Source organism: Luteimonas qiangzhengi, assembly GCF_039548515.1.
In the GTDB taxonomy this organism is placed as follows: domain Bacteria; phylum Pseudomonadota; class Gammaproteobacteria; order Xanthomonadales; family Xanthomonadaceae; genus Luteimonas.
The window spans coordinates 1-115,343 of the sequence record NZ_JBCLVE010000008.1; the positions used below are offsets into that span (position 1 = coordinate 1).

Here is a 115,343-nt window from a genome sequence, read left to right on the forward strand (position 1 = left end):
CTTCGCCGCGCCCGGATAACTGCCAATGGAGATGAGCACGCGTGCCAGCGAATGGCGCAGATCGTCGGCCAGCATCGGCGCATCGGCGAAGTCCTGCTGCAATCGGTCCAACGCATGCGACACGACATAGCGGTGCAGCAGGTCGCGGGCGATATCCGACGCCGGAATCCGGGCCGCCGCCCCGGAAAAATCTCCGCCACCGGTGGCATCTGGCTCATCGCCACCCGCGCGCACCAGCGCCTGCACGTTGGCTTCGACCATCGCATGGCCCATCGCATCAATGTCGACGCTTTCCAGCATCTGCTGCTGGAAATCCGCGATCCGCCCCAACTGCCACTGCCGCTCGCTGGCGATCCGCTCCTGCCGGCGGGCCTCCGAAAGCGCTGACAGCGACGCGAGCAGTCCGGCCAGCACGCAGGCGGATACCATGGCCCCCGCCGCCACCGGCAGGCGATGCCTGCGCAAGAACTTGCGTGCGGCCAGCAGCCGCCGGCGCCCCCCTGCCCGCGGCGGATAGTGCGTCAGCCAGCGCTTCAGGTCTTCCAGCAGTACGCTGACCGACGGGTAGCGCTCACCGCGACCTGGCTGCAGCGCCTTGGCCACGATGGCGTCCAGCCCGTCTTCCAGCTCACCCAGCAGCCGACGCGGGGTCGTGCCTCGCGCCGCCGCGGATGCCGCACGCTCCGCCTGCGGCAGGCTGCGCAGGACCCGGGACGGCGCGGCCGACAGTTCACCTTCGACCGTTTCCGGCTTGCTTGAGCACGCCAGCACGTGGAGCAGCGCGCCCAGCGAGTAGACGTCGGTGCGGACATCCACGTCCCCACCGCCGCCCATCTGTTCCGGGCTGGCATAGCCCACCGTCCCGCCGCTGTCCGTCACCCCGCCCTGCCCGGATCCATGCAGGGCAATGCCGAAATCGATGATCTTCGGCGTCGCCACGCCGTCCACGCTGCTCACCAGCACGTTCGACGGCTTGAGGTCGCGGTGGATCACGCCCTTCTGGTGCGCGTGCAGCACGCCCTCGCAGACAGTGGCCAGCAGTTCCACGCGCGCCCGCATCGACAACGCGTGGTGGTCGCACCAGCGGTCGATCGGCTCGCCGCGGATGTACTCCATCACCAGGTACGGGCGGCCATCGCCGTCGGCACCGGCATCGTGGATGTGGGCAATGGCCGGATGCTCCATGCGCGCCAGCACCCTGCATTCGTGGTCGAACAACACCCGGTGGCGCAGGTCGAGCGCGCCGACGCCCATCAGCTTGATCGCCACCTCGCGCTCGTACGCACCGTCGGCCCGGCAGCCCAGGTACACCTGGCCCATGCCACCCGCACCCAGCAGGCTGCGCGTTGCCCAGGGCCCGAACCGCTTGCCGGCGGGCAGCTCCGGTGCGCCCCCGGGCGCCATCGCCTCGGCGGCCAACCGCATCGGCGCGGCCAGCATCCGGGTTGCACCAGACTGGGCGCCCAGCATCGACAGCAGTTCTTCCAACAGCGCCGGATCATCCGAAGCCTTCGCACGCGCGAAGGCTTCCTGCTCATCGGCAGGCAGCTCAATGGCGCTGTCGAACAACCCCCTCAACCTCTGCCACCGCTCAGGGCTCCACATCGCCTTTGACTCCCCCGATGATCATGCAGCCACCGCACCCCGTCCAACCGGCTCAACGATAAACGAGGGACCACCGATGCCTGCGCCATAAAGCGCCGGGATCACTCCTGCACGGCAGCCGGATTCGGGCGGAACTCCTCCCGGGTATTATCCGGAAAAAAGAATGGAACTACCCTTCCAGGAACGCGTCAACGACGTTCCAGACCTTACCCCCGGTACTCAATGGGCTGCCATGGCTGGTGGCGAGTGACAGCAGACTGGCGGTCATCGGGTCCTTGCTTGAGAAAGCAAACCCCGTTTTCTCCAAGTATCCGGAGCCCCACTGCTTGAGGCTATCGACATAGGCACATGCATGGTCGAACTGCGACTGGCCGATGACCGAATTGTCATCCTTGAACATCTGCACGAAATGCATCTTGTCGCCAACAATCCCGCTGTTCAACGCAAGCACCGCCAGGACAGGAACCCTTAGCACGTGTCCCTTGAACCACTGATTGAAGGCAATCGGCTGCTTGTGCAGCGCGTTGTCCTCCGCGCGAACCGTCCAGAGCTGTCGTGCCTCGTGGAAAAAACCACGCATCTTCACAATCTCATAAATGCGCATTGCCGCTTTCCCCACTGCCTCGCAGATCGTGACAATGAGATTGAAGATCGCCGATGCGCCGGCAGCGGCAACATCAATGGCGAGCTTTGCCGTGCCTTTCAGGGTTTCATACATGCCTTCACCCACGCTCATCCACATCGCCTTGCGGATTGCCTCGACGATGGTGGCGGGATGGGCCTTCATCAAGACCACGCTACGCCCGCTCCACCACTCCCTGAACTTGGCGGCGCCGGCTTTCAGGGTCTTGGAAACGCCCTTGGCGATATCCAGGGCTCCGCTTACGAACGGCGCGATCGAAGTAAAAAAGTGCGCGATGAGTACGTCGCAGATCTTGCGCAGCATGCCGGGGATGGCACTTGCGGACAGTTCTATCGTGGCCGGATTCTCGATGGTCGCCATCAGCTTGCCTCCCAACCCACCGACTCCTTCGCAGATGGCTGCCCAGATCTTCTTCGCATAATCGTGCACTGCCTTCTTGATGATTTCCCAGGCGGCTCTCAGCGCGCCCGTCAGGGGCGGCGGCGCAGCGGGCTCTTGCACAAGTTTGTGGGACATGACTTCGCGCGGTTTCTCCCGGGTCACGATCCTGCTTTCAGCGTCCTCGGCAAGAACCGAAGCCGGCGTCTTGAGCTTTCCCAACACGTCCTTGGCCGTGCCCGCCCCCGAAAAATCCAGCGCGCCGGTAGCCACGTCCACGGCTCCACCCAACGCGATCTTGAACACGCTCTCGTCACAATCAAGGTTGGCGAAAAGATACAGAACCCCCAGACGGGTGTTTTCGAGCGTCGGTGCCATGAACTCCTGGGCACCAATGGCGACGTCGGTATCGCCCTTCCCCGAGAGCTGATTGTCCAACCGGGTAATCGCCATGTTCTTGTTGCGACTGCTGTTCCGCCAGGCCTCGCCTTCGCCCTTGGAATCTTTCCAGGCTTCGAATGCTTCCTTGATCGCATCCAGGCTCCACTGGGACTTGGCGATGGTATAGGCCTTTATCGCCGCGTCCAGCTTCTTCATCTGAGGACTACGTCCCGCGAATCTCCGGTGGGTCTGCTTTTCCCATTCGTTGTAATTGATTTCGGGCCACTTGGTCATTTTGATGGGTACCGTCCATATATGTTCGTGATGCGGGGCAGAAGCATGGATCGCCAGACCTCTTTGCCCCTGCTCTGCAGAAAACCGCTGGAAGCGGACAATTTTTCAGGAGAATCCGTACTGGAATTGGCCCGCACCAGTCGACACATGCACGCCATTCACTTCCCTGCCCGCGACCATCGCCTCAAGAAACTCCCGGCTCACCTCAGGCAGCATCGTGTTGGTCAGGATCGCGTCGATCATCCGCCCGCCCGATTCGCTTTCGGTGCAACGGCTGACCACCAGCTTCACCACGTCTTCGTCGTACTCGAACGGAATCCTGTACCTGGCCTCCACCCGCTTCTTGATCCGGTCGAGCTGTAGTACGACGATCTTGCCCAGCATCTCGTCGCTCAGCGGGTAGTACGGAATCGTCACCAACCTGCCCAGCAGCGCCGGCGGGAAGATCTTCAGCAGCGGGTCGCGCAGTGCCTTGCCCATGCCTTCCGGGTCCGGCATCAGCTCGGGGTCGGCGCACAGGCTGGAGATCACGTCGGTGCCGGCGTTCGTGGTGAGCAGAATCAGGGTGTTGCGGAAGTCGATCTTCCTGCCCTCACCGTCTTCCATCGCGCCCTTGTCGAAGACCTGGAAGAACAGCTCGTGCACGTCCGGGTGGGCCTTTTCGACCTCGTCCAGCAGCACCACCGAGTACGGCTTGCGCCGCACCGCCTCGGTCAGCACGCCGCCCTCGCCGTAGCCGACATAGCCCGGGGGCGCGCCCTTGAGCGAGGACACGGTATGCGCCTCCTGGTACTCGCTCATGTTGATGGTCACCAGGTTCTGCTCACCCCCGTACAGGGCCTCGGCCAGCGCCAGCGCGGTCTCGGTCTTGCCCACGCCCGAGGTGCCGGCGAGCATGAACACGCCGATTGGCTTGGACGGATTGTCGATGCCGGCGCGGCTGGTCTGGATGCGCCTGGCGATCATTTCCATGGCGTGGTCCTGGCCGATTACGCGCCGGCCAAGCAGCTCCGGCAGGCGCAGCACGGTGTCGATCTCGTTGCGGGCCATGCGGCCGACCGGGATGCCGGTCCAGTCGGCCACCACCGAGGCCACGGCCTGGTAGTCCACGGTGGGCAGGATCAGCGGATCCTCGCCCTGCAGGTCGGCCAGCTCCACCTGCACCTGCTGCAGCCGCTCGAGCAGCTGCGCGCGCGCGTCCGGATCCATGCCGGGCATGTCTCCAACGCCGTCGGCCTCAATGGCCGCCTCCTCTTCGGCAGCCGCTTCCAGATCGCTGCCGGTGCCTTCGATCGCCGCGCCGGCCCCGCGCAAGCTGCTGCGCAGCGCGAGCAATTCGTCCACCAGCGCCTTCTCCGACTCCCAGCGCTGCTGCAGGTCGGCCTGGCGTTCCTGCTCGGCCACCAGCGCGGCGCGGCATTCGGCCTCGCGCTCGACCACGGGAATGCCGATGGCCTGTTCGCGGACGATGATCGCCAGTTCGGTTTCCAGTGATTCGATCCGGCGCAGGCTGTCATCCACCTCGGCCGGGGTCGCGTGCAGGCTCACCGCCACCCGCGCGCATGCGGTGTCGAGCAGGCTCACCGACTTGTCCGGCAGCTGGCGCGCGGGAATGTAGCGGTGGCTGAGCTTGACCGCCGCCTCCAGCGCCTCGTCCAGGATCTGCACCTGGTGATGCTTTTCCATGGTGCTGGCCACGCCGCGCATCATCAGCACGGCCTTCACTTCGTCCGGCTCGTCGACAAGCACGGTCTGGAAGCGCCGGGTCAGGGCCGGGTCCTTCTCGATGTGCTTCTTGTACTCGGCCCAGGTGGTAGCACCCACGGTCCGGAGCACGCCGCGCGCGAGCGCAGGCTTGAGCAGGTTGGCGGCGTCGCCGGTGCCGGCCGCGCCGCCGGCGCCGACCAGGGTGTGGGTCTCGTCGACGAACAGGATGATCGGCTTCGGGCTGGCCTGGACCTCGTCGATCACCGCGCGCAGGCGCTGCTCGAACTCGCCCTTCATGCTGGCACCGGCCTGCAGCAGGCCCACGTCCAGCGAGCGCAGCTCAACGTCCTTGAGCGCGGGCGGCACGTCGCCGCGCACAATGCGCTGGGCGAAGCCTTCCACCACCGCGGTCTTGCCCACCCCGGCCTCGCCGACCAGGATCGGGTTGTTCTGGCGCCGGCGCATCAGGATGTCGACCACCTGCCGGATCTCGTCGTCGCGGCCGACGATCGGATCCAGCGTGCCGTCACGGGCCTGCGCGGTGAGGTCGGTAGTGAATTTCTTCAGCGCCTCCTGCTTGCCCATCGCCGCCGGGGCGATGGCGCCGCTGGCCTCGCCGGGCTCGCCGGCGCCGCCATCAACGCGGAAGCCGTCGTTGGCGGACTGGCCCTGCTCGGGCGAGCCGGCCACGATGGCGTCGAAGCCGTCACCCAGCGCCTCGGCCCTGACCTTGCCGAACTCGGCCGAGATCGCCCGCAGCGCATTGCGCAGGTGCGGCGTGCGCAGCGCGCCCACCACCAGGTAGCCCGTGCGCACCTGCACCTCGCCGAACATCAGCGTGGCGAACACCCAGCCTCGCTCCACCGCTTCCTCCAGGGTGCTGGACAGGTCCGAGATGGCGGTGGCCCCGCGCGGCAGGCGGTCCAGCGCATCGGTCACGTCGGCGGCGAGCTTGGACGGATTGAGTTCGAAGTGGCGCACGATGCGGTGCAGGTCCGAATCCTGCAGCTGCAAGATCTGGTGGATCCAGTGCACCAGTTCCACGTAGGGATTGCCGCGCAGCTTGCAGAACACGGTGGCGCCCTCGATGGCGCGATAGGCCACGGGGTTGAGCTTGCCGAACAGGGCATTGCGACTGATCTCAGCCATGATGGTCCTCGTTGATCGAACGGGTTGCTGTGGTGTGTGTCGTCGTCCCGCGACGCAGGTCCGGGCTGACGATCACGTCTTCGGCGTCGTCCAGGTCCCAGGCGCGCTGCCCCATCCAGGTATCCAGGCCCATGCGCCCGGCCTGGCCCAGCCGCGTGGTCGGGACCTGGTCGGCGTCGAGCACCAGCTGCACGTCCCAGGCCTTCTCGTCGCCGACCCAGGTGCGCACCAGCGCGGTCAGCTCACGCAGGGTTTCGCCCCCGGGCAGCAGGCGCTGGAAGGTTGCCCGGTCGAGTGGGCCAATGCGCAGGCGGAATCGCTGCTGGCAGCCGCGCACCATGGCCCCCATCACGCTGGTGCGGCCGAGCGTCGCGGCGCCGCCTTTTCCCAGGTGCAGATGTGCCTCATCCGGCAAGCGCATCCACTCGGCCACGAATTCGACCACCCGCACCGGCACCGCGAACGCCTGCTCCAGCAGACGGCACAGCCCCTCGGCGTTGCGCGCCGGCGAGAGCAGGCGTCCGGCGTGGCTGCGCGCGGCGCCGTGGCGCACGCCATCGGGCGCGGGCGCCCCGAACCGGTCCTGTCCCACCAACGCACCCACGTACATGCCGAATCGGTCCTCGTCGGCGCGGTCGGCCTGCACCGTCGGCTGCGCATCGGCCCAGGCGCGGTAGAACAGGCTCAGCATGCGGTGGTGGAAGATGTCGGCGAACGCGCTGAAGGTGTCGTCCCTGGAGTTGATGCGGCGGTCGATGGCGTACTCGGTCAGGTGCAGTGGCAAGGGACCGTTGGGTCCGAACAGCCCCATCACCACGCTGTCCAGGCGCGCCGGTTTGCCTTCTGCGGCGGGCCGGTAGCCTTCGATGCTGCGCGGCGCAAAGGCCAGCGAAGGGACGTGCCGCAGCCGGACCGGATCGTCCACTGGCCGGGTCGAGCGCCCCAGCCGCGGGCGCTGCGGATGCGCGCGCTCGATCAGCCGCAGCGCCTGGAACAGCTCGAACGCTTCCGGCCGCTCGCGCAGCGCCTGCTCGAAACCGGCAGGCGCCGGCGCTACAGGATCCGCCGCGTGCCCAGGCGTGTCGGCCATCGGGCCACCTCGTTGCGTTCCAGGGTGCGAAGGACGGTCTCGGTAAACGAATTGACCGAGGCGTAGCGGGCGAAGAAGTGCTGCATCACGGCGCCGAGCAGGTAGGCGCCGGTGCCTTCGAAGGCGCCGTCGTCACAGGTCAGGGCGACCTCCAGTCCGCGCCCGTAGGTGATCGGGCCGTCGACCGGGATCCGGCGCACGATCGGGCGCGAGGCGATCGACTTGATGCCTTCGATCTGGCGCTGCGCGGCGGCGTCGAACGGATCGCAGTACAGGCCCAGGACTTCGCGCAGCGCCATCGCGCCGTCCTGGTCGCCATCCTCGAACAGCGACAGGTAGTCGAACTGCAGGTGGCTGAGCAGCCGCCAGGCGGTCTCGCCGTTGGCCGTGCTCGCGCGCGGTCGGGTGGGACCGACGATGCACCGCGCCTGTGCCACCGGCAGGTCGGCATCGATGGTGAAGTCCGTCTTCGACTTGCCCACCGGCATGTGCAGCGGCAGGTCGCGGTTGGTGCACAGCAGGCGCATGCCGACTTGGCGCAGCCCGGTGGCCAGCGGCCTGTCCTGCCCGTCCACCAGTGAAAGGAACAGCTCGCTGCCGACATAGCTCGACCGCGCGCCCTCGCGGCGCTGGCGGCCGGACAGCAGCCGCGGCTCGCGGCGCACCGTGTAGCAGGCCGCCTGGCGCGAATGCCAGGTGCGCGCATCGCCGCCGTAGAACGGCAGGAATCGTTGCTCCGGCTCCTGGCGATCGCCGTAGCCTTCCACGTCGCTGATGCTGTGGATCTCGAAGTCCATCGGCCGGGTGCGGTCTGCCAGCACGTGGTATTCGGCCTGGCCCTGCTGCAGGTGGATGCGATCAGCTCGGCGCGGGAACAGGTTGATCGCCGGGGTGCAGAACAGGCGGAAATTGTCGGCGCTGACGGTGCGCGCCAGGCCGGTGACGCTGCGCCGCAGCAGCACCACGATCTCGAAGCTGGTGCCCTGGGCCCGCCGCAGGGTCTCGCGCATTCCCGCGAACTCGGCGAACAGGAAGCGCTCGGGGCAGGCGAAGTATTCCTGCAGCAGCCGATAGCCGCTGAACGAGCGGCCGTCGTAGGGCAGCAGTGCGTCTTCGTCATCGAAGCCGCGCGGCCGGATATGGCCCGCGTCGCGGAACCCGCTCACCGTGCCCTGCTTGCCGGTCGCGCGCACCAGGTAGCCTTCCGAATCGCCCAGGATCTGCTCGTACAGCCGCTTGGGCAGTTCGTCCGCACCGGCCACGAACACCGGCAGAGAATCCATCGCCAGCGCATCCACCTGCGCGCCGGCGCGGACCTCGAAGCGCAGCCGCAGCCCGGCCCGCACGCTGGTGCCCGCGGGCGCCTCGATGCCAGCCGCCGCCAGCGCCGCCGGCGTCTCGAAATAGCCGGCTTCCACCAGTTCGATCGGCCACAGCGACACCGGATGCGCGGTGCGGTACTCGCACGCGGTGCGTTCATCAACGCCCAGCAGGCTGCGCAGCGCGGTGTGCCGGGGCACGGCCTGGCCGGCCGCCAGGCCGGCGTCGGTCAGGTCCGGGTGCAGCTGCACCACCGCCATCGACGGCACCGGCTGCAGGTAGTGCGGGTACAGCATCTCCAGCAGGTGCTGGGTGAACACCGGGTACTGCGCGTCCAGCTTGAGCTGGACCCGGGCGGCCATGAACGCAAAGCCTTCCAGCAGCCGCTCCACGTAGGGATCGGCACACTCGAAGCCTTCCAGCCCCAGCCGGCCGGCTATCTTCGGATACTCGCGGGCAAACTCGGCGCCCATTTCGCGCACGTGCTGCAGCTCGCGGTTGTAGTAGGGCAGCAATCGCGGGTCCATGGCGGCTCAGCCGTAGCCCTCCGAAACGTCCAGCCGGCCGGTTTCCAGGTCGACCTCGGTCTTCAGGTACAGCTTCAGCGGCAGCGGCTGGGCCCACATCTCCGACTCGATGTCGAACACCAGCGCGCGGCGGTCCATGCGCTGGCCGTCGGCGCTCACCGTGACGCGCAGCGTGTGCGCCGTCAGCCGGGGCTCGAATGCCATCACCGCTTCGCGGATCCGCTGCTCCAGGCGGCCCGCGTCGACGTCGGCCAGCATCGCGCCGGCAAGGTCGGGAATCCCGTAGTTGAGCACCGAACGCGCAACGTGCGGAAAGGCGTCGAGCGGCCGGTCCGCCTCGGCGTGGGTGCAGTTGAGCAGCCAGGACAGATCACGGATCACGCACTCGCGCAGGCGCCCGGCTGCCATCACGCGCTTGTCGCGGCCTTCCTCCCGGTGGCCCGGCTCATCGTCCTCCAGCCGGTCGAGCAGCGATGGCTGCAGCCGCTCCTGTGGGGTCAGTTCGGCCACGGCGCAGCCCTCAGTCGCCGTCGAAGACGATCTCGCGCGTCTCCAGCAGCGGATGCTCGCCGGCGTCCGTCGCGAACATGCGCTGGCCCAGGCCGAGGAAGGTCTCCCCGTCCACCTGCGACCATTCGGTGGCACGCGCCAGCTGCAGCGCCCCGTTGCCGCTGCGTTCGCTGCCCGGATAGCGCACCGGCACGAACCCGGGCACCTCGCCGCCGTTGGTCCAGGTGATCGTCACCGGCGCCCACAGCGTGTCGCACAGCGCGCCAGGCGGATCCAGGCGCAACGCGCGGATACGGGTAAACGGTGCCCAGCCATAGCCGCCATTGACCACCAGTTCCAGGCACGGACCAAAACGCGGATCCGCATCGGCCAGCCACTCGAACCGCTCCCCGTCGATGCTGCCGGCAACCGCCGGCGCCTGCTCGAAGGCCTGTCCGCGCAGCGCCGCAGCCTGCGCGTGCTCACCGGCCGTGGAATGGCGCAGCGCCTGCAGCAGCAGGGCCAGCCAGGGTTCCGGCTCACCGATGACGGTGGGCAGTTGCCCGCCGCCGAACACCTCCCGGCGGTCGAGCTCAGTTTCCAGAAGCGCCTGGTAGCCGGCCACCAGCACCATGTTGGACGCGTCCAGCTTCCCCGCCGTTTCGAGCTGCGCGGCGGCCCGCTCCCACTGCCCGGAAGCCGCCAGCAGCTGGAACAGGAACACCCGCTGCGCAGCGTCCGCGGGATTGCCGCGGACCTGCGTGGCAAGGGCTTCCAGCGCTTCTTCCAGCCGGCCTGCCCTGAGCAGGCCCTCGGCCGGCGTCGGCGCCAGTGTTCCCCCGGTGGCGGATACCTGGAACGACATGTCGCCGGCTCAGGCTGCCGCCGTGGCCTGGATGTCGTAAGTGAAGTCCTTGGTGGCCCCGTCCTTGGCACCATCGGGCTTCTGCGGCTGGAAGGCGTACTTGAACTTGCCGAAGTGCAGAGTAATGTTCTCCGTCAGCCTGTCCTCGCCACCCGATCCACCGGTCGACACCGAAGTGACCAGGATCCCGTTGCTCAACTCGATCGTCAGGTAGTCGGTCTGCTCACCGGTGGCATTGGTCACATACAACCAGGCTTTCTCCAGACGCGATCCAGTGCTGCATGCCTGCAGCAGCGCGTGCGAGCTCGCATCGATGTACTTGGTGAACGAGATGTCCTGCACGTTCGCCTTGCCACCGCCACCAGTGCTGGCATGGTGCAGGTCGCCCGTGTTGGACACGCCCCATGACCAGGCCAGCAGCGGAATTTCACCCTTGTGCTTGCTGTGCTCGGATGAGCCGTCGATCTTGACCTTCCCACCCTCGAACTTGATATGCATGTCAAACGCCATGACGTTCCTTCCTCTGTTTTAAGTTGATCTTCTGAATCAGCCGGACCGATCAGACCTTGGCCTCTGACGGCAGCCGTGACACCAGGCGCAGGGACACGGTCAGCCCCTCCAGCTGGTAATGCGGCTTGAGATAGAACTTGGAGCTGTAGTACCCGGGGGCACCTTCAACTTCTTCCACCACGACCTCTGCCGCCGCCAGCGGCTTGCGCGCCTTGGTTTCCTCGCTGGAATTGGCCGGATCGCCATCCACGTAGTTCAGGACCCAATCGTTGAGCCAACTCTGGACCTGCTCACGGCTGCTGAAGGAACCGATCTTGTCGCGCACGATGCACTTGAGGTAATGCGCAAACCGGCTGCAGGCAAACATGTACGGCAGGCGCGCGCCGAGCGCGGCGTTGGCCGTGGCCTCCGGGTCGTCGAACTCCTCCGACCGGTGCAACGACTGGGCGCTGATGAAGGCCGCCATGTCGGAATTCTTGCGGTGCACCAGCGGCATCAGGCCCATCTTGTCGAGCTCGGCGGAGCGGCGGTCGGTGATCGCCACCTCGGTCGGGCACTTCATGTCCACGCCGCCGTCGTCGGTCGGGAAGGTATGGGCATGCAAGCCCTGCACGGCGCCGCCCGATTCGATACCGCGGATCCGCGAACACCAGCCGTACTCCTTGAACGAACGGTTGATGTTGACCGCCATGGCGTAGGCCGCGTTCTGCCAGGTGTACTTCGACGAATCGGCGCCGGCCGTGTCCTCCTCGAAATCAAACTCCTCCACCGGGTCGGTCTTGGCCCCGTATGGCAGTCGCGACAGCGTGCGCGGCATCGCCAACGCCACGTATTTGGAATCGTCCGACTCTCGCAGCGAACGCCAGCCGGCGTAGTCCGGGGTAGAGAAGATCTTGGCCAGGTCCCGCGGATTGGAGAGCTCGTTCCAGCTGTCCATGCCCATCAGACTGGCGCCAGAGGAGGCGATGAACGGTGCGTGCGAAGCCGCCGAAACCTGGGCAATCCCGCGCAGCATTTCCACGTCCGGAGGGCTGTGGTCGAACTCGTAGTCGCCCACCAGGCAGCCGTAAGGCTCGCCGCCAAGCTGGCCGTATTCTTCCTCGTAGACTTTCTTGAAGATCGGGCTCTGGTCCCAGGCGATGCCCTTGTAGCGCTTGAGCACCTTGCCCAGGTCCTTCTTGGAAATGTTGAACACCCGCAGCTTGAGCTGCTGGTCGGTCTCGGTGTTGTTGACCAGGTAGTGCAGCCCGCGCCAGGCGCCTTCGAGCTTCTGCATCTCCGGGTGGTGGAGGATGTGGTTGATCTGTTCGCTCAGCTTGCGGTCGATCTCGGCGATGTAGGCCTTGATCGTTTCCGCCACGTCCTCGGACACCACGTCGGCGCGGCTAAGCACCTGCTCGGCAAGGGTGCGGACCGCGGCTTGGACTTCATCGCGCGCTCGATCGCCCTTGGGCTTGAACTCTTTCTGCAGCAACGAGGCGAATTCACCCGGATCCAGCTCCTGGGCTTCCGCCGTACCTGTTTCGGCCAGTTTCTCGGTCACCATCTCGCTTACTCCTCGTCGCCGTCGGACTTGGGCGCGGACACCAGGGCCTGCAGCAGCGCGGGATCGCGGATCGCCTGCGCGACCAGCTTCTCCGCGCCGGCCTTGCCGTCCATGTAGGTATCCAGGTTCGCCAGCTGGGTGCGCGCTTCCAGCAACCTGGCCAGCGGCTCGACCTTGCGAGCGATGGCCGCCGGCGAGAAGTCGTCCATGCTTTCGAAGGTGACATCCACGCTGAGGTCGCCCTCGCCGGTGAGCGTGTTGGGCACCTGGAAGGCGGCGCGCGGCTTCATCGACTGCAGCCGTCCGTCGAAGTTGTCGACGTCGATCTCCAGCGCCTTGCGTTCCTCCACCGGGGGAAGGTCGCCAGCGTTGGCGCCGGACAGGTCCGACATCACGCCCATCACGAACGGGATCTGGACTTTCTTCTGCGCGCCGTAAAGCTCGACGTCGTACTCGATCTGCACCCGCGGCGCCCGATTGCGCGCGATGAACTTCTGGCTGCTTGACATGCGTTGGCCCTCCCCACGTGGCGGCGATGAAGGGCGAGTCTAGGAGCGGCCGGAGCGGCCAACCCGACGTTTCGTCTCAGCTTTGGCTGGGCAACGGCCCATCGCAGGGCCGCCCGGGCGGTCGCAGGACAGACAAAAGAACGGTCAGCACACAGATTCACGGATCCGATGAGGGGATCCGTGTCCGATTTACGGACTTGTTTCTTGAGAGGCCCAGAAATTCTGGCGGGCGCAAAAAGCCCGAGAACCTCTCCTGATCATTTTGGGAGACAAGTGATGCAACAGTGCTTCAGCGACGTGGTCCGGAACTGGAAGCCGGGATCCAGCCACGCACCCTGCCGGCAGCCCGCCTCGGAGGGCAGCGACGCGCGATTGATGGAAGTGGTGTCCTATATCGAGGAACACCTGGACGACCCGGATCTTGGTGTGGACCGCCTGCAGTCGGAGTTCTGCGTGTCCCGGGCGACGCTCTACCGCATGTTCAGCGAAATCGACGGGGTGGCGCGCTTCATCCGTCGGCAACGCCTGGTCGCGGCGCGCCAGCACCTACGCCGGCATCCGGAACTGGCCATCACCTGGCTGCTGTACGAAGTCGGGTTCGGATCCGAACGCCAGTTCCAGCGCGCGTTCCAGGCCGAGTTCGGCATCTCGCCTTCGGAATGGCGCGAGCGCTGCAAGGCGGCACAGGTCGCATCACCATACGAGAAGGCCTGCAAGCCTTCACCCTATTCCGCCTTTGCCACCCGGAGCGCGAAGGCGTAATGACCGGAAACGTTGCCCCCGCCAAGGCGGGGGCAACGTCGATCAATCAGCGCTGGTGGCTGACCTCGATCTCCACCCGACGATCCGGTCGCAGACAGTCGATCAGCTGGTTGCGCGAGAGGCCTGCATCACAGCTGGTCACCGGCTGCGTCGAGCCGCGGCCATAGGCGGTGACGCTGGACGCCGGAATGCCTTCCTGTACCAGCAGCTGCTTGACTGTTTCGGCACGACGCTCGGACAGACCCTGGTTGTAGTCCGGGTTGCCCAGACGGTCAGCATGGCCCACCACGGTCAGGCGCACGGTGGCATCCGAGCGCAGGCTCGCGGCCAACTCCGCTACTTCACTGCGTCCTTGCGGCAGCATGTCCTGCACCCCGGAACGATCGAAGTGGAACAGCGCATCCGCCGAAAGCGTATGCACGACCGGGACCGGCACCGGTGCCACCTCGGGCTCGGGCTGGGCGTTGAGCACGTCCAGGCAGGCCGGGCCATCCCAGTGGATGGTGTCCACCAGGTAGCGACGGTCTTCGCGCTCGAAGTTCAGCTGGTACTGGCAGGTCACGTGGGTGTCCACGCCAGTGCGGAAGTTGAATACGTAGTTCCAGCGCGACACGCCGCCAATACCCTCACTGAAGTGGGGATTGCCCAGCAGCGACCGGATCTGGTTCTTGCTCATCCCGCGCCCGATCTGGCGCAGGTTGTCGACGTTGACGAAATCACCGCCGCGCAGCCAGGCGCGGTCCATATCCGGAAATTCGGTTCCACCCACCACGCCCTGGATGGGCACATCGGCCCCGGCGGGGACCACCAGGTCCGTTGCGTGCAACGCAGCGGCGCACAGCGGCAGCAAGGCAAGGGCCAGCGACCGGCAGATCATGTTCCTGTGTGACATGTATGTCATTCCTCTAGATTCGAATCCTGCGGGTGGCCGCCGCCCCTGGCCTGGCCGGGGGCGGCGGCGCCTGGTCACTTGCTGCCGATCACGCCGCTCACGCCGATGTAACCACCGGCGCCGTCACGGTTGGCGGAGAAACCGCCTTCCAGGCTCCAGCGGCCGTTGTCGGCGGTGCGACGCATGCTTACGCCCAGTGCGCCCTGGTCCTTGTAGGCACCAAAACCGGCGAAGTACGTCGTCGCCCCGGCCACGTACGGCGCCTGGCGCATGGCCATCGCGGTCGCTACGCCCGAGTTGATGCTCTTCTCCAGGTCGTCAACGCGCCCGTGCAGGTTCCACACATCGCCCTGCACCTGGTTGATGCGCTGGTCGGTGTAGTCATTGGCAGTGACGACAGCATGGTTGACGCCGGCGTTGAGCTGATTGACGTTGACCGCGTCGTTACCGGCCACGCCCGGCGCTACGCCGGTGATGGTGCGGTTGCCCACGTTGACCTCGCCTGCCGAGTCGCTGCTGCCCACGTACGCCGCGTCGTAACCCGACTGGGCGCCAACGGTGGTCGCCGAACCCTGGCCCAGAGCCACCGAGTTGTCGTGCGTGGCCTGGGCACCCTGACCAACCGCGGTGCTGTTTTCACCGCTGGCCACGGCCTGGTTGCCCAGCGCGGTGGCATTGTCGCCGCTGGCATCGGCGCCGCTGCCGCCCGCAGCCGAGTTGGCTCCGGTCGGGGTCGGCGGCACCAGCGGGGCTTCCTGGCTGACCTGGAACGGACCGGTGGCACCGGCCTGCAGGTCCGCCACGTCACCTTCCACCACGTCCATGCGGTCACCCAGGTCGTTCACGTCACCCGCCACCTGGTTGAGCTGGCCGACGTTGACGGCATCGGTGTCATTCACGCCGGCCGCCACGTTGGTGAGCGTGCTGCCGCCGGCGTCGATGCCGTCGGTGGTCACGCTCGGGCCGCCTTCGATCACCAGGCCGGTATCGCCCAGGTGCACGTTATCGCCCACCTGCACGCCGTCGGTATCGATGACGGTGTTGCCGGCAGTGATGCTGTCCACATCGAGGTCGCGGTTGAGGGTGATTTCCACCTGGCCGTTGTTGTCCTCGCCGGTCTGGGCAACGCTGATGTTGCCGTCACCGGTGAAGGCCACCGAGCCGTTCGGGCCGATGTTGGCGGCGTTGCCGTCCGCATCGGTCGCCGTCCAGCCGGCGTTGGCCGCGTCGTTGGCCGCGCGGATCGCATCGTCGATGTTGTCGTGCCCGGTCCCACCGATATCGCTGGTGGTGATGGTGCCGTCCGGATTGAGCTCGGCGTTGCCGCCGATCACGTTCACGATCGAATCGCCCATCCCGTGCAGCTGGCTGCCGTTGATGGCGTCCGTGCTGGTGGCGCTGATCTCGCCCGGGGCGACGTTGGTGATGACCATGTTCCCGGCGTTGATGCCGGTAACGGTCACGCTCGGCCCGCCATTGATTACCAGGCCGGTATTGCCCAGATGCACGTCGGTACCGATCGCCACGCCGGTGGTGTCGATGAAGGTGTCGCCTGCGGTGACGCTGTCGACCGTGATGTCGTCAGCCAGGTCGAACACCAGGTCGGTGCCATCGCGGCCGATCTCGATGTTGCCATCGGTGTTGCTGAAGTCGACCGTGCCGCCGGGGCCGACGTTGTTGTCGGCCACCGCACCCTCTCCCTCGACCGACACGTTCCAGCCGGCATTGGCCACATCGCTGACCTGCTTGAGCTGGTCCTCGGTAGCCGCCTGTCCGCTGGTGTAGCTGTCAGGGTCGAAGGTGGTGTTGGTCAGCCCACCGATCGTGCCGGCGTTGCCGTCGATCACGATCGTGTTGGTCGCGCCGGCAACCGTCACCACACCCGCACCAATACTGGTGCTGGCACCGCCGCCGGTCACGGTCAGGCCATCGGTATCAAGCCCGGTGTTGCCAATCGCGACACTGCCGTCCGCGCCCAGGTCGATGTCCTTGTTGAGCTTGATCTCCAGGGTATCGGTGCCGTCGGCAACCACGCCGATGTTGCCCTCGGTCAACGCTGCCTCATCCGCCGCACCGCCCACCAGGTTTACCGTCTCGCCCAGCCTGCGCTCCACGTCCGTTCCGGCATCGCCAGCAAACGTCAGCGGGGTATTGGCCAGATCGTCCACCGCGCCGTCCACGTACGTCTTGTTGACGATGTGGTCACCCTCGGTGATCGGGCCCTCGTAGTACACGCCGTTATCATTGACCGTGAAGTGGTCACCCAGCTGAGTGACGCCGTCGACTGTGAGGTTGGTGGTGGTGATGCTGTCACCGTCGATGAAGGTGTCGCCAACTGTGATGCTGGTACCGATTTCCAGCTCATCGGACAGGTCGAACGTGACGTCGTTGCTGTCGTCGGCCTTGGTGACCACGATGTTGCCGTCGGCATTGTTCAGGTCAACCGTGTTGCCGGTCGGGCTGTTGACGCCCACGTTGGTGGCGTTTGCGCCCTGTGCACTGACATCCCAGCCCGCGTTGGCCACCTCGTAGACGTTCCCAAGCTGGTCTTCGGTGGCGGCCTGGCCGCTCACGATGTTGTCCGGGTCGAAGGTGAGGTTGGTCAGGCCGCCGATCGTGCCGGTGTCGCCACTGATCAGGATCGGGTTGTCACCGCCAATCGAGACCGCAGTGCCGCCGATCGTGGTCGTGTAGCCGTCGCCGGTGACCTCGATCGAGCCCGCGCCCACGGCGGTGCTGTTGCCGGCGCCGTCGTTCACCGCCAGCCCGTCGTTGTCCAGCTCAGCGTCCCCGATCGCCAGGCTGCCGTCCTCACCCAGGTCGATGTCCTTGTTGAGCTTGATCTCCAGGGTGTCGTCGCCATTGGCCACCACGCCGATGTTGCCGTCGGTCAGCGCGGCCTCATCGGTCGCACCGCCCACGAGATTCACCGTCTCGCCCAGCAGGCGATCCACGTCCGTGCCGGCGTCGCCGGCAAACGTCAGCGGGGTGTTGGCCAGCCCGGTGAGCTGGTCCACGTTCACCGCGTCGGTGCCGTCCACGCCCGGGGCCACGTTGGTGATCACCTGGCCACCCGCGCTGATGCCGTCGTTGGTGAACCGCGGACCATCGGCATCGCCGATGACCAGGCCGGTGTCACCCAGGTGCACGTCGTCGCCAACTGCAACGCCGGTGTCGTCGACCACCGTGTCGCCGGCGGTGACGCTGTCCACGTCCAGGTCGCGGTTGAGGGTCAACTCAATCACGCCGTCCTGGTCGGCGCCGGTCTGGGCAACGCTGATGTTCTGGTCACCCTGGAAGTCGACCGAACCGTTCGGACCGATGTTCACTTCGCCCGCGCCCGAGCCGCTCAGGTTCCAGCCCGCCGTGGCGGTCTGGTTGACCAGATCCAACTGCTCTTCCGTCGCGGCGCGGCCGGTGCCGTCGGCAAACTCCGGATAGTCGACGGTCTGGTTCGTCAGACCACCGATGGTGCCGGTGTCGCCGCTGATCAGGATCGGGTTGTCGCCGCCAATCGAGACCGCAGTGCCGCCGATCGTGGTCGTGTAGCCGTCGCCGGTGACCTCGATCGAGCCCGCGCCCACGGCGGTGCTGTTGCCGGCGCCGTCGTTCACCGCCAGCCCGTCGTTGTTCAGCTCGGCGTCCCCGATCGCCAGGCTGCCGTCCTCACCCAGGTCGATGTCCTTGTTGAGCTTGATCTCCAGGGTGTCGTCGCCATTGGCCACCACGCCGATGTTGCCGTCGGTCAGCGTGGACTCGTCCGCGCCACCGACCAGGTTCACCGTCTGGCCCAGCCGGCGCTCCACATCCGTACCGGCATCGCCGGCGAACGTCAGCGGGGTATCGGCAAGGGTATCGATCTCACCGTCTACGTAGGTCTTGTTGACGATGTGGTTGCCTTCGGTGATGTCACCGTCGTAGTACACGCCACCTTCGTTGACCGTGAAGTTGTCGCCGAGCTGGGTATCGCCGCCGACCGTCAGGTTGTTGGTAACGATGCTGTCGCCATCGATGACGGTGTCGCCATCCACGAAGGTGATGCTGTTGCCGATTTCCAGATCGTCGGCCAGGTCGAACGTCAGATCTGTGCCGTCACGTGCGATGACAATATTTTCGTCGGTGTTGCTGAAGTCGACCGAGCCGCCCGGTGCAACGTTTGCACTGGCGCCACCTTCTGCACTGACGTTCCAGCCCTGGCCGACATAGGTCAGCGCGTCCTGGACATTGGTGTAGTTGTTGCCCCGTACGGCCAGACCTGCCGTGACGGTGTGCGTTTCCGGGTTATAGCTCGACGTTCCACCCAGGGCCGCCGCAACGCTCTGGCCTGCGGTATCCAGGTCATCGGCCAACGCATCCACGGCCTGATTGGTGCCGTAGAGCTGGCTGCCATTGATAGCATCGGTGCTCTGGGCACTGATACGGCCCGCAGCCACGTTGGTGATGGTGCGCTCCTGTCCCGGGACGCCCACGCTGACGGTAGCCACCGGAGCGATGCCGGCGAAGTCGTAGGTGTTCTTGTCTACGGTGTAACTGGCGGTCCCAACCGCCGCTGCGGTCTCCGCTCCGCTGCCCAGCGCGACCGAGTTCCGGTGCATGGCCCGCGCACCCTGGCCGAACGCGGAGGCGTTCTCAGCCGAAGCTTCCGCTCCGCGGCCAACCGCAGAAGCGTTCTGCCCGGAAGCACGGGCACCGGAGCCGACGGCCAGCGCATCCTGGGCGACAGCTTCTGCGCCGCGGCCAAATGCAGAAGCGTTCTGCGCAGTAACGCGGGCGCTGGAGCCAACTGCCAGGCCGTCTTCGGCATCTTCGGTGGCAACGGCGGAATCACCGATCGCGGTTGCAGATTCGGCACGGGCCTGGGCCTCGACACCGAGGGCCATCGCATTCAGGTCATCGGCCCTTGAGGTGTCACCAATAGCGATGCTGCCGTGATTGCGCGCGTCATCTCCCGGAACGTTGACAACGAAACCGGAGATCGCGCCTGTGCCCATGGCGATACCGTCGGTGGCGTACCCGCGCGAGTTTGTGCCGGTGGCGATCGCGTTGGTTCCGCTGGCGTGGGCGTCAGTGCCGCTGGCCTGAGAGTTCACGCCGGTAGTGCGTGCGCGGGTGCCGAAGGCCTGTGAGTCGGTGGCCATGGCGTGCGCGTCGTAGCCCTGGGCCACGGCCCGGTCCTCGGACGCCAGCGCGCTCTGGCCGATGGCGATGCCGTCATCCGCAGTTGCCTCGGCAACCGTACCGATGACGATGGCGTTGTCCACCGTCTGGCCGGATTTTGGATCGGCTTCCGCGCCGGTGCCCATGACGATGGAGTTCTGGCCGCGGCTTACGGCCTCTTGGCCAATGGCCACACCGCCTGCGCCGTAGCTGTGGCTGCGGTTGCCGAGCACGGTGGCGTTCTCGGCGCGGGCGCTGACATCGCGGCCAATGGCCACGCCATTGTCCGCACCCGCGTTGACGCGGGCCGCATGCCCGATCGCCAGGGACGACGTACCGCTGGCAACGGCTGCCGGGCCAATGGCCATGGCGTCGGCGGCGGTGGCGCCCTCATTCCCCCTGTTGGCATCGACAGTGGTATTGGCGCTGAAGTACTTCACGCCGTTTTCCGCGACCGCCTCGTTGAGTTGCTCGACGTTGACCGCGTCGGTCCCAAGGATGCCGGCCGCAACGTTGCTGATACCGCCGTCCGTGTTGTAGCGCACTGCATCGACCGGAAGAATGTCGACCTCGCCACTGGTGACCGCGCCAATCGCCTCGACGATGGTGGCGAAGCTGGCGGTACCTCCTGCTGCAAGGTCAACGACGATGGGGCTGTAGGTACCGTCAGCGTTGAGGGTGACGCCACCACCAACGAGAGTTGCAACCGAACGCTGTGCGCCCTGCAACTGGCCCACATTGACCGCGTCGTAACGTTGGGCACCATCAGACACATTGGTGATACGGCGCTGGAAAGCCTCACCGGGGTTCGAGTTGCCCACGGAGACCGCGCTGCCAGGCACGGCCTCGCCGGTCAGGTAGCCGGTGCCGATCAGGTCAGACTCCCGCGCAGCCGAATTACGGCCCAGCGCAATGTTGCTGCCCTCCGCTTCCGTATGGGCACCCAATGCAACGCCGTTGACTCCGGCAACGGAATCCTTGCCGAGCGCCAGCGTTTCGCTGCCCAGGGCCCTGGCTCCGCTGCCGAGGGCCACCGAGTCGGAGCCGGCCTCAGTCGCATCGCCAATCGCCACGGCCTGCGCCCTCGCCCCTGCACCATCATTCGCGTTGACGCCAATGGAAATGTTGTTGTTGCCCACGAGACCGCGGCCAGCCTCGACGCCGAGCGCGACGTTGCCGTCGCCAATCACGCCTTGGCCCGCCCCGTATCCAATAGCTGTGCTCTGGTTGCCCTCCACATTCTGGCCGGCGGCAGTACCGATGGCGATGTGATCGGTACGATCGCCCCCCGGGATGCCGTCGGTGCCGACTCCGGCGTCGGTCCCCAAGGCAATGCTGTTGCCGGTGCCCACATAGGCGCCCGTGCCGGCGGCAATCGCATTGCCGGCAGCTGCATTGGCCTGGCCAATGGCGATGCTTCCGTCGCCGGAGGCTTGGGCATCGGTTCCCAGCGCAGTCGCGTTTTCGGCGCTGGCGTGGGCGCTGGCGCCAACGGCCGTACCGCCGGTGCCGAAGTTCCCGCTCACGCTCGCGCCCGCGCCCACGGCGGTGGCGTTTTCCACATACTCGGAATCGACGCTGGCGCCGTCGCCCAGCGCCACGGTGCTGTTGCCCGCTGCCTGGCTGTCGCGGCCGATGGCAATGGAGCCGCTGCCGTCACCGTCCACCGCGTCTCCGGTGCCTGCCGTCGCGCCCTGCCCCAGGGCGATGGCGCCCTCGGCGGCTTCGGTGGTGGCGGCGCCGTCACCGGCGGCGAAGCTGCTGTCGCCCTCGGCTACGGTGTTGGGGCCGATGGCGATGGACTCGGCGCCAAGGGCATTGGAGTCGGGCTGTGCGGAACGCGCACGGAAGTACCGCACGCCGGACGCACCTTCCTCGATGAAGTAGTTGTAGACCTGACCGCCGGTGATCGCTTCCGTGCTGCCTTCGGCAACTTGGCCGGGAGCGAGGTTGGTGATCGCAAGGCCGCCGGCGTCGATGCCTGCGGAGGTCACACTGGGACCACCATCAATCGTCAGGCCGCTGCTGCCGAGCGCAGCGCTGCCTGCAGTGATGCTCCCCACCTCGATGTCATCGGCCAGGCTGAAGACCAGGTTCGTACCCGTCCGCGAGACTTCGATATTGCCGTCACCGCTGAGATCCACCGTTCCGCCGGAAGCCACGTTCGCTGCGGTACCGCCTTCGGCACTGATGTTCCAGCCGGCGCTGGCGGTGGTCCTGACAGCATCAATCTCGGCGGTGTTGGCGCTGATGCTGGCCGCGTTGGTCGCAATATCGGCCCTGTTGGTCGCGATGTCCGCACGATTCGTATCAATAGCGGACGTGTTATCGCCGATGAGGCCGGCGTTCTGGTCCGCAGCTGCCTGCGCGCCGGCAGCTGTCGTCTGGGCAGTGTCAGCGGCAGCTTGGGCCGTGCCCACTGCGCCACTGACCTGGTCGAGCTGGCCGAAGTTGACCGCGTGCTCATTGGCGGTACCACTGGCGACGCTGGTGATCACCTTATTGCCGGCATCGATCCCTGCCAGGGTGACGCTGGGGCCGCCAGTGATCGTCAGGCCGGCCGTGCCAAGCATGACGTTGGCGCCTACCGCCACGCCGCTGCCGTCCATCACCGTGCTGCCGGTGGTGACTGTGCTGGCGGTGACGGTGTCCACGAGGAGGTCGGGGTCGAGCGTGATCGCCAGGGTGGCGTCATTGTCCGGCCCGGTCAGGTCGACGTTGATGTTGTCGCCGCTTTCGAAGGTGATCGTGTCACCGTCGGTCGGGGTCCAGCTTGCGTCCTGAGCAAGCGCCGTCGATCCAAGCCCGGCCATCGCCAGCATCGGCGCGATAACCGCGGCCAGCAGCGACCTGCGCAACAAGGTTGCGGCGCCAGCTCCCTGGACCACGCCGGTGCTGTCGCTCCGGGCAAACTCCGAGGCCACAACGAGCTGGCCCAATTCCTTGTTCCAAACCTTGCTGTAGATCTTGTTCATATGCAGCGGACTCCTTGGGATGTTCGCAGGTGGAAATGGATGACGTACGGCGCGACGGACGCGCGGAAAGTGCTGACACAGGCAGCCGCTGGCTGCGGCGCAAAAGTGCGTCCGACGGGTAACTCAGGTGGTTCCCCCGCTCCCGGCCCCGGGAGCTTCGACCCTGTTGCGGACCTCGCAGCGGCAGCGAAAAGTAACGCTGCTTTGCGGATTGGCCTCACCAACAAAGCGTGATGTTAGTCACGGGCAATGTTGGATTCATCCACCAATACCCGCCAAAACTCACTACCGGTGAGGAAGCCTCTGCGGCTGTGCGGGGCTTGCGGCACACTGGCTCAATCGCGACCACGTCCATCCCTATGAGCGCAACCTCAAACCCCTGGCATCGCGCCAAGCATTGGCTGCAGCACGTTCCGGTCGCCGACGCGGTCGACCGCCGCAATGCGCCGATGCTGCAACTGGTGCTGCTGCTCATCGGCATCCCGGTGCCCTTGCTCTGGCTGTACCGCATCCTCGGCACGGACATCGCCTGGCGGCCGGGTGAAACCATGGGCCTGGCTACGGGCCTGATCCTCTCGGCAATGGCCCTGTTCTGCTTCGCGCTGGTGCGCCGAGGCCATTTCCAGTGGGCGATCCGGCAGATGCTGGCCGTGGTCGCCGCGACGCTGCTGCTGACCTATGCCAGCCGGGGGATATCCGCGCACGTGCACGAACTGCCGCTCCAGGTGCTGTGGCTGTTCGTGGCCGGGATGATGATCGGCCGCTGGGCGCTGTGGACGGTGTATGCGGTGCTGGCGGCCTCGCTGACCATGGGGGCGGTCAGCGAAGCCAGGACTCTGGGCGAGCCGCTGTCGCACCTGCTTGGCGATGCGGTGATCCGCTCAACGATGTTCCTGGTGATTGCGGTGGTGGTAGACCGGAGCACGCGCTCGCTGCGCGACAGCCTGTCGGACGCCGTTGCGCGCGGACAGGAGCTGGAGGCTGCCAACCGCCGCCTGGAAGCGGAGATCGTTGCCCGCGAGCGCGCCCAGGAGCAGCTGCTGCACGCGCAAAAGATCGAGACCGTCGGTCACATGGCCAGCGGAGTGGCGCACGACTTCAACCACCTGTTGGGCTTGATCCTGGGCTACGCCCAGCGGGCGAAGATCGCCGCGGACGGGTCTGAACTGCGCGAAGCGGTCAGCGGCATGGAGTCGGCCGCAAAGCGTGCCAGCGCCCTCACCCACGGGCTGCTCAGCTTCAGCCGCTACGACGCCACCCGCGCCGAACGCTTCGACGCGGGCCAGGCGTTGGAGGAGATGCTGCCGATGCTGCGCCAGGCGCTGGGGCCGCGCATCGCCCTGGACGTACGGCAGGCTTCCGCGCCGTCGCCAGTGGTGTTCGATCGCGTCCAGTTCGGCCTGGTCCTGCTCAACCTGGCCACGAATGCGGCCCAGGCCATGCCGGCGGGCGGACAGGTGGGTCTTGAACTCGAGACGGCCGCCGACCCGGCCGCCGTCCGGGTCACGCTGCACGACCAAGGCCCCGGCATTCCGCCCGAAGTGCAGGAGCGGATGTTCGAACCGTTCTTCACCACCAAGCCCCCGGGCCAGGGCACCGGGCTGGGGCTTGCGATCGTAAACAACCTGGTGACCGCCTTTGGCGGCCGGGTCCACGTGGAAAGCGCGGAGGGGTCGGGCGCCCGGATCTGCATCGAGCTGCCGCTGGCCGTGGAAGACAGCCGGCAGGATGCACGGCCACCGCGCTACCAGGCCAGCATGTAGCCCACGCCGCGCACCGCCTTGAGCGGAAGCTCCTGGCCGAGCTCCTGGCGGCACTTGCGCCGCAGCCGGTAGACCAGCATCTCCAGCCGGTGCGGGTCGAAATCCTCGGCGGGACCGGAAAGCCGCGCGATCAGCGCCTCGCGCGACACCGGCGCGCCCGGGTTGTCCGCCAGCAACGCCAGCACCTCGCGCTCGGCCATGCCCAGGTCCAGCCCGGCGCCCTCCGGGCAGACAAGGAGCCAGCCGCCGGCCGCCAACTTCCATCCGCTCCCGCCGCCGGCGGAGCGTTCGCGCGCAACCCGTCCGGCCAGGTTGCGCAGGGTCGCCACCACCTCGTCCATGTCCGCCGGCTTGGCCAGCCAGGCATCCACGCCGGCCTCCAGCGCACGCTGGCGCCAGTGTTCGCCCACCGCCCCGCTCAGCATCACGATGCCCAGCGACGGCGACTGTTCGCGCAGGCGCCGGGCGATGCTCAGGCCGTCCTCGTCCGGAAGGCCGAGATCCAGCAACACCAGGTCGTACGCGGAGGAAAGCAGGTCGCGATAAAGCTCCAGCGCGCTGCCCATGCCGGTCACCGCGAAGCCGGCGCGCAACAGGATCGGCAGCAGGATCTGCTCCCGGAACTCGATATCGTCCTCCACCACCGCCAGTTGTACCGGGGCCGGACGGTCCTCTGCCAGCATTCAAGACTCCATGATCCTGCTGCGCCCAAAGCCTTGTACTTTGGTCGTAGACCGGCCCGGAAGATGCTGGGCGGCGGGCCAACCAGCCAGCGTGCGGAGGCCGCGAAAATGGTGGGTCGTGCTGGATTCGAACCAGCGACCAGCGGATTAAAAGTCCGATGCTCTACCGACTGAGCTAACGACCCGAGGGGTGTAAGCGCCCTGCATTTGGCAACGGGACAGCCTACAATGGTTGGGATTTTACACACGGTTGCGCTTCCGGGCACCCCCCGGTTGCTCACGGGGTGAAAGCGGCCACGCCCACGAAGCAATGCCTGCCACACGGCGGGCATTTTTCCGACTTGATCCAGATCAAGTCGTCATCCCTCCCCAGCCGCAACAATACCGTCCGGACCTAGAGACACCCCCATCATGGCAGACACCAGCATCGCCCCGGCCATCGACCCCAATGTGGGGCCGGCCGAATCCGCAAAACATGGTTACTACAACGACAAAGTAGTGCTCCAGTTCGCCGTCGCCACGGTGATCTGGGGCATCGTCGGCATGCTGGTAGGCGTGGTCATCGCCGCCCAGCTGTACTGGCCCACGCTGTTTGAAGGCATTCCGTGGCTGAGCTACGGGCGCCTGCGTCCGCTGCACACCAACGCGGTGATCTTTGCGTTCGGCGGCAGCGCTCTGTTCGCCACCAGCCTGCACGTTGTGCAGCGGACCTGTCATGCCCCGCTGATCTCCGACAGGCTGGCCGCGTTCGTGTTCTGGGGCTGGCAGGCGATCATCGTCGCCACCGCCATCACCCTGCCGCTGGGGATCACCCAGAGCAAGGAATACGCGGAAATGGAGTGGCCGATCGACATCGCCATCGCGGTGGTCTGGATCGCCTACGCGGTGCTGTTCTTCGGCACCATCGCCAAGCGCCGCGTGTCCCACATCTACGTGGCCAACTGGTTCTACGGCGCCTACATCCTCGCCATCGCCCTGCTGCACATCGTCAACAACCTGGCGCTGCCTGCGGGCCTGGGCAAGTCGTACATCATCTACACCGGCGCGGTCGACGCGATGGTGCAGTGGTGGTACGGCCACAACGCGGTGGGCTTCCTGCTGACCGCCGGCTTCCTGGGCATGATGTATTACTACGTGCCCAAGCAGGCCGGTCGTCCGGTGTACTCCTACCGCCTGTCGATCGTGCACTTCTGGGCGCTGATCTCCATCTATATGTGGGCCGGCCCGCACCATCTTCACTACACCGCCCTGCCGGACTGGGTGCAGTCGGTGGGCATGGTGTTCTCGATCATCCTGCTGGCTCCCAGCTGGGGTGGCGCGATCAACGGCATCATGACCCTGTCCGGCGTGTGGCATAAGCTGCGCACCGACCCGATCCTGAAGTTCCTCATCGTCGCGATCAGCTTCTACATGATCGCCACCTTCGAGGGCCCTATGATGGGCATCAAGACGGTCAACTCGCTGTCCCACTACACCGATTGGACCGTGGGCCACGTGCACGCCGGCGCCCTGGGCTGGGTGGCGATGATCTCGATCGGCTCCATCTACTCGCTGATGCCGCGCCTGCTGGGCCTGAACAGCATGTACTCGGTCAAGTGGATCGACGCCCACTTCTGGGTGCACACCATCGGCGTAGTGCTCTACATCGTGTCGATGTGGATCGCCGGGATGATGCAGGGCCTGATGTGGCGCGCTACCAATGCCGACGGCACGCTCACCTACGCGTTTGTTGAAGCCCTCAATGCCACCTACCCCTACTACTTCGTCCGCCTGCTGGGCGGCGTGCTGGTGGTCTCGGGCATGGTGCTGATGGCAGTCAATACCTGGAAGACCTTTGCCGCTGCGCGTACCACGCGTGCCCCGCAGCCCGTGCTGCCGCCCGACGCCTCCAACGCGCGCGCCTGATTGTCTGGAAACAAGCATGAGCAACGAGCCAAACAAGCCAAACAACCCGCACGAGAAGGTCGAGAAGAACGTCGGCCTGATGGCGGTCCTGATCGCGGTCGTGGTCTCCTTCGGGGGGCTGGTCGAGATCGTGCCGCTGATGTACCAGGCCGAAGCGATCGAGCCGTTGCCCGGGGTTGAGCCCTACCCCCCGCTGCAGCTTGCCGGGCGCGATGTCTACGTCCGTGAGGGCTGCCACAACTGCCATTCGCAGATGATCCGCACCCTGCGCTTCGAGACCGAGCGCTACGGCCATTACTCCCTGGCCGGCGAGTCGGTCTACGACCGTCCGTTCCAGTGGGGTTCCAAGCGCACCGGGCCGGACCTGGCCCGCGTGGGCGGCCGCTATTCGGACGATTGGCACCGCGTGCACCTGATCAACCCGCGCGACGTGGTGCCCGAATCCAATATGCCGTCCTACCCGTGGCTTGATCAGCGCATGGTCAACCCGGAACAGATCACCCGCCACCTGAACACGCTGCAGCGCCTGGGTGATCCCTATACCGACGAGCAGATTGCCGAAGCCGCTGAAGAAGTCAGCGGCAAGACCGAACTCGACGCCGTGGTCGCCTACCTGCAGGGACTCGGCCGCAACGCACCTAGAGGACAGTGAGATGGTGTCCGGAATCGTAACCGTGGTCCTGCTGCTGGTGTTCCTGGCCGGCTGGGCGTGGGCCTGGAGCCCGCGTCGCAAATACACCTTTGATGAGGCCGCGCGCCTGCCGCTGGAAGAGAACGAAGTGGAAGAAGTGATGGAGAGGCAGCCATGACCCAGGGGTGGTCCCTGTTTGTAATCGTCCTGGTGATCGCACACATCGCCGGATACACATGGCTGCTGTGGTGGACGGGCCGCCGTCGTCCCGGCGATCCGGCGCCCGATGACACCGGTCATGTCTGGGACGAAAACATCACCGAATACAACAAGCCCCTGCCCAAGTGGTGGGTCAACGGCTTTTACCTGAGCATCGTGTTCGGTGTCGGCTACCTGATCTGGTATCCGGGCCTGGGAGCGTTCCCCGGCGTGGGCAACTGGACCTCGGCTTCCGAACACGACCAACAGCGTGCAGCCAACGATGCGCTGCTGGAAGAAACCTTCGCCGTCCACGCCGGCCAGCCGATCCCGGTGCTGGCCCGCAACGACGAGGCGCTGCAGCTGGGCCGGTCGATCTTTGCCAACACCTGCGCCACCTGCCACGGCTCCACCGCCCAGGGTGCGATCGGCTATCCCGATCTCACCGACGATCACTGGCAGTGGGGCGGCGAGCCGGAAGACATCCTGACCACGATCCTCGACGGGCGCGACGGCATCATGCCGCCCTGGGGATCGGTGCTGGTGGGCATGGGCGGAGAGCAGGCAATGACCCAGATTGTTGCCTACACCCGCGCCCTGGCCCAGCCCGATGCTCCGCGTGACTTCTTCGCCACCCGCGGCGAGCGCCTGTTCGAAGGACTGTGCGTGGCCTGCCACATGGCAGACGGCACCGGCAATCCTTCGCTGGGTGCTCCCAACCTGACCCGTGGCGAATACGTCTACGGCGGCAGCTCGGACGCACTGCACCAGACCATCGCTGAAGGAAGGCACGGCGTGATGCCGGCACACCGCGACCTGCTGGGTGAAACCCGTGCACGTCTGGTGGCCGCCTACGTCTGGTCGCTCTCCAATCCGGCCGAAGGAACCGCCTCTACCGCGGTCTCCGGGAGCGGACAACAGTGAGTCACCAGGTCCGCCCATCCGCGCCGGAGCACCCGCCCCGGCCGATGGCACAGAGGCTCGGCGCGATCCTGTGGCCGAGCTTCTTTGCCGCGGGTGTGACCACCATGGTGTTTTTTGCCCACGTCGACCCGCTTGAACTGCGGGACATGACGTTCCCCGGGCTCCCGATCAGCCGCACCCAGGGCTACACGATCGGCTTCTTTGTTTCCTGGCTGGCGACGGCGTCCTCCAGCCTGTTTACGTGGTGGCTGCTCAGACCAGCCAGCCGTTTCAATCGGACGCTGTCAGGCGACTGAGCAGGTTATGTCCGGCCGTATTCCAATCAAGATGCTCGAAGACGACGGGCACGACAGCTACTACGCCAGCGAAGGCAAGATCTATCCGCGCGAAGTGACCGGCCGGCTTGACCGGCTGCGCAAGCTGGCCGTGTTCTGGCTGCTGGGCATGTTCTATGTGTTCCCGTGGCTGAGCTGGAATGGCCGTCAGGCGGTGCTGTTTGATCTGCCTGCGCGCCAGTTCCACGTGTTCGGGCTGACCTTCTGGCCGCAGGATTTCGTGTTCCTGGCCCTGTTGCTGATCGTCGCCGCGATGGCGCTGTTCTTCTTCACCGCCCTCGCCGGGCGGCTGTTCTGCGGTTACGCCTGTCCACAGACCGTGTGGACCGAGGTGTTCCTGTGGATCGAGCAGTGGACCGAAGGTCGGCGCAACCAGCGCATGCGCCTTGATGCCGGCCCCTGGAACCGCGAGAAGATCCTGCGCAAGGGCGCCAAGCACTTCCTGTGGCTGGTGCTGGCGCTGTGGACCGGCTTCACCTTCGTCGGCTTCTTCACCCCCATCACCGATCTGGGCGTGCGCCTGCCGCAGCTGGCATGGGGCGGCTGGGAAGTCTTCTGGGTGCTGTTCTACGCCCTGGCCACGTGGGGCAATGCCGGCTTCCTGCGCGAGCAGGTGTGCAAATACATGTGCCCCTACGCGCGCTTCCAGAGCGCGATGTTCGACCGCAACACCCTGATCATCGCCTACGACCCGATGCGCGGCGAGCCGCGTGGCCCGCGCAAGCGCGGACTGGAAAGCGTGCTGGAGCGTGGCCGCGGGCTGCTCGACAAGATCACCGCCTACGACTACGTGTTCCGCGCCGCCAAGCATCCAACCGCGGCCGACAACCGGGCCCACGCCCGCGGCACCATCACCTTCGACAACGAGCTGGAAATCGCGGCCGAGCCGCTGCCCAAATTCAACCCGGAAGCGCTGGGCGACTGCATCGACTGCACCATCTGCGTCCAGGTCTGCCCCACCGGCATCGATATCCGCAACGGTCTGCAATACGAGTGCATCGCCTGTGGTGCCTGCATCGACGCCTGTGACGAAGTCATGGACAAGATGGGCTATCCGCAGGGCCTGATCCGCTACACCACCCAGAACGCGATCGACAGCAAGCCCAGCCGGATCATGCGTCCGCGGATCATGATCTACGGCACGATCCTGCTCGCACTGGTCCTGGCCTGGGGCTGGGGCGTGGGCACGCGCAGCCCGCTGATCGCCGAGGTCCTGCGCGACCGCAACGCCCTGTACCGCGAGACCCCGACGGGCGTTGAAAATGGCTACACGCTGAAGCTCATCAACAAGACCAACGACCAGGCGCAGTACAATATCGCCATTGAAAGCGGCATCAACGACCTCCAGCTGATGGTTGACGAAGCCGTCTCCCTGGACGCCCAGCAGGTGCTCTCCCTGCCGCTGGTCATCGCCGCACCGGCCAGCGTTTCGGGCCGGCATGAAATCACCTTCGTGATCGAATCGGCCGATGGCCAGATCCGTCAAGAGGTCGACAGCAGCTTCTTTGGTCCCCTGCAATGAATGAAAAAGTCCCTTTCTGGCGCAACCATGTCCTGATCCTGGTCTTCGTGTTGCCGGCGATTTCCATCATCGCCGGCATAGGCCTGCTGATCACGGCGCTGCGCACCGGCGGCGACGATCCGGTACTGGACGAAGTGCGGCGCACCGCCCGCGGCGCCCAGGTCACCGACCTGAGTGCCGACGAAGCCGCCCGCGCCGGGCGCTACGCAGCCGTGGTCCGTCTGGATCTGGAGGCCGGGACGGTGGAAGTCTTTCCGGTGAGCGGCCGCTTCACCCGCAGCACACCGCTGGACCTGGTGCTCAGCCACCCGGTCTATTCCGCTGAAGACCTGCGCCTGCAGCTGGATCCTTCCGATACCGGCTGGCGTGTGGAAGCCGAGGTCAGCACCGAGCACGACTGGAACCTGCGCCTGTCTCCCGCCGATCGTGAATGGCGCCTGCAAGGCAGGCTGACGCGCGGGGAGCTGGCCGCGCGCCTGCAACCGGCCTTGCAGGACGCCGGCACCGACCCATGAGCGCGGTCGCGCCGGGCGCGACCCTGCGCACGGACGCCGCCTCTCCACGGCAAGCCGCAGGCTGCCACCACTGCGCCGATCCGCTGCCCGCTTCACCGGCGCAGCGTTCGCTGTCCGGGGTCACCCGTTCGTTCTGCTGCGAAGGCTGCGCCGCGGCGGCCGAATGGATCCAGGATGCGCGCCTGGGCGACTACTACCGCCTGCGCACGGCGCCGGCCAGCCGCATCGACGAAGACGCCCTGGACGACGATCTCTCCCTCTGGGATCGCGAGGAAGTCCAGGCCGAGCATGCCCGCAACGTGGCGGGCGGACGCGAGATCACCCTGCTCACCGACGGCATGCGCTGCGCCGCCTGCGCGTGGCTGATCGACCGGGCGCTGTCGCGCGAAGAAGGCATCATCGACAGCGGCGCGAACGCCGTCACCGGCCGCATCCGCCTGACCTGGGATCCCACCCGCACCAGGCTGTCCGCGCCGCTGCGGCGCCTGGCCGCGCTCGGCTACCGGCCCTACCTGGCCACGGGTGAAGCGCGCGAGCGCGAGCAGCGCCGGCAGCGCAACCGCGACCTGATCCGGATCGGCGTGGCCGGGATCGGCGCCATGCAAGCCATGATGGTGGCCGAAGCGCTGTATCTGGATATCCACTTCACGATGCCTATCCCCACGCGGGATTTCTTCCGCTGGGTCAGCTTCCTGCTGTCCACGCCGGTGGTGTTCTACGCCGGCTGGCCGTTCCTGCTCGGGTCCTGGCGCGAACTCACCCAGCGCCGCCTCGGCATGGACACCCTGATCGCCAGCGCCACCCTGTTGGCCTGGGGCGCGAGCGTGCTGGAAACGGTCCGCGGCGGGGTCCACGTCTGGTACGACGCGGCGGTGATGTTCGTGTTCCTGCTGCTGGTCGCGCGCATGCTTGAACAGCGCGCGCGCGCCACCGCCAGCGCCCAGGTGGATGCCCTGGCGCGTGCCCGGCCCGCCTTCGCCGCACGCGAAGGGCCGGATGGGCAGCGCGAAACCGTGCCGGTTGCCGCGCTCTCGCCCGGCGACGTGGCCTACGTGGCGGTTGGCGGCGTGGTCCCGGCCGACGGCATCCTGCTGGAGCCGTCCAGCTTCGAAGAAGCGCTGCTGACCGGCGAATGGACACCCGTGGCCCGCGAGGCTGGCGAAAGCGTCTATGCCGGCACCCTGTGCCGCGATCGCCCCGCCCGCCTGCGGGTGGACGAGACCGGTGCCGGCACCCGCCTCTCCCAGCTCACCGCCCTGGTCGAGAAGGCCCAGGCCCAGCGCCCCGCGCTGGCAGTGGTGGGCGAACGCATTGCCCACCACTTCGTCAGCTGGCTGCTGATCGCGGCGGTGGCGGTCTACATCGGCTGGCGCATCTACGATCCGTCCCGCGCCCTCGAGGTCACCCTGGCGCTGCTGGTGATCAGCTGTCCCTGCGCGCTGGCACTGGCCGCACCGGCGGCGCTGGCCGCGGCCCACGGCACCCTGGCCCGTCTGGGTGTGCTGGCGCTTGGTGAATCCGCGCTTGACCAGCTGGCCCGGGTGACCGATCTGGTCTTCGACAAAACCGGCACCCTCAGCGATGGACACCCGGTGCTCTCGGAAGCCACGCCTCTGGCCGAACTGGACCGCGACACGGTGCTTTCAATCGCCGCTGCGCTGGAAAGCGACAGCGGTCACCCGTTGGCCCGCGCCTTTGCCGGCCTGCAAGTCCGCCACCCTGCTGAAGGTGTCCGGGCTGTTCCCGGCCAGGGCATCGAAGGCAGCGTCAATGGACAGCTCTGGAAGCTGGGCCGGGCAGCCTACGCGGCCGCCGGGCAGGCCGATGACGATGCCATCTGGCTGGGCGATGGCGAACGCGCCGTCGCCCGGTTCCGGGTGCAAGAAGCCACCCGCGCCGACGCCGCTGCCGCCGTCGCGCGCCTGCGGGAGATGGGCATCCGCGTGCATCTTTCCAGCGGCGACGCCGACGCCCCCGTGGCAGCCTTTTCCGAGCGCCTGGGCATTGAACACGCCCATGCCCGCCAGAGCCCCGAAGACAAGCTGGCCTATGCGCGTTCGTTGCAGGCCGAGGGTCGAGTGGTGGCGATGGTGGGCGATGGACTGAATGACGCCCCGGTGCTGGCCGGCGCCGATGTGTCGTTGGCCCTCTCGGCTGGCGCCGCGCTGGCCCAGCAGTCGGCCGACCTGGTGCTGACCGGCGATTCGCTGATGCGCGTCCCGCAGGCCCTGGAAACCGCCCGTCGCACGCGTCGCGTGGTCCGCCAGAACCTGGTCTGGGCCGGCGGCTACAACATCATCGCCCTGCCGGTCGCCATTGCCGGCCTGGTGACCCCGTGGCTGGCAGCGCTGGGCATGGCCCTGTCCTCGCTGCTGGTGGTGGGCAATGCCCTGCGGCTCACCCGCCTTCCACGCTCCCATTCCAGGACTGCGGCATGAACATCCTTTTCGTACTGATTCCCATCAGCGTGATCCTGCTGCTGGTCATGATCGGCACCTTTGTCTGGGCGGTCCGCAAGGGCCAGTTCGAGGATCTGGACACGGCGGCGATCGACATCCTCAGCGAGGATGCGCCGCCACCGGGCCGGCTGGAAGATGTCCAGCCCGGCCAGGCACAGGAACGCAATGCCGATTGACTGGCTTGCCCTTGGCGCCGCGCTGCTCGCGGGCGTGATGGGCGGCGTGCACTGCGCCGCCATGTGCGGGGGCATCGCCACCGGGTTTTCCGCCATGTCCACGCGCAGCAGCTGGCGTGCGGCGTTTGAACCCAACCTCGGCCGGGTGCTGGGCTATACCGTGGCCGGTGCCATCGTGGGCGGACTCGGCCACGGCCTGCTGCGGGTGGTCCGGGTTGACTGGTTGGCCTGGGGCCTGCGCGCCGCCGTAGGCATGATGATGATTGTCGTTGCCCTGCGGATCCTCAACCCGCGGGCAGGCGCAGGCTTTCTCGCCGGCCCTGCGCAGCGCCTATGGGGCGCATTGCGGCCGCTGCAACGGCATATGCTGCCGGCCGACACCACAGCCAAGCGGATTGGCCTGGGCATGCTGTGGGGCTGGCTTCCGTGCGGGCTCAGCACCAGCCTGCTGGCAGTGGCGTGGCTGCAGGCCGACGCACGCAACGGCGCCCTGACCATGGCGGCCTTTGGCCTCGGCACCCTGCCGCTGATGGTGTCCCTTACCTGGTCGGGCGCGCGCATCGGGCGCTGGCTGCAGCAGCCGCGCTGGCGGGCCGTGGCGGGCGGGTTTGTCCTGGCTGCCGGGCTGCTGACCATGGCCTCACCGTGGCTGATGCAGATCCCGGCCCTGCACGGCGTACTGGCCGCGCTCGGCTGCCTGCCACGCGGCGCGTGAACGCGCTCCGCACCCGATCGTAAAAGCATGCTCCGGACCTGATCCAGATCAAGGTGATTGAAGGCGTCCATCTCCATACTTTCAAGCATGGATTTCAACCTTCGTCACTGCACAGGAGCAGTCACCATGAAACGCCTTACCGCCGCCCTCGGGCTTGCCATCCTCTTTGCCGCTGGCAGCGCTGCCGCCCAGAACTGCACGATCTCTCTGGACAGCAACGACCGCATGCAGTTCAGCGAGAAGAGCGTCAGTGTCTCGTCCAGCTGTTCGTCGATCACGGTCGAGCTGACCCACTCCGGTTCGCTGCCGGTGGCGGCCATGGGCCACAACGTGGTGATTACCGAGGCTGCCAACGCCAATGACGTTGCCCAGGCCGGAATCAAGGCTGGTGCGGCCGCCAACTATGTGCCGGCCGGCGATGCTCGGGTGATCGCTGCGACGGAGATGATCGGTGGTGGTGGCAAGACGAGCATCACGTTCCCGGGCAACAAGCTGACGGCTGGTAATGACTACACGTTCTTCTGCTCTTTCCCGGGTCACTCGGGTCTGATGCGGGGCAAGGTGGAAGTCACCCGCTGATTGTTCCCACACAGCTCTCTCCCCCTGACATGCCGGCGAAAGCCGGCATGTTTTTTTGTGTGCGTTGTCCTGGCAAAACAACCCCCTACTTGACTCCGGTCAAGGCGACTAAAACGCTCCCGGGGGACCATAGCTCCAGACAAAGAAACACCCACTGGAGACCCACGATGAACGTGTTCAAGACCACCCTTCTCGCCGCTGCAATCGTCCTTGGAATGGGCGCTGCGCCGGAGCCCGCACAGGCGATGGATGCCATGGAACTGGTGCAGCGGAATATTGCCGACGCGCCTGACCTGTCCAACCTGCCGCGCCAACAGGTGCAGCTGGTTCGCCCGCCGCATATCCATGACCATAGCCAGGTCGCTGTTGGCGGACCGAAGGTGGTGCAGTTCACGCTGCCCATCACCGAGCAGGAAGTGGTCATTGACCAGGACGGCACCACGCTGCAGGCCATGACGTTCGGCGGCAGCATCCCCGGGCCGATGATGGTCGTGCACGAGGGTGACTATGTTGAGTTGACGCTGATCAACCCGGCCACCAACACCATGCCGCACAACATCGACTTCCACTCGGCGACGGGTGCGATGGGCGGCGGCGACATCACCGTCATTTCCCCGGGCGAAGAGGTCACGCTGCTGTGGAAGGCCACCCGGCCGGGCACCTTCATCTATCACTGCGCACCTGGCGGCACGATGACGCCGTGGCACGTGGTGGCCGGCATGCAGGGCGCGATCATGGTGCTGCCCCGCGAGGGCCTGAAGGACGGCGAAAACAATCCGCTGCGCTACGACAAGGCCTATTACATCGGCGAGACGGAGTTCTACATCCCGCGCGATGAGGACGGCAACTTCAAGAGCTACGGTTCGCACGCTGAAGCGCTTCCGGAGACGCTTGAGGTCATGCGCAGCCTGACCCCCAGCCACGTGGTGTTCAACGGCTCGGTCGGCGCTTTGACCGGCGAGAACTCGATGACGGCCAAGGTTGGTGAGACGGTGCTGTTCATCCACTCGCAGGGCAACCGCGATACCCGCCCGCACCTGATCGGCGGTCACGGTGACTATGTGTGGGAGCGTGGCAAGTTCAACAACGCGCCGCTCAAGGATCTGGAGACGTGGTTCATCGCAGGTGGCTCGGCCGGTGCCGCGCTGTACACCTTCCTGCAGCCGGGTCTGTACACCTACCTCAACCACAACCTGATCGAGGCGGTTGAACTGGGTGCGGCTGCACACGTGATGGTTGAAGGCGACACCTGGGATCACGACCTGATGAGCCTGCCGTCGGCTGCGGGTCCGATCAAGGCCGACACCGACCTCTCCCTGCCCATCGCCCGCTGACATCCCCCAGCCAAGATGGGTTACCCCGCCGCCGCCCTGCTCCTGGGGCGGCGGTTTCTTTTTTTGGTCCGCACGCCCATCACGCGGGTGCCGATGCCAGGCGCCGCTCCCATCCACCCCCGATTGACCAGAGTCAAGGCATCCCCCTCCGCCCAGGCCTAAGATTCAATCATGCAGATTCCCTCCCAACCCCAGTTCGACGCAGGGCTGCTGCGGCGCTACGACCGCCCCGGCCCGCGTTACACCTCCTACCCGACCGCGCCCAAGTTCAACGCGGACTTCGGCGAAGCCGAGCTGCGCGAAGCGGCGCTGGCCAGCAATGGAGACCCCATCCCCCGACGCCTGTCGCTGTACGTGCATGTGCCGTTCTGCATGAGCCCGTGCTTCTACTGCGGCTGCAACCGGATCATCACCCGCGACCTGACCCGCGGCGAGGCCTACCTGACCCGCCTGTATCGCGAGATCGCGATGGTGGCCGAGCTCTTTGACCGCGACCGGGAAGTGATCCAGCTGCACTTCGGCGGCGGAACCCCGAACTTCCTCGCCCCGGCCCAGCTGGCCGAGGTGGTGGATGCGCTGCGCAGCCAGTTCCACTTCTCCGGGCACCGCGATCGCGACATTTCGATCGAGCTCGATCCGCGCTTCATCGGTCCGAAGGAGGTCGCCGAGCTGGCGGAGATCGGTTTCAACCGTGCCAGTCTGGGCGTGCAGGATTTCGACCATGACGTGCAGGTCGCGGTGAATCGGGTGCAGTCGGTGGACGAAACCTTCGCCGTGATGGAGGCCTGCCGCCAGCATGGTTTCCGCTCGGTGAACCTGGACCTGATCTACGGCCTGCCGCTGCAGACCCGCGAAAGCTTTGCGCGCACGCTCGATCTGGTGCTGGAAGCGCGCCCGGACCGCCTGGCGGTCTACAGCTATGCGCACCTGCCGCAGCTGTTCCGCCCGCAGAAGCAGATCAGCGAGGACCAGCTGCCGGATGCCGAAACCAAGCTCGCGCTGCTGCAGCTGGCCATCGAAAAACTCGGCGCGGCCGGTTACAGCTACATCGGCATGGACCACTTCGCCCTGCCCGATGACGACCTGGCGCGTGCCCAGGAGCGCGGCGGCCTGCACCGCAACTTCATGGGCTACACCACCCACGCCGACACTGATCTGATCGGCCTTGGAGTGAGCGCCATCAGCCATATCGGCAATACCTTCAGCCAGAATCCGCGCGACCTTCCGTCCTGGCAGATCGCGGTCGACGAGGGCCGGCTGCCGGTATTTCGCGGTCTGCGTTTGAACGAAGACGACTGCCTGCGGGCCGACCTGATCCAGCGCCTGATGTGCCAGGGGGAAATACCGGTCAGTGCGCTGGAACGGCGCTACCTGATCAATTTCTCCGAGTATTTTTCCGACGCGCTGGAACGCCTGTATCCGCTGGTGGAAGACGGACTGGTGCGGGTTGAGCAGGACCGGATCACCGCCACCTCGCGCGGACGGCTGCTGTTGCGTAACATTGCGATGTGCTTCGACCAATATCTCAACCAGCCCATCGCCGAGCCATCCGCTCCGCGCTATTCGCGTGCCATCTGACTGCTTCGGCGGGACGGCGATGAGTACGCCGTTTCCGCATCACAACCAGGCAACGCTGGCGGACGATGGTGACGACTTCACCTTCTGCTCCACCTGCGCCTTTTCCCAGGCCTGCCTGGCCGAAGGCATGGACAAGTCCGGCCTGCGCAACCTGCACATGCTGGTTGAACACACCGGGCCGCTGCACGCGGGCGACCATGTGTTCCGCGCGGGCGATCCGTTCGAGGCCATCGCCGCGGTGCGCTCGGGCACGGTCAAGACCTACACCATCGATCGCGAAGGCCGGGAACACGTGCTGGGGTTCCATTTCCCCGGCGAGGTGATTGGCCTGGACGGGATCGATGGCGACCGTTATCCCTGCAACGCGGTGGCGCTGGACACGGTGATGCTGTGCCAGTTCTCGTTCCCCAAGATCTCGGTGCTGGCCGGACAGCTGCCGGGCCTGCAGCGGCATCTGTTCCGCCTGCTCAGCCGCAATATCGGCCGCGCCGCGCTGCTGGCCGGAGACTGGACCGCCGACCAGCGCATGGCCGCTTTCCTGATCGGACTCTCGCGTCGCCTGGCTGCGCGCGGCTTCTCACCGCACCGCTTCCAGCTGACCATGGCCCGGACCGACATCGGCAACTACCTGCGCCTGGCACCTGAAACGGTCAGCCGGGTGCTGCGCCGGTTCCAGCAGGACGGCCTGCTGCAGATCGACCGCCGCGATGTGGAACTGCTGGATCGCGACGGTCTGGAAACGCTGGCCGAGCCGATCCTGCGCGACTGATCGCTGTGCGCCGGTAGTCACCGGCGCCCGACTGACCATCTGAAGGACGATGAAGGCGCGCCAGCGCCCTTCAGGCTGTCCGCTGCGTGCCCATTCCTGAGCACTTTTTCCCCCACCCATGACTTATGGCACATGGCCGCTGCGTCTGGTGTTATACTCTACCAACACACCGCACCACCAACTCACCAGAACAGCTTCCCCGGAGCCCATCATGTACACCCATATCCCCCAAGCCGCCCACGCCCTTCCGACTTCCTTCCTGAGCGAAGCCGCCCGCAGCCTTCCGGCCAGCCACAGCGCCATCGCGACCATCAACGGCCGTGACCCGCACGCCGGTTCGTTCCAGCAGCGCCGCTACGCCCCGGTCCAATCCAGCCCCCGATTCCGCCTCATCTGATTCCCCACCCTGCCGGATCCGCGACGCGTCTGACCTGGGTCAAGGCCGGACGCCGGGCAGGTCTCCCATACTGGGGGCCATGGAAACCCCAACCCGCTCCCTGTCCCCGCGCCGCTTGGGCGACGCCCCGCACCGGCTGATGTTTTTCATTGGCGCCGGCAACCTGCTGCTGGCGATGGCCTGGTGGGCCGCCTGGCTGGGCGCGCTGCGCTGGCCGCTGGTGGAAATGCACCAGCCGCTGACCTACGCCGGCTGGCTGCACGCCTTCGTGATGCAGTACCAGATGCTGCCCAGCTTCATCTTCGGCTTCCTGCTCACCACGTTTCCCAAGTGGACGGGGCAGCCGGATTTCGAGCGCTGGCGCTACGCCCCGGTGGGCGTGGGCCTGTTCGGCGGCCAGATCGCGACCCTGCTCGGAGCGATCGGTTGGGACGTGGGTCTGGTGGTGGGGCTGTTCATGACCATCGGCGGCTGGGTGGCAGGCCTGTGCACCCTGGGGCCGCTGCTGTGGCGTGAGCGCGGCACCACATGGCACGCGCGCTCCTGCTTCGCCGCCCTCAGCCTGGGCTTCCTGGGCCTGCTGGCGTGGCTGGCGCACGTGTGGGGCGCTTCGCCGTTCTGGGCGTTCGTCAGCATCAAGATCGGCAGTTTCGGTCTGCTGCTGCCGATCTATCTCACCGTTGCCCATCGCATGTTTCCGTTCTTCGCCGCCAGCGCCGTGCCCGGTTACCAGGCATGGCGGCCCATGTGGCTGCTGGCAGCGCTGTGGCCGCTGAGCCTGGGCCACCTGGTGCTGGAACTGCTCCATCTGTACGGACTGCTGTGGCTGGTTGACCTGCCGCTGCTGGCGCTGACCGGCCTGATGCTGTGGCGGTGGTGGCCGCGCGGGAAAAAGCCGGGGCTGCTGACGGTGTTGTTCCTGGGCCTGGCCTGGCTGCCGCTCACGTTCGCGCTCTATACCGGTCAGAGCTTCTCCTACCTGCTGACCGGCGTGTACTGGCTTGGCCGCGGCCCGGCGCACGCGCTGTTCGTAGGGTTCTTTGGCAGCGTGCTGGTGGCCATGGTCACCCGGGTCACCCAGGGCCACTCCGGCCAGGGCCTGTACATGCCGAAGGTGGCCTGGTTCGCCTTCATCGCCATCCAGGTGGTGGCGCTGATGCGGGTCGCGGCCGAAGTGCTGCCGGATACCCCGGCCTGGCAGGCGGCGGCCGCGCTGGGCTGGCTGGTGGCCTTCCTGCCGTGGGTGATCAGGCTGGGCCGGATCTACCTGGCCCCCCGGGCCGACGGCAGGCCGGGCTGAACCTGCCGAAGACGGGCCAACATTCTTCGCGCCGGATGCTTCAATGATCGAGTTCTATCCACAGATCAAACACGTCCACATCGGCCTGGCATTGACCAGCGGCGCGCTGTTCGCCCTGCGCGGCGCCGGCGTGTTGGCCGGCATGCACTGGCCGCGCCGGGCAGCAGTGCGCTGGACCAGCTACGGCATCGATACCGCGCTGCTCGCAGCCGCCTTCACGCTGCTGGCCATCCTGCCGGGCGGGTTGTACGCCAACGGCTGGCTGACGGCGAAGCTCATCCTGCTGGTGGCCTATGTCGTGCTGGGCGTATACGCCCTCAGGCGTGCGCGCAGCCGCACCGGACGGGTCCTGTGCTACGTGGCTGCGCTGGCCACGTTCGGCATGATCTACAGCATCGCGCGGGCCCACCATCCACTCGGGCTGCTCCACGTCGGAGTGTTGTAGTACGGCATTGCCGGGTGAAGCCGCCCCATCGCGTATCCTTGGTTGCACATGGATACGCAGATTTCCCCCTCCGTCGAAGACTCCGCCAGCCACCGTCTCTGGACCCGCGAAGCGTTGAAGCTGCTGCGCCAGGAGGCGGCCCGCTCGGCTGATACCCATCTGTTGCGGCTGGCGTTCAAGGGCTTTCCCGGCATCGAGTTCTACTTCAAGGACGAGGCCGCCCACCCAACCGGCAGCCTCAAGCATCGGCTGGCCCGCTCGCTGTATCTGTACGCGCTGTGCAATGGCCGCCTGCGCCAGGGCCAGTCCGTCGTGGATGCCTCGTCGGGCAGCACCGCGATCTCGGAGGCCTGGTTCGCGCGTCTGCTTGGCCTGCCGTTCACAGCGGTGATGCCCGCCGCCACCGCGCCGCGCAAGATTGCCGATGTGCAGGCGCTGGGTGGGCACTGCGACCTGGTGGAGGATCCCTCGCAGGTGTACGAACGCGCCGCCTGGCACGCCGCCAACGGTGCCTGTCACCTGGACCAGTTCGGCCTGGCGGTGACCGCCACCGACTGGCGCGGCAACAACAATATCGCCGAATCGATCCTCACCCAGCTGGCCGCCGAGCCGCACCCGGAGCCGGCCTGGATCGTATGTGGCGTTGGCACCGGCGGCACCTCGGCCACCATCGGCCGCTACCTGCGCTATCGCGGACTGGCCACCCAGCTGTGCGTGGCCGAGCCCAGCGGCAGCGCGTTCGTCCACGCCTGGCGGAGCCGCGACCGCAACGTCCGCTGCAGCCGGCCGACGTTGATCGAAGGCATCGGCCGGCCACAGGTGGAGCCGGGCTGGGTATTTGAAACCGTGGACGATGTGATCGAGGTGCCCGACGCGGCATCCGTCGCCGGCATGTGGCTGCTCAAGGAGCATCTGGGGCGTCGCTACGGCGGCTCCTCGGGCACCAACCTGGTCGCCTGCCTGCAGCTGGCCTGCCGCATGCGCGAGCAGGGCCTGAAAGGCAGCATCGTCACCCTGCTGTGCGATCCCGGGGAACGCTACGACCAGACGCTCTACGACACGCAGTGGCTGACGCGCAACGGCATTGATTCGGCTCCCATCATTGAAGCCCTGCAGGGCACCGTGGCCGGCGGCAGCTGGCACCCCTGGGACTGAAGCTCCACCATCTGCCCGCCGGTTGACCTGCGTCATGGGCGGACCTGACTCCATCGCCAACAATGTCTGCAACACCGGACAACACCGTCCGGAGAGCAGAAAACAGCGATCACGATGCCGTACGCACGGCCCCAGGCAACGCGTTCCACCCGCCGACAGCGGGCGTCTGGCAGCTTCCGCGGGATGGCGCTGGTCGCGCTCGGTCTGACCCGCCCTGGTTCGACCCCATACGCGGCCCTGTGCCGTACCAAGCGCCTTGGAGCCAACATGTCGTACCCCCCGTTTGCGCGCCTGTGCCCGTCCTGCCTGTGCGTGGCCGTCGTGGCCGCACTCGCGTTTGTTGCTCCGGCAGCTGCCAATCCATCCGACGCCGCTCCATACGATGCCAACCCGGACGTCGTCGATTTCGATGCCCTGATCGTGACCGGCGTAGCGCCCAGTGCGGCCCTGACCTTCGTCACCGATCCGCGCCAACCGCGCCAGCCGGTTCCCGCCAGCGACGGCGCCGACTACCTCAAGACCATCCCCGGCTTTGCGGTGATGCGCGGCGGCGGCACCAACGGCGATCCGGTGCTGCGCGGCATGTTCGGATCGCGCCTGAACCTGCTCGCCGGCGACGGTGCCCTGGCCGGGGCCTGCCCCTCGCGCATGGACAACGCAATGTCCTACATCTCCCCGGAGACCTGGGATGGCCTGACCGTAGTCAAAGGGCCGCAGACGGTGCTGTGGGGCGGCGGCGCGGCCGCCGGCACGGTGCGCTTCGAGCGCGACATCCCCTACTTCCCCGAACCCGGCATCCAGGCGCGGGGCAGCGTGCTCGGCGGCAGCAGCGGTCGCAATGACCAGGTGCTGGATTTCGCCGGTGGCAATGAATCCTTCTACGGCCGGGTCACCGCCAACCGCTCGGAAGCCGATGACTACGAAGATGGCGATGGCCGCCGGGTTCATTCGGCCTGGCTGAAGTGGAACGCCGACGCCGCCATCGGCTGGACTCCCGACGCCGATACCCTGATCGAAGCCAGCGTGGGCCGGGGCGACGGTGAGGCGCGCTATGCGGGCCGCGGCATGGACGGCTCGGTGTTCGACCGCACCAGCTACGGGCTGCGCTTTGAGCGCAGCAACATGGACGGCGTGCTCACCGATGTGGAAGCCAACCTCTACTACAACGACGTCGATCACGTCATGGACAACTACACCCTGCGCAGCCCGGACCCGGACAGCAGCATGCCGATGCCGATGGCCAGCAACGTGGCCAGCCGCACCACCGGTGGCCGCGTGGCCCTGACCTGGCGTGGCGACCACTGGGACCTGACCGGTGGCCTGGATGCCCGCGCCAGCCGCCATGGCAAACGCAGTGCGATGGGACGAAGTGCCTACCTGGCCGAGCCGTGGAACGTGGACGCCCGCTTCCGCCAGTCAGGCGCGTTTGCCGAGCTGCACTGGCACATCAGCAGCGAGCACCACCTGATCGCCGGCGCCCGCGTGGACCGGGCCGAAGCCGAAGACCGTCGCACCCACCTGGGCGCTGGCGGCCACGGCGGTGGCATGGCCGCCCCCAACCCCACCGCCGGCATGGAGCGCAGCGAAACCCTGCCGTCGGTCTTCGTGCGCTACGAGCAGACCCTCGCCGACAGCGGCTTCAGCTGGTACGCCGGTCTGGGCCACACCGCGCGGATGCCCGATTACTGGGAGCTGTTTTCCCCCGACAACGGCCCGGCAGGCGCCGCCAATGCATTTGCCGGCGTTGATCCGGAACGCACCACCCAGGTGGACCTGGGCCTCAACTGGAAGGGCGAATCAATCGACGCCTGGGTCTCGGTGTACGCGGGCCGCATGGCCGATTACATCCTGTTCGACTACGGCCACCACGGCGCGACCACTGCAGACAACGCCGATGCCGATATCCGCGGCGGCGAGGCCGGGATGGAGTGGCGTCCGATTGAGCACTGGAAGCTCGGCGGCAGCATCGCCTATGCCTGGGGCGAGCTGGCCGACAGCGGCCAGCCGCTGCCGCAGATGACGCCGTTCGAATCGCGCCTGACTGCCGCCTATGACAACGGTCGCTGGACCGCGGGCGCCCTGCTGCGGGTGGTCGCCAGCCAGGACCGGGTGAGCGACTCGCTGGGCAATGTGGTCGGCCGCGACCTGGGACCAAGCTCGGGCTTCGCGGTGTTCTCGCTCAACGGCGGCTACCGCTTCAGCGAGCGGATGCAGCTGACGGCCGGCATCGACAACCTGTTCGACCGCGCCTACAGCGAGCACCTGAACCTGGCCGGCAACAGCGCATTCGGCTACCCGGCCGATCCCGTACGGATCAACGAACCCGGGCGCACCGCCTGGGTGAAGCTCAACCTGGAGTACTGACGTGATCGGGTCGGGGGCCATGCCCCCGGCCCGTGCGGACCGGAATCTCGCGTCGGCCGCGTAGGGCCGACCTACGAAATGTGGGTCGTCCCCCGTAGGTCGGGGTTACACCCCCGACGATCACTCGACGCGGGAGAACACCAGGCTGGCGTTGGTGCCGCCAAAGCCGAAGCTGTTGGACAGGACCGTACGCAGGTCCGCGCTGCGGCTCTCGCGCACGATCGGGAAGCCTTCCGCCCGCTCATCCAGCTGTTCGATATTGGCCGAGCCGGCGATGAAACCATCACGCATCATCAGCAGGCTGTAGATGGCCTCGTGCACGCTGGCGGCACCCAGCGAATGCCCGGTCAGCGCCTTGGTCGACGACAGCGGCGGCACCTTGCCGGCGAATGCCTCGCGCACCGCCTCCAGCTCGACGACGTCGCCGAGCGGGGTCGAAGTGCCGTGGGTGTTGAGGTAATCGACCTCGCCCACCGGCGTGCCGTTGAGACCGGCCAGCGCCATCTGCATGCAGCGCACCGCGCCTTCGCCAGAAGGCGCCACCATGTCGGCGCCGTCGGAGGTCACGCCATAGCCGGTGAGTTCGGCCAGGATCGTCGCCCCACGCGCTACCGCATGCTCGTATTCCTCCAGCACCAGCATGCCGCCACCGCCTGCAATCACGAATCCGTCGCGATCCGCGTCATACGGGCGCGAGGCGCTCAACGGCGTGTCATTGCGCTTGGTCGACAGCGCGCCCATGGCGTCGAACTGGGCGGTCATGGCCCAGTGCAGCTCTTCGCCACCACCGGCGATCACGATGTCCTGGGCGCCGTGGCGGATCAGGTCCGCACCGGCACCGATGCAGTGCGCCGACGTGGCGCAGGCGGCCGAGAGCGAATAGCTCACGCCGCGGATGCCGAAGCCCGTGGACAGGGTGGCCGATACGGTCGAACCCATCGAGCGCGGCACCATGTACGGCCCCACCTTGCGCACGCCGCGGTTGCGCAGCAGGTCTGCGGTTTCCACCTGCCACTGCGGCGAGCCGCCACCCGATCCCGCCACCAGGCCGGTGCGCACGCTGCGCACCTGCTCATCGGTCAGTCCCGCAGCCGCGATCGCATCCCGGGCGGCCACGTAGGCGTATGCCGCCGCGTCGCCCATGAAGCGCTTGAGCTTGCGGTCGATTTCAGCCGTCAGGTCGATCTCCGGCACACCGGCGACCCGGCTGCGCAGGCCCAGCTCTTCGTATTCGGGGACGAAGCTGATTCCCGGGCGGCTGTCGCGCAACGACTTGGACACCGTGTCCAGGTCATTGCCAAGGCAGGAAACAACGCCCATTCCGGTCACTACCACGCGACGCATGATCAGAACCCTTCAGTAGAGGAAAACAGGCCCACGCGCAGATCGGAGGCCAGGTAGATCTCCCGCCCGTCAACCAGCGTACGCCCGTCGGCAATCACCAGGTCCAGCTTGCCGCGCATGGTGCGGCGGATGTCGATTTCGTAACTCACCACCTTCGCGCCCGGCAGCACCTGGCCGCTGAACTTCACCTGGCCCACGCCCAGCGCGCGGCCGAGTCCGGTCGCGCCCAGCCACGGCAGATAGAAGCCGCACAGCTGCCACATGGCATCGAGGCCCAGGCAGCCCGGCATCACCGGGTCGCCTTCGAAATGACAGTCGAAAAACCACAGGTCCGGACGGATATCCAGCTCGGCCTTCAGCTCGCCCTTGCCATAGCGCCCACCCTCGGTGGAGACATGGGTGATGCGATCGAACATGAGCATCGGCGGCGCGGGGAGCCGGGCATTGCCGGGACCGAAAAGTTCGCCGCGCGAACAGGCGAGCAGCTGCTCATAGTCGAAGGAGGAAGGCTGGTTCATGTCGTCCAATGGTGGGGGAACCCGTCTATTTTGCGTGTTTTGCCGGAAAATTTCCGGAATGTCATCCGTGCGCCTGTTTTCGGCGTCCGGACAGTGTATTCAGCTGTAACGCGTGGGGTCGGAAACGCCGGCCCCGGAGAAGCCATCGGCCCGCAGCCGGCAGGCATCACAGCGCCCGCAGGCGCGCCCTGCTGCATCGGCGCTGTAGCACGACACGGTGGCGGCGAAGTCCACGCCCAGTCGCAGCCCTTCGCGCACGATCCCGTCCTTGCCCAGCGCCATCAGCGGCGCGTGCACGCGGATCCCGGCGCCTTCCACGCCCGCCTGGGTCGCCAGGTTGGCCAGCGTCTGGAAGGCATCAATGAACTCGGGACGGCAATCGGGGTAGCCGGAATAATCGACTGCGTTGACCCCGCAGAAGATGTCCGCCGCGCCCAGCACTTCGGCCCAGCCCAGCGCGATGGAGAGCATGATCGTATTGCGCGCCGGCACATAGGTGGCCGGGATATCGCCCTCGCTGTGCGCGCTTGCCTCGGGAACGTCGATATCGTCGGTCAGCGCCGAGCCGCCGATGCTGCGCAGATCCACCGACACCGTCTTGTGTGCCACCGCGCCCTGCGCCTGCGCAACCCGCGCGGCAGCCTGCAGCTCAGCGGGATGGCGCTGGCCGTAGTCCACGCTCAGCGCATGCACGGAAAAACCCTGTTCGCGGGCCATGGCCAGCACCACCGCGGAGTCCATGCCACCGGACAGGAGTACGACTGCTTTCTTCATGGTTCTGCCTCAGCGTCCCGGTTCGTCATTCCAGAGAATCTTGTGCAGCTGCATCTGGAAGCGCACCGGCAGGCGGTCGGCCACGATCCAGTCGGCCAGGTCACGCGGTGCCAGCTCGCTCTTGCTGGGTGAAAACAGCACGTCGCAGCGGGCTGCAATGTCGTGCTCGCGCACGATGCCGCTGGCCCACTCATAGTCTTCGCGCCCGCACAGGACGAACTTGACCTGATCGTGCGGCGTCAGCAGCGCGATGTTTTCCCACAGGTTGCGGTGGGCCTCACCCGAGCCGGGGGTCTTGATATCCAGCACCCGGCTGACCCGCGGGTCGACGCGGCCGATATCGATTGCGCCGGAGGTTTCCAGCGATACCGCATGCCCGGCCTCGCACAGCCGCTGCAGCAGGTCCACGCAGCGCTTCTGCGCCAGCGGCTCACCCCCGGTCACGCACACGTGGCGCACGCCGTGGCGGGCCACTTCGGCCACGATGTCGTCGATCGTCCACCACTGCCCGCCATGGAACGCATAGGCGGTGTCGCAGTAATGGCAGCGCAGCGGGCAGCCGGTCAGGCGGACGAACACGGTCGGCCAGCCGGCTTCCCGTGCCTCGCCCTGCAATGACAGGAAGATTTCGGTAATCCGGAGCCGGTCGACCGCCGTGGCGGCATCAGGGACAGCAACTTGGTTCATGGGTGCAATTGTACGGAGCCTGCCGGGCGGACGCCGGCAGCACCTGGCCTCAGCGCAAACGGCTCAGGCGGATGACGCGAAGGCGATCGTCGGCGGTCGCCGCCGCATCGCTGCCCGGGTAGCGCTCGATCACCTGGGCCAGCGTCTGCTCGGCGGATTCCATGTCCTGCCTTCCGTACTGCGACAGGCCCACCTTGAGCAGCGCACGCGGCGTGCGCGAGTCCTCGGGGAAGCGCTGGATCAGGGCTTCGAACGCGCGCTGGGCGGCGTCGTAGTCCTCCAGCACGTAAAAACTTTCACCCAGCCAATACTGGGCATTGGGAACCAGCGTCCCATCCGGGTGCGCGCCGAGGAACTGCCGGAACAGTTCCGTGGACTTTTCATACTCGCCAGCCCGCAGGGCGCTGAAGGCGACCTCATAGGCGGCCCGCTCATCCGGGTCCTGCGCTGGCAGGCGCGGCCGCTCGGCGGCACCTGCAGCGGTCTCCGGCACGGGGACCGGCAACGAAGCACCGGCTTCGCCGGCCTCGTCATCCGCCGGTTCCGGCACGAAGCCGCCTTCCAGGCGGTTGAGCCGGCCGTCCGCATCCAGGTACTGGGCACGGCTGGTTTCGCGCATCTGCTCGATGCCGTGCTGCAGCTCTTCAATCTGCGAACGCAGCTGCACCACTTCGCGACGCAGCTCGGTGACCTGATTGAGCAGGTCGACGTTGGAACTGCGGGTGGTCGAATCCTGGCGCTCAAGTGCGGCTACGCGATCGGCCAGGCTTGCGCGCTGTGCAAACGCAGGAGCGGCGGCAACAAGGGCCGCCGCAACCACGACTGGAACAATCAGTCTACGCATGAAGTCAGCGATCAGCGTGCGCTGTAGACGATCTCAACGCGACGGTTGCGCGCCCAGCAGTCTTCGTTGACATCGGTGCAGCTCGGGCGCTCTTCGCCGTAGCTGACGGTGGTCAGCTGGGTGCCGGAACCGCCATTGGCCTGCAGGGCGGAAGACACGGCGTTGCCGCGGCGCTCACCCAGGCCCAGGTTGTAGTCACGGCTGCCGCGCTCGTCGGCGTGGCCTTCCAGAGTCACCCGTGCCGACGGACGGTCGCGCAGGTACTTGGCGTGGCAGGCCATCTGGGCCTGGAACTCCGGACGCACCGATTCCTGGTCGAAATCGAAGTACACCACCCGCTGGCGCAGGCAAGCATCGGTGTCCAGGTCCTCGGGACCGTACACACCGGCGGTCGGAGCAGGCTGGGTTGCGGTCGGCGGCGGCGGCGCGGTCGGCTGCGGCGCTTCCTCCTTCACCTGCTTGGAACAGCCCACGGCTGCAACGCAAAGCGCAGCGATGAACACAATACGGGTGGTGGTCTTCATCTCGTCGATCCTATGGTTGAACAACAGCGTTCAGGTTGATGGAAACAATGTGGAGACGGCGTCAGCGTTGTTCCCGGAACGGACCCCAGGCCGGCTCCCGCACGTCACCATCAGCAAGCACCAGTCGCTGGCGCACCCGGCCATCGGAAGAAACGGCATACAACACCCCTCGCCGTCCCTCACGTGCCGCGTACAGGATCATGCTGGCATTCGGTGCAAAGCTCGGTGATTCATCGAGCGAACCGGGAGACAGCGTGGACCAGCGCGGCGTGCCGAGGCTTCTATCCAGCACCGCAATACGGTACACGTTGCCCGCGCCTTGCGCTACGGCAATCTTCTGCCCGTCGAAGGACACGCTGGGGTCGGAGTTGTAGCTGCCCTGGAAGGTCGCCCGGCTCTCTCCGCCACCACTGGCAGGAACCTGGTAAACCTGCGGCCGGCCGCCACGATCAGAGGTGAAATAGATGCTGTTGCCGTCATGGCTCCAAGCGGGCGAGGTGTCGATGCCGAAGTGGTTGGTCAGCCGGGTCAGCGCCTTGCTGCCCAGATCCATCACGTAGATCTCCGGGTTGCCGCTGCGCGAGAGGGTCAACGCCAAGCGGCTGCCGTCCGGTGAGAATGCGGGCGAGGCGTTGATGCCGCGGAAGCTGGACACCAGCTCGCGCCCGCCGGTGGAGATGTTCTGGATATAAACGGCCGAGTTGCCGCCTTCAAAGCTCACGTAGGCCAGGCGGTTGCCATCCGGGCTCCAGGCCGGGGACAGCAGCGGCTCGTTGGATCGCACCACCGTCTGCGGGTTGAAGCCGTCCGAATCAGCGACGATCAGCGCGTAGCGCGCGCTTTCACCGGCGCCGGTCTGGGTGACATAGGCGATCCGGGTCCAGAACGCGCCGCGCACGCCCAGGATCGCTTCGTAGATGGCATCCGACATCTGGTGGGCCACGTCGCGCATGGCGCTGGCGCGGCCGGTCATGGCCATGCCCAGCACCCGCTCCTGCTTGGCCACGTCGAACAGTTCGTACTCCACCCGGTAGCCGCCGCCGGCTGCGTCCAGCACCCGGCCCACCACCAGGAAATCCTGCCGCAGCATGCGCCAGGTGGGGTACTGGACCTCGGCGCCGCGCGTCGGCCGCTCGACGATGTCGCGTTCGGGCAGCGTACGGAACTGGCCGGAGCGGTCGAGGTTGGCGCGGATCACCGCGGCCACGTCGGTATCGGGCGCTGTGCTGGAGCCCTGATAGGGCATCGGCACCACGGCGATCGGCAGCGCCGAGGCATGGCCGCCGACGATATCGATCTCCAGGCCCTGCTGCTGCGCCATGACAGCGACGGGCAGCAGCAGCGCAAACAGGGCAACGAGGAAGCGGGTTATGGATTTCATCGTCTTGCTCGAAATGGGGAAAAGGGAATATTCACAACGCTACAGCTTGGCCGCAGCGCGTGGAGGATGGATGAACGGCAACCATCGCTGGGGCTGACCAGCTGTAGGAGCGCGCCATGCGCGAAGCCGCGTGAATCCAATCTTGGGGCGTGTCGTCGGCCAAGTCACCGGAACCGACGCCACGCGGGGTGCCCGTTGTCACGCGGCTTCGCGCGCATGGCGCGCTCCTACCGGTCCTGGGCGGTGAAGTTGAGGTTGAGCCTGCGGTTGAACACCGATTCGAAGCCTGCATACGGCAGCGGTTCGGCGCGACGCACCGCGGCCTCCACCGACCGCCGGCCCAGCGCGTCATAGGGGCAGGAGCTGTCGAACTCGACGTTCATCACCTGCCCGCCGGGCAGCTGGGTGATGTAGATCCGACAGCGCTGCCCCAGGGCCACGTTGTCCGGCCGGGTCCAGTTGCGCACGATCGCGTCCTGCAGCGCGGCCGCATAGCGCGCGGCCAGGTCGCTGTCGCCATCTGGGGTGCCGCGCGGCGGGCTGGCGGTGGAGCCGGCGGCCTGTTCTGCGTCACGACGCTCGCGGGCGCTGGAGATCTGGTCCAGCTTGCGCTGGGCCTCATCGGCTTCGCGGCGGATCTGCTCCTGCTCGGCGCGCAGTTTGGCCAGTTCCTGCTCGCGCTGCTGGCGTTGAAGGCGACGCTTCTGTTCGGCTTCTTCCTGCTTCTGCCGCTCAGCCAGTTCGATCTGCTCCTGACGGCGACGCTCTTCCTGCTCGCGCTCGGCGGCCAGTTCGGACTCGGCGTCGGCGCGGGCCTCGTCCTGGTCCACCACGTCGGGATCCGGGATCTGCTCCTGCGGTGCAGGCTGCGGCTCCACCTCGGCGTCTTCGGGCACCGGCTCGGGCAGCGGCTGCGGCAGGGGTGCCACGTCTTCCTCGACCGGCGCGGGCGCGGGCTCGGGTTCCGGTGCGGGCATGGGTTCGGGCACCTCGGCCAGCGCCTGCTGGGCGGCTGCCGACAGCGCGTCGGCATCCACCAGCTCGGCGCTGATCGGCACGCCCGCTGCCTGCGGCGCCGCGCTCCGGGACCAGTGCAACCCCATGAACACCAGCGCGAACAGCAGCACGTGCAGCAGCAGCGCCAGCACGACCGCCTGGACGGTGTCGGCACGCGCCTCACGCATTTATTCGCCGCCCTCCTGCGGGCGGCTGATCAGGCTGACCCGGGTCACCCCGGCCTGATTGATGGTGTCGATGGCGCGGATCACGCTCTGGTAGCTGGCGTCGCGATCGCCGTTGACCAGCACGCTGGCCTCGGGGTTCTGGTTGTGGATGGCCTGCATACGCTCGCGCAGGCCGGCCACGTCGACAGCCTGGTTGACGTTCTCGATCATCAGTCCCAGCGAACCGTCGGCGTACACGCTCACCACCACCGGATCCTTGGGCGAGCCGAGCGAGCGGGCGCTGGAATCGGGCAGGTTCACCTGCGTGCCCAGGTTCAACAGCGGCGCGGTGACCATGAAGATGATCAGCAGCACCAGCATCACGTCGATATAGGGAACGACGTTGATCTCGTTCTTGAGCTTGCGGCGGTGACGACGGCGATTGGAGATGACCGACATGGGGACTCCGGACTGCAGGGGCGATCAGGCAAACGTTCGAGGATGGGCGGCGGGGGCTGACCCCACGCCGTCACTCCCCGGGGTAGGCCTGGCGCTCCAGGATCGAGGAAAACTCGTCGGCAAAGGACTCGTAGCGGGTGGCGATGCGCTCGACCTTGGTGGCGTAGCGGTTGTAGGCCCACACCGCCGGGATCGCGGCGAACAGGCCCATCGCGGTCGCAATCAGCGCCTCGGAGATGCCCGGGGCGACGGTGGCGATAGTCGCTTCCTGCACGTTGGCCAGGCCCTGGAAGGAAATCATGATTCCCCACACGGTGCCGAGCAGGCCCACATACGGCGCGATCGAGCCGACGTTGGCGAGGAATTCCAGGTTGTGTTCCAGCCCGTCCAGCTCGCGCGAGGTGGCCACGCGCATGCCGCGCTGGGCGCCTTCGAGCTGGCTGGCGGGGGTAGCGCTGCGGCGCTCACGCTGGCGGGAGAACTCGCGGAAGCCGGATTCGAAGATCGACTCCAGCCCTCCGATCTCTCGGTTGCGCTCGGTGGCGGCGGCATAGAGCTTGCCCATGTCCGAGCCGGACCAGAACTTCTCCTCGAACCGGTCGGCCTCACGCTGGGCGCGGTCGAGCAGCTTCTTCTTGCGGAAGATGATCACCCACGAGGCGATCGATGCGGCCAGCAGCAGCAGCATCACCAGCTGGACCGGGATCGATGCGTGCAGGAGCAGCTGCAGCATGTCGATGTCACCCCCGACCGCAGTGGCCGCTTCAACCACGCCAGCATCCGCGGGCAGCTGGCTGGCCAGCGCAGCGTCGTCTGCGGGCAACGGCTGGATCTCGGTGGCCTGCAGCAACATCGTCAGTGGAATCATGCATCCGCTCCAGATTTCTGTATTTGGTGTGGAACCAGTTCGGCAAGCAGCGCCTCCGGGATGGCCCGGGGGCGGAATTTTTCCGCATCCAGCGCCGCCAGCCGCACTTGTGCGTCCAGCAGGCACTTTCCTTCGCGTTCAACCAGCTGGTCGACGACCAGGCTGGCCCGGCGGCATTCTCGCAGCGCCACCGTGACTTCAAGGACATCGTCCAGCCGCGCCGGCGCGCGGAAATCCATCCGCATCGCCCGCACCGCGAACACCAGGTTGTGCGAGGTACGCAGCGCTTCCTGGCCATACCCGAAGGTGCGCATCCATTCGGTACGCGCCCGCTCCAGGAAAGCCACATAGCGTGCGTGGTACACCACGCCACCAGCGTCGGTATCTTCCCAGTACACCCTTGTCGGCAAGCTGAACGCTGACTGCAACCCGGCTGGACGGCTCAAAATGTGCCCTCCGCGTCGCCCTGGCCCGCAGCTTTGCGCAGCGGCTCCAATCCAAGATGCCGATACGCCTTGGCCGAAGCCATGCGTCCGCGCGCGGTGCGCACCAGGAAGCCCTGTTGGATCAGGTAGGGCTCGATCACGTCTTCCAGGGTGCCGCGCTCCTCGCTGAGCGCCGCGGCCAGCGATTCAACGCCGACCGGGCCGCCATCGAAGTTCTCGATGATCAGGTTGAGCAGCCGCCGGTCCAGGTCGTCGAAGCCTTCCGGATCCACGCTGAGCATCTTCATGGCCGCATCCGCCACCTCGCGGTCGATCTTTCCGCCGGCACGGACCTGGGCGTAATCGCGCACCCGGCGCAGCAGGCGGTTGGCGATGCGTGGCGTGCCGCGCGCGCGGCGGGCGATCTCGGCCGCGCCCTCCGGTTCGCAATCAATGCCCAGGATCCCGGCTGAACGGCGCACGATCCGCTCCAGTTCCGCGGCGCTGTAGAACTCCAGCCGCTGAACAATGCCGAAGCGGTCGCGCAGCGGCGCGGTCAGCAGGCCGGCACGGGTGGTGGCCCCGATCAGGGTGAACGGCGGCAGGTCGATCTTGATCGAGCGCGCCGCCGGCCCCTCGCCGATCATGATGTCGAGCTGGAAATCCTCCATCGCCGGATACAGGACTTCCTCGACCACGGGCGAGAGGCGGTGGATCTCGTCGATGAAAAGCACGTCATGCGGCTGCAGGTTGGTCAGCAGCGCGGCCAGGTCACCGGCCTTCTCGATCACCGGTCCGGAGGTGACCCGCAGGTTCACCCCCAGCTCGTTGGCGATCACGTGGCTGAGGGTGGTCTTGCCCAGTCCAGGTGGCCCGAAGATCAGCACGTGGTCCATGGCCTCGCCGCGCTTGATCGCCGCCTCGATGTAGATCGAAAGCTGCTCGCGGACGGGCTTCTGGCCCAGGTAATCGGCCAGCCGCTGCGGCCGGATGGAGGCCTCGACGGCGTCGTCCTCGCGGGTCGCGTCGGCGGCAATGATGCGCTCTTCGGTCATCGCGTTATGGTCGCATACGCGACGCATCCCGGGCGCACGCGCTCCTACCGGGGAGTCAGGCTCCAGGCTTGGGCGGCGATTTCGAAGCTGCGCTTGCGTGCTTCCAGGCTGGCCAGGTTGGCGGTGAGGATCAGTTCGTTGGGACGGTGACGCTCGACGAAGTCGGCGATGCCCTCGCCCACGTCCTTCGCATCCCCCACCACCGAACACGCCAGCGCCTGGCCGACCGCCGCCAGTTCCTGCGGGCTCAGCTCGGCGTTGATGTCGTCCACCGGCAGCGGCACCTTGCCCGGCGGGCCGGGGCGGCGCAGGCGGGCAAACATCTGCTGCAGCGCTGTGAACTCGCGCTCGGCTTCCTTGCGGGTATCGGCGGCCACCACGTTCAGCGCCAGCATCGCGTAGGGCTCGCGCAGGTGCTTGGAGGGCTTGAAGTCGCGGTGATACAGCGCCAGCGCCTCGCTCATCATCGCCGGCGCGAAGTGCGAGGCGAAGGAATACGGCAGGCCCATCGCGGCGGCCAGCTGGGCGCCGAACAGGCTGGAGCCCAGGATCCACACCGGCACGTCGAGTCCCGATCCGGGGACGGCCTGGACCAGCTGCCCGGGCTTCACCGGTTCGAAGTAATGCAGCAGCTCGGCCACGTCCTGGGGAAAGGCCTCGGCGCCTTCGTAGTAGCGGCGCAGCGCGCGCACGGTGGGCTGGTCGGTGCCGGGCGCGCGGCCCAGGCCCAGGTCGATGCGGTCCGGATACAGCGTGGCCAGGGTGCCGAACTGCTCGGCCACCTGCAGCGGCGCATGGTTGGGCAGCATCACCCCGCCCGCGCCGACCCGGATCGTCTTCGTCGCGCCGGCCACGTGCCCGATCAGCAGGGCGGTCGCGGCGCTGGCCACGCCGGGCATGTTGTGGTGCTCGGCCATCCAGTAGCGGTTGTAGCCAAGCGCATCAGCATGCTGGGCCAGGGCGACCATGTCGGAGAACGCGGTGGCAACGTCGCTGCCTTCGGCCACCGGGGCGAGATCAAGAATGGAAAGCGGAATTTTGTGGGATGTGCTCATGGCCACAGGATGAGGGCGCTGGCACCGCATTGCCACCCGCCACCGCGCATCTCAGATTTCCACGGGCGTGCCCAGCTCCACCAGCCGATCGCCGGGGATGTGGAAGTAGGCCGACGCGGGCGCGGCATTGCGATGCATGGTGGAAAACAGCTTCTCCCGCCACAACGCCATGCCGTGGCGCACGCCCGGCACCACGGTTTCGCGGCTGGTAAACCAGGTGGTCTCCATGGGATCGAACCAGAAGCTTTCCTGCTCATCACTGGCCGCCATCAGCGCCAATGGCAGGTCAGGCGTTTCCATGAAGCCAAAGCGCACCACCACGCGGTGGAATCCGTCGCCGATTTCCCTGACCTGCAGCCGCTGTCCGCGCGGCGCGTACGGGACCGCCAGGGTGTCGACGGTCAGCACCACATTGCGCTCGTGCAGCACCTTGTTGTGGGTGAGGTTGTTGAGCAGCGCCGGCGGCACCACGCCGCGGTCGGCGGTCAGGAACACCGCCGTGCCCGGCACCCGCAGCGGCGGCGCCAGCAGCAGCCCGGGCAGGAACTCGTCCATCGGCGTGCCGTGTTCGCGGATGCGCGCGCGCAGCAGCAGCCGGCCGCGGCGCCAGGTACGCAACAGGGTAAACAGCACCAGCCCCAGCAGCACCGGGAACCAGCCGCCCTGCGGCACCTTGGCCAGGTTGGCGGTGACAAACGCCATGTCCCCGATCAGGAACAGCACGCACAGCGGAAGCACCCAGCGCCGGGCCTGCGGCCACAGGGCGTGGGCCACGATTGCCAGCAGCACCGTATCGATCAGCATGGTCAGCGACACCGATACGCCATACGCCGCGGCCAGCGCAGACGAGCTGCCAAAGCCGATCACCAGCGCAAGCACCACCACCATCATGGTCCAGTTGACCGCGGGAATGTAGATTTGGCCGATCGCCTCGCGCGAGGTGTGCTGCACGCGCATGCGCGGGATGTAGCCCAGCTGCATGGCCTGGCGCGCGATGGAATAACCGCCCGTGATCACCGCCTGGGAAGCGATCACCGTGGCCGCCGTGGCCAGCGCGATCATGGGGAAGCGCCCCCATTCGGGCACGCCGTAATAGAACGGATTGGCCGCGGCGGCCGGATCCTCCAGCACCAGCGCGCCCTGCCCCAGGTAATTGAGCATCAGCGCCGGCAGCACCACGGCGTACCAGGCGATCCGGACGGGACGCGCACCAAAGTGCCCCATGTCGGTATAGATGGCCTCGCCGCCGGTGACCGCCAGCACCACCGCGCCAAGGATGAAGATCCCGCCCCAGGCATGGTCGATGAAGAAACGCACCGCCCAGGCCGGATTAACCGCCTTCAACACCTCCGGCTCATGCAGGATGTTGGCCACGCCCAGCGTCGCCAGCACCAGGAACCACAGGATCGTGATCGGGCCGAACACGCGCCCCACTTTCGCCGTGCCGTAGCGCTGGGTGGCGAACAGGCCCACCAGTACCGCCACCGCGATCGGCAGTACCCAGTGACCCAGCTGCGGAGCCGCGACCTCCAGGCCTTCCACTGCCGCCAGCACCGAGACCGCAGGGGTCAGCACGCCATCGCCGAAGAACAGCGCCGCGCCCAGCACGCCAAAGATTCCGACCAGCCAGGCCGCGCGCGAGTCCGCCGGCAGGCTGCGCTGGGCCAGCGCCATCAGCGCCATGATCCCGCCCTCGCCCTCGTTGTCGGCCCGGGTAATGATGCTCACGTACTTCACCGTGACCACCAGCACCAGCGACCAGAACACCAGCGACAGCAGGCCCAGCACGGTGTCGTGGTTGGCCACCAGGCCGTAGTGCGGTGAAAACGCCTCGCGGATGGCATACAGCGGGCTGGTGCCGATATCGCCGAACACCACGCCCAGCGCGCCCACCGTCAGGCCGAACAGGCCTATCCGGCGGTGTCCATCCGCAGTACCACGGGCAGATCGTGCTGCGGCCATACGGGCGTCCTGGATGCGGGTGGGAGCGTCAGCGCAGTGCGGACTGTAGCGCCTTGCGGATGATGGCTTCCGCACCGTCGCCTTCGGCACCGGCGGCACGGGCCATCTTCTGCGCCTCGGCCGGACGGTAGCCCAGCTGCTGCAGGGCCACGATGGCCTCGGCCATCGGATCGGCAGGCACGTTGCCGGCCGCCGCCGCAGGCGCCGCGCTGATCATGTCCGCCGCGCGGTCGCGCAGTTCCACCACAATGCGCTCGGCGGTTTTCTTGCCGATGCCCGGGATGCGGCACAGCGCGGTGAGGTCGCCGGCCTGCACCATCAGGGCGAATTCACCCACCGAGGCGCCCGACAGGATCGCCAGGGCGATCTTCGCGCCGATGCCGCTGACCTTCTGCACATCGCGGAACATGCGCCGCTCGGCCTCGGTCAGAAAGCCGTACAGGGAGACCGTGTCTTCCTTGTGCGCGTAGTGGGTGAACAGCGAGATCTCGCGGCCCACCTCGGGCAGGTCGTAGAAGGTGCTCATCGGCGCCTCCAGCTCGTAGCCGACGCCGGCCACGTCCACCACCAGCCATGGCGGCTGCTTGTGGATGAGGATGCCTTTCAACCGTCCGATCATGTTTCCTGCGTCTCCAGTTACTTGCGCGCCCAGGCCTGGCGCGTTCCCACGCCGAGGCGGCGGGCACTTGCACGCACGTGGGCATGGGTGATGGCGGCGGCAAGCGCATCGGCCGCGTCGGCCTGCAGCTTGCCATGCAGGTTCAGCAGCAGCCCCACCATGTGCTGGACCTGCCCTTTCTCGGCCCCGCCGCGGCCCACCACCGCCAGCTTGATTTCAGTGGCCGCGTATTCGTGCACCGGCAGGTCGCGCAGCACCGCGGCACAGATCGCCGCCCCGCGAGCGTGGCCCAGCTTCAGCGCCGAATCCGGGTTGCGGGCCATGAACACCTGCTCGATCACCACTTCATCGGGCCGGTGCTCATCAATCAGTCCGCCCAACCCGTCCAGCAGCAGGCGCAGGCGCCCCGGGAAGTCGGGCGCCGACAGCAGGACCACCGGACCGCTGAAAACGTGGGTCATCCGCCCGCCGGGATCGACATCAATGATGCCCACGCCGGTGCGCTGGGAGCCGGGGTCGATGCCGAGGATGCGGGTCACGTCAGTCCGGGGCGCCGCCATCAGGCGTAAGCGTCCTCGCCCAGGTCAGCGTTGGAATAGACCGCCTGCACGTCGTCGATGTCTTCCAGCCAATCCAGCAGCTTGACCACCTGCTGCCCGGTTTCGCCATCCACCGCCACGTCCGTGTCACCGCGCCAGGTCACCTCGGCCTCGGCCGGCTCCACCCCGGCTGCGATCATGGCGTCGCGCACCTCGGCAAAGGTGTCCGGATCGGTGAGCACGTCGATCGAGCCATCTTCCGGATAGGTCACGATGTCATCGGCGCCGGCCTCGATCGCGGCCTCGGTCACCTGGTCCTCGTCCGACCCGGGCGCAAAGCTCAGCACGCCCAGCTTGCGGAACATGAAAGCCACCGAGCCGGAGGTGCCCAGGTTCCCGCCGAACTTGCTGAAGGCGTGGCGCACGTCGGCCACGGTGCGCACGTGGTTGTCGGTCAGGCAGTCGACGATCACCGCCACCCCGCCGGGCGCGTAGCCCTCATAGCGGATTTCCTCGTAGTTCACGCCCTCCAGCTCACCGGTGGCCTTCTTGATCGCGCGCTCAACAGAGTCGCGGGTCATGTTGGCTGCAAGGGCCTTGTCCACCGCAGTGCGCAGGCGCGGGTTGGAAGCGACGTCACCCCCGCCGATGCGTGCGGCTACCGAAATCTCGCGGATCAGCTTGGTGAAGATCTTGCCGCGCTTGGCGTCCTGCGCGTTCTTGCGATGCTGGATGTTCGCCCACTTGGAATGTCCTGCCATCTTGCCTGTGGTCCGGAAAAAAACGTGGAGGGGAGTCACAGATTATAGGCACCAGCCCCGCCACCCGCGCAGCGGCGGGGCCGCCGGACCGGCATCTGCTATGATGATCGGCGCTTCGCAGCCTTCCATGCGCATTGAATTGCGCATGCCGCGCGAACGCCCAAGCCGCTGCTTCCGGCTTTTTTCACGCCTCCTGATCGCAGCGCCTCTGGCGGCAGCCGCCGCCCTGCCCCCGGCACCCCAGCATGCCGCGTGACGCAGCAAACCCGGCTGTTTCACCTGGCCCGAAGTGGCCCCCAACCCGGCGGATGAATCCCGCACGGGCGACTGCTGTTCTGTCTGCCGCCCGCGCCTGACGTCTCGCCCAAGGACCGTCCACAAACGTATGGAACAAACAGGAATCCACCAGCTCAGCTCCGGAACCGCGCTGCTGCTGTTGATCGGCTTCTACGCCCTCACTTTCCTCATGTCGTTGACGATCATCCGCAAGAAAGAGAACGTTGATGCGTACATGGTCTCAAACAGCGCCATCGGTTTCGGCATGGCCGCGGCCAGCATGATGGCCACCTGGATCTGGGCCGCATCGTTCTTCGCCAGCGCCACCTCCGGCTACCGCTACGGTATCTCCGGGCCGATCCATTACGGCCTGTGGGGCGCACTGATGATCCTCTTCATCTACCCCTTTGGCCGCCGCTTCCGCGAAGTGGCCCCCGATGCACACACCCTGGCGGAGATCCTGCACGCCCGCCACGGCACCTCCAGCCAGATGGTGATGGCGGTGTCCAACATCGTCGGCAGCTGCATCAGCCTGATGGTGAACTTCAGTGCAGCCGGCGCGCTGGTGGCAGTGCTCTCGCCACTGTCCTTTATCCATGGCGTACTGATCGCCGGTGCCGGGGTACTGGCCTACACGCTGTGGTCCGGCTTCCGCGCTTCGGTGATGACCGACTTCGCCCAGCTCGTGGCGATGGTCGTGGCCGCCGCGGTGCTGATCCCGATGGTCTATTTCAATGCCGGTGGCAGCTCGCTGCTGCGGGAGGGCATGGTGCACTTGACCTCCGAACAGGCGAGCTTCTTCTCCGGCACGGCCTTCCTGGAACAGGGCGCGCCCTATCTGGTGGCGGTGCTTGCCTACGCGATTGGCAACCAGACCATCGCCCAGCGATTGTTCGCCGTGCGCCAGGACCTGATCAAGCCCACTTTCATGATGGCCACCGTCGGCTACGGCGCAGTGGTGATCGGACTGGGCATGCTCGGCATGCTGGCGCTGTTCGCCGGCATCACGCCGCTCGATGGCGACAGCAACAACCTGATCCCGCAGATGGCCTCGCAGTACCTGCCGCCGTTCGCGATCGGGATGTTCTTCATCCTGGTGGTGGGCTCGCTGTCCTCCACCGCCGACTCGGACCTGTCGGCGCTGTCGGCCATCGTGATGACCGACCTGTACGGCAAGAACCTGGCCCGCAAGCGCCCGGATCCCAAGCTGATGCTCCTGATCGGCCGCCTCACCATGATCGTGGCGACAGTGATCGGGATCATCTTCGCGAGCCTGCGCCTGGATATCCTCATCGTGCTGGTATTCGTCGGGGCACTTTGGGGAGCGATCGTGTTCCCGGTGATCACCAGTTTCTATTGGGATCGGGTGGACAACCGCGCATTCACCTGGTCAGTGGCGGTGGCTGTCACCCTGTTCTGCCTGACCCGGTTCGAGCTGATCGCACTGGATGGCATGACCGGCTACCTGTTCGAGGGCATTGGCCTGGTTGGCGCCGGGGTGGTGACCGGGCTGATGGCGTTCGGATTCTTTGGCAGGCGCGTCGCGTTTTTCGTTGGCAGCGCAACCGTCATCGGGCTATCGACGATCGTATTCGGCGCGCTGCGTGAGTACATCCCGCTGATGAGCGCCCTGGTGTCCTACGGTGCCAGCGCGATCGTCTGCGTTGCGCTCAGCCTGCGCAACCACGACCGGTTTGATTTCTCGCTGCTGGACCAGCGGGTACGCAACTTCCAGCAGACCGCTTTCGACAAGAAGCCGTCCGCCGGTATCGGCACCGGCAAGCCGGCAACCACTGAATTCAAGACAGGAGTCCGTACATGAGCATTCCGCTGCTTACCATCTACATCCTCATGTGGCCCGCCCTGGCTCTGGTGGTGATGACAGTGCTCTGCGTGGCCCTGGTGCGTGATATCCGCGCTGCCCGCAAAGAGGGCACCCGAATGGTGTGACCCGCAGCCCTCCTGCTAGACAAGCGGCTGGTCGCAATCAAAGCATCCGCTGGCGAGGAACCGCCCGGTATGTGCAGCCACCTCGCCGGAGAGCAGCATGCCCACGTGGCTGGCATGGACCACCAGATGGTCCGCCAGCCCCCGGCAGCGGGTTTCCTCCACTGCAACGGTGCCGTCGTGCTCGCCCTTGAAGCGGCCGAAGAAGCGGCCCAGCCCGTGGGGCGCATTGCCGGCAATCATCCCAACCTCGACATGCTCCGGCCAATCGGTGCAGCCTTGCAGGAGCACATCCCGGCTGCGGCCGAACCAGGCTGCTGAAAGACGGTGCCGGGCCAGTCCCGCCGCCGCCCCGCTGCCGCACAGGGGGGAGCCCAGACACAGAACCCTCCCCACCGGGACGGCAGGATCCTCCTGCAGCGCCCGCAAGGCCACGAGGCCCCCGAGGCTGTGGCCAACGACATGGGCCGAACCGCCTGCGTGAAGACGCGCCAGCAGCCGGCTGGATGCGATATCCGCGCCGCCGGTAATGCTGCGGTAGCCGAGAAGTTCCGGAACGAAGCCCTGCGCCCGCAGCCGCCTGGCGAGTGGCCACATGGTGGACCGGGTCATCCAGATGCCGTGCAGCAGGATGACGCGACGGATGGAATCAGGAGATGGGCCAGGCATGGGCTGATCTTATCGGAGGCTGGACGACAGACGCCACGCGGCTTCGCGGGCGTGGCGCGCTCCTACTTGGGGCGGCGGAGGATGAACTCGAGATCGCGGGCCTCGCCGACTTCGAACAGGTATTCGCCGACCTTTTCAAACCCCCAGCGCGCGTAGAAGCGGTGCGCGCCGAGGTTCTCCGACCAGGCGCCAATCCACAGCGTCCGCGGCCCATCGCGCCGCAGCCACGACATCGCGGCCTCCATCATCCGCGTCCCATGTCCGCCCGCTTGCCAGCCACGCAGCAGGTATAGACGCTTCAACTCACCGTGATCGCACGAGGCCTCCGGATGCGGCAGTCCGCACGGGCCGGCCGCCATGTGTCCGACCGGCTCACCGTCCGCTTCCAGCAGCCATACCGCGTAATCGGGATGGGCCAGGATCACCCGCTGTTTCTCAACGGAATAGGCGTCCTCGAGGAACGCCTGCAGATCCTGCGGCCGGTAAAGATGCGCGAAGGTTTCGCTGAACGTGCGCGCGGCGAGCGACGCCAACGCCTGCGCGTCATCCACCGTCGCCCGTCGCAGTATCGCCTCCAAGCAATCAGTCCCCGTCTGCGTCCGGCCGCACCTGGATGTGCAGTTCCACCAGCTGCTGATCGTCGATCGGCGAGGGCGCATCGGTCATCAGGCACTGCGCGCCAGTGGTTTTGGGGAAGGCAATCACGTCGCGGATCGATTCGGTGCCGGCCAGCAGCGCGGCCATGCGGTCGATACCGAAGGCGATCCCGGCGTGCGGCGGGGCGCCGTACTTGAGCGCGTCCAGCAGGAAGCCGAACTTGGCCTGCGCCTCTTCGGCGCCGATGCCAAGCAGCTCGAACACCGCCTTCTGCATCGCCGGCCGGTGGATACGCACCGAACCGCCGCCGATCTCGTTGCCGTTCAGCACCAGGTCGTAGGCGCGCGACACCGCGGTCGCGGCCTGCTCACGCAGGGTCGAGGCGTCGTCGATGGCCGGCGCGGTGAACGGATGGTGCAGGGCCACGTAACGCCCCGCGTCTTCGTCCCACTCGAACATCGGGAAGTCCACCACCCACAGCGGTTTCCAGCCTTTCTCGACCAGGTCGAATTCAGCGCCTGCCTTGAGCCGCACCGCGCCCATGAAGGCGCTGACCACCGGGTAGTCGCCGGCGCCGAAGAACACCATGTCGCCGTTGCCCGCGCCCACGTGGGCCAGCAGCGCGCTGAACTGCGCCTCGCCGAAGAACTTCTGGATCGGCGAAGACACGGCTCCGTCCTCGCCCACCTTCACGTAGGCCAGGCCCTTGGCGCCGTACTTGGCCGCATGCGCGGCGTAGCCGTCGATCTGCTTGCGCGACAGCGTCGCACCGCCGGGGATCCGCAGCGCGCACACGCGCCCGCCGTCGGCGCCGGCCACATCGGCGAACACCTTGAAACCGCTGTCCTTGACCAGATCGGCCACGTCCACCAGTTCCAGCGGATTGCGCAGGTCGGGCTTGTCCGAACCGTAGCGGCGCATCGCTTCGGCCCAGGTCATGCGCGGGAAGGGCTCGGCCAGCTCGACGCCTGCCACATCGCGGAACACCTCGCGGATCATCGTTTCCACGGTGTCCTGCACGTGACTCTCGTCCACCCAGGCAAACTCCATGTCCAGCTGGGTGAATTCCAGCTGGCGGTCGGCGCGCAGGGCTTCATCGCGGAAGCAGCGGGCGATCTGGTAGTAGCGATCGAAGCCCGACATCATCAGGATCTGCTTGAACAGCTGCGGGCTCTGCGGCAGCGCGTAGAACTCACCCGGGTGCTGGCGCGCCGGCACCAGGAAGTCGCGCGCGCCCTCGGGCGTGGCCCGGGTCAGGATCGGGGTTTCGATGTCCTGGAAATCGCGCGCGTCCAGCCAGTGGCGCAGCGCGCTCACCAGCTTCGTGCGCGTGCGCATGCGGCGCTGCATTTCCGGATGGCGCAGGTCCAGGTAGCGATATTTGAGGCGGATGTCCTCGCCCGGGTTCTCGTGGTGGTGGAACGGCAGCGGCTCGGCCTTGTTCAGCACCTCGACCGCCGTGGCCACCACTTCCACCTGGCCGGTAGGGATCTTCAGGTTGACCGATTGGCGGCGGCGCACGGTGCCGGTGATGCGCAGGCAGTCCTCGTACCCCACGCCGGCCGCGGTGGCGATCACCTCGGCGTTGCCCTCCGTATCCGACGGCTCGGCCACCACCTGCACGATGCCGTGATGGTCACGCAGGTCGATGAAGCACAGGCCGCCGAGATCGCGGGCCACGTCGGCCCAGCCGCAGAGGGTGACGGTCTGGCCGATCAGAGACTCGTCGATCAGGCCGCAAAAGTGGGTACGCATGCAAACTCCGGACAGCCCGCGCAGGGACGCGGAAAGCCGCATATTTTAGCTGGTTGGGGCCGAGGTTTAGAATGCGGCCATCGACACGCCGCACGCCCCTCCCCCGTCCGCCCCCTCCCGGAGCCCGATCGCCACCGTCAAATCGCTGGCCGCATTGCTCACGGGCGTTGCTCTGTTGCTGATGGGCAGCGGCCTGCTCAGCACCCTGGTGGCGGTGCGCGGCGGTCTGGAGGGCTACAGCGAGCAGACGCTTGGCCTGGTGATGTCGGCGTATTTCGCCGGTTTTTTCCTGGGCACCTACGTGGCGCCCGGGCTGATCCAGCGCACCGGCCACATCCGCGCCTTCGCCTTCTACGCGGGCCTGTGTGCGGCGATGGTGCTGCTGCATCCGATCTTCGTCTCGCCCTGGGCCTGGGGGCTGCTGCGGCTGGGCACCGGCATCGCCCTGGTGGGCCTGTACACGGTGATCGAGAGCTGGCTCAACGTGCAGGCGCCGCCGGAGCAGCGCAGCCAGGTGTTCGCGGTGTACATGGCGGTGAACCTGCTGGCCCTTGCCGCGGGCCAGTGGCTGATCGGGCTGGCTTCAACGGCCGGGTTCGTGCTGTTCAACCTGGTGGCGATCCTGATCTGCATGGCCGCCCTGCCGGTGACCGCCAGCCGCATGGTGCAGCCGGAACTGCCCGAAGTTCCGAGGCTGGCCCTGAGCAAGCTGATGCAGGTGGCCCCAGCCGCCACCTTCGGCGCCCTGCTGGCCGGACTGGCGGTGGGCAGTTTCTGGGGCCTGGGCGCGGTGTTTGCCACCCGGGTCGGGCTGGACCTGGCCGGCGTGGCCCTGCTGGTGAGTGCCACCATCCTGGGCGGCGCCGCCCTGCAGTGGCCGATCGGCCGGCTGTCGGACGGCACCGACCGGCGCACCACGCTGGTGTTTGTCTGTCTGCTGGCTGCGGTCGCGGCGCTGGGCATGATGTTGCCGGTGGGCCAGTCGGGGTGGCCGCTGTACACGCTGAGCTTCCTGTTTGGCGGACTGGCGTTCGCCATCTATCCGATCTGCATGGCCCACCTGCTGGATCACCTGACGCCGGACAAGACACTGGCCGCAGGCAGCAGCCTGCTGCTGCTCAACGGCGTGGGTTCGGCAATCGGCCCGGCCCTGGCCGGCCTGGCGATGACCCGCTGGGGTGTAGAGGCCCTGCCCGCCTTTTATGCCGCCACGCTGACCCTGGCCGCGCTGGTGGCGGGCGCACGCAGGGTGTTCCGTCCGCGCGAGAACGACACCCCGTCCGAATTCCACCTGATGCTGCGCACCACGCCGTCGGCAATCGAGCTGCTACCGGATATGGAAACGGATGCGGAAGCCGCAGTGGAACAGGTCCGCTGAGTGGTGTGAGTCGCGGGGCGTGGCGCTCAGCTCGCCGGGTTGGCTGCGGGCTCGCTCTTGGCCGGTTTGGCGGCCGGCTCGGACGAGCCGGAGCCTGCAGTTTCGCCTGAACCCGCCAGGTTGCGCCTGTTTTCCCCTTCCTTCTTGAAGTCGGTCTCGTACCAGCCGCTGCCGGCCAGCCGGAAGGAAGGCGCAGTTATCTGCCGCTTGATCGCGCCCTTGGCGCAGGACGGACAGATGTCCGGATCGGGATCGGACATTTTCTGCAGGCGATCGAACTGATGACCACAGGCAGTGCACTCAAAACCATAGATCGGCATGGCAACGGACTCGAATCTGGCAAGTATGAAAGTGAAAACCCGCACACAGGATGGGGTCGGCAGCGCCGGTTTCAAGGCGGACGCTGACGCAATAAAAAACGGCGACCCCTGAGGGTCGCCGCGTGTGTCAAAGAAAGTGGATCAGAACAGCGGGAAAGGCTCAGTAGCCCCAAGGCGTGGGTGGCGCTTCCACCGGCTGGGTGAGGTCGAACTCGACCTGGAACATGCGGCCGTCGGGATTCAGCTCATCCGCCGGGCGCGACAGCTCGTACAGGAAGCGCTGGCCGGGCTCGATCTCCATCGCCCAGACGTTGGTGGTCGAGACCGACAGGCCGTCGCGGGCGTTGAACATCTCGATCGACTCCTGGTCGACCGGGAACTCCTGCCGCTGCGAGGTGCCGGCATCCACGGTGTCGCCGCCGTACATGGTGGTCGGATCGTCGCTGCCGTCTTCCAGGCGGTGATCGTGCTTGAGGCGCAGGCCATCGTCGGTCCGGGTCAGCAGCCAGGTGCGCGAATGGTTGTCGCCCACGTGGAAGGGCACCTGCAGCTCGCGGGTCGGGTCATCGCAGCCGCGCACGTGCATCACCAGGTCCTGGCCCTCGAAGGCATCGGGCTCGGGCGAAGCGGGATCGTTGGTGACGACGCGGCCGGCAAACGCCTGGCCGCAGTGCTCGGCCAGGCGCATGAGAAACTCATCGGCCGGCGTGAGCACATCCTGGGCAGCGTTTTCCGCTGCCGCCGCCGCGGCTTCGGCCTGCGGGTCGACGACGTCGACCTCGGCCTCGGGGCCAGTGGAAGGTGCGCACGCTGCCAGGGCAGCGGCGAGTGCGATCGATACGGGAAGAGTGAGCTTGTTCATCCGCGCACGGTAACCTCCGTCGCCGCAGCGCGCAAACCGCAATTCAATCCTCCAGCAGTTCCAGCCAGCGCTCCTCGGCCACCGCCAACCGCTGGACAACGGCCTCCCTCTCGCCGCCCAGATCGACTATGCGCCCGGCATCGGAATGATTGGCCGGGTCGGCCAGCGCCGCATCAATCCTGGCCAGGGATGCTTCCAGCTCACCAACCTCGCGCTCGGCCTCCTGCAGCTTGTGCGGATTGACCTTGCGCGCCGGAGCCGCCGGCTTGGCCGCCTCGGGAACGGCCTCCGTCTGGGATTTTTTCCCGCTTTCCCCACGCGTTTCACCCTGCCGGGCACGCAGCCATACCGCGTACTCGTCCAGGTCACCTTCGAACGGTTTGACCTCTCCGTGCGAGACCCGCCAGAAGCTGTCGCTGACCAGACCGATCAGATGCCGGTCATGCGAGACCAGCACGATCGCGCCTTCGAAATCACTCAGCGCTTCGGCCAGCGCCTCGCGCATGTCCAGGTCCAGGTGGTTGGTGGGCTCATCGAGCAGCAGCACGTTGGGCTGCTTCCAGGCGATCAGCGCCAGCGCCAGACGCGCCCGCTCGCCGCCGGAAAACCCGTCGATGCTCTCGAACGCACGGTCACCGGGGAAATACCATTTGCCCAGGAAATTGCGGAAGTCCTGGGTCGACTGATTGGGCGACAGTTCGCGCAGATGATCGATCGGCGAGGTGCCGGCCACCAGGGATTCCACCGTGTGCTGGGCGAAGTAGCCGATGCGCAGGTCCGGGTGCGCGGCGCGCTCGCCGTCCAGCAGCGGCAACTCGCCCACCAGTGATTTGACCAGGGTGGATTTGCCCGCACCGTTGGGACCCAGCAGGCCGATCCGGTCGCCGGCCTCCAATCCGAAACCGACGTTCTCAAGAATCCGGGCATCGTCGCTGTAGCCGCACACGCCATCATTGATACGCAGCAGCGCGTGCGGCAGCTTGGCCGGCTGCGGGAACTCGATCCGGAACCCGCGCTCGGCGCGCACCGCCTCTGTGCCGGCCAGCTTGGCCAAGCGCTTGACCCGGCTTTGCGCCTGGCGCGCCTTGCTGGCCTGGGCCTTGAAGCGGTCGATGAATTTCTGCAGGTGGGCGCGTTCGGCCTGCTCCTTGTCATGGGCAACCTGCTGCTGGCGCAGGTGCTCGGCGCGCTGGCGCTCGAAGGCGGTGTAATCGCCCACGTACAGCTTGGCCTTGCCTTCGTGCAGGTGCAGGGTGTGGGTGGACACGCCGTCGAGGAACTCGCGGTCGTGGCTGATCAGCAGCAGCGTGCCCTGGTACTTGAGCAGCCACTGCTCAAGCCACAGCACGGCATCGAGGTCGAGGTGGTTGGTGGGCTCGTCGAGCAGCAGCAGGTCGCTGGGCATCATCAGCGCGCGGGCCAGGTTCAACCGCACCCGCCAGCCGCCGGAAAACGCGCTGACCGGACGGTGATGGGTGTCAGCCGCGAACCCCAGGCCGTGCAACAGCCGGCCCGCACGCGCCTCGGCGTCGTAGCCGTTGAGCTCGGCCAGGCGCTGGTGCGCGGCGGCCACGGCGTCCCAGTCTTCGGCAGCGACGGCGTCGGCTTCGGCCTGCAGCACAGCAGCCACTTCTACATCGCCGGACAGCACGAAGGAGATCGCGGGATCGGGCAGGGAGGGCGTTTCCTGGGCCACGCTGGCGATGCGCAGCCGCGACGGCAGGTCCAGATCGCCGAGGTCGGGTTCAACCTCGCCGCGGATGGCGGCGAACAACGAGGATTTGCCGGTTCCGTTGCGACCGACCACGCCCAATCGCCATCCGGCGTGCATGGAAAGGTCGACGCCGGACAACAGCAGGCGCTCCCCGCGACGCAGGGAAAAGTTTCTGAAAGAGATCATGGGGCGCGAGTGTAACGGTCCGGACGCCCTCCCCGGCGCTTCAGATGCGCTACGCAGCCACCCATGGTCAGGCCAGCGACACCATTGCCGTCGCACCGCCGGCGTGCTAAGCACACTGCACAGGAACCCCCTGGGGCGCGGTTGCGCCTACCTACCGGATTGGGAGATCACCCGATGCAGCACACCACGCTTGCCGTCGCCGTAGCCTTGACACTCGTCGCCCCCGCCGTCCTGGCGCAGGACCGCGAAACAACTGAACAGCGCACCTCCACCCTGGACACGCTGATCGTCACCGGCACCCGGGTGGCCGACCGCACCGTGGCCGAATCCAGTTCACCGATCGACATCATCACCCCGGAGACATTGCAGGCGACCGGCACCACGGAGCTGGCCACCGCGCTGTCACGTGCCCTGCCCTCGCTGAATTTCCCGCGCCCGGCGGTCACCGACGGCACCAGCGCGATCCGTCCGGCCCAGCTGCGCGGCCTGGCCCCTGACCAGGTGCTGGTACTGGTGAACGGCAAGCGACGCCACACCACCGCGCTGCTCAACGTCAACGGCACCCAGGGCCGCGGCTCATCACCGGTGGACCTCAATGCCATCCCGATCGCGGCCATCGAGCGTGTTGAAGTGCTGCGCGATGGTGCCTCGGCCCAGTACGGCTCGGACGCCATTGCCGGCGTGATCAACGTGGTTCTCAAGGGCAGTGGCGCCAGCGGTGGCGGCATCGATGCGCGCTACGGCCAGTACTCGGCCGGCGACGGAGCGCAGTGGAACCTGGCCGGCGATCACGGCATGTCTCTGGGCCAGGACGGCTTCCTGCACCTGGCTGCCCAATTTGGCGAACAGGACCCCACCAACCGCGCCCGCCCCTACGCCGGCACCGCGCCCGGCGGCAACAACGCGCAGCTGGGCGAGAAGCGCTTCATGTACGGCGACCCGGAAGTTGAGCACTGGGGCCTGTCGTTCAACGCCGAGATGGCGCTGGGCGACTCGGCAACGCTGTACGGCTTCGGCATGGCCAGCGAGCGCGACATCACCTCGTTCGCATTCTTCCGCGCCCCCGGCAATCCAAACCAGAACGTGCCCCAGGTGCACCCGGACGGCTTCGTGCCGCAGATCAACAACATCGCCGACGACCGTTCGATGGTGGCCGGGGTGCGCGGTGACAGCGGCGGCTGGAACTGGGACCTGAGCTACAACTGGGGCTTCAATCACCTGGAGTTCTTCACCCGCAATACGGTCAACGCCAGCCTTGGCCCGGCATCGCCGACCTCTTTCTACGCCGGCGCGCTGGAGACCACCCAGAACATCTTCAATCTGGATGTGAGCCGCGCCCTGGACTGGGGCCTGGCCTACCCGGTGAACCTGGCGCTGGGCGCCGAGTACCGCGAGGAAAAGTGGAACCAGTCGCCGGGTGAGCCGGATTCCTGGCGCCAGGGTGCACTGCCGCCGCCGGTTGCTTCCGGCGCGCAGGGGTTCCCGGGCTACCGGCCCACCGACGCGGGTCACCACAAGCGCGACAGCCATGCGGTGTATGCAGACCTTGAGGCGGACTTCACCGAGCAGTTCTCGGCCGGTGCGGCGGTGCGCTATGAGGACTACAGCGACTTCGGCAGCCAGACGTCCGGCAAGCTCTCGGCCCGCTTTGCGTTCACGGACGCGGTGGCCCTGCGCGGCACCGTGGCCTCGGGCTTCCGCGCGCCTTCGCTGTCGCAGCAGAACTTCCAGACCACCAGCACCACCTTCATCGCCGGTTTCTCCGATCCGTTCGAAATCCGCACCTTCCCGGCCGGCAGCGCGATTGCCCAGGCGTTGGGCGCCGAGCCGCTGCGGCCTGAAGAGTCGATGTCGCTGAGCATGGGCCTGGTGCTGCAGCCGGTGGATGCGCTGTACGTGACGGTGGACGCCTACCAGGTGGAAGTGGATGACCGGATCGTGCTGTCGGCCAACCTGACCGGCAACATCCGCGACTTCCTGGAGGATCGCGGGATCTTTGGCGTGACCGGCGGGCGCTATTTCACCAACGCCATCGACACCCGCACCCGCGGCATCGACGTGGTGGGCAGCTATCGCTGGGACCTGGCGGCGGGCACCTTCGACCTGACCGCCGGCTACAACTATTCCAAGACCGAGATCACCCGCATTGCCGACAACCCGGCGGAGCTGGAAAGCGGCGGCCTGAACCTGGAGCGCATCGACCGCGCCGAGCGCGGCCGGATCGAGCGCGGCTTCCCACGCGACAAGCTTCTTCTGGCCGGGGTTTGGGACACCGGCGACTGGTCCTTCACCGCCGGCACCACCCGCTACGGCAGCTTCCAGACCACACCCAACGCGTCGGCCAATGACCAGACCTACGGGGCCAAGTGGCTGGTGGATGTATCGGCCACCTGGCGCCTGGACGGCTGGAGCTTCACCGTGGGCGGGGACAACGTGTTCAACCAGTACCCGGACGAAAACATCTTCGGCAACTCGACCAATGGCCAATTCCCGTACAACTCAGCGTCGCCGTTCGGCTTCAACGGCGCGTTCGGGTACGTGCGGGCCGGGTATCGCTGGTAGTCGCTGGTAACAGCGCACGGCGGAATCAGGAGGAGGGCTGCAGCGCGGATTGCAGGTAAGGCAGCAACCGTGGCTGCCGGAACTGGAAACCGGCCTGCTGCAGCCGCTGCGGGATGACCCGCTGGCCGTCGAGCAGCAGGGTGGACATCTTGCCCAGCGCCAGTTTCAGCACTGGCGTGGGCACGGTGAATGGCGTTGGCCGCGCCAGTGCGCTGCCCAGCGCGCGGGTGAATTCCGCATTGCTGGCGGGCTCCGGCGCGGTCAGGTTGACCGGGCCCACCGGGGCATCCCCGGCAAGGCTCACATGTCGCTGCAGCAGGACCCGCACCGTCTCCACCCAGTCGGTCAAGGCGATCCAGCTCATGACCTGGCTGCCACTGCCCAGCCGCCCACCCAGGCCCAGGCGGAACGACGGCAGCAGGCGCCGCAGCATTCCGCCAGCGGGATCGAGCACTACCCCGGTACGCAACAGCAGCACTGGCACGCCCAGCGGCACCGCCTTCATTGCCGCCTCTTCCCAGACCTGGCACAGGACGTGGGAGAAATCGTCATACGCGTCGCTGTCCTCAGTCAGCGGTGCATCGCCATCCTGGGCGCCATACCAACCCACGGCCGAGCCGCTCAGAAGCACCTTGGGGGGCAGTTCGCAGCGGCGAATCCACTGCATCAGGCTGCGCGTGGGGCCAAGCCGGCTTTCAAACAGCAGCTGCCTGCGCCGATCGCTCCACCGCCGCTCGGCAATGCCGGCTCCGGCAAGATTGACCACCGCGTCGAAATACAGCGACGGCGCAAGCGCGTCGTAGCCGAGCACCTGGATCCCGGCCGGCGCACTGTGCGAGGGATCCCTGGACACCCAGACCACTTCGACACCGTCACGCTGCAACCGCTCGCTCAGCGCCCGCCCGAGAAATCCACTGCCGCCGGTGATCAGAATCCGCATCGCACTGCCTGGGCCCACGAGGGGTGGGCGAAGGCGGAAGTATGCCGCCGCCGGGATCAAGCCACCGTCAATCTCCCTTGCTGAAGGCCAGGGCGCCGGCTTCCGCCTCGACCTGGATCAGGTCGCCGTTGGTGAACTCGCCGGCAAGGATCTTCGAGGCCAGCGGGTTCTCCAGCTGCTGCTGGATCGCACGCTTGAGCGGGCGCGCGCCGTAGACCGGATCAAAGCCGACGTTGCCCAGCAGATCGAAGGCGGCATCGGACACCGAGATCCGCAGCCCGCGCTCGGCCAGCCGCTTTTCCAGTCCGGACATCTGGATGCGCGCAATCGACTTGATCTGCGCCTTGTCCAGAGGATGGAACACCACGATGTCGTCCAGGCGGTTGATGAACTCCGGGCGGAAGTGCGCCTGCACCACGCCCATCACCGCGGCCTTCATCTTTGTATAGGTCTCCGATGAACCGTCACCGTCGAGCTCCTGGATCATCTGCGACCCCAGGTTGGATGTCATCACGATCACCGTGTTGCGGAAGTCCACCGTGCGGCCCTGCCCGTCGGTCAGGCGGCCATCGTCCAGCACCTGCAGAAGGATATTGAACACGTCCGGATGCGCCTTTTCCACCTCGTCCAGCAGGATCACGCTGTACGGGCGACGACGCACCGCCTCGGTCAGGTAACCACCTTCCTCATAGCCCACGTAGCCCGGGGGCGCACCCACCAGGCGGCTGACGGCGTGCTTCTCCATGAACTCGCTCATGTCGATGCGCACCATGGCTTCTTCGCTGTCGAACAGGAAGCCGGCCAGCGCCTTGCACAGCTCGGTCTTGCCCACGCCGGTCGGACCCAGGAACAGGAACGAACCGGACGGCCGGTCGGGATCAGACAGCCCGGCGCGCGCGCGGCGCACGGAATCGGACACCGCGGTGATGGCCTCGTCCTGGCCGACCACGCGCTCGTGCAGCACCTCTTCCATGCGCAGCAGTTTGTCGCGCTCGCCTTCGAGCATCTTGCTGACCGGGATCCCGGTCCAGCGCGCGACCACCTCGGCGATCTCCTCGGCGGTCACCTTGTCCTGCAGCAGGGTGAAGCCGGTGGTCTCGGCCTCCTGCGCGGCCTTGAGCTGCTTCTCCAGCTCCGGCAGGCGGCCGTACTGGATCTCGCTCATCTTCGTGTAGTCCTGGGCGCGCTGGGCGGCTTCCAGCTCCAGCCGGGCCTGCTCGATCTGCTCCTTGATCTTCGTCGCGCCCTGCACGGTGGCCTTCTCGGCCTTCCATACTTCTTCCAGGTCGTTGTACTCGCGCTCCAGCACTTCAATCTCGGCTTCAAGGTCGGACAGCCGCTGCCTGGACTCGGCGTCCTTCTCCTTCTTCAGCGCCTCGCGCTCGATCTTGAACTGGATCAAGCGCCGCTCGCGCCGGTCCAGCTCCTCGGGCTTGGAATCAATCTCCATGCGGATCCGGCTGGCCGCCTCGTCCATCAGGTCGATGGCCTTGTCGGGCAGCTTGCGGTCGGCGATGTAGCGGTGGCTGAGCGTGGCCGCGGCCACCAACGCCGGGTCGGTGATCTCCACGCCATGGTGCACGGCGTAACGCTCCTTCAGCCCGCGCAGGATGGCGATCGTGTCCTCCACCGTCGGCTCGCCCACGAACACCTTCTGGAAGCGGCGCTCCAGCGCGGCGTCCTTCTCGATGTACTTGCGGTATTCGTCCAGCGTGGTCGCACCGATGCAGTGCAGCTCGCCGCGCGCCAGCGCCGGCTTGAGCATGTTGCCGGCATCCATGGAACCTTCCGCCTTGCCGGCGCCGACCACGGTGTGCAGTTCGTCGATGAACAGGATGATCTGGCCCTCGTTCTTGGCCAGGTCATTCAGCACGCCCTTCAGCCGCTCCTCGAACTCGCCGCGGAACTTGGCTCCGGCAATCAGCGCGCCCATGTCGAGCGAGAGCACGCGCTTGCCACGCAGCCCCTCGGGCACCTCATTGTTGACGATGCGCTGGGCCAGCCCTTCTGCAATCGCGGTTTTGCCCACGCCCGGCTCGCCGATCAGCACCGGATTGTTCTTGGTCCGGCGCTGCAGCACCTGGATGGTGCGGCGGATTTCCTCGTCACGGCCGATCACCGGATCCAGCTTGCCGGACTCGGCCCGGGCGGTGAGGTCGATGGTGTACTTCTCCAGCGCCTGGCGCGACTCCTCGGCATTCTGGTCCTGCACGCTCTCGCCGCCGCGGACCTTGTCGATCGCGGCCTCCAGCGCCTGGCGGTTGCCGCCGGCATCCTTGAGCGCGCGCCCGGCATCGCCGCTGTCTTCCAGCGCGGCCAGCAGGAACAGCTCCGAAGCGATATACGCATCGCCGCGCTGCTGGGCCAGCTTGTCGGTGACGTTGAGTAGACGCCCAAGATCATTACCCACGGCCACGCTGCCAGCCTGACCGGAAACGGTCGGCAGGCGGTCGAGGATTTCACCCAGCCGCTCGCGCAGCAGCGGCACATTGACCCCGCCCTGCGACAGCAGCGGCCGCGTGCCCCCGCCCTGCTGGTCGATCAGCGCGGCGAGCAGGTGAGCGGGTTCAATCAGATTATGATCGCGCCCCACGGCCAGCGACTGGGCGTCGGCAAGGGCCTGCTGGAAGCGCGAAGTGAGCTTGTCCATCCGCATCGGACTGTCCTCTCTATCAGGGCCGGAAACGGTTCCGGCAATGATCTCCAGATGCGGGCTTCAGGGTTGTGAATCAAGGGTCTCGGGGCAGATACGACGCGGGCACCCCCACCCGCCGCTGGACACTTCGCGGCCCCGGATCAGGCATCCATCTGCATCCCCCTGGTAGGAGCGCGCCATGCGCGCGAAGCCGCGTGACTTGTGGCAATGGGGCATTCCCTCGGCCACCTGCATCCCGTCCTAAGCCTCGCCCTGATTCCGATTGCCCGCGGCTTCGCGCGCATGGCGCGCTCCTACAAAAAAACTCCGGTCCGGACACAAGCCGGGATCCGGGACACAAACCTTCCCGGAGCCGAGCCCCGCCGTGGCCGGGAGGCCTTTGCGCGTAAGTAAAGGAGGAGGTGGCGGCCGCAGGCCGACGCCGGGGGACATGGAGCGCAAAGGCCTGCCGGCCGCGGCGGGGCCAGTCCGATCACGGCGCGTGTGGTCAGCCCATTGCGGCGCCGGATGTCACCCCAAAGGAGTCGGCTGGATGATCTCCACCCAGTACCCGTCCGGATCCTTGATAAAAGCCAACTCCCGCATACGCCCATCCGTCAGCCGCTTCTGGAAATCCACGCCCAGCGTCTCGAACCGCTCACAGGCTGCCACCACATCCGGCACCGTGATGCAGATATGGCCAAAGCCGCGCGGATCGCTGTTGCCATCGTGATACACCGCCCCGTCCTGCTCCTCGGTGCCGTGGTTATGGGTCAGCTCCAGCACACCCTGCTGACGGGCCACCCATTCCTTGCGCGCAGCGTCGTCCTCCGGAATGACAGACGCATCGTCCACCAGCGCCAGAAAATAAAGACTGAATCCGGCCTCGGGAAAATCGTTCTTGCGCACCAGGGTGAAGCCCAGCACGCCGGTATAGAACGCCAGCGACGCACGCGGATCCTTGATACGCAGCATCGTGTGATTGAAGAGGAAGTCGCGGGTGGCGGGGTCGCGTTCGGCCACGCCGGGCACCTTGGTCAGTGCGGCAAGCGAGTCTGCGGACATCTGTGATCTCCATGGATGGGGGAAGCCGCCATTATCGGCTACCCGGATGAATACGCCCGGCGGATGTGAACACGGTCTTCCCAGGGGCGTCGGCACAATCGCGCACATGGTTGCTGACCTTCCGCGGACACCGCCGCCACCGCTTGATTCACGCTGCGCGCTGTTTCTTGACGTCGACGGCACCCTGCTTGATTTCGCCCCCTGGCCCGACGCGGTCACGGTTCCCGATGCGCTGCCCGAAGTGCTGCGCCTGCTGCATCGCGAACTCGACGGCGCGCTGGCGCTGATCAGCGGCCGGCCGCTGCGTTCGCTCGATACCCTGTTTCACCCGCTGCGGCTGCCTGCCGCGGGCATGCATGGACTGGAGCTGCGCAACGGTGTCTCTCTCCGGTCCCCACCGCCCGCCCCGGCCGCGCTGGCTGATGTCCTGGAAGATGCCCACGCATTCGCCGCAGCGCATCCGGGCACGGTGGTGGAGGACAAGGGCACCAGCATCGGACTGCACTGGCGCAACGCACCCGGACACGCGGACGCCGTGCACGGATTCGCCGAAGGCACGCTGCGACGCCTGCCGGGCTACTGCCTGCAGGCCGGCAACCACGTGGTCGAGCTGCGACCCAAGGGAGCCGACAAGGGCGATGCCATCGACCTGCTGATGGAGCAGGAACCCTTCCGCGAACGCAGGCCGGTCTTCGTCGGCGATGACCTCACCGACGAGCATGGCTTCGCCGTGGTCAACGCCCGCGGCGGGGCCAGCGTGCTGGTGGGCCGGCGCTCGCCCAGCGCCGCCCTGCACGGCCTGGCCGACACCGCCGCGGTGCTGGAATGGCTGCAGGAAGGAACCTCCGCATGAATCGGTCGAACCTCGATCTGGGCGTGATCGGCAACGGCAGTTTCGCCGCGCTGATTGACCGCCACGCACGGGTGGTGTGGAGCTGCCTGCCCGCGTTCGATGGCGACCCGGCGTTCTGCGCCCTGCTCGAGCCGCGTGACCACGACGCCGGGGATTTCAGCATCGAGCTGGAAGGGTTCCAGCGCAGCGAGCAGGCGTATGTGACCAATACCGCCATCCTGCGCACGGTGCTGTACGACGACAGCGGCGGCGCGGTGGAAGTGCTCGATTTCGCTCCTCGCTGGCGCAATCAGGACCGCTTATACCGTCCGGTGTCGATCATGCGCAGGATCACGCCGCTGGCGGGCAGCCCGCGCGTGCGGATCCGGCTGCGCCCGCTCAAACACTGGGGTGCCGAGCGGGTGGAGACCACCTGGGGCAGCAACCATGTCCGCTACCTGCTGCCGGAGGTCACGCTGCGCCTGACCACCGACGTGCCGATCCGCTTCGTGCGCGATGAAATCCCCTTCGTGCTTGGCCAGCCAATGCACCTGCTGCTCGGGCCGGACGAATCATTGGCGCGGTCGCTGACCGGATTCATGCAGGAAGCGCTGGAGCGCACCACCAGCTACTGGCGCGAATGGGTGCGGTATCTGTCCATTCCGCTGGACTGGCAGGAGGCGGTGATCCGCTCGGCCATCACCCTCAAGCTGTGCCAGTACGAGGACAGCGGCGCGATCATCGCCGCCATGACCACCTCCATCCCGGAGGCCGCACATACGGCGCGCAACTGGGACTACCGCTACTGCTGGCCGCGCGATGCGGCCTTCGTGGTGCGTGCGCTCAACCGCCTGGGTGCGACCCGTACCATGGAAGGGTTCCTGCGCTACATCTTCAACATCGCCACCCACGATGGCAGCCTGCAGCCGCTGTACGGGATCGACTTCGCCGAGAAGCTGGAAGAGCACGAAGTGCCTACCCTGCGCGGCTATCGCGGCATGGGACCGGTGCGGCGCGGCAACCTGGCTTGGGTGCAAAAGCAGCACGATGTGTATGGCAGCGTGATGCTGGCCTCGACCCAGCTGTTTTTCGACCAGCGCCTGTCAGACCCAGGCGATGAAGACACCTTCCGCCGCCTGGAGCCGCTGGGCGAACGCGCGGTGGAGCTGAGCAACGTGCCCGATGCCGGCCTGTGGGAGTTCCGCGGGCGCACGGCCGTGCACACCTACACCGCGGCCATGTGCTGGGCCGCCTGCGACCGGCTGGCGCGGATCGCGGCGCACCTTGGCCTGGCGGACCGCGAGCGGCACTGGCGTGCGGAAGCCGGGAAGATCCACGAGCGGGTGCTGGCCGAGGGCTGGAGCGAGGAGCTCGGCCACTTCACCGCCACATTTGGCGGCGAGCACCTGGACGCCTCGCTGCTGCTGTTGGAGGAAATCGGATTCATCGGCGCGGACGATCCGCGTTACATCGCCACGGTCGAGGCCGTGGGCCGCGACCTGCGCCGCGGCGATGGTCTGTTCCGCTACATCGCGCCCGATGATTTCGGCTCGCCCGAGACCAGCTTCACCATCTGCACCTTCTGGTACATCGACGCGCTGGCCGCGATCGGCCGGAAGGACGAGGCGCGCGAATTCTTCGAACGCATCCTGGCCCGGCGCAACCACCTGGGCCTGCTGTCGGAGGACCTGGCCTTCGAAGACGGCGAAGCCTGGGGCAACTTCCCCCAGACCTACTCCCATGTCGGCCTGATCACTGCGGCCATGCGCCTGTCCAGACCGTGGACGGAGGCCTCATGAGCAGGCTGGTGGTGGTGTCCAACCGGGTCGCCATTCCCGGCGAGAACCAGACCGGCGGGCTGGCGGTGGCCCTGCACGATGCGCTGAGCGAACGCGGCGGACTGTGGTTCGGCTGGAGCGGCCGCACCGTTCGCGATGAAAGCGGCGAGCTGCACGACCAAACCGAAAACGGCATCCGCTACCTCACCATGGACCTCAGCCAGGCCGACAACGACAGCTATTACAACGGCTTCGCCAACCGCACCCTGTGGCCGCTGCTGCACTTCCGTCTGGACCTGGTGGACTACACGCGCGAAACCCGCGAGGGCTACCGCCGGGTCAATGCCCTGTTCGCCGAACGGCTAGCACCACACCTGCGCGACAGCGACACGCTGTGGATCCACGATTACCACCTGATCCCGCTGGCCTCGCTGCTGCGCGAGCGCGGCGTAGGCTGCCGGATGGGCTTCTTCCTGCACGTGCCCATGCCCTCCTCCGACCTGGCCGCGGCCATGCCAGATCACTCGCGGCTGTTTTCCACACTGTACGACTACGACCTGCTGGGCTTCCAGACGGTGCGCGACGTGGAACGGTTCCAGGACTACGTGCGCCTGTTCGGCGGCGGCAAGGTACTCAGTGACGGAGTGATCGAGGCGCCCAGCGGCCGCCGGTTGCGGGCAGCTGCATTCCCGATCAGCATCGATACCGCCCGGATCGCCGAGCAGGCCCAGGCCGCCACTTCCAAGCGCATGGTGCGGGGCCTGCAGCGCAGCCTGGCCCAGGGCGGGCTGGTGATCGGCGTGGACCGGCTGGACTATTCGAAGGGCCTGCCAGAGCGCTTCCGCGGCTTCGAGCGCTACCTGGAGCGCAAGGATCCGGATGCGGACGGCCTGACCTATCTGCAGATCGCTCCGGTCTCGCGCGGCGACGTGGAGGAATACCAGGAGCTGCGCGCCGAGCTGGAGCAGATCGCCGGCCACATCAACGGCACCCACTCCAGCGCGGACTGGACTCCACTGCGCTACGTGAACCGGAACTTCGCCCATTCCACCCTGACCGGCTTCTACCGGATGGCTTCGGTCGGCCTGGTGACCCCGCTGCGCGACGGCATGAACCTGGTGGCCAAGGAGTACGTGGGCTCGCAGGACCCGGACAACCCGGGCGTGCTGGTGCTTTCGCACTTCGCCGGCGCCGCGCACGAGCTGCGCGAGGCACTGCTGGTCAACCCGCACGACCTGGACGGCGTGGCCAATGCCATCGCCTACGCCGCCGCGATGCCGCTGGCCGAGCGCCGCGAGCGCTGGAACGCAATGATGGAACACCTGCGCACGCACGACATCAATGCATGGCGTCGCCGCTATCTCGAGGCGCTTTCCGCCACCGCCTGAGCCGGCTGCACTTCAGGACCGCTGCACTTCAGGACCTGGGCAGTGGCTGGCGCCAGATCACCGTTGCAAGACGGCCGGTTCGGGCGTCGCGGCGGTGCGAATAGAAGCGTCGCGGATCGGAGATGGTGCACAGCCCGCCACCGCTGATGTCACCGACCGCGATCCCGGCCGCCTGCAGCCGCTGCCGGGCCAGCGCATACAGATCGACATGCCAGTGCCCGGGCCGGGTGGCGGTGAACGCCACGGCGGCGCGAGGATCTACGGCGCGGGAATCGGCGCCGATGAAGGCGTCGCGCACCTCGGCCCCCACTTCGTAGGCCTGCGGTCCGGCCGCTGGACCCAGCCAGGCCAGCAGCCCGGAGGGCGCCGTGCGCATCGAGGCCACGGTGTGCTCCAGCACGCCATCGGCCAGGCCACGCCAACCGGCGTGCGCGGCAGCCACCTCGCTGCCATCGCGCGCGGCGAACACCACCGGAAGGCAGTCGGCGGTCAGGATGGCCAGCACCACGCCGGGCTCTCCGGTGACGGCGGCATCCGCTTCAGGCTCCAAGCCCATGCGCTGCAGTTCACCGTCGGCATCAGTCACCGGCAGCGACTGATCGAAGCGCACCACGCCGGTACCGTGCACCTGGCGCAGCCAATGCGGCGCGGAAGGCAGGCCGGCCAGCGCCACCAGCCCCGCCCGATTGGCAGCCACCGCTGCCGGATCATCACCATCGGCGGCGCGGCTGTTACCGAAGTTGAATGTATCGAAGGGCGGCCGTGACACGCCCGCGCCCCGGCGCAACGTGGCGAACGCGGTGACCCCGTGCGGGGCCGCCCAGTCCCCCTGCAGGACCGGCAGTGCCGGACCTGTCGCGCTCACCTCAGCGCCACTCCGTAGCGGCGTGCGCGGCCGAGTCCTCGCGCAGCATCCTGATCAGGGCCAGCAGATCATCGGGGGCCGGTGCCGTGGCGCGCACTGGTTCACCGCTGACCGGATGGATGAACTCCAGGGTTTCGGCGTGCAGTGCCTGGCGACGGAAGCCGCGCAGGCCAGCGATCACCTCGCCGGAAGATCCCTTGGGCAGCTTCACCGGGCCGCCGTAAAGCTGGTCACCGACGATGGGATGACGCTGGTGCTGCATATGCACGCGGATCTGGTGCGTGCGGCCGGTTTCAAGCCGGCACTCCAGCACCGTGTGGGCGCGGAAACGTTCGCGCAGGCGGTAATGGGTGATGGCTTCGCGCCCATCGTCGCGCACCGCCATGCGCAGGCGGTCGCGGGGGTGGCGGTCGATCGGCGCGTCGGCGGTGCCACCGCTGATCAGCGAGCCCACCACCACGGCCAGGTACTGCCGGTGCACCGAGCGCGAGGACAGCTGTTCAACCAGCCCGGCGTGCGCCTGCACGGTGCGCGCAACCACCATCACTCCAGAGGTGTCCTTGTCCAGGCGATGCACGATTCCGGCCCGCGGCAGCGTGGCCAGCGTCGGATCGCGGAACAGCAGGCCGTTGACCAGGGTGCCGCTGCGATTGCCCGCACCCGGATGCACCACCATGCCGGCAGGCTTGTTGATCACCAGCACGTGTTCGTCTTCGTAGAGCACATCCAGCGGGATGTCTTCCGGCTCGTCGTGGGTCTGCTCTTCCAACACCACGTCCAGGGTGACCAGCTCTCCCCCGGCGACGGCATCGCGCGGACGCATGGCCTTGCCATCCAGCAGCGCATCGCCGGTACGGATCCAGCCCGCCAGGCGGGAGCGGGAGAATTCGGGGAACAGCTCGGCCAGCACCACGTCCAGGCGGCGGCCCGCCTGGGATTCCGGGATCCGCATCTGGCGGGATCCGGTGTCATCGGCGTTTTCATCCTGGAGGGGCAGGTCGTCAGGCGGGGCATTCATGGGCAGGGGTCGATTCAGGCGCTTGCGCCGGTGTGGCGATGCGGGCTGCTATTATCCGCCTTTCGTGCCGCTTACGCCCAAGACCTCATGACCCGACCCGGTTTCCTGCTGCGCAATGCGCTCCTTCTGGCGCTGCTGGCCATTTTCCTCGCTTCCGGCTGCAGCCGCTCACGCGGCGATCGCGACGTGAACGAAGGCGTTCCCGTTGAAGAGCTTTACGAAACGGCGCACCAGGCGATGCGCATGGGCAACTGGAACCGTGCCGCTACCGTCTACCGCCGCCTGGTGGCCCAGTACCCGTACGGCCCGTACACCGAGCAGGCGCTGATCGAAACCGCCTACGCGCAGTACAAGATGGGCAGCCACGAGGAGGCGATTTCCAGCATCGACCGCTTCCTGCGCACCTACCCGACCCACCGCCACTCGGCCTACATGTACTACCTGCGCGGGCTGGTGAACGCCTCGCGCGACACGGTGTTCATGCAACGCGTGTGGTCACTGGACGCAAGCAGCCGGGATCTGGCGACGCCGCAGCAGGCGTACGCGGACTTCGCGGTGGTTGCCGAGCGTTTCGCCAACACCCCTTATGCCGTGGATGCCCGCGAGCGCATGCTCGGGCTGCGTGACATGTTCGCCCGTCATGACTTGGACGCGGCGCTGTATTACCTGCGCCGCGGCGCCAACGTGGCTGCCACCAGCCGCGCCACGTACCTGCTGGAAACCTATCCGCAGTCAAGCCACCAGAACGACGCGATCGCCGTGCTTGCCGAGGCCTACACCCGGCTGGGCAACGAAACCCTCGCTGCCGACGCGCGCCGGGTGCTGGAGCTGAACGAGCCGGACCACCAGTGGCTGCAGGGCAACTGGCCCCGCTACCCCTGGTCGATCCGCAAGATCAACCCGTTCGCCGGTGAGCGCTCGCCGATCGACATGTAAGGCGAGCGGTACGCCGCCTCAGTCCCGCTCCTGATCCCAGGGGAAGCCGGACAGCTGGGCCAACTCTTCCGGCGTACGAATGCCGGAGTGCATCAGGTCGTTGATCTGCCAGCTCGGATACGAGGACACGCCCGCAGCGCTGCATTCCCGGGCGACCGGGCCGCCGCGCCCCTGCGGACTGCACTCGACGTAAGGAAGGCGTCCGGCCGAGGCGCCGAACATGCGGGTCTGGCGCGCGCAGCTGCCGCACCACGAGGCACCGTAATAGCGCGCCCCGGTGGCCTGCAGGTGGTCAACCAGCGCTGCAACCCGCGGATTCTCCGGACGCCGGTCCAGCACGCCGCCCAGCACCAGCTGCAGGGCCACCACCACGCCCACGGCAAGGAACGCGTTGCCCAGCCACCAGCTGCTCCAGCTTTGCGTGCCCGACGGCGCACCAGGACGTCGCAGGTGCACCAGGGCGAACAGCGTCGCCATGATCGCCAGCGACACCAGGCACCAGCCGCAGACAGCGTCAAGCGCGACGATGCCGACCAGGGTCAGATAGAGGCTGATCGCCAGCCCCAGCGCAGTCAGGCGCGACAGCCGCCGCCAACGCGTCGAGGGCGCGGAGCCGGTCGCCGCCGCCAGCGCGATCAGGGCATAGAGGCCAAATCCCCACACGGCCAATGGCAGGCCGAGCAGGCTGGACCAGCGACTGCCCTGGACCACATCACAGCCGCCGCCCTCGGCGCAGAATGCGGGCGCGCCACCGGCCAGGGCCAGGTAAGCGGTCAACAGCACACCGATCACCGCCAGCGACAGGATCCACGGATCGGGCTTCAGCCGCGGCTGTGGACGCGGCTGCCCGGCCACGCCGGTGCCAGGTTGTTTCTGGCCGGAGGGCCGACGCTTCTTTCTTGCCATTGCCAATACCCCTGAACGATTGCCTGCATTCTACCGGCGCGCTGGGGGTCAGTTACCCGGAGTCAGCCGCGGTAGCCGCTGCTGATCGGATAGCGGCGCTCACGGCCGAACGCGCACCGGGTGACCTTGGGGCCGGGTGCGGCCTGATGCCGCTTCCATTCACCAATCCGTACCAAGCGCAGCACGCGTTCGACGATGGCTTCGTCATGGCCGGCGGCCACGATTTCGGCACGCGACTGGGCGCCTTCGATGTGCCGCTCCAGGATGTCATCGAGTACTTCATACGGTGGCAACGAATCATCATCACGCTGGTCTTCGCGCAGCTCCGCGGAGGGCGGGCGCGAGATCACCTCAGGCGGGATCACCGGCTCGTCCGCGATCGAGTTGCGCCAGCGCGCCAGCGCGAACACCCGGGTCTTGTAGAGGTCCTTGAGCGGCGCGTAACCGCCGTTCATATCGCCATAGATGGTCGCGTAGCCCACCGCGTACTCGCTCTTGTTGCCGGTCGTCAGCAACAGGCCGCCGAACTTGTTGCCCAGCGCCATCATCAGTGCCCCGCGGGTGCGCGACTGCAGGTTTTCCTCGGTCACATCCGCCTCGCGCCCGTCGAAGGTTTCCGCCAGCGCATCCATGAATCCCCGGAATGGCGCCTCGATCGGCACGGTAAGCATGCGCACACCTAGCGCCCTGCACTGCTCGGCGGCCAGGTCATTGCTCAGCCCCGCCGTATAGCGCGAGGGCAGCCGCACGGCAGTCACCGCATCGGCGCCCAGCGCATCGACCGCCACGGCCAGCACCACCGCCGAATCCAGTCCGCCCGACAGTCCCAGCCAGACGTTGGAAAACCCGTTCCTGCCGCAGTAATCGCGCAGCCCGCGCACCACCGCGCGCCAGGCCAGCGAATGCTCGCCGGGATCCTGTTCCAGCGGCCATTGCACGGGCGCAAAGCCACCGGCTTGGGGATCAAAATCCGCCACCAGCCACTGCTCTTCAAATGCGACGGCGGCCCCATGCACCCGGCCATCCGCGTCGGCCAGGGCCGACCCACCATCAAACACCAGCGAATCCTGCCCCCCAACCGTATTGAGGTAGGCCAGCGCCGTCCCGCTCTCTTTCGCGCGACCGGCCAACAGCACGTCCCGGAACGCCTGCTTGCCAAGCTCAAACGGAGACGCATTGGACACCAGTACCAGCCGCGCGCCGGCAGCAACCGTGTCGGCCAGCGGCTGCGAGCGCCACAGGTCTTCGCAGATCAGCGTGCCCACCGGCACACCCTTCACCTCGAACACCAGGGAAGCGCCATCGCCACCGGGCTCAAAATAACGGCGCTCATCGAACACCCCGTAATTCGGCAGCTCGCGCTTTCTGTAGCTGGCTTCAACCCGGCCCTCGCGCAGCACGGCCGCAGCGTTGTAGAGCGCACCCTCCGCAGATTCCGGCCACCCAACCACCGCAACGATCCCGCGCGCATGCTCGGCGATCCCGTGCAGCGCCTGTTCGCAATCGCGCACGAACTCTTCCCGCAGCAACAGGTCCTCCGGCGGATACCCGCTCAGCGCCAACTCCGGGAACAGCACCAGATCCGCCCCATGCACATCGCGCGCCTCATCAATCAGCGCCCCGATCCGCCGGGCATTCTCCGCCACCGCTCCCACCGGGAAATCGAACTGTGCCAGGGCGATTCGCAGCTTTTGGGACATGGGAGTGACGCCTTTACGAAACCAGGCCACATTGTAGGACGGCCTCGAGTTGTCACCGTGCGAGCACTGTGGCGAGACAACGGCGGAGATGCGGGCCTCCAATGCGGTTCTAACGAGGTCCCTCGCCTCATGGGTCACCCGGCTTCGCGCGCATGGCGCGCTCCTACAGAAACACCAGGCACAAAGCTGCAAGCCGGGACCGGACGCACAACCTTTTCGGAACCGAGCCCCGTCGTGGCCGGGAGGCCTTTGCGCGTAAGTAAAGGAGGAGGCCGTAGCCGCAGGCGCAGGCCGGGGGACATGAAGCGCAAAGGCCTGCCGGCCGCGCCGGGGCCCGTCAGGTCACCGAGTATTCAAAAGAAGCCTGGGAATCAGGACATTCCAGGCGTGGGCCACCCAGGGCCGACCACGGAGCCATCCGTGTGCGAACCCGGATCAGGCTGGCACAGGCTCGCCGTAAACCACCGGAGCAGCCGCACCTTCCGGGAAACTCACCTCTTCCCAGGCCGACTCCTCAGCCATCAGCGCCCGCACCAGCGTGTTGTTCAGCGCGTGCCCCGACTTGAACCCCTCGAACGCCCCCAGGATCGGCTTTCCAGCCAGATACAGATCCCCGATCGCATCCAGGATCTTGTGGCGCACGAACTCGTTCGCGTAGCGCAGCCCATCCTCGTTCAACACCCGGAACTCATCCAGCACGATCGCATTGTCCATCGAGCCACCCAGGCCCAGATTGCGATCACGCATGAACTCCAGATCACGCATGAACCCGAACGTACGCGCCCTGCTCACCTCGCGGATATACGCCTCAGTGGAAAACTCCACCTCCGCCCGCGACTCCGACACCGGGATCGCCGGATGATCGAACTCGATCGTGAAGCCCAGCCGGAAACCGTCATACGGCTCGAACCGCGCAATCTTGTCGCCATCGCGCACTTCCACCGGCCGCTTGATGCGGATGAAACGCTTGGGCGCGTCCTGGATCTGGATCCCGGCAGACTGCAGCAGGAACACGAACGGACCCGACGACCCGTCCATGATCGGCACCTCGGCCGCGGACAGGTCCACAAAAAGATTGTCGACACCCAGCCCGGCCAGCGCCGACATCAGGTGTTCGACCGTCATCACCTTGCCCTCGCCCTGGGTCAGACCGGTGCACAGCATGGTCTCGGTGACCAGGTCGCCACGGGCAGGAATTTCAACCACCGGGTCAAGGTCAACCCGACGGAACACGATGCCGGCATCCACAGGTGCCGGGCGCAGGGTCAGATAGACCTTCTCGCCGCTGTGCAGACCCACGCCGGTGGCGCGGATGATGTTCTGGAGGGTGCGCTGCTTGGGCATCGTCTGTTCGGTTCGTGGGAGTGCGGCTCGCTCTGTGAACGAACGCACGAAATATTAACACGCGGCCTGCTGAACCTGAACGGAAGCAGCCGCCACATGAAGCACCTTGCACCAGCCTGCATCAGCCAGCGTGAGGGAGAGCAAAACGCCCGCCCCCGGAACCCCGGGGGCGAGTAAAAATCCATCGGGCCGGCGAAGCCCGATGGCAAGAGGACGCGGACATGGATCAGTAGTGCAGTGACTGCACTCCCGACCGCTCAGTCCGCCTGGCGACGCAGGAAAGCGGGAATATCAAGATAGCTGCTGCTGTCGGTGCCGAAGTCGGCGGTTTCCGGCTTGGAGGCCGGCTCCGCACTGTGGCCACGCAGGCTGGAAGCAATGCTCGGCGCCTGGGTTTCCATGCTCACCACATCGTCGATCGGCAGGCCGGTGGTGCCATCACGCTTGGCCTGGGTGTGGATCAGCTGGACGTGCGAACGACGCCCCTGCTCCTGGGCGAACTCGCCGCCGCGGACAGCCTGGCGAGCGGCGCCGCGGTGCAGGCCGGTGGCGACCACAGTCACACGGACTTCGTCCTGCATGTCCTGATCGAGCACGGTGCCGATCACGATCGTCGCGTCCTCGCTGGCGAAGTTCTCCACCGTGCGGCCTACTTCGTCGAACTCGGCCATGGTGAAGTCCGGGCCGGCGGTGATGTTGACCAGGATGCCGTTGGCACCGGCCAGATTGACGTCATCGAGCAGCGGGTTCTGGATGGCGGATTCGGCCGCGGCCTGGGCACGGTCGTCGCCGCGCGCCTCGCCGGTGCCCATCATCGCCAGGCCCATTTCGCTCATCACGGTGCGCACGTCGGCAAAGTCGACGTTGATCAGGCCCGGGCGCACGATCAGGTCGGCAATGCCCTGCACTGCGCCCAGCAGCACGTCGTTGGCAGCGCGGAACGCCTGCACCATCGTGGCGTTGCGGCCCAGCACCGAGATCAGCTTCTCGTTGGGGATGGTGATCAGCGAGTCGCAGTGCTGGCTCAGGTCCTCGATGCCCTTGAGCGCCACCTGCATGCGGCGACGGCCCTCGAAGGGGAACGGCTTGGTGACCACTGCCACGGTCAGGATGCCCATCTCCTTGGCCAACTGCGCCACCACCGGCGCGGCGCCGGTCCCGGTGCCACCGCCCATGCCCGCAGTGATGAACACCATGTCGGCGCCCTGCAGGGATTCAATGATGACCTCGCGGTCTTCCAGTGCGGCCTGGCGGCCGACCTCGGGGTTGGCGCCTGCGCCCAGACCCTTGGTCACGCTGTCACCCAGCTGCAGCTGCAGCTTGGCACCGCAGTTGCGGATTGCCTGGGAATCGGTGTTGGCGGTGATGAACTCCACCCCCTCCACGCTGCTCGCCACCATGTGCGCGACCGCGTTGCCACCGCCGCCGCCGACGCCAAACACCTTGATGTTGGCGTTCGGAGCCATTTTTTCTACAAGTTCGAAGTGCGCCATGTCATGAGTCCTCGTTGCTGAATTTCTGGTTATGTTTTTTGCTGTGAAACGTGTTGCCGGGTCCTGCCTGTTACCGTCGTCCTTCCACCTGCCGCTCCTGCTCCGCGCCGTCAGAACGCGCCGCGGTACCACTCCTTCAATTTCCTGAGAAAGTTCATCGCCGGCCCGGCGGAACTCACCGGACGACGCGGATTTTCAATCTGGCTGCCCATCAGCAGCAGGCCCACGCCGGTGGCGTGGACCGGGTTGCCGACCACTTCGCCCAGGCCGGTCACGTGCTGCGGGTTACCCACCCGCACCGGCATCTGCAGCATTTCCTCGGCCAGCTCGACCACGCCTTCCATCTTTGCGGCGCCGCCGGTCAGGACCATGCCGGCGCGCACGTGCTGCTCGAAGCCCGAGCGGCGCAGTTCGGCCTGCACCATCTCGAAGATCTCCTCGTAGCGGGCCTGCACTGCCTGGGCCAGCGACTGGCGCGGCAGGCGGCGTGGCGCGCGGTCGCCCACACTCGGCACCTGGATCGACTCTTCGCTGGTCGCCAGCTGGGCCAGCGCGCAGGCGTAGCGCACCTTGATCTGCTCGGCCTCCGGGGTCGGCGTGCGCAGCATGTGGGCGATGTCCTCGGTCACCTTGTCGCCGGCGATCGGCAGGCTGGCCGTATGGCAGATCGCGCCCTGCACGAACACCGCCAGGTCGGTCGTGCCGGCGCCCATGTCCACCAGCACCACGCCAAGCTCCTTCTCGTCGCCGGTGAGCACCGCGTGGCTGGAAGCGAGCGAGGACAGGATCAGATCGTCGATCTGCAGACCGCAGCGCTGCACACACTTGCTGACGTTGGCCGCCGCCGACTGCGCGCACACCACCAGGTGCGCGTGCACCTCCAGGCGCACGCCGGTCATGCCGACGGGATTGCGGATGCCTTCCTGCGACTGGTCCAGCACGTACTCGCGCGGAATTGCATGAAGGATCCGCTGGTCGGCCGGGATCGCGACCGCCTTGGCGGCGTCGAGCGCACGGTCGAGATCAGTCCAGCTCACTTCGCCCTCGCGGATGGGCTGGATGCCCTGTGAATTGCGGCACTGGATGTGATTGCCCGAGATCGAGGCGTACACCGAGCGGATCTCGCAGCCGGCCATCAGCTCGGCCTCCTCGATCGCACGCTGGATCGACTGGACGGTCGACTCGATGTCCACCACCACGCCGCGTTTGAGACCGCGTGATTCGTGGCTGCCGATGCCGATCACTTCGATCGGATTGCCGGGGGAATACTCGCCGACCAGCGCCACCACCTTGGAGGTGCCGATGTCGAGTCCGACGATGAGGGCTTTGTCGCCTTTGCGGTTCATGTGCGGGTGCCGTGATTCATTGGAGGTGAAGACCAGCCGGAGCCGGTCATGAGGCGCTGCCGATTCATAAGCGCGGCCTTAGCCGTACTCGTGGCAGCGACCGTGGCGACGTCGGTGTCGCCAGTCGCGTCGTCTTCGTCCTCGCCCCAGACCAGGGCGAAGCCGTTGGTGTAGCGCAGGTCGGCGCGCGTGAGCCGATCGGTGCGTGCCTGCAGCAGCTGCGGAAGCAGGCGGGCGAAACGCTCCAGGCGTGGCCGGGCCTGCTGGCTGCCGATCGTGATCCGGGTGCCGTTGGTGAGCACCAGCGACCAGCTGCCGCGGGTGTCCAGCACCAGCTCGCGCACGTCATAGCCAAGCGGGGTGAACAGCACCCGCGACTCGTTGTAGAGCGCCACCACCTCGGTCACGCGGCTGTCGGGGGCGTGGAACTGCGGCAGACGCGGCGGCGGCTTGATGCCGGTAGTTGGAAACAGCGTGCCCTGTTCGGACAGCAGCCGGTCATCGCCCCAGCGCGCGAACGGACGGTGTTCGGTGACCTCCACCTCGACCACATCCGGCCAGCGCTTGCGTACTTCCGCACTCTGCACCCACGGCAGCGCGGCCACCGCGGCCTGGGCATCGGCCAGGCGCATGGCGAAGAATCCGTCGTGGGCGTAGGGCAACACCGCTTCGCGCAGGCGGGCGTCTTCCACGTGCACCAGCTCGCCGGACACCCGCAGGGTGCGCAGGGGCCAGCGCTCGGCGCCGATCCAGCCTTCCAGCACCGCCACCACCGGCAGCGCCACCAGTGCCAGGGCCAGGATCCACACCAGCGTGCGCAGCATTGCGGTCACAGGGTCGCCTCCAGGATCCGCCAGCACAGCTCGGCGTAATCGATTCCCAGCTGGGCGGCCGCCTTGGGCACCAGCGAGTGACTGGTCATGCCCGGCGCGGTGTTGATTTCCATCAGCGCGAAGCGGCCATCGGCGTGGCGCATCACGTCCACCCGGCCCCAGCCGCTGCAGTCCACGGCGCGGAAAGCCTCCAGCGCCAGCTGGCGAAGCACGGTTTCGTCATCGCCCTGCAGGCCCGGGCACAGGTACTGCGTGTCGTCGGCCACGTACTTGGCGTGGTAGTCGTACCAGCCGCGGGCCGGCACGATCCGGACCGAGGGCAGCGCCAACCCGCCCAGGATTGCCACGGTGTACTCGCCGCCGGCCACCAGCTGTTCGGCCAGCAGTTCTTCGGGATAGTCGCGGGCGAATGCCACCGCCTCGGCGAGTCCAGCCTCATCCTCGACGCGGAAGACGCCGACGCTGGAGCCTTCCGCGGACGGCTTGATGAACACCGGCAGGCCAAGCTCGCGCACCGCGGCCTGCACATCCGCGCCGGGCGGCAGGCGCACGAAGCGCGCCGTGGGCAGGCCCTCGGCTTCCCACACCTGCTTGGTGCGGATCTTGTCCATGGTCAGCGCCGAACCCAGCACGCCCGGGCCGGTAAACGGCACACCCAGCGCCGACAGCAGCCCCTGCAGCACGCCGTTCTCGCCGTCGCCGCCGTGAAGAATGTTGAACACGCGGTCCACGCGGCCGGCGCGGATTTCATCCAGCAGCGCGGGGATGCCATCCACCGGATGCGCATCCACGCCACGCGCGCGCAGCGCCTCGAGCACCCCGCGGCCGGAGTCCAGCGAGACCTCGCGCTCGCTGGTCGTCCCGCCAAGGGCCACCGCAACCCGGCCGAAAACGGCCGGATCGGTCACCTGCAGCGGCGGCACCTGCAGGCTCATGCAGACGCCTCCGGAAAGCCTTCATCCGCCAGCCGCTGCACGGCCTGGCCGATATCACCGGCACCCATCATCAGCAGCAGGTCGCCGTCTTCGAGCACGTCGGGCAGCACGCGCACCAGCTCGGCCACGTCGTCCACCACGACCGGATCGACCCGGCCGCGCGCGCGGATCGCACGTGCCAGCGAGCGCGCGTCGGCACCCGGAATCGGCTCCTCGCCGGCCGGATACACCTCGGTCAGCACCACCGCATCCACTTCCGACAGCACGCCGGCAAAGTCGTCCAGCAGGTCACGGGTACGGCTGTAGCGGTGCGGCTGGAAGGCCACCACTACGCGCCGGTCCGGCCAGCCGCCGCGGGCGGCTTCGAACACGGCCGCCAACTCGTTCGGGTGATGGCCATAGTCGTCCACCAGCTGCACGGTGGCACCGCGCGCGGTACGCAACTCGGCCTTCAGGTTGAAACGCCGGCCGATACCCTCGAACTCCTCCAGCGCCTCGGCAATGGCTTCCGGGCTCACGCCAAGCTGCCAGCCCACCGAGGCGGCTGCGAGCGCATTCTGCACGTTGTGCCGACCCGGCAGCGCCAGGGTCACTTCGGTACGCGGGCCATCCGCCAGCACCAGGTCGAAACGCATCCGCGCGCCGTCCTGGCGCACGTTCTCGGCGCGCACATCGGCGCGCTCGTCGAAGCCATAGGTGGTGACGTGACGCGAAGCATTACCGGCCAGCGCAGCCACTTCCGGGCTGTCCAGGCACAGCACCGCCAGCCCATAGAACGGCAGCCGATGCAGGAATTCCGAGAACGCCGCGCGCACCCGACCGAAGTCGTTGTCGTAGTGCTCCATGTGGTCGGCGTCGATGTTGGTGATCACCGCCACCAGCGGGTTCAGGCGCAGGAAGCTGCCGTCGCTTTCATCCGCTTCGGCCACCAGCCAGTCGCTGCTGCCAAGGCGCGCATTGGCGCCCGCGGCCAGCAGCTGGCCGCCGATCACAAAGGTCGGGTCCAGTCCGCCGCGCGCCAGCACGCTGGCCAGCAGCGACGTGGTGGTGGTCTTGCCGTGGGTACCGGCCACTGCAATGCCGCGGCGGAAGCGCATCAGCTCGGCCAGCATTTCCGCACGCGGCACAATCGGGATGCGGCGGGCGCGTGCTTCCGCCAGCTCGGGGTTGTCCGCGCTGATCGCGCTGGACACCACCACGCAGTCGGTGTCCTGCACGTTGTCCGCGGCATGGCCCAGGTGCACGGTGGCTCCCAGCTTGCGCAGGCGGCGGACCGCAGCGTTTTCGGCAACGTCGGAGCCGGACACCCGGTAGCCCAGCGTGCACAACACTTCCGCGATGCCGCTCATGCCGGCGCCGCCGATGCCTACGAAGTGCACGCGCGAGAACGCCCTGCCCACCTCGGCAGTGGATAACGCACGGGTGTCGAGCAGGCGGCGGATCATGGTGTTTCTCCAAAAATTGGTTCGATCCGCTCGGGAGCGCTTTCGCCCCGCAGGCGGGCGACCTGGCGCTGGGCGCGGTCGAGTTCGTAGGACACCCGCAGCAGCAGGCCGATGGCCACGCAGGTCATCACCACGCTGGAGCCGCCGTAGGAAATCAGCGGCAGCGTGAAGCCCTTGGTCGGCAGCAGCCCGAGGTTCATGCCGATCGATACCGTGCTCTGCAGGCCGATCACCAGGGCCACGCCAAAGGCGCAGTAGCCGGCGAAGTGGCGGCGCATCTCCACGCACTTCAGACCGATCCAGAACGCCCGACCCACCAGCAGCGCGAACAGCCCGATCACCAGGCACACGCCCACGAAGCCCAGCTCCTCGGCGGTCACTGCAAAGATGAAGTCGGTATGCGCCTCTGGCAGATAGGACAGCTTCTGGATCGAAGCCCCCAGCCCGACACCACCGAGCTCGCCGCGGCCAACCGCCATCAGCGCATTGGCCAGCTGGTAGCCGCTGTTGAAGGGATCGGCGAACGGATCCATGAAGGACGTGATCCGGCGCACCCGGTAGGGCTCGGCGACTGCAACGATCGAGAGAAGCACCAGCACGCCCACCACCGGCCCGGCCATGCGCGGCAGGTGTACCCCGCCCAGCACCAGCATCCCGGCGGTCACGCCCAGGATCAGCGCGGTCGATCCGAAGTCCGGCTGCAGCAGCAGCAGTCCCATCAGCGCACCGGCCACCAGCAGCGGCTTGATCATCGCGCCCCAGGTGGCGTTGACCTCGTCGCGAAAGCGCACCAGGTAGCTCGCCATCCAGACGATGTACATCAGCTTGACCGCCTCGACCGTCTGGAAGTTGGCCACACCAAGGTTGATCCAGCGTCGGGCGCCGTTGACGGTGTGACCGAGCCCGGGCAGGAACACGATGATCAGCAGTACGAAGCAGCCCAACAGCAACAGCTGGTTGTAGCCCTCGAGATCCTTGAGCTCGGTGCGCGCCGTGAGCACGCACAGCACCACGCCCACCGTCAGGAACATCAGGTGGCGGATGAGGAAATAGAACGGCCCGCTGCCGTGCTCTTCGGCGATGGCGATCGAGCTGGACCCCACCATCACCACGCCAAGCGCAGCAAGGGCAACCGCAGCGCCGATCAGCCACGGGTCAAAGCGCCCGTGGATATCGTCAATCCGGGTGGCCTGGCGTGCGACCGGGGCGTCGTATCGATCCATCAACGCACCTTCAACGTGGCCAGGCCGACCAGCACCAGGATCACCGAGATGATCCAGAAGCGCACGATCACGCGCGGCTCCGGCCAGCCCTTGAGTTCGAAGTGGTGGTGGATGGGCGCCATGCGGAACACGCGCTTGCCGGTGAGCTTGAACGACGCCACCTGGATCATCACCGAGAGCGTCTCGATGACGAAGATGCCGCCCATGATCACCAGCACCAGTTCCTGGCGCACGATCACCGCGATCGTGCCCAGCACCGCACCCAGCGCCAGCGCGCCGATGTCGCCCATGAACACCATGGCCGGATAGGTGTTGAACCAGAGGAAGCCGAGCCCCGCGCCGGCGATGGCTGCGCAGATGATGGTCAGCTCACCAGCGCCCGGGATCTGGGGGATCTGCAGGTAATCGGCAAACACCGCATGGCCCGAGGCATATGCGAACACCCCCAGTCCGCACGCCACCAGCACCGTGGGCATGATGGCCAGCCCGTCCAAACCGTCCGTCAGGTTGACGGCGTTGGAGAAGCCGACAATCCAGAAATAGGCGATCGCGACGAAGGAGATGGCGACCATCGGCAGCGCCACCGCTTTGAACAGCGGGAAGTAGAAGGTGGTCGCCGCCGCCACATCAGCCGTCTGGTAGAGGTAGATACCCGCCGCCAGGCCGAATACCGACTGCAGCAGGTACTTCCACCGCGATTTCATGCCGTTGGGATCGCGCTTGACGATCTTCAGCCAGTCGTCGTACCAGCCGATCGCACCAAAGGCGACCATCACTGCCAGCACCAGCCACACGTACTTGTTGCGCAGGTCGCCCCACAGCAGCACCGAGGCGGCCACCGAGATCAGGATCAGGGCGCCGCCCATGGTCGGCGTGCCGGCCTTGGAGAAGTGGGTCTTCGGGCCATCGTCGCGGATCGGCTGGCCGCCCTTGTACTGGGCCAGGCGCCGGATCACCGCCGGCCCCCACCACAGCGACAGCAATAGCGCCGTCAGCGCGGCAAGGATGCCGCGGAAGGTGAGGTAGTTGAACAGGCCGAAGAAGCTCTCCAGGCCCTGCAACCAGCGCGCCAGTTCAAGCAGCATCGGTGGAGCTCCCTTTGTTTTTCCGTGGTGCGGCGCCGTCTTCCAGCAGCGCTGCAACCACGCGTTCCATCGCGCTGCTGCGCGACCCCTTCACCAGCACCCGCGCCTGCGGGTGCAGTTCGCCACGCAGCGCTTCAATCAGCGCCGCATGGCCATCGAAATTGCGGCCGCCTTCGCCGAAGGCCTCCACGGCGGCCCGGCCCAGCGTGCCCATGGCGTACAGCCGTGCGATACCGGCCTGGCGGGCGCGGTGGCCCACTCCGGCGTGCAGCGCCTTGGCATCGATGCCCAGCTCGCCCATTTCACCAAGCACCAGCCAGCCTTCGCCCTGGATCGCGGCGAGGGTCTCAATAGCCGCTACCAGGGAGCCGGGGTTGGCGTTGTAGCTGTCGTCGATCAGCAGCGCGCCCGACGCCAGACGGTGCCGGACCAGCCGCCCCTGCACCGGGCGCGCCGCTGCCAGACCGGCAGCGATCGCCTGTGGCGAGGCATCGGCCATGCCGATCGCCAGCGCGGCCGCAGCCAGTGCGTTGGCAACGTTGTGGCGGCCGACCACGGGCAATTGCACCTCGGCCTCGCCCTGCGGCGTCAGCAGGGTGAAGCGCGAGCCTTCCTCGCCCACGCGCACGTCGCGCGCGGTCACGTCGGCGCTGGCCTCCAGCCCGAAGCGGATCACCCGGCGGCCGTGCGAGCGGCCGGCGAAAAACTGTGCGAACGCGTCGTCGGCATTGATCACCGCCACTCCGTCCGCCGGCAGCGCGTCGTAGATCGCGCCCTTGGTTTCGGCCACGCCCAGCAGGCTGTGCATGCGCTCCAGATGCGCCGGGGCGACGTTGTTCACCAGGGCCACATCCGGGCGCGCCACGTTGGTCAGCCAGGCAATATCGCCAGGCTTGCCCGCGCCCATTTCGTAGATCGCGTATTGCGCATCTTCCGGCGCGTTGATCACCGACAGCGGCAGGCCGATTTCGTTGTTGCGGTTGCCCGGGTTGGCGCAGGTCGAACCCAGCGGCGACAGGATCGACAGCAGCATCTGCTTCACGCCGGTCTTGCCATTGCTGCCGGTGACTGCCGCCACCCGGGTGGCACGACTGTGCTGCATGCCGGCGGCGATGGCCGCCAGCGCGCGCACCGTATCGTCGACCACCACCTGCGGGATCCGGGCCGACGATGGCCGCGACACCAGCGCAGCCCGCGCGCCCAGATCGGCCGCGGCCTGCACATGGTCGTTGCCGTCGAAGCGCTCACCCACGATCGCCACGTACAGCGCAGCGCTGTCATCGGTCGCGTCGAAGCCGCGGGTGTCCGTGCACATCGCGTCGATCACCATGTCGGAACCGTCGGTCACGCCGTGCAGGCGACCGCTGGTCCACTGGGCGATGCGCGAGAGCGGCAGCGGATTCATGCCCTGGCCTCCAGCACTGCCTGCGCCACTTTGGCGTCATCAAACGGATGGCGTACGCCGTCAATTTCCTGATAGGGCTCGTGACCCTTGCCTGCCACCAGCACGATGTCACCGGCAGCGGCCCTACCCACCGCGTGCTCGATGGCGGCGCGCCGGTCACGCTGCACGGTCACGGCGCCGCGATCGGCAAAGCCTTCCAGGATGTCGGCGACGATGGCATCACCGTTTTCCCGGCGCGGGTTGTCGTCGGTCACCACCACGGTGTCAGCCAGTCGTTCGGCGATCTCCGCCATCTGCGGGCGCTTGCCGCGGTCACGCTCGCCACCGCAGCCGAACACGCACACGATCCGGCCACGCGCGTGATCGCGCAGGCTGGCCAGCGCCTGTTCCAGCGCGTCCGGGGTGTGGGCGTAATCCACCACCACCAGCGGCTGTGTATTTCCCTCGCGGGCGCCTCCACCCAGGCGGTTCATGCGTCCGGCCACCGGCTGCAGCTGGCCAAGCACGCGGGCAATATCACCGGCGGATTCGCCCAGCGCGTCCAGCACCCCGGCCACCGCCAGCAGGTTGTCCACGTTGAAGCGGCCCAGCAGCGGCGTGCGCAGCGCATGCACCTGACCACCAATATCAAGGTCGAAGCCGGTGCCCTCGGCATCAAGCACGATGTTCCCGGCGCGCACCCTGGCATCCGCAGCCCCCCGGGCGCTGGTCCCGACCCGGCGCACCCCCTGCGGCGGCGCGTCGTGCAGTGCGCGCCCGTGGGCATCGTCCAGATTGATCACAGCCGCCTGCAGGCCCGGCGTGGCGAACAGGCGCGCCTTGGCGGCGCCATAGGCCTGCATGTCACCGTGGTAATCCAGGTGGTCGCGGGTGAGATTGGTGAACACGCCCACTGCAAAATGCACCGCACCCACGCGGCCCTGGTCAAGGGCGTGCGAGCTGACCTCCATCGCCACGGCGCCGGCACCGGCGTCGCGCAATCGGGCCAGCAGCGCGTGCGTCTGCGACACCTGCGGCGTGGTGAAGCCGGTCGGCTGCACGTGGCCGTGCAGGCCCGCGCCCAGCGTGCCGACGCTGCCTGCGACGCGGCCCAGCAAGGTCCAGGCCTGGGCCAGCATCTGCACGATCGAGGTCTTGCCGTTGGTTCCGGTCACCCCGACCACGGTCATCGCCGCGGAAGGATTGCCGTGAAATCGGTCGGCCATTTCGCCTATCCGCGCGGTGAGCCCCGGCACGGCGATCGCATCGACCGGCACATCCACGCCCTCGGGCGCCGGTGGTTCGAACACGATGGCCGCAGCATTGGCCGCCCGCGCCTGCGCGACGAAGCGCAGGCCGTGGGTACCAAAGCCCGGAATGGCGAGGAAGGCATCGCCCGGCTGCAGCGCGCGGCTGTCCTGCGACAGCCCGCTCACGCGCAGGTCGGCGGGGATACCCGCGATGTCAGGCAGCAGCGCTGCAAGCGGCATCCCGGCGCTCATTTCCTGTCCTCCTGGGCCGCCAGCCAGGTTTCAATGTCGTCCGGTGGCACGTCCATCAGGCGCAGCGCACCTTCCATGACGTCCTTGAACACCGGTGCCGCCACCAGCCCGCCGTAATAGCCCTTGGCCGGATCGGGATCGTCAATCACGATCGCCATCGAGAATCGCGGGTTGTCCACCGGTACCAGGCCGGCGAAGAAGGATACGTAGCGGCGCGAATATCCGCCGGCGCTGGCCTTGCGCGAGGTGCCGGTCTTGCCGGCGACGTTGTAGCCGAGGATCCGTGCCTGGCGGGCAGTGCCGCCCGGGCCGGTGACCGTATGCATCATCTTCAGCACGGCATCGGCCACGTCCGGCGCGATCGCCTGGCGGGTTTCACCGTGCTGGCCCTTGATGAAGGTGGGCTGGGTCCACAGGCCCCCGTTGCCGATCGCCGCATAGGCCGCGGCCACCTGCAGCGGGGTGGCCGACAGGCTGTAGCCGTAGGACATGGTCTGCTTGTCGGTCCCGCTCCACTGGCTGGGATCGGCGAACAGGCCTGCAGCTTCGCCCGGAAATCCGCTGCGGGTGCTGGCACCAAAGCCGAACGCGCGCAGCACGTCGTAAAACTGCCGATCGTCCAACATCGCCGCCAGCTTGCTGACGCCGACGTTGGAGCTCTTGGTGATCACACCGGTGACATCGAGCAGGCCGTAGTTGCGCACATCGGACGTGCGGAAGCGGCCGTTGGCCATCCAGCCCGGACTGGTATCAACCGGCGTGGTGGGGGTCACCACCCCGGCCTGCAGCGCCGCGGCAACGGTGATCGGCTTGATGGTCGAACCCGGCTCGATCAGGTCGGTCACCGCACGGTTGCGGCGCGCATCGCGATCGTCGGCGCCGACCACATGCGGGTTGTAGGCCGGCAGGTTGGCCATGGCCAGCACTTCACCGGTAGCCACATCCAGCACCACCGCCGATCCGGCGCTGGCACCCGTGCGCACCAGGGTGTTGCGCAGCTCGCGATGGGCCAGGTACTGGATACGCCGGTCGATGCTCAGCACCAGGTCCTTGCCCGGCTCGGCCGCCCGCACCAGATCCACGTTCTCGACGATCCGGCCGCGACGGTCGCGGATCACCCGGTGCGCACCCGGACGGCCGCGCAGCCAGTCATCGAACGCCAGTTCGACCCCTTCCTGCCCCCGGTCATCAATATTGGTGAAACCCAGCACGTGGGCAATCGCCTCGCCCTGCGGGTAAAAACGGCGGTACTCGCGCTGGCTGAACACCCCGGGCACGCCCAGGTCCAGCACCTTCTGCGCGGTGGCCGGATGGATCCGGCGCTGGCCCGGCAGGTACATGAATTCCTTGTCGGCGCGCTGCGCGACCCGGCGCGTCAGCTCCTCACCATCGACGTTGATGGCCGCGGCCAGTTCGGTGATCCGGTCCGGATGCTTCACCAGCTCCTGCGGGTTGGCCCACAGCGAAGCCACCGGGGTGGAAATCGCCAGCGGTTCACCGTTGCGGTCGGTGATCATGCCGCGCGAGGTCGGGATCGGCAGCTCGCGCAGGAAGCGCGAATCCGCCTTCTGCTGGTAGAACGCGTTGTCGATCAGCTGCAGGTCCACCGCACGCCCGACCAGCACCACGCTGCACAGCCCCATCGCACCGGCCACCAGGGCCAGGCGGCCGCGCAGGTTGAAACGCGCACGGCCCGGACGCTGTGCCGGGCGGTTGTTTCTGCGCAAAAGCTTGTCGATCATGGCCGCACCACCACGATGTCGACGGCTTCGGGGAACTTCATCCCCAGCCGCTCGCGCGCCACCTGGTCAATGCGGTTGCTTTCCGCCCAGGTGGCCTGTTCCAGCTGCAGGCGGCCGAAATCGATATTGAGCTCGTCGCGGTCGTGCTCCAGCCGGGTCAGCTCGACAAACAGCTGGCGGTGCTGGTGACGCGCATGGACCACGCCGATGGCGGTGATCACGATGGCCACCAGCAGTACCGCGACGATCAGGCGCATGGTCATGATCACTGGCCCACCTCCGCCAGCTTTTCAGCCACGCGCAGCACTGCGCTGCGGGCGCGGGGATTGCCGGCCAGCTCATCGGCATCGGCCTTGATCGCGCCACCCAGCGCACGCAGGGTCGGCACGAAACCGGTGATCTCGGGCAGGCGGCGGTTGGCCGGCGGCGGCTTGGCACAGCCGGCGATGAAGCGCTTGACGATCCGGTCCTCGAGCGAGTGGAAGCTGATCACGGCCAGGCGCCCGCCCGGCTTGAGCGCGTCGTGGGCGGCCTGCAACCCTGCTTCCAGGTCAGCCAGCTCGCGGTTGATGTGGATGCGGATGCCCTGGAACGAGCGCGTGGCTGGATTGATGTCCGGCTTGCCCGGGGCGCGACGCGGACGCGGCACCGAGGCGGCAATCAATTCGGCCAGTTCCGCGGTGCGGGTCAGCGGCGCTTCCACGCGGCGGGCCACGATGACCCGGGCAATCCGCCGGCTCATGCGCTCCTCGCCATAGGTCCACAGCACGTCGGCGATTTCAGCCTCGTCGGCACGCGCAAGCCAGTCGGCAGCGCTTTCGCCCGAGTCCGGATCCATGCGCATGTCCAGCGGACCGTCCTTGCCGAAGCTGAAGCCCCGACCGGCCACGTCCAGCTGCGGCGAAGACACGCCCAGATCGAACAGCACCCCGTCCAGGCCGCCGGCCGTGGCTTCCCACTCCGCCAGCGCAGCGAAGCTGCCGCGACGGATGGCGACGCGCGGATCCGCACCGAATTCACGCTCGGCCACGGCGATCGCGTCGGGGTCCTTGTCCATGAGCAGCAGACGGCCATCGGCGTCCAGACGCTGCAGCACGCCGCGCGCGTGTCCACCACGCCCGAACGTGCCGTCCAGATAGGTTCCGTCGCCCACCACCTGCAGCCCTTCCAGGGCCTGTCCGAACATCACCGGTAGGTGGCCGGACCGGACGTCCGCGCCACCGGCCGTCACAGCTGCAAACCCTCCAGGTCCTCACCAGACATATCGTCATCGCCAAGTACCTGGCGGATCTGATCCTGGTGGGCCTGCTCGCTCCACAGCTCGAATTTGTCGCCCATGCCCACCAGCACGGCTTTGCGCTCGATGCCAACGGTGTTGCGCTGGCTGGCAGGGATGGAAATGCGCGCACTGCCATCCGGCTCCACCACCGCGGCCGCACCCACCAGCTTCAGCTGCAGGGTGCGGTTGGTGGAGCGGGCGCGCGGCAGCGTATTGACCTTGTCGCGGATGCCGGACCAGACGTCATACGGATACAGATACAGACCGCCGGCGTCGAAGGGGTTGTACGTGATTACCAGGCGATTGCCGGCGCGGGATACGTCCTCGCGCAGGCCGGTCGGGATCACCATCCGGCCCTTGTCGTCAATTGTGATGGCGTACTCGCCCTGGAACACGTTGATCCTGCCCGTATGCCCGTCTGCGGCGGGCTTCAATTGGCGCGGTTTTCCACAAAATTCCCGGTAAACCCACGCAGCGCCACCTTATGACCCGGGATAAGGGTTGTCAACATGCTGTCGCGGGAAAATTCATCAGGCAGGTCAATGACTTGCGAAACTGTTCACAGACTTGTTCAAGGTTTATCCACAAGCTGCTGTTTCGTCTCAAATTTTGAGACGGAGGGCACTATTCGAGATGTTTACACGCCGTGAAGGACTGAAGTTAAGACCATGTGAGATCCCGTGGGAATGCGCGGATCTGTGTAGTCGCGGCGCGGGGGCGTCGGATGCGGGTGCCCTCCGGTCTCCATGTCCTCCGGCGTCGGCCTGCGGCCGCCACCTCCTCCTTTACTTACGACCAGAGGGCACCCCCGCCCGCCGCTCCAGGATTCACGCGGCTTCGCGCGCATGGCGCGCTCCTACAAAAAGCCCCGGCCCCGACGGAGCCGGCACACAACCTTCCCGGAGCCGAGCCCCGTCGTGGCCGGGAGGCCTTTGCGCGTAAGTAAAGGAGGAGGCCTGCGCCTGGGCGCAGGCCGGGGGACATGAAGCGCAAAGGCCTGCCGGTCGCGCCGGGGCCCCTCAGGTCGCGGCGCACGAAAAAGAAGTTGGCGGAGCCGGCCTGTAAGCCGGGTTCTGTCGTGGGCAACCATTCCTCTAGGCGCATCGTCACCGATACGCTCAAGCAACCTACCCGGACCTGACGCGGGCAACGTCATGGGGTCCCTATTCGGTCTTGCTCCCGGTGGGGTTTGCCGTGCCGGCCTGTTACCAGGCTCGCGGTGCGCTCTTACCGCACCATTTCACCCTTGCCACGCATCCCGAAGGACCGTTCGGCGGTATCTTTCTGTTGCACTTTCCGTCGGCTCGCGCCGCCCAGGCGTTACCTGGCACCGTGCCCTGTGGAGCCCGGACTTTCCTCGGCACCCCCGAAGGAATGACGCGATTGCCCGGCCGACTCCGCCATCGGGGATTATCCCACGTTGCGACCCTGCACGGTTCAACATGCCTTTTCCCCGTCACTCCTGCGCGGTGGATTGCAGGCCCCGGTACAACGCCTTGCGCGGGGCGCCGGTGATTTCCGCGGCGACCCGGGCTGCCGATGACGGCGGCATGTGGTCGGCCAGGAGCGCGTACACGCGGCGGCCTTCGGCCAGCGCTGCCCCTGCATCGTCGCCGGCACCTTCCACCACCAGCACGAACTCGCCTTTGCGCTGGTCCGCATCCGCGAGGACCCGCTGCTGGAGCTCTTCCAGATTTCCGTCCAGGACGGTTTCAAACAGCTTGGTCAGTTCGCGCGCCAGCACCGCACGCCGTGCCGGACCAAAGGCACCGACCATGTCTTCCAGCGTGTCGGCGATGCGGTGCGAGGATTCGTAGAACAGCAGGGTGCGGGATTCGCCGGCCAGCTTCTGCAGGCGTTCGCGGCGTGCGCCGGGCTTGGCTGGGAGAAACCCTTCGAAGGTGAAGCGGTCGCTGGGCAGGCCGGCCACGCTGAGCGCGGCAATCAGCGCGCTGGGGCCGGGTACCGGGCTCACCTTGATCCCTGCCGCGCGGGCGGCGGCCACCAGACGAAAGCCCGGATCGCTGACCAGCGGCGTGCCCGCATCGCTGACCAGGGCCAGCGACTCGCCGGCTTCCAGACGCTCCACCAGGCGGGCCGCCAGGGCCTGCTCGTTGTGCTCATGCAGCGCCACCAGCTCCGCTTCGATGCCGAAATGCGACAGCAGGCGCCGGGTGTGGCGGGTGTCTTCGGCGCAGACCGCGGCCACCTCGGCCAGGGTCCGCTGCGCGCGCGGCGAGAGGTCCTCGAGGTTGCCGATGGGCGTGGCAACGATGAACAGGGTGCCCCGGGAAGGGTCGCTGGCTGATTGGGCAGGCATGATGGCGACATCATAGTGCGCCGGCGCCGCATCGCCTTCATGGGCCGGGCGCCGCCGGAACGGTAGAATCGCGGGCGATATCCCCAATGGACATGGAAACCATGCGCGTACAGGCGATACGGATGGCCCTTCTGCTGGCGGCCCTGCTGCTGGCCAGCTGTGCTTCGGTCCAGATCAGCGGCCCCATCGTTCCGGCCCAGCCGGCCCAGCCGGAACTGGCCGCGGCCGCCGAACTGGCCCGGGCCCAGCATTCGCTCAGCGGCGAAGCGCGTGCTGCCAATGCGGGCGAGATCGAGCGTCTGCTGGCCACGCTGGACGATGACACCCTGGCCCGCGGCGCCGCCGCGTTGGCCGAAGGCGATCCGCTGTACAGCTTTGTCGGCCGGGCGCTGATGGCCCGCGGCCTGCCGCTGCCGCGTCCGTTCGATCTGTCGTTGCTCTGGAATGCGCAGGCAGGCAACCGCCCTCCTGCCGACCACGACGGTTACAGACCGCCTTTGCGCCTGGCGGTGCTGCTGCCACAGACCGGCAACTTGGCCACCGCCGCGTCGCCGGTGCGCGACGGCCTGCTGGCCGGCTATTACGGCGAACGCCGCGCCCGGCCTGAAGTGGTGTTCTACGACACCATGGGCACGCCTTCCGGCGCTGTGGGTGCCTATGCGCGGGCAGTGGCGGAAGGTTCCGATTACGTCCTCGGCCCGCTGAGCCGCGACGAGGTCGCCGCGGTGCTGGCCGACCCGGCGCGGCTGTCCGTGCCGGTGCTGGCACTCAACCGCGCCGGTGACGAAACCCCTACCGGCAGCTTCAGCTTCGCCATGGCGCCGGAGGACGACGGCATCGCTGCTGCCAACCACCTGCTGGGACAAAACGTACAGCGGGTGCTGGTGCTCAGCGGTGGCGACGACAGCGCCCGCCGCAGCGTGGAGGCGTTCCGCCGCCAGCTGGAGGCAGGCGGCGGCCAGGTGAGCGACCTGCTGGTGGTGATCGGTGAAACCCCGCCGGACATGGTGGAAGCCCTGCGCAACGCGATGCTGAAGGAAGAAGGCGCCCAGGCTGTGTTCCTGGCCCTGCGCGGCAATGAGGCCCGGGCGATCGCGCCTCAGCTGGTGGAAGCCGGCTACGCGACCCGTCCGCGGGTCGGCACTTCGCACCTGTTCGCCAGCGGCAACACCGAAAGCGATGCGGCGCTGGACGGCATCGCCTTCCCCACCGAGCGCTGGGCTTCCAGCGGCGTGGCCGGACTGCCGATGGCATCGACCGTCGCTTCCACCCTGCCCACCGCGCGCGGACCGGCGCAGCGGCTGTTCTCGTTCGGTTACGACGCCTGGCTGCTGACCGCCTTCATGGAACGCCTGGTCACCGGCACGGACGCCGAGCTGCGTGGTGCCACCGGCACCCTGCGTATCGATGGTTTCGGCAACATCCAGCGCACGCCGGCCTGGGCCACTTTCAGCGGCGGCCACGTGGTGCCGCTGGGCGGCGGTTGAGCAGCACCCGCGCGCGCGGCGCGGCCGTGGAAGCGGCCGCCCGCGAGCACATGATCACTGCCGGGCTGCGCCCGGTGGCCGCCAACGCCAACTACCGGCTGGGCGAGCTGGATCTGGTGATGCTGGACCGCGAGCGTTCCGGCACTTCAATCCTGGTCTTCGTGGAAGTGCGCTATCGCCGCTCACGCAGTCATGGCGGCGGCGCCGACTCTGTTGACTGGCGCAAGCAGCGCCGGATCATCCGCGCCGCCCAGCTGTTTCTACTGAGCCACCGGCAGTACGCGGACGTGCCCTGCCGCTTTGACGTGATCGATGCCAGCGGCGATCCGGATGCGCCCACGCTGGACTGGATCCGCGACGCATTCCGCGTGGACGACTGAGCCGCAGGGCTGCCTTCCCGCCTCGCAACTGTGCCTACAATGTGGTCGATCCGAACACAGGCCAGGCGCATGATTCTCTCCGTTCCGGTTACCGGCATCGCATGAGCAATACCCAGGGGGACAGCAAGCCGCAGCCGGCACTGCTGCGCGCAGTCGGGCGCTGGCAGGTGGTGGGCCTGTCGATCAACGATGTGGTGGGCAGCGGCATCTACCTGCTTCCGGCGGCCGCCTTCGCCATGCTGGGCTCTTTCAGCATCTGGGCGGTGCTGCTGGCAGGCATCACGGTGGGGCTGCTGGTGCTCTGCTACGCCAAGGCGTCGAGCTATTTCGACCAGCCCGGCGGCAGCTATCTGTATGCGCGCGAGGCGTTCGGGCCGTTTGTCGGGTTCCAGATCGGCTGGACCATCTGGCTGACCCGGGTGGTGGTGGCCGCATCGCTGAGCAACGGCCTGGCCGATGCCATTGCCAGGTTCTGGGAGCCAGCAGCCACGGCAGGCGCCGGACGCACCGCCGTGATCGCAGGCTCGCTGCTGATGCTGACCGCAATCAACATCATCGGCGTGAGCTGGGCCGCACGCGCGGCGGTCGTGCTGGTGGTGTGCAAGCTGGTGCCGCTGCTGCTGTTCGTCTTCATCGGCATGTTCCATATGGACTGGGGCCTGGCCTTTGGTGGTCCCGGGCCACAGGACTACGGGCAACTGGGCGAGGCCGCCCTGCTGCTGCTGTTTGCCTATGCCGGGTTCGAGAACGTGCCGGCAGCGGCGGGTGAATACCACAGCCCCAAGCGCAACGTGCCCTTCGCCCTGCTGACCATGATCGTGGTGGTCACGCTGGTCTATGCAGCGGTGCAGATGGTGGCCCAGGGCCTGCTGCCGGACCTGGCCTCCTCGGCCTCTCCCCTTGCGGACGCCGCGGCGATGTTCGGCGGCGAGGGCATGGCCTTCGTGCTCACCGTGGGCGCGGCGCTGTCGATCCTCGGCACCAACAACAACACCATGCTGCTCGGGCCGCGCTTCCTGCACACCCTGGCGGCGGACGGTTACGGGCCGCGCTACCTGGCCTCCATCCATCCGCAGTTCCGCACCCCGGCGGCGGCCATTGCCACCCAGTTCGTGCTGGCACTGGTCCTGGCGCTCAGCGGGTCGTTCGTAGCCCTGGCGGTGCTGTCCATGGTGACCCGCCTGCTTGGATACATCGCCACCGCGGCGAGCGTGCTGGTACTGCGCCGGCGCTATGGCGATCCGGCTGACGGGTTCCACCTGCCCGGCGGGCCGGTAATTCCGTTGCTGGCCCTGGTGTTGTCGGTGATCCTGTTGTTCAGTGCCAGCACAACCAACCTGCTGGCAGCCGCCGGCGCGATCGTCATCGGCACCCTGTTCTACCTTTCCCGCCGCCGCATCCGCTGACAACGCCATGAGCCACGAGGCCTTCGATGCCCTGACCGTTGAACAGCTCCGCGCGAGCGGGGCGCTTAAGTGGAATGCATTCCCCGACTGCATCGGCGCCTTCGTGGCGGAGATGGACTTCGGCACGGCGCCCGAGGTCATGGCGGCGGTACGCGAAGCGCTTGATCGCGGTCAGATCGGCTATCTCGGCGATGCATTGGTGACGGATCTCGCCAAGGCCTGCAGCGACTGGCATCGCGACCGCTACGGCTGGGCACCGGATCCCTCGTGGATCCAGCCGCTGCCGGACGTGCTCACCGGTCTGGAACTGGCCCTGCGCCACCTGCTGCCGCAGGGCGTCAAGGTTGTCCTTCCCACGCCCAACTACATGCCCTTCCTGCCGCTGCTGCACATGCTTGGTCACGAAGTGGTGCAGGTGCCGATGCGGCAGACCGCTGGCAGCTGGGAGTTTGATTTCAACGCGCTCGAGGCCGCTTTCGCCGACGGCGCCGGGCTGCTGATCCTGTGCAATCCGCACAACCCGCTCGGCCGCGTGTTCACCCGGGATGAATTGGAACAGCTGAGCGCGATTGCGGGACGCCATGGCGTGCGCGTCTTCAGCGACGAGATCCACGCCCCGCTCGTCTTTGCCCCGCACCGGCACATCCCCTACGCGTCGATCAGCGAGGCCGCCGCGGAGCAGGCAATCACCGCCACGTCTGCATCCAAGGGCTGGAACCTGGCCGGACTCAAGTGCGCGCAGCTGATCCTCAGCAACCCGGAAGACCTCGCCGCCTGGCGGCGCATGCATCCGCTGGCCGGGCACGCCACCGCGACTCTCGGAGTGATTGCCAACACCGCCGCCTACCGCCACGGCGGCGCATGGCTGGAGTCGGTGATCGAATACCTGGACGGCAACCGCCAGCTGCTGGCCACCACGCTTGCCGCAGACATGCCGGGAATTGGCTACACCGCCCCGGAAGGCACCTACCTGGCCTGGCTGGACTGCCGACCGCTGGCGCTGGAAGGGCCGGCGAGGCGACTGTTCCAGCGCGCGGGTGTGGCGCTGACCGACGGCGCCGACTGTGGTGAGGCCGGCACCGGCTTCGTCCGTTCCAACTTCGCCCTGCCCCGCCCCATCCTGCGCGAGGCGCTGGCGCGCATGGCCCGCGCCATCGCCTGAGTCGTGGCCGCCCTGCGCGGCGCGGCCTTACTGTGGCGGCTGGAACCGGTTCGCAGCCAGGCGAATGCTCCACACCAGCTCCACCATGGCCAAATTGTTGAGCAGGGGCTCGCCGGCAACGACCAGCCAGTAGCCGCTGCCATCCACCCAGAACGGCACGAACGACCAGTCCGGCAGCAGCAGATTGCTGTCCGAGAAGAACGAGACATGGCGTTCGGCGCCGCGCCAGCCACGCGCGCTCTGGCGCCGGGCAAATGCGGAGAAGTCCGCCGCCGCAACGCTCAGCGCGTCAGCCTCGTCCTGGTCAACGCCACTCTGGCCCAGGCAAAACCCGCCGTCGGAAGCGAGCACCGCACGGCGTTCACCGGACAGCGGCGCGATCACATGGCGGGCGAAATCATCCAGGCGCACGTCGGGACCGGGCACCTGGCGGCGCAGGACATTCAACCAGCCTTGGGCGCATGCGCGGTCGAAGAATTCCTCCACCTGCTTGACACCTGCAGCGGAGGCGCCCGCCGCCCACTCGGCAGCTGCAAGCGCATGATTCCCAGCCACCAGGGTCTGCAGCGCGGACTGCTCCGCATCCGGCTCGCTGTGGGCAAAGGCGTGCAGCACCCCCTTGGGGGTGAGCATGAGCCAGGTGTCTGCTGGCAGGGTCATGGCGTTGGTGTCTCCGTTGCGTCGATGGCGGCGGTCTGTCCGAAACTCTTCTGCTGGTCGCCGAACGCGTCCCGCGCCCCGAGCCAGGCCGCCACCCGTCCCCAGCGCGCGTCCACTTCTATACCGGCCTTGCGCACCCCACGCATGGCCAGCATGAAGGCCAGTTTGTCCTGGCAGGAAATGCAGTGGCCGAGGAACTCGGCTTCGATGCGGGCCGCCTCCACCAGCTCGCCGTCATACAGCGCCTGCACCACTTCTTCTGCCAGCCTGCGCGAGTCATCGCGGCCGCCACGGCGCACCCGCGCTGGCACATCGGCGCTGGGCTGCACCAGCACGCTCCAGCGCGTGGCCAGCGGGCTGATGGAGGGCAGCCGCGCGTGGCCACCCGCGTGACGGGTAAAGGCATCGACCGAATACGGATCCAGTCGCTCCACCGCCAGCTGCAGGGCGGCCTTGCGCAGCGTCGCGCCGTTGTCGACGGGCACCGAAAAGAAGTCGGCCAGCACGCCCTGCACGGGTTCGGACCCCGGAAGCTGCAGGGCGACCTGCAGCCGGGCCAGGTGCGCGGCCACATCGTGGGGAGCCTGCAGCACTGCGCGCCCGTGGGCCCGCAGCGCACGCCGTGCATCCGATCCTGCAGCCAGTGAAACGTCATCCATGGGTCAGTCCCGCAGGGTATCCATGAGGTCGATCATGAACTCGACGTCCTCGGCATCCATCGCTTCGAAACCCTGATTGAAGCCGAGCGCATCAAGCACTTCGGCCGCGCCAGCGTCATCCTCTCCGCGGATCGCCAGCAGGGCCTCGCCCAGCACGGCCAGGTCCGCGTCGATGCGCGGATGCGACAGCAGCACGTGGCTGATATCGCGCAACTGGCTTTCAACCAGCACTTTCATCCGCGACAGGGTGAGGCGGGAGAAGCTGTGGAATGCATCGGCAAGGAAGAAACCCGCATCCACCTGGCCCGACAGCACCTGCCGTGCCACCGCCTGGTAGCTGTCGGCCACGTGCCACTGGATGTCCGCTTCGGTCAGGTCGGCCGGCTCCAGCAGGCGCAAGCCGATCAGCTTGACGTCGATGTTTCCGGTCAACGCGATCGAGGCACCAGGCTTGAGATCTTCCACGCAGGCCAGCGCTGAATCCGCCGCAGTGGCGATCACCATTTCGTCCGCGCAGCCGGCCGGCCGGGCCAGTGCCCGATAGCCCTGCCCGCGCACCAGTGCGGCCGCGTCGAACGGGTTGGCATACACCAGATCGACTTCCTTTTCAGCCAGCATCGCTTCCTGCTCGGCACGATCGGCCGGCATCAGCAGATGGATACCGATGGCCGAGCGCCGCTGCAACAGGGTGTTGAACATGTACCAGCCGGAGAACCGGTCAGGCGGGAAATCAGGGGCCACCAGGAAATTGAAGGTCATGCCGCGGCCTCCTCTGCCAGCCACTGCCGGTAGAGCGGCAGTACCTCTTCGATCTTCCTGCGCGAGGGCTTGCGCCGCACCGAGGTGTAGCCCACCACCTTGCCCTCTCGCACGTTGGCAATCACGGTGGCGTAGACCCAGTAGTAGGACCCGTCCTTGCGCAGATTCTTGACGTAGCCGTTCCACTTGCTGCCTGCGCTGACCGTGTCCCACAAGTCCTTGAAGGCTGCCTTGGGCATCTCGGGATGGCGCAGGACGCAGTGCGGCACGCCGATCAGTTCCTCGCGCGTGTAGCCGCTCATCTCCACGAACGCGGCGTTGGCATGGGTGATGGCCCCGACCAGGTTGGTGCGCGAGACGATCAACTTGCCATTGGGGAACGGCTCCTCGCGGTCGTTCCAATAGACCTCTCGCTGGCTGCCGTCATGGTAGACACACGTTGCCGTGGCCTGGGCATCGCCCGCGGCCGGCGGCGACATCGGCGGGATCGGAAGAATGCTGGTCATGGGCATGCTGGTCATGGATCAGATGATCTTGCTCAGCGCCTGGGCGGCACGCTTGATGTCCAGGAAGATCAGGCCAAGCTTGGCGTTGGGCCGGGCCAGCACGGTCAGCACGGCTTCTTCGCCAGCCGAGGTCATGATCACGTAGCCGTCCTCGCCCTGGACCAGGACGCGATCCAGTTTGCCGCGGGCCAGTTCACGCGCGGTGCGCTCACCCATCGACAGCAGCGCGGCGGACATCGCGCCCACCCGGTCTTCGTCCATGCCCTGCGGCATCGCCGAGGACATCATCAGACCGTCGACGGAAATCAGCGCGGAGGCTTCAATATCGGAAGTGGATCCATTCAGATCCACCAGCATTTGCTGGAACTGGTCGGTACGCATGGCGTGGGGGCCCTGGAGTGCTGCCGGAAACCGGCGAAGCGGACATGCTAAGACCCAGCGCTCACGCAGGCATTGATCACGATCAGGGCCAATCGGGTCTGGTTGTGCCAGCCTGACTTCAGTCGGAGAAGTGGACGTAGCCGGAGCGCGGTGGCACCCATTCCACGCCGTTGGCGTCCAGGGCCTGCACCCCGGTGCCGGCATGGATGGATCCGATCCGGGTCACCGGCACGCCTGCCGAAGCGGCCGCCGCGGTCACTGCTTCGCGGCGCGCGGGCGGCGCGGTGAAGCACAGCTCGTAGTCATCGCCACCGCTTGCCTGCAGAGCCCGGCGCCGTCCCGCATCCAGGTCCAGCGCATCCAGCGCCGTGGAAGATGGCAGCGCATCCACGTTGATGCGCGCAGCAACGTTGCTGGCAACGCACACATGGCCGAGGTCGGACAGCAGGCCATCGGACACATCGATGCACGCGTTGGCCACGCCGCGCAACGCGAGCCCCAGGGCCACGCGTGGCTCCGGCCGATCGAGCCGCGTCCGCAGCGCGGCGGCCCCGGCAGCGGGCCGCGCCTCGGCCCCATCCGTGGAGATCAAGGCCAGCGCCGCCGCGGCATCCCCCAGCTGACCGCTGACCCAGACATCGTCATCCGCTTGCGCGGCATCGCGTCGCAGCGCTGTCCCCGGTGTGACCAGTCCGTGCGCAATGACGCCGATCGACAGCGGGCCGCGGGTGGTGTCACCACCCGCCAGCGCCACGTTGTGCTCGGCAGCAAGCGTCAGGAAACCATCCAGAAACGCATCCACCCAGGCCGCGTCGGACTCCGGCAGCGACAGGGACAGCAGGCACCAGGCGGGCGCAGCGCCCGTGGCAGCGAGGTCGGACAGGTTGACGGCCAGGGCCTTCCAGCCGATATCGGCCGGCGCAGCGTCCGGAAAAAAGTGTACGCCCGCGTTGAGGGTGTCGGCGGTGACCGCCAGTTGCATGCCGGCAGGCGGCTGCAACAGGGCGCAGTCATCGCCGATGCCCAGCACCACATCGGTACGGGCATCGGCACGGGCGCGGATACGTGCGATCAGATCGAATTCCACCGCCTGCCCTCCATCCAACTGCCGCCCGCGACAGGCTTTGACCTCAGCGGCGGGACGCCTGTGCCTCGGCCTCGCGCCACTGGGCAGACGCCTGGTCAAGCACGCCGTTGACGTAGGTGTAGCCGTGCTCGGAGCCGAAGCGCTTGACCGTGCGCAGCGCCTCGTCGATCACCACCCGGTAGGGAACATCCAGGCGGTGCTGCAGTTCGTAGGCGGCAATGCGCAGCATGGCGCGCTCGATCTGGTCCACTTCGTCCACTTTCCGGTCCAGGAACGGCAGCAGCGAGGCATCCAGTTCGGCCTGGTGGGTCAGCACGCCGCGCACCAGATCCTCGAAGTACTCCAGATCGGCGACTTCGTGGGCCTGCTCATGGGCGAACTGGGCTATCACTTCCTGGCTGCGGCCGCCGGCCACCTGCCAGGTGTAGACGGCCTGCAGCGCGCGCCGGCGGGCACGGGTGCGGCGCGCGGGATCCACTCCATCAGGACGACGTGGCCGGTTCATGCCAGCTTCTCCATCAGTTCCGCCATCTCGATCACCACCAGCGCAGCCTCCTCGCCCTTGTTGCCGTGGGAGCCGCCAGCACGGCGCTCCGCGTCTTCTGCTTCTTCCACCGCCAGCACGCCGTTGGCCACGGTGACCCCGGTGTCCAGGGCGACCCGCATCAGACCGTCGCTGCAGCCGTCGGCCACCTGCTCGTAATGGCGGGTATCACCGCGGATCACGCAGCCCAGCGCCACTACGCCGGCATAGCGGCCGGAAGCGGCCAGTCGCTTGGCAGCCATGGGGATTTCCCAGGCGCCAGGCACCCGGACCACGTCCACCACGTCCTCGTCCACATCGTTGGCGGCGAAAGCGCGACGCGCCCCGGCGACCAGGGCGTCGGTGATGCGGGGGTTCCAGCGGCTGGCGATGATCACAAAGCGCGCGCCGGGAGGGGCGCGCAGGTCGCCTTCGTAGTGGGTCATGTTGATACGGTTCCGGGTGGGGGGATCAAGTCTAGTGCATGGGCCGGCCGCAGCCGGCGCCAGCGTGGGCTCCGGTCAGGCGGGATCCACGTATTCAACCACCTCCAGGCCGAAGCCCGGCAGGCCCACCTGCTTGCGCGCGGTGCCCATTGCGCGCAGGCGTCCAAAGCCCAGGTCCGAAAGGATCTGGCTGCCGGCGCCGTTGCGACGCCATTCGGTCAGGTCACCGCCACGCGCCGGGGCCGCGGTTTGCGGCGTCTGGCGGATCCGCGCCAGCAGCGCATCGGTATCGGCGCGTTCCTCCAGCAGCACCAGTGCGCCGCTCGGCTCAGCGGCCAGCAGTTCGAGCACCCGGGCCACCGACGGGCCGAAATCGGCGCGCTGCCAGTGCAGCGCATCGGCCAGCTGGTTCAGCGGCTGCACCCGCACCAGCGCGGCGTGCTCCGGGTCCGGGGTGCCGCGCACCAGGGCGAAATGCAGCCCGTGGCTGAGCTGGTCGCGGTAGGTCACCAGCCGGAACGGACCGTGCGGGGTCTCGATTTCACGGTCATCCACCCGCTGCACGGTGTGTTCGGTGGCCAGGCGGTAGCGGATCAGTTCCTCGATCGAACCCATTTTGAGGCCGTGCTCGCGGGCGAACACTTCCAGCTCCGGGCGCCGGGCCATGGTGCCGTCGGGGTTGAGGATTTCCACCAGCACACCGGCCGGCTCCAGGCCCGCCAGCATCGCCAGGTCCACGGCGGCCTCAGTGTGGCCGGCGCGATTCAGCACGCCGCCCGGCTGCGCAGCCAGCGGGAAGATATGCCCGGGCTGGGCCAGGTCGGCCGGCACCGCGTTGGGCTTGACCGCGGTGCGCACGGTGTGGGCGCGGTCATAGGCCGAGATGCCGGTGGTGACGCCTTCGGCGGCTTCGATGCTGACGGTGAAGTTGGTGTGGTGGGACGAGGTGTTGTCGCGCACCATCGGCGGCAGGCCCAGCTGGCCGCAGCGCTCGCGGGTCAGCGACAGGCACACCAGGCCACGCGCGTGGGTAACCATGAAGTTGATGTCGGTGGGGCGCACCAGCTCGGCGGCCATGATCAGATCGCCCTCGTTCTCACGGTCTTCGTCATCAACGATGACCACCATGCGACCGGCGCGGAGCTCTTCAAGCAGTTCGGGAATCGGGGAGAAAGGCATATCAGGTCTCGTGTCGGGGCTGGGGGGCCGGGGCGGACATCAGGCGCTCGACGTAGCGGGCGATCAGGTCGACTTCCAGGTTGACCGGGTCACCGACGCCGGTGCTGGAAAAACGGGTGTGTTCGACGGTGTGCGGCACCAGGGCGACTTCGAAGCCGGCATCGTCCACGCCGTTGACGGTCAGGCTCACGCCGTCCACGCAGATCGAGCCCTTCATCGCCACATAGCGGAGGACGGCAGGCGACGCGGTGAACCGCCAGCGCTGGGCACGGGCATCCGGTTCGATCCGCTCCACCCGTCCCACGCCATCCACGTGGCCACTGACCAGGTGCCCGCCGAGGCGGTCGTGGGGCCGCATGGCGCGCTCAAGATTCAGCGCGGCGCCATCCGACAGGCCACCCAGGGTGGTCAGCGTCAGGGTTTCGTTGGATACATCGGCCTGGAACGAGGCCGCGTCGAATGCCACCACGGTCAGGCACACGCCATTGACCGCGATACTCTCGCCCAGCTGCACGGCCTCGAACGGCAGCGTGCCGGTGTCCACCACCAGGCGGACATCGCCGCCGCGCGGCTCGCGGGCGGCCAGCCGGCCAACCCCTTCGATGATGCCGGTGAACATCAGGCGCACCCCTGCCTGCGCGGACCGGGCGCGATGGAAGCATTGACGAAGATGAAACAGGACATGGCGTTTCCCGCATTGGTGGCGAAAAACGTCCCGGGCGCAGGACACGCGCGCGGCCGCGGCCGCACGCATGGTCTTCTTTCATCCGGACTGTGGGGAACCGGTGCCGGGCATTGCCCGCCGCCGCTTCCCGGACCGTCGGCTCCGGCATTGGACCGGATCTGCTGACCCCGTGGTGTGCACCACAGGCGCTCGCGGGCTTGCGTGACGCCGGAATTGGCCGCCGCGCCTACCGCCGGTGG

Annotated in this window: 100 protein-coding genes, 1 tRNA gene, 1 other RNA gene, 1 pseudogene and 1 riboswitch (1 of these 104 running past the window's edge); of the genes and pseudogenes, 33 read left to right on the forward strand and 70 right to left on the reverse strand. The window is 67.1% G+C overall.

Annotation, left to right across the window (positions count from 1 at the left end; all coding sequences use genetic code 11):
* The 10 genes from WCE59_RS06750 to tssB form a co-directional block, all read right to left on the reverse strand.
* Positions 1-1,569 (reverse strand): serine/threonine protein kinase (locus WCE59_RS06750; protein ID WP_343257977.1); only part of this gene is annotated, 1,569 nt, incomplete at its 3' end.
* A 205-nt stretch (positions 1,570-1,774) separates the two neighbouring features.
* Positions 1,775-3,301, reverse strand: a complete 1,527-nt coding sequence (locus tag WCE59_RS06755) for a hypothetical protein (protein ID WP_343257978.1) — start codon at positions 3,299-3,301, stop codon at positions 1,775-1,777.
* A 105-nt stretch (positions 3,302-3,406) separates the two neighbouring features.
* Complete coding sequence (gene tssH / locus WCE59_RS06760; RefSeq protein ID WP_343257979.1) at positions 3,407-6,157, reverse strand: type VI secretion system ATPase TssH; 2,751 nt, start codon at positions 6,155-6,157, stop codon at positions 3,407-3,409.
* On the reverse strand, positions 6,150-7,247 hold the full coding sequence (tssG, locus tag WCE59_RS06765; protein WP_343257980.1) for a type VI secretion system baseplate subunit TssG: 1,098 nt from the start codon (positions 7,245-7,247) through the stop codon (positions 6,150-6,152). The genes tssH and tssG overlap by 8 nt, the downstream gene beginning before the upstream one ends.
* Positions 7,211-9,094 (reverse strand): type VI secretion system baseplate subunit TssF, encoded by a 1,884-nt coding sequence (gene tssF / locus WCE59_RS06770; protein ID WP_343257981.1) that lies wholly within the window; start codon positions 9,092-9,094, stop codon positions 7,211-7,213. Before tssF ends, tssG begins: the two co-directional genes overlap by 37 nt.
* Before the next feature lie 6 nt (positions 9,095-9,100).
* On the reverse strand, positions 9,101-9,604 hold the full coding sequence (gene tssE, locus WCE59_RS06775) for a type VI secretion system baseplate subunit TssE (RefSeq protein WP_343257982.1): 504 nt from the start codon (positions 9,602-9,604) through the stop codon (positions 9,101-9,103).
* A 10-nt stretch (positions 9,605-9,614) separates the two neighbouring features.
* Positions 9,615-10,448, reverse strand: coding sequence for a type VI secretion system accessory protein TagJ (locus WCE59_RS06780; protein ID WP_343257983.1), 834 nt, complete (start codon positions 10,446-10,448; stop codon positions 9,615-9,617).
* Positions 10,449-10,457: 9 nt separating this feature from the next.
* A complete protein-coding gene (locus WCE59_RS06785) occupies positions 10,458-10,958 on the reverse strand; it encodes an Hcp family type VI secretion system effector (RefSeq protein ID WP_343257984.1) in 501 nt (166 codons plus the stop codon).
* A 49-nt stretch (positions 10,959-11,007) separates the two neighbouring features.
* A complete protein-coding gene (tssC, locus tag WCE59_RS06790) occupies positions 11,008-12,504 on the reverse strand; it encodes a type VI secretion system contractile sheath large subunit (protein ID WP_343257985.1) in 1,497 nt (498 codons plus the stop codon).
* Positions 12,505-12,509: 5 nt separating this feature from the next.
* Entirely contained in the window at positions 12,510-13,013 is a 504-nt protein-coding gene (gene tssB / locus WCE59_RS06795; protein WP_343257986.1) for a type VI secretion system contractile sheath small subunit, read from the reverse strand.
* A gap of 276 nt (positions 13,014-13,289) precedes the next feature.
* Here tssB and WCE59_RS06800 point away from each other — a divergent pair, with 276 nt between their 5' ends.
* The gene (locus WCE59_RS06800) at positions 13,290-13,775 is read left to right on the forward strand and encodes an AraC family transcriptional regulator (RefSeq protein WP_343257987.1); all 486 of its coding nucleotides are present in this window, start codon (positions 13,290-13,292) and stop codon (positions 13,773-13,775) included.
* Positions 13,776-13,821: 46 nt separating this feature from the next.
* Here the strand turns inward: WCE59_RS06800 and WCE59_RS06805 are convergent, their stop codons facing one another.
* Together WCE59_RS06805 and WCE59_RS06810 are read right to left on the reverse strand one after the other, a co-directional pair.
* Positions 13,822-14,667 (reverse strand): OmpA family protein, encoded by an 846-nt coding sequence (locus tag WCE59_RS06805; RefSeq protein ID WP_343257988.1) that lies wholly within the window; start codon positions 14,665-14,667, stop codon positions 13,822-13,824.
* A 74-nt stretch (positions 14,668-14,741) separates the two neighbouring features.
* Positions 14,742-22,799: an ESPR-type extended signal peptide-containing protein gene (locus WCE59_RS06810; RefSeq protein WP_343257989.1), complete on the reverse strand. Its 8,058-nt coding sequence runs from the start codon at positions 22,797-22,799 to the stop codon at positions 14,742-14,744.
* Between the two features lie 359 nt (positions 22,800-23,158).
* Here WCE59_RS06810 and WCE59_RS06815 point away from each other — a divergent pair, with 359 nt between their 5' ends.
* A complete protein-coding gene (locus WCE59_RS06815; protein ID WP_343257990.1) occupies positions 23,159-24,562 on the forward strand; it encodes a sensor histidine kinase in 1,404 nt (467 codons plus the stop codon).
* On the opposite strand, the gene WCE59_RS06820 is transcribed toward WCE59_RS06815, so the two are convergent.
* Both WCE59_RS06820 and WCE59_RS06825 read right to left on the reverse strand, forming a co-directional pair.
* Complete coding sequence (locus tag WCE59_RS06820) at positions 24,544-25,245, reverse strand: response regulator transcription factor (protein ID WP_343257991.1); 702 nt, start codon at positions 25,243-25,245, stop codon at positions 24,544-24,546. The genes WCE59_RS06815 and WCE59_RS06820 overlap by 19 nt on opposite strands.
* Before the next feature lie 109 nt (positions 25,246-25,354).
* A tRNA-Lys gene (locus tag WCE59_RS06825) sits at positions 25,355-25,430 on the reverse strand.
* A gap of 226 nt (positions 25,431-25,656) precedes the next feature.
* On the opposite strand from WCE59_RS06825, the gene ccoN reads away from it, so the two are divergent.
* From ccoN to WCE59_RS06920, 19 genes are all read left to right on the forward strand, one after another.
* A complete protein-coding gene (gene ccoN, locus WCE59_RS06830; protein ID WP_343257992.1) occupies positions 25,657-27,150 on the forward strand; it encodes a cytochrome-c oxidase, cbb3-type subunit I in 1,494 nt (497 codons plus the stop codon).
* A 16-nt stretch (positions 27,151-27,166) separates the two neighbouring features.
* Positions 27,167-27,802 (forward strand): cytochrome-c oxidase, cbb3-type subunit II, encoded by a 636-nt coding sequence (ccoO, locus tag WCE59_RS06835; protein ID WP_343257993.1) that lies wholly within the window; start codon positions 27,167-27,169, stop codon positions 27,800-27,802.
* Between the two features lies 1 nt (position 27,803).
* A complete protein-coding gene (locus WCE59_RS06840) occupies positions 27,804-27,959 on the forward strand; it encodes a CcoQ/FixQ family Cbb3-type cytochrome c oxidase assembly chaperone (protein WP_343257994.1) in 156 nt (51 codons plus the stop codon).
* Positions 27,956-28,903 (forward strand): cytochrome-c oxidase, cbb3-type subunit III, encoded by a 948-nt coding sequence (ccoP, locus tag WCE59_RS06845; protein ID WP_343257995.1) that lies wholly within the window; start codon positions 27,956-27,958, stop codon positions 28,901-28,903. Before WCE59_RS06840 ends, ccoP begins: the two co-directional genes overlap by 4 nt.
* A 44-nt stretch (positions 28,904-28,947) precedes the next feature.
* Positions 28,948-29,199, forward strand: coding sequence for a hypothetical protein (locus WCE59_RS06850; protein ID WP_343257996.1), 252 nt, complete (start codon positions 28,948-28,950; stop codon positions 29,197-29,199).
* A gap of 31 nt (positions 29,200-29,230) precedes the next feature.
* On the forward strand, positions 29,231-30,760 hold the full coding sequence (locus WCE59_RS06855; RefSeq protein WP_343257997.1) for a 4Fe-4S dicluster domain-containing protein: 1,530 nt from the start codon (positions 29,231-29,233) through the stop codon (positions 30,758-30,760).
* Complete coding sequence (locus tag WCE59_RS06860; RefSeq protein WP_343257998.1) at positions 30,757-31,275, forward strand: FixH family protein; 519 nt, start codon at positions 30,757-30,759, stop codon at positions 31,273-31,275. Before WCE59_RS06855 ends, WCE59_RS06860 begins: the two co-directional genes overlap by 4 nt.
* Complete coding sequence (locus WCE59_RS06865) at positions 31,272-33,713, forward strand: heavy metal translocating P-type ATPase (protein WP_343257999.1); 2,442 nt, start codon at positions 31,272-31,274, stop codon at positions 33,711-33,713. Before WCE59_RS06860 ends, WCE59_RS06865 begins: the two co-directional genes overlap by 4 nt.
* Positions 33,710-33,910 carry a cbb3-type cytochrome oxidase assembly protein CcoS gene (gene ccoS, locus WCE59_RS06870; RefSeq protein WP_343258000.1) on the forward strand — a complete coding sequence of 67 codons (201 nt, stop codon included), beginning with the start codon at positions 33,710-33,712 and terminating at the stop codon, positions 33,908-33,910. The genes WCE59_RS06865 and ccoS overlap by 4 nt, the downstream gene beginning before the upstream one ends.
* Complete coding sequence (locus tag WCE59_RS06875; protein WP_343258001.1) at positions 33,900-34,625, forward strand: sulfite exporter TauE/SafE family protein; 726 nt, start codon at positions 33,900-33,902, stop codon at positions 34,623-34,625. The genes ccoS and WCE59_RS06875 overlap by 11 nt, the downstream gene beginning before the upstream one ends.
* A 126-nt stretch (positions 34,626-34,751) precedes the next feature.
* Entirely contained in the window at positions 34,752-35,204 is a 453-nt protein-coding gene (azu, locus tag WCE59_RS06880; protein WP_343258002.1) for an azurin, read from the forward strand.
* Positions 35,205-35,371: 167 nt separating this feature from the next.
* The gene (gene nirK / locus WCE59_RS06885; protein WP_343258003.1) at positions 35,372-36,538 is read left to right on the forward strand and encodes a copper-containing nitrite reductase; all 1,167 of its coding nucleotides are present in this window, start codon (positions 35,372-35,374) and stop codon (positions 36,536-36,538) included.
* Between the two features lie 171 nt (positions 36,539-36,709).
* Positions 36,710-38,116, forward strand: coding sequence for an oxygen-independent coproporphyrinogen III oxidase (gene hemN / locus WCE59_RS06890; protein ID WP_343258004.1), 1,407 nt, complete (start codon positions 36,710-36,712; stop codon positions 38,114-38,116).
* A 19-nt stretch (positions 38,117-38,135) separates the two neighbouring features.
* Positions 38,136-38,885 (forward strand): helix-turn-helix domain-containing protein, encoded by a 750-nt coding sequence (locus WCE59_RS06895; RefSeq protein ID WP_343258005.1) that lies wholly within the window; start codon positions 38,136-38,138, stop codon positions 38,883-38,885.
* A 211-nt stretch (positions 38,886-39,096) separates the two neighbouring features.
* Entirely contained in the window at positions 39,097-39,282 is a 186-nt protein-coding gene (locus WCE59_RS06900) for a hypothetical protein (protein ID WP_343258006.1), read from the forward strand.
* A gap of 79 nt (positions 39,283-39,361) precedes the next feature.
* Positions 39,362-40,582, forward strand: a complete 1,221-nt coding sequence (locus tag WCE59_RS06905; RefSeq protein ID WP_343258007.1) for an NnrS family protein — start codon at positions 39,362-39,364, stop codon at positions 40,580-40,582.
* Between the two features lie 43 nt (positions 40,583-40,625).
* Positions 40,626-41,027, forward strand: a complete 402-nt coding sequence (locus tag WCE59_RS06910; protein ID WP_343258008.1) for a SirB2 family protein — start codon at positions 40,626-40,628, stop codon at positions 41,025-41,027.
* A gap of 48 nt (positions 41,028-41,075) precedes the next feature.
* Complete coding sequence (locus tag WCE59_RS06915; protein ID WP_343258009.1) at positions 41,076-42,182, forward strand: PLP-dependent cysteine synthase family protein; 1,107 nt, start codon at positions 41,076-41,078, stop codon at positions 42,180-42,182.
* A gap of 267 nt (positions 42,183-42,449) precedes the next feature.
* Positions 42,450-44,546 (forward strand): TonB-dependent copper receptor, encoded by a 2,097-nt coding sequence (locus tag WCE59_RS06920; RefSeq protein WP_343258010.1) that lies wholly within the window; start codon positions 42,450-42,452, stop codon positions 44,544-44,546.
* Between the two features lie 120 nt (positions 44,547-44,666).
* On the opposite strand, the gene fabB is transcribed toward WCE59_RS06920, so the two are convergent.
* The 17 genes from fabB to WCE59_RS07005 form a co-directional block, all read right to left on the reverse strand.
* A complete protein-coding gene (gene fabB, locus WCE59_RS06925; RefSeq protein WP_343258011.1) occupies positions 44,667-45,890 on the reverse strand; it encodes a beta-ketoacyl-ACP synthase I in 1,224 nt (407 codons plus the stop codon).
* A 2-nt stretch (positions 45,891-45,892) separates the two neighbouring features.
* Positions 45,893-46,408, reverse strand: a complete 516-nt coding sequence (gene fabA, locus WCE59_RS06930) for a 3-hydroxyacyl-[acyl-carrier-protein] dehydratase FabA (RefSeq protein ID WP_343258012.1) — start codon at positions 46,406-46,408, stop codon at positions 45,893-45,895.
* A 99-nt stretch (positions 46,409-46,507) separates the two neighbouring features.
* On the reverse strand, positions 46,508-47,182 hold the full coding sequence (queC, locus tag WCE59_RS06935) for a 7-cyano-7-deazaguanine synthase QueC (RefSeq protein WP_343258013.1): 675 nt from the start codon (positions 47,180-47,182) through the stop codon (positions 46,508-46,510).
* A gap of 9 nt (positions 47,183-47,191) precedes the next feature.
* Entirely contained in the window at positions 47,192-47,869 is a 678-nt protein-coding gene (gene queE / locus WCE59_RS06940; RefSeq protein WP_343258014.1) for a 7-carboxy-7-deazaguanine synthase QueE, read from the reverse strand.
* 49 nt (positions 47,870-47,918) lie between these two features.
* On the reverse strand, positions 47,919-48,713 hold the full coding sequence (ybgF, locus tag WCE59_RS06945; protein ID WP_343258015.1) for a tol-pal system protein YbgF: 795 nt from the start codon (positions 48,711-48,713) through the stop codon (positions 47,919-47,921).
* Positions 48,714-48,724: 11 nt separating this feature from the next.
* Complete coding sequence (pal, locus tag WCE59_RS06950; RefSeq protein ID WP_343258016.1) at positions 48,725-49,237, reverse strand: peptidoglycan-associated lipoprotein Pal; 513 nt, start codon at positions 49,235-49,237, stop codon at positions 48,725-48,727.
* Positions 49,238-49,298: 61 nt separating this feature from the next.
* Entirely contained in the window at positions 49,299-50,618 is a 1,320-nt protein-coding gene (gene tolB, locus WCE59_RS06955; RefSeq protein ID WP_343258017.1) for a Tol-Pal system beta propeller repeat protein TolB, read from the reverse strand.
* A gap of 227 nt (positions 50,619-50,845) precedes the next feature.
* Positions 50,846-51,802 (reverse strand): cell envelope integrity protein TolA, encoded by a 957-nt coding sequence (locus WCE59_RS06960; protein WP_343258018.1) that lies wholly within the window; start codon positions 51,800-51,802, stop codon positions 50,846-50,848.
* Positions 51,803-52,240: a protein TolR gene (tolR, locus tag WCE59_RS06965; RefSeq protein ID WP_343258019.1), complete on the reverse strand. Its 438-nt coding sequence runs from the start codon at positions 52,238-52,240 to the stop codon at positions 51,803-51,805.
* A gap of 70 nt (positions 52,241-52,310) precedes the next feature.
* The gene (gene tolQ / locus WCE59_RS06970; protein WP_343258020.1) at positions 52,311-53,108 is read right to left on the reverse strand and encodes a protein TolQ; all 798 of its coding nucleotides are present in this window, start codon (positions 53,106-53,108) and stop codon (positions 52,311-52,313) included.
* Positions 53,105-53,554, reverse strand: coding sequence for a tol-pal system-associated acyl-CoA thioesterase (gene ybgC, locus WCE59_RS06975; RefSeq protein ID WP_343258021.1), 450 nt, complete (start codon positions 53,552-53,554; stop codon positions 53,105-53,107). Before ybgC ends, tolQ begins: the two co-directional genes overlap by 4 nt.
* On the reverse strand, positions 53,551-54,588 hold the full coding sequence (gene ruvB, locus WCE59_RS06980) for a Holliday junction branch migration DNA helicase RuvB (RefSeq protein ID WP_343258022.1): 1,038 nt from the start codon (positions 54,586-54,588) through the stop codon (positions 53,551-53,553). The genes ybgC and ruvB overlap by 4 nt, the downstream gene beginning before the upstream one ends.
* 44 nt (positions 54,589-54,632) lie before the next feature.
* Positions 54,633-55,643, reverse strand: coding sequence for an LLM class flavin-dependent oxidoreductase (locus tag WCE59_RS06985; RefSeq protein ID WP_343258023.1), 1,011 nt, complete (start codon positions 55,641-55,643; stop codon positions 54,633-54,635).
* A gap of 51 nt (positions 55,644-55,694) precedes the next feature.
* A complete protein-coding gene (locus WCE59_RS06990) occupies positions 55,695-57,605 on the reverse strand; it encodes a potassium transporter Kup (RefSeq protein WP_343258024.1) in 1,911 nt (636 codons plus the stop codon).
* Positions 57,606-57,633: 28 nt separating this feature from the next.
* Positions 57,634-58,224, reverse strand: a complete 591-nt coding sequence (gene ruvA, locus WCE59_RS06995; protein WP_343258025.1) for a Holliday junction branch migration protein RuvA — start codon at positions 58,222-58,224, stop codon at positions 57,634-57,636.
* A gap of 17 nt (positions 58,225-58,241) precedes the next feature.
* Positions 58,242-58,763, reverse strand: a complete 522-nt coding sequence (ruvC, locus tag WCE59_RS07000) for a crossover junction endodeoxyribonuclease RuvC (protein ID WP_343258124.1) — start codon at positions 58,761-58,763, stop codon at positions 58,242-58,244.
* A gap of 20 nt (positions 58,764-58,783) precedes the next feature.
* Positions 58,784-59,524 carry a YebC/PmpR family DNA-binding transcriptional regulator gene (locus WCE59_RS07005; RefSeq protein ID WP_343258026.1) on the reverse strand — a complete coding sequence of 247 codons (741 nt, stop codon included), beginning with the start codon at positions 59,522-59,524 and terminating at the stop codon, positions 58,784-58,786.
* Between the two features lie 385 nt (positions 59,525-59,909).
* Here WCE59_RS07005 and WCE59_RS07010 point away from each other — a divergent pair, with 385 nt between their 5' ends.
* On the forward strand, positions 59,910-61,622 hold the full coding sequence (locus WCE59_RS07010) for a sodium:solute symporter family protein (protein ID WP_343258027.1): 1,713 nt from the start codon (positions 59,910-59,912) through the stop codon (positions 61,620-61,622).
* A complete protein-coding gene (locus WCE59_RS07015) occupies positions 61,619-61,750 on the forward strand; it encodes a putative transporter small subunit (protein WP_343258028.1) in 132 nt (43 codons plus the stop codon). The genes WCE59_RS07010 and WCE59_RS07015 overlap by 4 nt, the downstream gene beginning before the upstream one ends.
* A 15-nt stretch (positions 61,751-61,765) precedes the next feature.
* On the opposite strand, the gene WCE59_RS07020 is transcribed toward WCE59_RS07015, so the two are convergent.
* From WCE59_RS07020 to aspS, 3 genes are all read right to left on the reverse strand, one after another.
* Complete coding sequence (locus WCE59_RS07020; protein WP_343258029.1) at positions 61,766-62,416, reverse strand: alpha/beta hydrolase; 651 nt, start codon at positions 62,414-62,416, stop codon at positions 61,766-61,768.
* A gap of 62 nt (positions 62,417-62,478) precedes the next feature.
* Positions 62,479-62,994, reverse strand: a complete 516-nt coding sequence (locus tag WCE59_RS07025) for a GNAT family N-acetyltransferase (RefSeq protein WP_343258030.1) — start codon at positions 62,992-62,994, stop codon at positions 62,479-62,481.
* Positions 62,995-62,998: 4 nt separating this feature from the next.
* Positions 62,999-64,768: an aspartate--tRNA ligase gene (gene aspS / locus WCE59_RS07030; RefSeq protein ID WP_343258032.1), complete on the reverse strand. Its 1,770-nt coding sequence runs from the start codon at positions 64,766-64,768 to the stop codon at positions 62,999-63,001.
* 145 nt (positions 64,769-64,913) lie between these two features.
* On the opposite strand from aspS, the gene WCE59_RS07035 reads away from it, so the two are divergent.
* Positions 64,914-66,146: an MFS transporter gene (locus WCE59_RS07035; protein WP_449284129.1), complete on the forward strand. Its 1,233-nt coding sequence runs from the start codon at positions 64,914-64,916 to the stop codon at positions 66,144-66,146.
* Between the two features lie 26 nt (positions 66,147-66,172).
* On the opposite strand, the gene WCE59_RS07040 is transcribed toward WCE59_RS07035, so the two are convergent.
* The 3 genes from WCE59_RS07040 to WCE59_RS07050 form a co-directional block, all read right to left on the reverse strand.
* Entirely contained in the window at positions 66,173-66,466 is a 294-nt protein-coding gene (locus WCE59_RS07040) for an FmdB family zinc ribbon protein (protein WP_343258127.1), read from the reverse strand.
* A 160-nt stretch (positions 66,467-66,626) separates the two neighbouring features.
* Positions 66,627-67,328, reverse strand: a complete 702-nt coding sequence (locus WCE59_RS07045; protein WP_343258033.1) for a hypothetical protein — start codon at positions 67,326-67,328, stop codon at positions 66,627-66,629.
* 43 nt (positions 67,329-67,371) lie between these two features.
* Positions 67,372-69,228 (reverse strand): ABC-F family ATP-binding cassette domain-containing protein, encoded by a 1,857-nt coding sequence (locus WCE59_RS07050; protein ID WP_343258034.1) that lies wholly within the window; start codon positions 69,226-69,228, stop codon positions 67,372-67,374.
* A 174-nt stretch (positions 69,229-69,402) separates the two neighbouring features.
* Between WCE59_RS07050 and WCE59_RS07055 the strand changes: the two genes are divergently transcribed.
* Positions 69,403-71,790 carry a TonB-dependent receptor plug domain-containing protein gene (locus WCE59_RS07055; protein WP_343258035.1) on the forward strand — a complete coding sequence of 796 codons (2,388 nt, stop codon included), beginning with the start codon at positions 69,403-69,405 and terminating at the stop codon, positions 71,788-71,790.
* A gap of 25 nt (positions 71,791-71,815) precedes the next feature.
* Here the strand turns inward: WCE59_RS07055 and WCE59_RS07060 are convergent, their stop codons facing one another.
* From WCE59_RS07060 to gloA, 3 genes are all read right to left on the reverse strand, one after another.
* Complete coding sequence (locus WCE59_RS07060) at positions 71,816-72,730, reverse strand: TIGR01777 family oxidoreductase (RefSeq protein WP_343258036.1); 915 nt, start codon at positions 72,728-72,730, stop codon at positions 71,816-71,818.
* A 67-nt stretch (positions 72,731-72,797) separates the two neighbouring features.
* Complete coding sequence (gene clpB / locus WCE59_RS07065) at positions 72,798-75,386, reverse strand: ATP-dependent chaperone ClpB (protein ID WP_343258037.1); 2,589 nt, start codon at positions 75,384-75,386, stop codon at positions 72,798-72,800.
* Between the two features lie 510 nt (positions 75,387-75,896).
* Positions 75,897-76,430 carry a lactoylglutathione lyase gene (gene gloA / locus WCE59_RS07070; RefSeq protein WP_343258038.1) on the reverse strand — a complete coding sequence of 178 codons (534 nt, stop codon included), beginning with the start codon at positions 76,428-76,430 and terminating at the stop codon, positions 75,897-75,899.
* A 106-nt stretch (positions 76,431-76,536) separates the two neighbouring features.
* On the opposite strand from gloA, the gene otsB reads away from it, so the two are divergent.
* Genes otsB through otsA form a run of 3 tightly spaced genes read left to right on the forward strand, consistent with a single transcriptional unit; the run spans position 76,537 to position 80,428 of the window.
* Positions 76,537-77,283 carry a trehalose-phosphatase gene (gene otsB / locus WCE59_RS07075; RefSeq protein WP_343258039.1) on the forward strand — a complete coding sequence of 249 codons (747 nt, stop codon included), beginning with the start codon at positions 76,537-76,539 and terminating at the stop codon, positions 77,281-77,283.
* Positions 77,280-79,061, forward strand: a complete 1,782-nt coding sequence (locus WCE59_RS07080) for a glycoside hydrolase family 15 protein (RefSeq protein ID WP_343258040.1) — start codon at positions 77,280-77,282, stop codon at positions 79,059-79,061. Before otsB ends, WCE59_RS07080 begins: the two co-directional genes overlap by 4 nt.
* Positions 79,058-80,428 (forward strand): alpha,alpha-trehalose-phosphate synthase (UDP-forming), encoded by a 1,371-nt coding sequence (gene otsA / locus WCE59_RS07085; RefSeq protein WP_343258041.1) that lies wholly within the window; start codon positions 79,058-79,060, stop codon positions 80,426-80,428. Before WCE59_RS07080 ends, otsA begins: the two co-directional genes overlap by 4 nt.
* 28 nt (positions 80,429-80,456) lie before the next feature.
* Here otsA and pgeF read toward each other — a convergent pair whose 3' ends face one another.
* Together pgeF and rluD are read right to left on the reverse strand one after the other, a co-directional pair.
* Entirely contained in the window at positions 80,457-81,293 is an 837-nt protein-coding gene (gene pgeF, locus WCE59_RS07090) for a peptidoglycan editing factor PgeF (protein WP_343258042.1), read from the reverse strand.
* A gap of 1 nt (position 81,294) precedes the next feature.
* Positions 81,295-82,245: a 23S rRNA pseudouridine(1911/1915/1917) synthase RluD gene (gene rluD / locus WCE59_RS07095; protein WP_449284130.1), complete on the reverse strand. Its 951-nt coding sequence runs from the start codon at positions 82,243-82,245 to the stop codon at positions 81,295-81,297.
* Positions 82,246-82,398: 153 nt separating this feature from the next.
* Here rluD and WCE59_RS07100 point away from each other — a divergent pair, with 153 nt between their 5' ends.
* Positions 82,399-83,247 carry an outer membrane protein assembly factor BamD gene (locus tag WCE59_RS07100; RefSeq protein ID WP_343258044.1) on the forward strand — a complete coding sequence of 283 codons (849 nt, stop codon included), beginning with the start codon at positions 82,399-82,401 and terminating at the stop codon, positions 83,245-83,247.
* A gap of 18 nt (positions 83,248-83,265) precedes the next feature.
* Here the strand turns inward: WCE59_RS07100 and WCE59_RS07105 are convergent, their stop codons facing one another.
* From WCE59_RS07105 to rsmI, 18 genes and pseudogenes are all read right to left on the reverse strand, one after another.
* The gene (locus WCE59_RS07105; RefSeq protein WP_343258045.1) at positions 83,266-84,153 is read right to left on the reverse strand and encodes a vitamin K epoxide reductase family protein; all 888 of its coding nucleotides are present in this window, start codon (positions 84,151-84,153) and stop codon (positions 83,266-83,268) included.
* Positions 84,154-84,215: 62 nt separating this feature from the next.
* Positions 84,216-85,853, reverse strand: a complete 1,638-nt coding sequence (locus WCE59_RS07110; RefSeq protein ID WP_343258046.1) for an NAD+ synthase — start codon at positions 85,851-85,853, stop codon at positions 84,216-84,218.
* Positions 85,854-86,288: 435 nt separating this feature from the next.
* Positions 86,289-87,197 carry a UDP-3-O-acyl-N-acetylglucosamine deacetylase gene (gene lpxC / locus WCE59_RS07115; RefSeq protein WP_343258047.1) on the reverse strand — a complete coding sequence of 303 codons (909 nt, stop codon included), beginning with the start codon at positions 87,195-87,197 and terminating at the stop codon, positions 86,289-86,291.
* A 257-nt stretch (positions 87,198-87,454) separates the two neighbouring features.
* Complete coding sequence (gene ftsZ / locus WCE59_RS07120) at positions 87,455-88,690, reverse strand: cell division protein FtsZ (RefSeq protein ID WP_343258048.1); 1,236 nt, start codon at positions 88,688-88,690, stop codon at positions 87,455-87,457.
* 110 nt (positions 88,691-88,800) lie between these two features.
* Positions 88,801-90,036, reverse strand: coding sequence for a cell division protein FtsA (ftsA, locus tag WCE59_RS07125; protein WP_343258049.1), 1,236 nt, complete (start codon positions 90,034-90,036; stop codon positions 88,801-88,803).
* On the reverse strand, positions 90,033-90,869 hold the full coding sequence (locus tag WCE59_RS07130) for a cell division protein FtsQ/DivIB (RefSeq protein ID WP_343258050.1): 837 nt from the start codon (positions 90,867-90,869) through the stop codon (positions 90,033-90,035). The genes ftsA and WCE59_RS07130 overlap by 4 nt, the downstream gene beginning before the upstream one ends.
* Positions 90,866-91,804 carry a D-alanine--D-alanine ligase gene (locus tag WCE59_RS07135; protein WP_343258051.1) on the reverse strand — a complete coding sequence of 313 codons (939 nt, stop codon included), beginning with the start codon at positions 91,802-91,804 and terminating at the stop codon, positions 90,866-90,868. The genes WCE59_RS07130 and WCE59_RS07135 overlap by 4 nt, the downstream gene beginning before the upstream one ends.
* A complete protein-coding gene (murC, locus tag WCE59_RS07140) occupies positions 91,801-93,249 on the reverse strand; it encodes a UDP-N-acetylmuramate--L-alanine ligase (RefSeq protein ID WP_343258052.1) in 1,449 nt (482 codons plus the stop codon). Before murC ends, WCE59_RS07135 begins: the two co-directional genes overlap by 4 nt.
* Positions 93,246-94,472 (reverse strand): putative lipid II flippase FtsW, encoded by a 1,227-nt coding sequence (gene ftsW, locus WCE59_RS07145; RefSeq protein WP_343258053.1) that lies wholly within the window; start codon positions 94,470-94,472, stop codon positions 93,246-93,248. Before ftsW ends, murC begins: the two co-directional genes overlap by 4 nt.
* Positions 94,472-95,557, reverse strand: a complete 1,086-nt coding sequence (gene mraY, locus WCE59_RS07150; protein ID WP_343258054.1) for a phospho-N-acetylmuramoyl-pentapeptide-transferase — start codon at positions 95,555-95,557, stop codon at positions 94,472-94,474. Before mraY ends, ftsW begins: the two co-directional genes overlap by 1 nt.
* A complete protein-coding gene (locus WCE59_RS07155; protein WP_343258055.1) occupies positions 95,547-96,962 on the reverse strand; it encodes a UDP-N-acetylmuramoyl-tripeptide--D-alanyl-D-alanine ligase in 1,416 nt (471 codons plus the stop codon). Before WCE59_RS07155 ends, mraY begins: the two co-directional genes overlap by 11 nt.
* Entirely contained in the window at positions 96,959-98,443 is a 1,485-nt protein-coding gene (locus WCE59_RS07160; protein ID WP_343258056.1) for a UDP-N-acetylmuramoyl-L-alanyl-D-glutamate--2,6-diaminopimelate ligase, read from the reverse strand. The genes WCE59_RS07155 and WCE59_RS07160 overlap by 4 nt, the downstream gene beginning before the upstream one ends.
* Positions 98,444-98,454: 11 nt before the next feature.
* Positions 98,455-100,185: pseudogene (locus WCE59_RS07165) on the reverse strand (peptidoglycan D,D-transpeptidase FtsI family protein); the annotation flags it as partial.
* The gene (gene ftsL, locus WCE59_RS07170; protein ID WP_449284131.1) at positions 100,182-100,442 is read right to left on the reverse strand and encodes a cell division protein FtsL; all 261 of its coding nucleotides are present in this window, start codon (positions 100,440-100,442) and stop codon (positions 100,182-100,184) included. The pseudogene WCE59_RS07165 and the gene ftsL, both read right to left, overlap by 4 nt.
* Positions 100,443-100,450: 8 nt before the next feature.
* A complete protein-coding gene (rsmH, locus tag WCE59_RS07175) occupies positions 100,451-101,416 on the reverse strand; it encodes a 16S rRNA (cytosine(1402)-N(4))-methyltransferase RsmH (RefSeq protein ID WP_343258058.1) in 966 nt (321 codons plus the stop codon).
* Complete coding sequence (locus tag WCE59_RS07180) at positions 101,413-101,859, reverse strand: division/cell wall cluster transcriptional repressor MraZ (RefSeq protein WP_343258128.1); 447 nt, start codon at positions 101,857-101,859, stop codon at positions 101,413-101,415. Before WCE59_RS07180 ends, rsmH begins: the two co-directional genes overlap by 4 nt.
* A gap of 651 nt (positions 101,860-102,510) precedes the next feature.
* An RNA gene (rnpB, locus tag WCE59_RS07185) (RNase P RNA component class A) lies at positions 102,511-102,863 on the reverse strand.
* Positions 102,864-102,920: 57 nt separating this feature from the next.
* Positions 102,921-103,784 carry a 16S rRNA (cytidine(1402)-2'-O)-methyltransferase gene (rsmI, locus tag WCE59_RS07190; RefSeq protein WP_343258059.1) on the reverse strand — a complete coding sequence of 288 codons (864 nt, stop codon included), beginning with the start codon at positions 103,782-103,784 and terminating at the stop codon, positions 102,921-102,923.
* Positions 103,785-103,906: 122 nt separating this feature from the next.
* Between rsmI and WCE59_RS07195 the strand changes: the two genes are divergently transcribed.
* From WCE59_RS07195 to WCE59_RS07210, 4 genes are all read left to right on the forward strand, one after another.
* Positions 103,907-105,271, forward strand: coding sequence for a penicillin-binding protein activator (locus WCE59_RS07195; protein ID WP_343258060.1), 1,365 nt, complete (start codon positions 103,907-103,909; stop codon positions 105,269-105,271).
* Entirely contained in the window at positions 105,268-105,651 is a 384-nt protein-coding gene (locus WCE59_RS07200; RefSeq protein WP_343258061.1) for a YraN family protein, read from the forward strand. Before WCE59_RS07195 ends, WCE59_RS07200 begins: the two co-directional genes overlap by 4 nt.
* Before the next feature lie 101 nt (positions 105,652-105,752).
* Positions 105,753-107,057 carry an APC family permease gene (locus tag WCE59_RS07205; protein WP_343258062.1) on the forward strand — a complete coding sequence of 435 codons (1,305 nt, stop codon included), beginning with the start codon at positions 105,753-105,755 and terminating at the stop codon, positions 107,055-107,057.
* A gap of 7 nt (positions 107,058-107,064) precedes the next feature.
* Positions 107,065-108,219, forward strand: coding sequence for a MalY/PatB family protein (locus WCE59_RS07210; RefSeq protein WP_343258063.1), 1,155 nt, complete (start codon positions 107,065-107,067; stop codon positions 108,217-108,219).
* A gap of 27 nt (positions 108,220-108,246) precedes the next feature.
* On the opposite strand, the gene WCE59_RS07215 is transcribed toward WCE59_RS07210, so the two are convergent.
* The 10 genes from WCE59_RS07215 to WCE59_RS07260 all read right to left on the reverse strand — a co-directional run bounded on the left by WCE59_RS07215 (position 108,247) and on the right by WCE59_RS07260 (position 115,038).
* Positions 108,247-108,879, reverse strand: coding sequence for a hypothetical protein (locus WCE59_RS07215; protein WP_343258064.1), 633 nt, complete (start codon positions 108,877-108,879; stop codon positions 108,247-108,249).
* Positions 108,876-109,538 carry a hypothetical protein gene (locus tag WCE59_RS07220; RefSeq protein ID WP_343258065.1) on the reverse strand — a complete coding sequence of 221 codons (663 nt, stop codon included), beginning with the start codon at positions 109,536-109,538 and terminating at the stop codon, positions 108,876-108,878. Before WCE59_RS07220 ends, WCE59_RS07215 begins: the two co-directional genes overlap by 4 nt.
* Before the next feature lie 3 nt (positions 109,539-109,541).
* Positions 109,542-110,297 (reverse strand): PhnD/SsuA/transferrin family substrate-binding protein, encoded by a 756-nt coding sequence (locus WCE59_RS07225; protein WP_343258066.1) that lies wholly within the window; start codon positions 110,295-110,297, stop codon positions 109,542-109,544.
* The gene (locus WCE59_RS07230; RefSeq protein ID WP_343258067.1) at positions 110,294-110,803 is read right to left on the reverse strand and encodes a PAS domain-containing protein; all 510 of its coding nucleotides are present in this window, start codon (positions 110,801-110,803) and stop codon (positions 110,294-110,296) included. Before WCE59_RS07230 ends, WCE59_RS07225 begins: the two co-directional genes overlap by 4 nt.
* An 18-nt stretch (positions 110,804-110,821) precedes the next feature.
* Complete coding sequence (locus WCE59_RS07235) at positions 110,822-111,184, reverse strand: roadblock/LC7 domain-containing protein (RefSeq protein WP_343258068.1); 363 nt, start codon at positions 111,182-111,184, stop codon at positions 110,822-110,824.
* A 118-nt stretch (positions 111,185-111,302) separates the two neighbouring features.
* Entirely contained in the window at positions 111,303-112,271 is a 969-nt protein-coding gene (gene thiL / locus WCE59_RS07240; RefSeq protein WP_343258069.1) for a thiamine-phosphate kinase, read from the reverse strand.
* A gap of 43 nt (positions 112,272-112,314) precedes the next feature.
* A complete protein-coding gene (nusB, locus tag WCE59_RS07245; RefSeq protein WP_343258070.1) occupies positions 112,315-112,776 on the reverse strand; it encodes a transcription antitermination factor NusB in 462 nt (153 codons plus the stop codon).
* On the reverse strand, positions 112,773-113,240 hold the full coding sequence (gene ribH, locus WCE59_RS07250) for a 6,7-dimethyl-8-ribityllumazine synthase (protein ID WP_343258071.1): 468 nt from the start codon (positions 113,238-113,240) through the stop codon (positions 112,773-112,775). Before ribH ends, nusB begins: the two co-directional genes overlap by 4 nt.
* Before the next feature lie 75 nt (positions 113,241-113,315).
* Positions 113,316-114,419: a 3,4-dihydroxy-2-butanone-4-phosphate synthase gene (gene ribB, locus WCE59_RS07255; RefSeq protein WP_343258072.1), complete on the reverse strand. Its 1,104-nt coding sequence runs from the start codon at positions 114,417-114,419 to the stop codon at positions 113,316-113,318.
* Position 114,420: 1 nt separating this feature from the next.
* Entirely contained in the window at positions 114,421-115,038 is a 618-nt protein-coding gene (locus WCE59_RS07260) for a riboflavin synthase (protein ID WP_343258073.1), read from the reverse strand.
* 132 nt (positions 115,039-115,170) lie between these two features.
* Positions 115,171-115,343, reverse strand: a riboswitch (FMN riboswitch) (it continues 28 nt past the right edge of the window).

Coding starts and splice junctions, on each gene's coding strand:
- tssF (WP_343257981.1), bottom strand. CDS start 9,094: ATGGACCCGCGATTGCTGCCCTACTACAACCGCGAGCTGCAGCACGTG.
- ftsA (WP_343258049.1), bottom strand. CDS start 90,036: ATGAACCGCAAAGGCGACAAAGCCCTCATCGTCGGACTCGACATCGGC.
- tolB (WP_343258017.1), bottom strand. CDS start 50,618: ATGAAATCCATAACCCGCTTCCTCGTTGCCCTGTTTGCGCTGCTGCTG.
- lpxC (WP_343258047.1), bottom strand. CDS start 87,197: ATGCCCAAGCAGCGCACCCTCCAGAACATCATCCGCGCCACCGGCGTG.
- ribB (WP_343258072.1), bottom strand. CDS start 114,419: ATGCCTTTCTCCCCGATTCCCGAACTGCTTGAAGAGCTCCGCGCCGGT.
- ccoN (WP_343257992.1), top strand. CDS start 25,657: ATGGCAGACACCAGCATCGCCCCGGCCATCGACCCCAATGTGGGGCCG.
- ruvB (WP_343258022.1), bottom strand. CDS start 54,588: ATGACCGAAGAGCGCATCATTGCCGCCGACGCGACCCGCGAGGACGAC.
- gloA (WP_343258038.1), bottom strand. CDS start 76,430: ATGTCCGCAGACTCGCTTGCCGCACTGACCAAGGTGCCCGGCGTGGCC.
- ftsZ (WP_343258048.1), bottom strand. CDS start 88,690: ATGGCGCACTTCGAACTTGTAGAAAAAATGGCTCCGAACGCCAACATC.
- WCE59_RS07055 (WP_343258035.1), top strand. CDS start 69,403: ATGCAGCACACCACGCTTGCCGTCGCCGTAGCCTTGACACTCGTCGCC.
- WCE59_RS07005 (WP_343258026.1), bottom strand. CDS start 59,524: ATGGCAGGACATTCCAAGTGGGCGAACATCCAGCATCGCAAGAACGCG.
- WCE59_RS06920 (WP_343258010.1), top strand. CDS start 42,450: ATGTCGTACCCCCCGTTTGCGCGCCTGTGCCCGTCCTGCCTGTGCGTG.
- ftsW (WP_343258053.1), bottom strand. CDS start 94,472: ATGGATCGATACGACGCCCCGGTCGCACGCCAGGCCACCCGGATTGAC.
- fabA (WP_343258012.1), bottom strand. CDS start 46,408: ATGAACCAGCCTTCCTCCTTCGACTATGAGCAGCTGCTCGCCTGTTCG.
- ccoS (WP_343258000.1), top strand. CDS start 33,710: ATGAACATCCTTTTCGTACTGATTCCCATCAGCGTGATCCTGCTGCTG.
- clpB (WP_343258037.1), bottom strand. CDS start 75,386: ATGCGGATGGACAAGCTCACTTCGCGCTTCCAGCAGGCCCTTGCCGAC.
- hemN (WP_343258004.1), top strand. CDS start 36,710: ATGCAGATTCCCTCCCAACCCCAGTTCGACGCAGGGCTGCTGCGGCGC.
- rsmI (WP_343258059.1), bottom strand. CDS start 103,784: ATGCCTGCCCAATCAGCCAGCGACCCTTCCCGGGGCACCCTGTTCATC.
- WCE59_RS06800 (WP_343257987.1), top strand. CDS start 13,290: ATGCAACAGTGCTTCAGCGACGTGGTCCGGAACTGGAAGCCGGGATCC.
- tssB (WP_343257986.1), bottom strand. CDS start 13,013: ATGTCAAGCAGCCAGAAGTTCATCGCGCGCAATCGGGCGCCGCGGGTG.
- WCE59_RS06755 (WP_343257978.1), bottom strand. CDS start 3,301: ATGACCAAGTGGCCCGAAATCAATTACAACGAATGGGAAAAGCAGACC.
- WCE59_RS07010 (WP_343258027.1), top strand. CDS start 59,910: ATGGAACAAACAGGAATCCACCAGCTCAGCTCCGGAACCGCGCTGCTG.
- WCE59_RS07110 (WP_343258046.1), bottom strand. CDS start 85,853: ATGTCCCAAAAGCTGCGAATCGCCCTGGCACAGTTCGATTTCCCGGTG.
- mraY (WP_343258054.1), bottom strand. CDS start 95,557: ATGCTGCTTGAACTGGCGCGCTGGTTGCAGGGCCTGGAGAGCTTCTTC.
- tssH (WP_343257979.1), bottom strand. CDS start 6,157: ATGGCTGAGATCAGTCGCAATGCCCTGTTCGGCAAGCTCAACCCCGTG.
- WCE59_RS07220 (WP_343258065.1), bottom strand. CDS start 109,538: ATGGATGACGTTTCACTGGCTGCAGGATCGGATGCACGGCGTGCGCTG.
- WCE59_RS07015 (WP_343258028.1), top strand. CDS start 61,619: ATGAGCATTCCGCTGCTTACCATCTACATCCTCATGTGGCCCGCCCTG.
- WCE59_RS07040 (WP_343258127.1), bottom strand. CDS start 66,466: ATGCCGATCTATGGTTTTGAGTGCACTGCCTGTGGTCATCAGTTCGAT.
- WCE59_RS06815 (WP_343257990.1), top strand. CDS start 23,159: ATGAGCGCAACCTCAAACCCCTGGCATCGCGCCAAGCATTGGCTGCAG.
- nusB (WP_343258070.1), bottom strand. CDS start 112,776: ATGAACCGGCCACGTCGTCCTGATGGAGTGGATCCCGCGCGCCGCACC.
- aspS (WP_343258032.1), bottom strand. CDS start 64,768: ATGCGTACCCACTTTTGCGGCCTGATCGACGAGTCTCTGATCGGCCAG.
- WCE59_RS07155 (WP_343258055.1), bottom strand. CDS start 96,962: ATGAATCCGCTGCCGCTCTCGCGCATCGCCCAGTGGACCAGCGGTCGC.
- WCE59_RS06850 (WP_343257996.1), top strand. CDS start 28,948: ATGGCACAGAGGCTCGGCGCGATCCTGTGGCCGAGCTTCTTTGCCGCG.
- ybgF (WP_343258015.1), bottom strand. CDS start 48,713: ATGCGTAGACTGATTGTTCCAGTCGTGGTTGCGGCGGCCCTTGTTGCC.
- WCE59_RS06910 (WP_343258008.1), top strand. CDS start 40,626: ATGATCGAGTTCTATCCACAGATCAAACACGTCCACATCGGCCTGGCA.
- WCE59_RS06785 (WP_343257984.1), bottom strand. CDS start 10,958: ATGGCGTTTGACATGCATATCAAGTTCGAGGGTGGGAAGGTCAAGATC.
- WCE59_RS07225 (WP_343258066.1), bottom strand. CDS start 110,297: ATGACCTTCAATTTCCTGGTGGCCCCTGATTTCCCGCCTGACCGGTTC.
- WCE59_RS07160 (WP_343258056.1), bottom strand. CDS start 98,443: ATGAGCGCCGGGATGCCGCTTGCAGCGCTGCTGCCTGACATCGCGGGT.
- ccoP (WP_343257995.1), top strand. CDS start 27,956: ATGACCCAGGGGTGGTCCCTGTTTGTAATCGTCCTGGTGATCGCACAC.
- WCE59_RS07210 (WP_343258063.1), top strand. CDS start 107,065: ATGAGCCACGAGGCCTTCGATGCCCTGACCGTTGAACAGCTCCGCGCG.
- WCE59_RS06810 (WP_343257989.1), bottom strand. CDS start 22,799: ATGAACAAGATCTACAGCAAGGTTTGGAACAAGGAATTGGGCCAGCTC.
- otsA (WP_343258041.1), top strand. CDS start 79,058: ATGAGCAGGCTGGTGGTGGTGTCCAACCGGGTCGCCATTCCCGGCGAG.
- pal (WP_343258016.1), bottom strand. CDS start 49,237: ATGAAGACCACCACCCGTATTGTGTTCATCGCTGCGCTTTGCGTTGCA.
- WCE59_RS06905 (WP_343258007.1), top strand. CDS start 39,362: ATGGAAACCCCAACCCGCTCCCTGTCCCCGCGCCGCTTGGGCGACGCC.
- tolR (WP_343258019.1), bottom strand. CDS start 52,240: ATGTCGGTCATCTCCAATCGCCGTCGTCACCGCCGCAAGCTCAAGAAC.
- ruvA (WP_343258025.1), bottom strand. CDS start 58,224: ATGATCGGACGGTTGAAAGGCATCCTCATCCACAAGCAGCCGCCATGG.
- murC (WP_343258052.1), bottom strand. CDS start 93,249: ATGATCCGCCGCCTGCTCGACACCCGTGCGTTATCCACTGCCGAGGTG.
- WCE59_RS06805 (WP_343257988.1), bottom strand. CDS start 14,667: ATGTCACACAGGAACATGATCTGCCGGTCGCTGGCCCTTGCCTTGCTG.
- WCE59_RS06900 (WP_343258006.1), top strand. CDS start 39,097: ATGTACACCCATATCCCCCAAGCCGCCCACGCCCTTCCGACTTCCTTC.
- WCE59_RS06820 (WP_343257991.1), bottom strand. CDS start 25,245: ATGCTGGCAGAGGACCGTCCGGCCCCGGTACAACTGGCGGTGGTGGAG.
- WCE59_RS06840 (WP_343257994.1), top strand. CDS start 27,804: ATGGTGTCCGGAATCGTAACCGTGGTCCTGCTGCTGGTGTTCCTGGCC.
- tssC (WP_343257985.1), bottom strand. CDS start 12,504: ATGGTGACCGAGAAACTGGCCGAAACAGGTACGGCGGAAGCCCAGGAG.
- WCE59_RS06895 (WP_343258005.1), top strand. CDS start 38,136: ATGAGTACGCCGTTTCCGCATCACAACCAGGCAACGCTGGCGGACGAT.
- WCE59_RS06875 (WP_343258001.1), top strand. CDS start 33,900: ATGCCGATTGACTGGCTTGCCCTTGGCGCCGCGCTGCTCGCGGGCGTG.
- WCE59_RS07105 (WP_343258045.1), bottom strand. CDS start 84,153: ATGGCAAGAAAGAAGCGTCGGCCCTCCGGCCAGAAACAACCTGGCACC.
- fabB (WP_343258011.1), bottom strand. CDS start 45,890: ATGCGTCGCGTGGTAGTGACCGGAATGGGCGTTGTTTCCTGCCTTGGC.
- queC (WP_343258013.1), bottom strand. CDS start 47,182: ATGAAGAAAGCAGTCGTACTCCTGTCCGGTGGCATGGACTCCGCGGTG.
- WCE59_RS06780 (WP_343257983.1), bottom strand. CDS start 10,448: ATGTCGTTCCAGGTATCCGCCACCGGGGGAACACTGGCGCCGACGCCG.
- WCE59_RS07080 (WP_343258040.1), top strand. CDS start 77,280: ATGAATCGGTCGAACCTCGATCTGGGCGTGATCGGCAACGGCAGTTTC.
- ribH (WP_343258071.1), bottom strand. CDS start 113,240: ATGACCCACTACGAAGGCGACCTGCGCGCCCCTCCCGGCGCGCGCTTT.
- otsB (WP_343258039.1), top strand. CDS start 76,537: ATGGTTGCTGACCTTCCGCGGACACCGCCGCCACCGCTTGATTCACGC.
- ftsL (WP_449284131.1), bottom strand. CDS start 100,442: ATGCGCCTGATCGTCGCGGTACTGCTGGTGGCCATCGTGATCACCGCC.
- WCE59_RS07050 (WP_343258034.1), bottom strand. CDS start 69,228: ATGATCTCTTTCAGAAACTTTTCCCTGCGTCGCGGGGAGCGCCTGCTG.
- WCE59_RS07260 (WP_343258073.1), bottom strand. CDS start 115,038: ATGTTCACCGGCATCATCGAAGGGGTTGGCCGGCTGGCCGCCCGCGAG.
- WCE59_RS07020 (WP_343258029.1), bottom strand. CDS start 62,416: ATGCCTGGCCCATCTCCTGATTCCATCCGTCGCGTCATCCTGCTGCAC.
- tolQ (WP_343258020.1), bottom strand. CDS start 53,108: ATGATTCCACTGACGATGTTGCTGCAGGCCACCGAGATCCAGCCGTTG.
- WCE59_RS07230 (WP_343258067.1), bottom strand. CDS start 110,803: ATGACCAGCATTCTTCCGATCCCGCCGATGTCGCCGCCGGCCGCGGGC.
- queE (WP_343258014.1), bottom strand. CDS start 47,869: ATGAACCAAGTTGCTGTCCCTGATGCCGCCACGGCGGTCGACCGGCTC.
- WCE59_RS07100 (WP_343258044.1), top strand. CDS start 82,399: ATGACCCGACCCGGTTTCCTGCTGCGCAATGCGCTCCTTCTGGCGCTG.
- ccoO (WP_343257993.1), top strand. CDS start 27,167: ATGAGCAACGAGCCAAACAAGCCAAACAACCCGCACGAGAAGGTCGAG.
- WCE59_RS07060 (WP_343258036.1), bottom strand. CDS start 72,730: ATGCGGATTCTGATCACCGGCGGCAGTGGATTTCTCGGGCGGGCGCTG.
- tssG (WP_343257980.1), bottom strand. CDS start 7,247: ATGGCCGACACGCCTGGGCACGCGGCGGATCCTGTAGCGCCGGCGCCT.
- nirK (WP_343258003.1), top strand. CDS start 35,372: ATGAACGTGTTCAAGACCACCCTTCTCGCCGCTGCAATCGTCCTTGGA.
- azu (WP_343258002.1), top strand. CDS start 34,752: ATGAAACGCCTTACCGCCGCCCTCGGGCTTGCCATCCTCTTTGCCGCT.
- WCE59_RS07045 (WP_343258033.1), bottom strand. CDS start 67,328: ATGAACAAGCTCACTCTTCCCGTATCGATCGCACTCGCCGCTGCCCTG.
- WCE59_RS07205 (WP_343258062.1), top strand. CDS start 105,753: ATGAGCAATACCCAGGGGGACAGCAAGCCGCAGCCGGCACTGCTGCGC.
- WCE59_RS07195 (WP_343258060.1), top strand. CDS start 103,907: ATGGCCCTTCTGCTGGCGGCCCTGCTGCTGGCCAGCTGTGCTTCGGTC.
- WCE59_RS07235 (WP_343258068.1), bottom strand. CDS start 111,184: ATGCGTACCGACCAGTTCCAGCAAATGCTGGTGGATCTGAATGGATCC.
- WCE59_RS06985 (WP_343258023.1), bottom strand. CDS start 55,643: ATGAGCACATCCCACAAAATTCCGCTTTCCATTCTTGATCTCGCCCCG.
- WCE59_RS06865 (WP_343257999.1), top strand. CDS start 31,272: ATGAGCGCGGTCGCGCCGGGCGCGACCCTGCGCACGGACGCCGCCTCT.
- rluD (WP_449284130.1), bottom strand. CDS start 82,245: ATGCGGATCCCGGAATCCCAGGCGGGCCGCCGCCTGGACGTGGTGCTG.
- WCE59_RS06915 (WP_343258009.1), top strand. CDS start 41,076: ATGGATACGCAGATTTCCCCCTCCGTCGAAGACTCCGCCAGCCACCGT.
- WCE59_RS06990 (WP_343258024.1), bottom strand. CDS start 57,605: ATGGCCGCAGCACGATCTGCCCGTGGTACTGCGGATGGACACCGCCGG.
- WCE59_RS07135 (WP_343258051.1), bottom strand. CDS start 91,804: ATGAGCCTGCAGGTGCCGCCGCTGCAGGTGACCGATCCGGCCGTTTTC.
- WCE59_RS07215 (WP_343258064.1), bottom strand. CDS start 108,879: ATGACCCTGCCAGCAGACACCTGGCTCATGCTCACCCCCAAGGGGGTG.
- WCE59_RS06860 (WP_343257998.1), top strand. CDS start 30,757: ATGAATGAAAAAGTCCCTTTCTGGCGCAACCATGTCCTGATCCTGGTC.
- WCE59_RS06855 (WP_343257997.1), top strand. CDS start 29,231: ATGCTCGAAGACGACGGGCACGACAGCTACTACGCCAGCGAAGGCAAG.
- WCE59_RS06960 (WP_343258018.1), bottom strand. CDS start 51,802: ATGCGTGAGGCGCGTGCCGACACCGTCCAGGCGGTCGTGCTGGCGCTG.